The sequence below is a fragment of the Psychromonas arctica DSM 14288 genome, assembly GCF_000482725.1.
Lineage (GTDB): Bacteria > Pseudomonadota > Gammaproteobacteria > Enterobacterales > Psychromonadaceae > Psychromonas > Psychromonas arctica.
In genome coordinates this window covers 340,923-425,584 of the sequence record NZ_KI519477.1, presented here as the reverse complement: position 1 = coordinate 425,584, position 84,662 = coordinate 340,923, and the positions used below count along the sequence as shown (strand labels likewise).

At 38.7% G+C, this 84,662-nt stretch carries 74 protein-coding genes and 3 tRNA genes; 46 read left to right on the top strand and 31 right to left on the bottom strand.

Going from position 1 to position 84,662, the window contains the following annotated elements; all coding sequences use genetic code 11:
• A partial coding sequence (locus H592_RS0113465; protein ID WP_028869224.1) for an IS66 family transposase occupies positions 1-385 on the top strand: 385 nt, incomplete at its 5' end.
• 111 nt (positions 386-496) lie between these two features.
• On the opposite strand, the gene tnpB is transcribed toward H592_RS0113465, so the two are convergent.
• The 4 genes from tnpB to H592_RS0113440 all read right to left on the bottom strand — a co-directional run bounded on the left by tnpB (position 497) and on the right by H592_RS0113440 (position 5,481).
• A complete protein-coding gene (gene tnpB / locus H592_RS22335) occupies positions 497-718 on the bottom strand; it encodes an IS66 family insertion sequence element accessory protein TnpB (protein ID WP_245600424.1) in 222 nt (73 codons plus the stop codon).
• Positions 719-843: 125 nt separating this feature from the next.
• A complete protein-coding gene (locus tag H592_RS22330; RefSeq protein ID WP_051369163.1) occupies positions 844-1,953 on the bottom strand; it encodes an XcbB/CpsF family capsular polysaccharide biosynthesis protein in 1,110 nt (369 codons plus the stop codon).
• Positions 1,954-2,241: 288 nt separating this feature from the next.
• Positions 2,242-3,410 (bottom strand): IS3 family transposase gene (locus tag H592_RS0113450; protein WP_156916121.1). Its coding sequence is split into 2 segments (ribosomal slippage): positions 2,242-3,149 and positions 3,149-3,410, totalling 1,170 coding nucleotides; the frame shifts between segments, so codons are not numbered across the junction.
• A gap of 250 nt (positions 3,411-3,660) precedes the next feature.
• Positions 3,661-5,481, bottom strand: a complete 1,821-nt coding sequence (locus tag H592_RS0113440) for a polysaccharide biosynthesis protein (protein WP_245600423.1) — start codon at positions 5,479-5,481, stop codon at positions 3,661-3,663.
• A 181-nt stretch (positions 5,482-5,662) separates the two neighbouring features.
• Between H592_RS0113440 and H592_RS0113435 the strand changes: the two genes are divergently transcribed.
• Both H592_RS0113435 and H592_RS0113430 read left to right on the top strand, forming a co-directional pair.
• A complete protein-coding gene (locus tag H592_RS0113435; protein ID WP_028869220.1) occupies positions 5,663-6,628 on the top strand; it encodes an NAD-dependent epimerase/dehydratase family protein in 966 nt (321 codons plus the stop codon).
• A 15-nt stretch (positions 6,629-6,643) separates the two neighbouring features.
• Positions 6,644-7,192: a sugar transferase gene (locus tag H592_RS0113430; protein ID WP_028869219.1), complete on the top strand. Its 549-nt coding sequence runs from the start codon at positions 6,644-6,646 to the stop codon at positions 7,190-7,192.
• A gap of 157 nt (positions 7,193-7,349) precedes the next feature.
• Here H592_RS0113430 and H592_RS0113425 read toward each other — a convergent pair whose 3' ends face one another.
• Positions 7,350-9,053, bottom strand: a complete 1,704-nt coding sequence (locus H592_RS0113425) for an FAD-dependent oxidoreductase (RefSeq protein ID WP_028869218.1) — start codon at positions 9,051-9,053, stop codon at positions 7,350-7,352.
• Between the two features lie 230 nt (positions 9,054-9,283).
• Between H592_RS0113425 and H592_RS0113420 the strand changes: the two genes are divergently transcribed.
• The 19 genes from H592_RS0113420 to tuf all read left to right on the top strand — a co-directional run bounded on the left by H592_RS0113420 (position 9,284) and on the right by tuf (position 29,709).
• Positions 9,284-9,577: an ArsR/SmtB family transcription factor gene (locus tag H592_RS0113420; RefSeq protein ID WP_037071775.1), complete on the top strand. Its 294-nt coding sequence runs from the start codon at positions 9,284-9,286 to the stop codon at positions 9,575-9,577.
• A 37-nt stretch (positions 9,578-9,614) separates the two neighbouring features.
• Positions 9,615-10,037 carry a YeeE/YedE family protein gene (locus tag H592_RS0113415; protein WP_028869216.1) on the top strand — a complete coding sequence of 141 codons (423 nt, stop codon included), beginning with the start codon at positions 9,615-9,617 and terminating at the stop codon, positions 10,035-10,037.
• Positions 10,038-10,505, top strand: coding sequence for a YeeE/YedE family protein (locus tag H592_RS22325; RefSeq protein ID WP_037071773.1), 468 nt, complete (start codon positions 10,038-10,040; stop codon positions 10,503-10,505).
• Positions 10,506-10,863: 358 nt separating this feature from the next.
• A complete protein-coding gene (secE, locus tag H592_RS0113405; protein ID WP_028869215.1) occupies positions 10,864-11,244 on the top strand; it encodes a preprotein translocase subunit SecE in 381 nt (126 codons plus the stop codon).
• 9 nt (positions 11,245-11,253) lie between these two features.
• Complete coding sequence (gene nusG / locus H592_RS0113400) at positions 11,254-11,802, top strand: transcription termination/antitermination protein NusG (RefSeq protein WP_028869214.1); 549 nt, start codon at positions 11,254-11,256, stop codon at positions 11,800-11,802.
• A 296-nt stretch (positions 11,803-12,098) separates the two neighbouring features.
• Positions 12,099-12,527, top strand: coding sequence for a 50S ribosomal protein L11 (gene rplK / locus H592_RS0113395; protein WP_028869213.1), 429 nt, complete (start codon positions 12,099-12,101; stop codon positions 12,525-12,527).
• Positions 12,528-12,531: 4 nt separating this feature from the next.
• The gene (rplA, locus tag H592_RS0113390; RefSeq protein ID WP_028869212.1) at positions 12,532-13,236 is read left to right on the top strand and encodes a 50S ribosomal protein L1; all 705 of its coding nucleotides are present in this window, start codon (positions 12,532-12,534) and stop codon (positions 13,234-13,236) included.
• A gap of 266 nt (positions 13,237-13,502) precedes the next feature.
• Positions 13,503-14,006, top strand: coding sequence for a 50S ribosomal protein L10 (gene rplJ, locus H592_RS0113385; RefSeq protein ID WP_028869211.1), 504 nt, complete (start codon positions 13,503-13,505; stop codon positions 14,004-14,006).
• A gap of 43 nt (positions 14,007-14,049) precedes the next feature.
• On the top strand, positions 14,050-14,415 hold the full coding sequence (gene rplL, locus H592_RS0113380; protein ID WP_028869210.1) for a 50S ribosomal protein L7/L12: 366 nt from the start codon (positions 14,050-14,052) through the stop codon (positions 14,413-14,415).
• A 320-nt stretch (positions 14,416-14,735) separates the two neighbouring features.
• Positions 14,736-18,770, top strand: a complete 4,035-nt coding sequence (gene rpoB / locus H592_RS0113375; protein WP_028869209.1) for a DNA-directed RNA polymerase subunit beta — start codon at positions 14,736-14,738, stop codon at positions 18,768-18,770.
• A gap of 75 nt (positions 18,771-18,845) precedes the next feature.
• Positions 18,846-23,066, top strand: a complete 4,221-nt coding sequence (rpoC, locus tag H592_RS0113370; RefSeq protein WP_028869208.1) for a DNA-directed RNA polymerase subunit beta' — start codon at positions 18,846-18,848, stop codon at positions 23,064-23,066.
• Positions 23,067-23,681: 615 nt separating this feature from the next.
• Complete coding sequence (locus H592_RS0113365; protein ID WP_028869207.1) at positions 23,682-24,068, top strand: RidA family protein; 387 nt, start codon at positions 23,682-23,684, stop codon at positions 24,066-24,068.
• An 8-nt stretch (positions 24,069-24,076) separates the two neighbouring features.
• Positions 24,077-24,481, top strand: a complete 405-nt coding sequence (tusD, locus tag H592_RS0113360) for a sulfurtransferase complex subunit TusD (protein ID WP_211235665.1) — start codon at positions 24,077-24,079, stop codon at positions 24,479-24,481.
• A 9-nt stretch (positions 24,482-24,490) separates the two neighbouring features.
• Positions 24,491-24,850 (top strand): sulfurtransferase complex subunit TusC, encoded by a 360-nt coding sequence (tusC, locus tag H592_RS0113355; protein WP_037071770.1) that lies wholly within the window; start codon positions 24,491-24,493, stop codon positions 24,848-24,850.
• Positions 24,851-25,141, top strand: a complete 291-nt coding sequence (gene tusB / locus H592_RS0113350) for a sulfurtransferase complex subunit TusB (protein ID WP_028869204.1) — start codon at positions 24,851-24,853, stop codon at positions 25,139-25,141. It abuts the gene before it with no gap.
• Between the two features lie 205 nt (positions 25,142-25,346).
• On the top strand, positions 25,347-25,721 hold the full coding sequence (gene rpsL, locus H592_RS0113345; protein ID WP_028869203.1) for a 30S ribosomal protein S12: 375 nt from the start codon (positions 25,347-25,349) through the stop codon (positions 25,719-25,721).
• An 84-nt stretch (positions 25,722-25,805) separates the two neighbouring features.
• A complete protein-coding gene (gene rpsG, locus H592_RS0113340; protein WP_025565708.1) occupies positions 25,806-26,276 on the top strand; it encodes a 30S ribosomal protein S7 in 471 nt (156 codons plus the stop codon).
• A gap of 77 nt (positions 26,277-26,353) precedes the next feature.
• Entirely contained in the window at positions 26,354-28,450 is a 2,097-nt protein-coding gene (gene fusA / locus H592_RS0113335; RefSeq protein WP_028869202.1) for an elongation factor G, read from the top strand.
• A gap of 74 nt (positions 28,451-28,524) precedes the next feature.
• Entirely contained in the window at positions 28,525-29,709 is a 1,185-nt protein-coding gene (tuf, locus tag H592_RS0113330) for an elongation factor Tu (RefSeq protein WP_028869201.1), read from the top strand.
• Positions 29,710-30,451: 742 nt separating this feature from the next.
• On the opposite strand, the gene H592_RS0113325 is transcribed toward tuf, so the two are convergent.
• Both H592_RS0113325 and H592_RS0113320 read right to left on the bottom strand, forming a co-directional pair.
• A complete protein-coding gene (locus H592_RS0113325; RefSeq protein WP_028869200.1) occupies positions 30,452-31,054 on the bottom strand; it encodes a CCXG family PEP-CTERM protein in 603 nt (200 codons plus the stop codon).
• A 537-nt stretch (positions 31,055-31,591) separates the two neighbouring features.
• The gene (locus H592_RS0113320) at positions 31,592-32,494 is read right to left on the bottom strand and encodes a LysR family transcriptional regulator (RefSeq protein ID WP_028869199.1); all 903 of its coding nucleotides are present in this window, start codon (positions 32,492-32,494) and stop codon (positions 31,592-31,594) included.
• Positions 32,495-32,675: 181 nt separating this feature from the next.
• Between H592_RS0113320 and H592_RS0113315 the strand changes: the two genes are divergently transcribed.
• On the top strand, positions 32,676-34,400 hold the full coding sequence (locus H592_RS0113315; RefSeq protein WP_028869198.1) for an L-lactate permease: 1,725 nt from the start codon (positions 32,676-32,678) through the stop codon (positions 34,398-34,400).
• Positions 34,401-34,510: 110 nt separating this feature from the next.
• Positions 34,511-37,333, top strand: a complete 2,823-nt coding sequence (locus H592_RS0113310) for an FAD-binding and (Fe-S)-binding domain-containing protein (protein WP_028869197.1) — start codon at positions 34,511-34,513, stop codon at positions 37,331-37,333.
• A gap of 170 nt (positions 37,334-37,503) precedes the next feature.
• Here H592_RS0113310 and H592_RS0113305 read toward each other — a convergent pair whose 3' ends face one another.
• The 9 genes from H592_RS0113305 to H592_RS0113265 form a co-directional block, all read right to left on the bottom strand.
• Positions 37,504-38,127 (bottom strand): tetratricopeptide repeat protein, encoded by a 624-nt coding sequence (locus H592_RS0113305; RefSeq protein WP_028869196.1) that lies wholly within the window; start codon positions 38,125-38,127, stop codon positions 37,504-37,506.
• A gap of 117 nt (positions 38,128-38,244) precedes the next feature.
• Positions 38,245-39,009, bottom strand: coding sequence for a phosphoadenylyl-sulfate reductase (locus H592_RS0113300; protein WP_028869195.1), 765 nt, complete (start codon positions 39,007-39,009; stop codon positions 38,245-38,247).
• Positions 39,002-40,690, bottom strand: a complete 1,689-nt coding sequence (gene cysI, locus H592_RS0113295; protein WP_028869194.1) for an assimilatory sulfite reductase (NADPH) hemoprotein subunit — start codon at positions 40,688-40,690, stop codon at positions 39,002-39,004. The genes H592_RS0113300 and cysI overlap by 8 nt, the downstream gene beginning before the upstream one ends.
• Positions 40,690-42,486, bottom strand: coding sequence for an assimilatory sulfite reductase (NADPH) flavoprotein subunit (locus H592_RS0113290; RefSeq protein WP_028869193.1), 1,797 nt, complete (start codon positions 42,484-42,486; stop codon positions 40,690-40,692). Before H592_RS0113290 ends, cysI begins: the two co-directional genes overlap by 1 nt.
• Positions 42,487-42,890: 404 nt before the next feature.
• A complete protein-coding gene (locus H592_RS0113285; protein WP_028869192.1) occupies positions 42,891-43,508 on the bottom strand; it encodes a TIGR04219 family outer membrane beta-barrel protein in 618 nt (205 codons plus the stop codon).
• Between the two features lie 28 nt (positions 43,509-43,536).
• The gene (locus H592_RS22320; protein WP_037071765.1) at positions 43,537-44,007 is read right to left on the bottom strand and encodes a copper chaperone PCu(A)C; all 471 of its coding nucleotides are present in this window, start codon (positions 44,005-44,007) and stop codon (positions 43,537-43,539) included.
• Entirely contained in the window at positions 44,004-44,225 is a 222-nt protein-coding gene (locus H592_RS0113275; protein ID WP_028869191.1) for a hypothetical protein, read from the bottom strand. Before H592_RS0113275 ends, H592_RS22320 begins: the two co-directional genes overlap by 4 nt.
• Positions 44,226-44,303: 78 nt before the next feature.
• Positions 44,304-44,804 carry an acetolactate synthase small subunit gene (gene ilvN / locus H592_RS0113270; protein ID WP_028869190.1) on the bottom strand — a complete coding sequence of 167 codons (501 nt, stop codon included), beginning with the start codon at positions 44,802-44,804 and terminating at the stop codon, positions 44,304-44,306.
• The gene (locus tag H592_RS0113265) at positions 44,797-46,521 is read right to left on the bottom strand and encodes an acetolactate synthase 3 large subunit (RefSeq protein WP_028869189.1); all 1,725 of its coding nucleotides are present in this window, start codon (positions 46,519-46,521) and stop codon (positions 44,797-44,799) included. Before H592_RS0113265 ends, ilvN begins: the two co-directional genes overlap by 8 nt.
• A gap of 463 nt (positions 46,522-46,984) precedes the next feature.
• Between H592_RS0113265 and prfB the strand changes: the two genes are divergently transcribed.
• Positions 46,985-48,083 (top strand): peptide chain release factor 2 gene (prfB, locus tag H592_RS0113260; RefSeq protein WP_169727661.1). Its coding sequence is split into 2 segments (ribosomal slippage): positions 46,985-47,059 and positions 47,061-48,083, totalling 1,098 coding nucleotides; the frame shifts between segments, so codons are not numbered across the junction.
• A gap of 94 nt (positions 48,084-48,177) precedes the next feature.
• On the top strand, positions 48,178-49,695 hold the full coding sequence (lysS, locus tag H592_RS0113255) for a lysine--tRNA ligase (protein ID WP_028869187.1): 1,518 nt from the start codon (positions 48,178-48,180) through the stop codon (positions 49,693-49,695).
• 160 nt (positions 49,696-49,855) lie between these two features.
• Here the strand turns inward: lysS and H592_RS0113250 are convergent, their stop codons facing one another.
• Positions 49,856-50,317, bottom strand: coding sequence for a GAF domain-containing protein (locus H592_RS0113250; protein ID WP_028869186.1), 462 nt, complete (start codon positions 50,315-50,317; stop codon positions 49,856-49,858).
• A 205-nt stretch (positions 50,318-50,522) separates the two neighbouring features.
• Between H592_RS0113250 and H592_RS0113245 the strand changes: the two genes are divergently transcribed.
• From H592_RS0113245 to H592_RS0113230, 4 genes are all read left to right on the top strand, one after another.
• Positions 50,523-50,813, top strand: coding sequence for an EF-hand domain-containing protein (locus H592_RS0113245; protein ID WP_028869185.1), 291 nt, complete (start codon positions 50,523-50,525; stop codon positions 50,811-50,813).
• A 14-nt stretch (positions 50,814-50,827) separates the two neighbouring features.
• Positions 50,828-51,307 (top strand): hypothetical protein, encoded by a 480-nt coding sequence (locus H592_RS0113240; RefSeq protein ID WP_028869184.1) that lies wholly within the window; start codon positions 50,828-50,830, stop codon positions 51,305-51,307.
• A gap of 685 nt (positions 51,308-51,992) precedes the next feature.
• Positions 51,993-53,426 (top strand): ATP-binding protein, encoded by a 1,434-nt coding sequence (locus tag H592_RS0113235; RefSeq protein ID WP_028869183.1) that lies wholly within the window; start codon positions 51,993-51,995, stop codon positions 53,424-53,426.
• Between the two features lie 146 nt (positions 53,427-53,572).
• Entirely contained in the window at positions 53,573-54,259 is a 687-nt protein-coding gene (locus tag H592_RS0113230) for a response regulator (RefSeq protein WP_028869182.1), read from the top strand.
• Positions 54,260-54,486: 227 nt separating this feature from the next.
• Here the strand turns inward: H592_RS0113230 and rplI are convergent, their stop codons facing one another.
• Genes rplI through rpsF form a run of 4 tightly spaced genes read right to left on the bottom strand, consistent with a single transcriptional unit; the run spans position 54,487 to position 55,920 of the window.
• Positions 54,487-54,939, bottom strand: coding sequence for a 50S ribosomal protein L9 (gene rplI / locus H592_RS0113225; protein ID WP_028869181.1), 453 nt, complete (start codon positions 54,937-54,939; stop codon positions 54,487-54,489).
• A 16-nt stretch (positions 54,940-54,955) separates the two neighbouring features.
• Complete coding sequence (rpsR, locus tag H592_RS0113220; protein ID WP_028869180.1) at positions 54,956-55,183, bottom strand: 30S ribosomal protein S18; 228 nt, start codon at positions 55,181-55,183, stop codon at positions 54,956-54,958.
• Between the two features lie 9 nt (positions 55,184-55,192).
• Positions 55,193-55,498, bottom strand: coding sequence for a primosomal replication protein N (priB, locus tag H592_RS0113215; protein ID WP_025563296.1), 306 nt, complete (start codon positions 55,496-55,498; stop codon positions 55,193-55,195).
• Positions 55,499-55,506: 8 nt separating this feature from the next.
• A complete protein-coding gene (rpsF, locus tag H592_RS0113210) occupies positions 55,507-55,920 on the bottom strand; it encodes a 30S ribosomal protein S6 (RefSeq protein WP_028869179.1) in 414 nt (137 codons plus the stop codon).
• Between the two features lie 311 nt (positions 55,921-56,231).
• Between rpsF and H592_RS0113200 the strand changes: the two genes are divergently transcribed.
• Positions 56,232-57,491, top strand: coding sequence for a DUF481 domain-containing protein (locus H592_RS0113200; protein WP_156916119.1), 1,260 nt, complete (start codon positions 56,232-56,234; stop codon positions 57,489-57,491).
• Positions 57,492-57,626: 135 nt separating this feature from the next.
• Here H592_RS0113200 and rlmB read toward each other — a convergent pair whose 3' ends face one another.
• Positions 57,627-58,367: a 23S rRNA (guanosine(2251)-2'-O)-methyltransferase RlmB gene (gene rlmB, locus H592_RS0113195; protein WP_028869177.1), complete on the bottom strand. Its 741-nt coding sequence runs from the start codon at positions 58,365-58,367 to the stop codon at positions 57,627-57,629.
• Between the two features lie 92 nt (positions 58,368-58,459).
• Positions 58,460-61,006 carry a ribonuclease R gene (gene rnr, locus H592_RS0113190; RefSeq protein WP_028869176.1) on the bottom strand — a complete coding sequence of 849 codons (2,547 nt, stop codon included), beginning with the start codon at positions 61,004-61,006 and terminating at the stop codon, positions 58,460-58,462.
• A gap of 229 nt (positions 61,007-61,235) precedes the next feature.
• Here rnr and H592_RS0113185 point away from each other — a divergent pair.
• From H592_RS0113185 to H592_RS0113160, 5 genes are all read left to right on the top strand, one after another.
• A tRNA-Arg gene (locus H592_RS0113185) sits at positions 61,236-61,312 on the top strand.
• Between the two features lie 44 nt (positions 61,313-61,356).
• Positions 61,357-61,432 (top strand) — tRNA-His (locus H592_RS0113180).
• Between the two features lie 124 nt (positions 61,433-61,556).
• A tRNA-Pro gene (locus tag H592_RS0113175) sits at positions 61,557-61,633 on the top strand.
• A gap of 1,833 nt (positions 61,634-63,466) precedes the next feature.
• Complete coding sequence (locus H592_RS0113170; RefSeq protein WP_028869175.1) at positions 63,467-64,381, top strand: porin; 915 nt, start codon at positions 63,467-63,469, stop codon at positions 64,379-64,381.
• A 470-nt stretch (positions 64,382-64,851) separates the two neighbouring features.
• The gene (locus tag H592_RS0113160; RefSeq protein WP_028869174.1) at positions 64,852-65,760 is read left to right on the top strand and encodes an aldo/keto reductase; all 909 of its coding nucleotides are present in this window, start codon (positions 64,852-64,854) and stop codon (positions 65,758-65,760) included.
• Between the two features lie 179 nt (positions 65,761-65,939).
• On the opposite strand, the gene H592_RS0113155 is transcribed toward H592_RS0113160, so the two are convergent.
• Positions 65,940-66,569 carry a LysE family translocator gene (locus H592_RS0113155; protein ID WP_028869173.1) on the bottom strand — a complete coding sequence of 210 codons (630 nt, stop codon included), beginning with the start codon at positions 66,567-66,569 and terminating at the stop codon, positions 65,940-65,942.
• Positions 66,570-66,652: 83 nt separating this feature from the next.
• Here H592_RS0113155 and mobB point away from each other — a divergent pair, with 83 nt between their 5' ends.
• Complete coding sequence (mobB, locus tag H592_RS0113150) at positions 66,653-67,201, top strand: molybdopterin-guanine dinucleotide biosynthesis protein B (RefSeq protein WP_028869172.1); 549 nt, start codon at positions 66,653-66,655, stop codon at positions 67,199-67,201.
• A 243-nt stretch (positions 67,202-67,444) separates the two neighbouring features.
• On the opposite strand, the gene H592_RS0113145 is transcribed toward mobB, so the two are convergent.
• A complete protein-coding gene (locus H592_RS0113145; protein WP_028869171.1) occupies positions 67,445-68,191 on the bottom strand; it encodes a tRNA-uridine aminocarboxypropyltransferase in 747 nt (248 codons plus the stop codon).
• A gap of 207 nt (positions 68,192-68,398) precedes the next feature.
• On the bottom strand, positions 68,399-69,034 hold the full coding sequence (locus tag H592_RS0113135; RefSeq protein ID WP_028869170.1) for an alternative oxidase: 636 nt from the start codon (positions 69,032-69,034) through the stop codon (positions 68,399-68,401).
• A gap of 468 nt (positions 69,035-69,502) precedes the next feature.
• On the opposite strand from H592_RS0113135, the gene H592_RS0113130 reads away from it, so the two are divergent.
• Together H592_RS0113130 and ansA are read left to right on the top strand one after the other, a co-directional pair.
• The gene (locus H592_RS0113130; RefSeq protein WP_028869169.1) at positions 69,503-69,835 is read left to right on the top strand and encodes a TehB family protein; all 333 of its coding nucleotides are present in this window, start codon (positions 69,503-69,505) and stop codon (positions 69,833-69,835) included.
• A gap of 43 nt (positions 69,836-69,878) precedes the next feature.
• Complete coding sequence (gene ansA / locus H592_RS0113125; RefSeq protein WP_028869168.1) at positions 69,879-70,898, top strand: asparaginase; 1,020 nt, start codon at positions 69,879-69,881, stop codon at positions 70,896-70,898.
• Positions 70,899-70,966: 68 nt separating this feature from the next.
• Here the strand turns inward: ansA and H592_RS0113120 are convergent, their stop codons facing one another.
• Complete coding sequence (locus H592_RS0113120; protein WP_028869167.1) at positions 70,967-71,860, bottom strand: LysR family transcriptional regulator; 894 nt, start codon at positions 71,858-71,860, stop codon at positions 70,967-70,969.
• 102 nt (positions 71,861-71,962) lie between these two features.
• Between H592_RS0113120 and H592_RS0113115 the strand changes: the two genes are divergently transcribed.
• From H592_RS0113115 to H592_RS0113100, 4 genes are all read left to right on the top strand, one after another.
• On the top strand, positions 71,963-72,661 hold the full coding sequence (locus H592_RS0113115) for a CoA transferase subunit A (protein WP_028869166.1): 699 nt from the start codon (positions 71,963-71,965) through the stop codon (positions 72,659-72,661).
• 52 nt (positions 72,662-72,713) lie between these two features.
• Positions 72,714-73,370 (top strand): 3-oxoacid CoA-transferase subunit B, encoded by a 657-nt coding sequence (locus H592_RS0113110; protein WP_028869165.1) that lies wholly within the window; start codon positions 72,714-72,716, stop codon positions 73,368-73,370.
• A gap of 96 nt (positions 73,371-73,466) precedes the next feature.
• The gene (locus H592_RS0113105; protein ID WP_028869164.1) at positions 73,467-74,642 is read left to right on the top strand and encodes an acetyl-CoA C-acetyltransferase; all 1,176 of its coding nucleotides are present in this window, start codon (positions 73,467-73,469) and stop codon (positions 74,640-74,642) included.
• Between the two features lie 319 nt (positions 74,643-74,961).
• Positions 74,962-76,419 (top strand): short-chain fatty acid transporter, encoded by a 1,458-nt coding sequence (locus tag H592_RS0113100; protein ID WP_028869163.1) that lies wholly within the window; start codon positions 74,962-74,964, stop codon positions 76,417-76,419.
• A 141-nt stretch (positions 76,420-76,560) separates the two neighbouring features.
• On the opposite strand, the gene H592_RS24670 is transcribed toward H592_RS0113100, so the two are convergent.
• On the bottom strand, positions 76,561-76,893 hold the full coding sequence (locus H592_RS24670; protein ID WP_245600422.1) for a type 2 periplasmic-binding domain-containing protein: 333 nt from the start codon (positions 76,891-76,893) through the stop codon (positions 76,561-76,563).
• A gap of 342 nt (positions 76,894-77,235) precedes the next feature.
• Entirely contained in the window at positions 77,236-77,460 is a 225-nt protein-coding gene (locus H592_RS24665) for a helix-turn-helix domain-containing protein (protein WP_245600429.1), read from the bottom strand.
• Between the two features lie 264 nt (positions 77,461-77,724).
• On the opposite strand from H592_RS24665, the gene H592_RS0113090 reads away from it, so the two are divergent.
• A complete protein-coding gene (locus H592_RS0113090; protein WP_028869162.1) occupies positions 77,725-78,930 on the top strand; it encodes a glycine C-acetyltransferase in 1,206 nt (401 codons plus the stop codon).
• Entirely contained in the window at positions 78,920-79,954 is a 1,035-nt protein-coding gene (gene tdh / locus H592_RS0113085; RefSeq protein WP_028869161.1) for an L-threonine 3-dehydrogenase, read from the top strand. The genes H592_RS0113090 and tdh overlap by 11 nt, the downstream gene beginning before the upstream one ends.
• A 250-nt stretch (positions 79,955-80,204) precedes the next feature.
• Here tdh and H592_RS0113080 read toward each other — a convergent pair whose 3' ends face one another.
• Together H592_RS0113080 and ohrR are read right to left on the bottom strand one after the other, a co-directional pair.
• Positions 80,205-81,974 carry an alkaline phosphatase D family protein gene (locus H592_RS0113080; protein WP_028869160.1) on the bottom strand — a complete coding sequence of 590 codons (1,770 nt, stop codon included), beginning with the start codon at positions 81,972-81,974 and terminating at the stop codon, positions 80,205-80,207.
• Positions 81,975-82,179: 205 nt separating this feature from the next.
• On the bottom strand, positions 82,180-82,620 hold the full coding sequence (gene ohrR / locus H592_RS0113075; RefSeq protein ID WP_028869159.1) for a transcriptional regulator OhrR: 441 nt from the start codon (positions 82,618-82,620) through the stop codon (positions 82,180-82,182).
• A 472-nt stretch (positions 82,621-83,092) separates the two neighbouring features.
• Between ohrR and H592_RS0113070 the strand changes: the two genes are divergently transcribed.
• Positions 83,093-84,244, top strand: a complete 1,152-nt coding sequence (locus tag H592_RS0113070; protein ID WP_028869158.1) for an iron-containing alcohol dehydrogenase — start codon at positions 83,093-83,095, stop codon at positions 84,242-84,244.
• Positions 84,245-84,662: the final 418 nt, after the last annotated feature.

Here is an 84,662-nt window from a genome sequence, read left to right as displayed (position 1 = left end):
AGATAGTTTGCCTATTCTTAATAAGCTAAACACATGGCTTGAACAGAATCAGCGACAATTAGTCGGTAACAGCAAGCTAATAGAAGCCGCTAACTATCTAGCCAATCAATGGCACAAGCTGATACGCTACCTAGATGATGGTCGATTAAGTATTGATAACAATCGGGCAGAGCGAGCAGTAAAACCGTTTGTGATAGGCCGAAAGAATTGGTTGTTTAGCCAAACGACCAATGGTGCCCATGCTAGTGCGACACTTTACAGTATTGTAGAAACCGCCAAGGCAAATGGTCTGATCCCATTTGATTACGTCAATGCTTGCCTTGATGAACTGTGCAAACCAGAGCCCGATATCGATAGCTTGTTGCCATGGAATATTAAATTGTAGGTGTGGTTCGCTAGACGCTTACGTTTTTCGTTGCCATATAGCCATTGTTAAGGCATCACAAAGGGTAAGCGCTCACTACACCAGTGAAAGTGTTGGAGTCACTTTCAGCGGTCACACTTCTAAGCCATTAAGAGGATAGCGAGCATTAGGGGGATCGAGTGATAACCCTGATAACAACCAACTCAATTGTTGCTTGGTAATATGTATAGCGCCTTGTTTTTCTGGCTTTGGCCACATAAAGTGACCTTTCTCCAACCGTCGATAGTATAGACAGAATCCGTTGGTATCCCAGAATAGTATTTTCAATTTATCTCGATTCAGTTTTAAATTCACTGGTATAAGTTTTGTATTGCCTTCTCGTATTCATGTTCACCTCTTTAGTGGATAATATTATCCAAAATTAAAGTGTCCAGTTCAATTAGACCTGAATAGTTTTTATTACAGTCTCGAATTAAAAATTAAAAATTAAAAATTATTTTTAATTTTTTTTTAAATTTACTTATGTAAAATTTAAGTACTTTTGTATTTTTTTTATTTGTCTTTTTTTTGTAAAATTCATAAAATAAATTATTAATAATTAACATCAGTATATTTATTGTATTTGGACCAACATCAGGGTGATCTTTTATTTTTGGATGTTCAATATTAAAATAATTTATTTTTTTGTATTTATCATTTGATTTTATTATTGATTCAATATCTTTGAATATTGGTGAGTTTTTTGAATATATAATATTTACATTCTCGTGTATATTTTGGTTCATTAACTGTTTAAATTTTTCTTTTTTACTTTCGGGAAATGTACCAATAGTAAAGTGTGAGTCTTGATGTTTTTTTTGATGATACTCATCGCATACTATTGGATCCACAGCTACACATTTGTAACCTCCCAATATTCCATGATAAAGACTCGCTGTTCCTCCTTTGGATACTCCGTATAACACTATATTTTCTTTTGCTATAGAAAGATCTGTTGCTATCTTTTTTAAAAGAGTTTGTATATTGCTTTCAACTTGAAGATTAAAGTTATTATTGAGATAAAAACTGCCAACAACTCCTCCAATATCAGAAATTCTCAATATGTTTGTATTATATGGTATATATTTATATATAGATTTAAAGTTAGGAAAAAAATTTCTTCGTGAGATATCTGCGTTATATGGAAAATCTGCTACTGAAGAAAAGATCACTAATAGATTTTGCTTTTTTTCATTAGTATTTAAAAGCTCTAAATCGAAAAAGATATTATTGAATCTTTGTTTTTTTATTTTAGCCAATTCAGAAAACTTATCTATATTAGAAATACTTGAAAAGGTTGATATTCCTTGAGAATGGGCTGTCATATAAAACCCATTATTTGCTAAGTTGATAACGAAATCTTTTACCTTTGGATATTTCCTAGCATTCGCGTATAAATTATAGTCAATTCTTTCTTGCTCTGTTTCACCTAATTCTGACTTGTCGAAAATTATTTGATCTAATTTAAAATTTATTATTATTTTGTCTATATTTTTAAGTGTGATTTTTATACTTTCCATATTGATATTTTGACTATAATTTTCATTCATGATTTGTGCGCCTATTTGTAACATTTATTTGTTATTTTTGAGGATCTCTAATTAGAACTGAATAAGTTATGCTCTAAGAGCGATAACATAAAATGTATGATGATATCAATTAAAATGTTATTAATTTAATCGTTTTTATATTAAAACCCTTATTTTTATTCTAAAGGTTCTTTGATGCCGATTTGAGTTTTAAGCAAAAACTAGAAGTTAATTCCATATAACTCGTCCTATCAAAAATAAATACAACTTGACCTGGTCAACTGAATTTAGTTTCCCTAGTTAAGTTCTTTAAGCTGCTTCTTTTAATGGTTTATCAATACGCTCAAATTCATTGGGACTTTGATAATTTAAGTATGAATGCATTCGCTGGCTGTTGTACCACATCGTGATGTAATTCAACACATCTTGTTGAGTTGTATAACGCGTTCGGTAATTACGCCAGTGGACTCTTTCCTGTTTCAAACTGCCGAAAAAGCTTTCTGCTACTGCATTATCCCAGCAACATCCTTTTTTGCTCATACTGCCTACAAACTTATGTAACCTCAGTATCCGCCTATATTGATGGCTTGCATATTGAATGCCTTGATCTGAGTGTATTATCAATCCTGCTTTAGGTTTTCGTTGCCATATCGCCATGGTTAGCGCATCACAAACAAGTTGTGCTTTCATTCTGCTACCCATACTCCAAGCAACAACTTTACGAGAATAGAGGTCTATTATGACAGCTAAATACAACCATCCTTCAGAAGCCCATATATATGTAATATCCTGTACCCATGCTTGATTAGGAGGTTGAACATCGAAATCCTGTTTAAGTTCATTATCATATACAGGCTTCTTGTGGTCGCTGTTGGTTGTTGCTTTATACTTTTTCTTATAACGTACCCAAACGTTTGCTTCTTTCATCAGTTGTGCTGTTCTCCTACGCCCAACGGGGAAATCAAGCGCATTTAATGCTTTTTGAATGCGTCTTTCACCATAGGTGTTATCGCTAAATTCGGCAATATTCTTGACCCATTGCAACATCTCTTGATGCTCTGTATTAACAGGTAGCTGAGACTTCCGCTTTTGATAGCTGTAGTAATTATTATTTTTCGCACCCAACACGTGACACATCAATATCACAGGCCAGATCTTCTTATTTTCGGCAATAAACGTGTATTTTACTTCGTTTCTTTGGCAAAGAAGACCGTCGCTTTTTTTAATATTTCACGTTCCATTTCTAAGCGTTTGACTTGTGCTTTTAGCTTGCGGATCTCTTCCTGCTCAGGGGGGAGCTTACCGTTTCCTCTGAATGCATGGCCATCGTCATTTTCTGCTTCTTTTATCCAACGTCCAAGAATCTGAGGAGTAACCTCTAAATTTCTAGCCGCTTCAGCAGTACTGTAATTTTGCTCCCTTGCCAATGCTATCGCATCAAGTTTGAATTCTTTTGAATAGGTTTTACGTGTTTTCATTTCAATCTCCAGTTAAATCAATTATGTCTTAACTGGGTTAGTCGAATCAATTAAACCACATCAACTAGATTGTGATGCTCTGAATCATACTCCTGAACAAGGGATTCGAAATTGAAAGAGGCTTTGATTTAAGATGGTGTTCATGAGTTACCTTTATAGACAGGTGATAGAAAGTATTCTTGAACGGGGACAGAATTTTATGTTGCTTGAATTATTATCCATATCCTATCGATATCTAAACAACAGATAATTACTTAGGCATATATCCTATTGGTGCTTCAAGTAGGATCTGCTTTAGGCATTCACTATCAAAGTCATGACAACATTGGTCAAGCCTTTGTAATATTATTTGCATTTCATCCCATGATAGCTTTTTTTCCATAGCGGTCATTATTTTGGGGTGACAGGTACCTGTTACATTATCCCCTATTAGTAATTCTTCATATAGCTTTTCACCTGGACGTAAACCACTAAATTTAATTTCAATATTACCTGGCTTTTTCTCTCCATTTTCTTTCAAGGTGCGTTCAGTCATACCCATTAAATGGATCATCCGTTTAGCTAAGTCTAAGACTTTAACTGGCTCTCCCATATCCAATACAAACACTTGGCCATTGTTGGCGATTGCGCCAGCTTGAATGACTAGTTGCGCAGCTTCTGGGATTAACATAAAGAAACGAGTAATGTCCGGGTGAGTGACAGTAACGGGCCCCCCTTGTCGAATTTGCTGTTTAAATAAAGGTACAACAGAACCTGAAGAGCCTAATACATTGCCAAATCGTACCATGGTAAAACAAGTTTGATTATCTTGTTCTGAAAGAGCCTGTAAAACGAGCTCTGCTAAGCGCTTACTTGCTCCCATAATATTGGTTGGTCTTACCGCTTTATCAGTAGATATAAGCGTGAAATTTTTAATACCAGTGTTAATTGCTGCTTGTGCCACACTTAAAGTACCGAAAACATTATTACGTATACCTTCTACAATATTATCTTCAACTATAGGTACATGTTTATAAGCCGCAGCGTGATATACGGTCTCAATATTGTAGGCTTTCATTAGTTTTTCAACTCTATTTTGACGTTGAACAGAACCAAGCGCTGATATAATAATTGTTTCAAGTTTTAAATGTTTTTTAGTTGATTGTAGCTCTTGGTCAATTTTATATAAGTTGTATTCATTCAATTCGAATAAAACAATTAATTTAGGATTTAAGGTAATAATTTGACGACATAGCTCAGAGCCGATTGAACCTCCTGCTCCAGTAACCATGATACATTTATTAACTATATTCTTGCTTAGCAAATCAAGTTCTGGTTCAACAGCTGTTCTGCCTAACAAGTCTGCAATATCTAAATCTTTAATCTCATCGATCTTCGAACGGCCAGTCGCAATATCTTCAACCGATGGTACTGATTGTAGTTCTATAGGCCATTCCGATAGTTTATCAACTAGATGTAAACGTTTTTCTTTACTTATATTGTTAATTGCAATTAGTAATTTAACGGGTTGGTATAAATGCTGTAACTTATAAAAATCAGCGTAAGAATGTACTCGTAAACCATATATAATTTGACCTATCTTTTTATCGTCATCATCAAATAATACGGTAGGGTTGTAATCCTCACCATTAGTTAATGAGTAAGCTAGATCCCTACCTGTAGACCCAGCCCCATAGATAAAAACATTGGGCTTGTTACGGCGATGGAACTGGTAATAATAATTACGGATCAGTATTCTTGGAGCACCTAAACTCAAAATAGCGAAGCCAGCGAATATAAAAGGTACACTTCTAGGTACAAAAGTATTGAAGAAAAAACTAGATATCATTAAGGTAATCGTAGAAGCAAAAACAGCTAGGAAAATATATCCCAGTGCCGCAACCATCATATATCTAATAACTGCACGGTACATACCAAGCTTTATAAAAACAGCAATAGTGACCAAAACGGTTGCTAACCAACTCCCTAGCTCGGGATATCCAAGGCTAAAGTTAGTCGTTCCTAAACGAACGAAGACTGCAAAATACAAAGAAGCTGTTATGGCCACTATGTCATATAGTGCTATGTACATTCGCTTCTGATAACGAGGAATTGAGAGTAATTTTTTTATGGTCTTATACATACTTGAAAACAACTTGAGGAGAAAGAAAGAATTGTAAACCGCTTTATTTACTTTTACTACGTGGAGTTTACGTTAAAATTGGGAGCAATAATCAGATTTACAATAAAAATAATCTAAAAGTGGTATATAAATGAACTTATTAGTTACTGGTGCAACAGGTTTTTTAGGAAGTCGCATACTTAGTTTGGCTGCCATTCAAGATTATCAATTGAGTGCTATTGCACGAGATACAAAATTGAACCGAATGAAGTCAACACATCCTGAAGTAAAATGGCACAAAGGGGATTTTGTTTCTGAGTTTGATTGGAAAGAAGCACTCGTTGATGTCAATTGTATTGTACATTGCGCTGCTCGAGTTCACCAGATGGTTGAAGAGCAGGAGAGTCTTCAACTGAATTATGATGAAACAAATTTTCATGCAACAATAAATCTTGCTAAGCAAGCTGCACAAGCAGGTGTTGAACGTTTTATCTTTATTAGTACAATTAAAGTTAATGGAGAGGAAACGCTAAATGGAAGTAAGTTTCAGGTGCAGGTAGACGAAGCTTCTAATGACCCATATGGAATAAGTAAGTATAAAGCGGAACAAGCATTAACCGCGTTAGCAAAAGAAACGAGTATGGAAGTGGTCATTATTCGTCCTCCATTAGTTTATGGTCCTGGAGTTAAAGGTAACTTTCAAAGTATGATGAAGTGGGGGTGTGGTAATTTCCCGCTTCCTCTGGGCGCAATCAATAATAAACGCAGTATGGTATATATCGATAATTTAGTAGATTTGATTTTAACTTGTACAAAACACCCTAACGCTGCTAATCAAATTTTATTAGTATCAGATGGTCATGACGTCTCAGTCAGTGAGATTTTCTCTCAAATAATTAAAGTTTCAAAGTCTTATTGTATTCTATTGCCGATTCCAATGAGTTGGTTCTGGATGGCGGCAAAAATAACTAATAAGCCAAAAATAGCGCAGCGATTATGTGGCTCGCTTCAAGTTGATATGAGCCAAACTCAACGATTATTAAACTGGAGCCCTTCAATCACTTGGGAGCAAGGAATTGAACGAACAGTAAATTATCACCTTACACTTTCAAATTAATATTAGGTAAACTAAATGTTACGACTCTTCGATTTTATATTTTCTTTATTCGGTTTGCTTTGCTTATGGCCTATTTTATTAGTACTTGTTATTGTTGGTTACTTTGATACTGGCTCCCCCATTTTTTTACAGACACGGGTTGGTCGATACAAAAAACCCTTTACTTTAATTAAATTAAGAACGATGTCAGTAGAAACTGTTTCTGTTGCTACCCATGAAGTAGATAAAGCGAATATTACTAAACTTGGGCATTTTCTGAGAAAAACTAAATTAGATGAGTTACCTCAACTTATCAATGTTGTAAAAGGCGAAATGAGCTTAGTAGGGCCTCGTCCTGGTTTATTCAAACAAACCGACTTAATAACAGAACGTGAAAAACTTAACGTTTATAATATGCGTCCTGGTATTACAGGGTTGGCACAAATAAACGAAATTGATATGTCGACACCAGCTCTTTTAGCTGAATGGGACAATAAAATGATCCAGACCATCACAATCAAAGATTATTTTTATTACATCTTTGCTACTTTAACAGGTAGTGGATCAGGAGATAGGGTTAAATAATAACTGTTTCTTATTGTAAAGTTGATACTTTTTACTTGTATATGAACAGAACGAATATTGTATTTTTAAAATTTTTTATTATCTCTTATCCTCAGTAAAAAAATTATAAATCGTATTACCACAACATTCTGTGGTAATACGAAATAGGTTAAATCCCCTAAGTTTTGGAAAATTTATAAGTGCGGTAGCCACCAATTAAGTTGCGTGCTTTAAAGCCGTTATTCACTAACTGACGATAAGCAACATTGCCACGTAAGCCAACTTGACAATAGATAATGATCTCTTTGTCCTTTGGTAGTTCGTGTAGTCGTTGGCGTAGCTCATCCACTGGAATGTTGATAGCTTCTCCAATTTTCCCTAACACTTCTAGTTCACCTGAAGTACGTACATCCAATAATATTTGTTGGTCAGTTAAGTGATCAATTTCATCAAAATGTATGGCTTTAGTATCTCCAATCATAAGGTTATAGGCTACAAAAGCTGCTTGGTTGATAACATCTTTAGCGCTACCAAATGGTGGTGCGTAAGTCAGTTCTAGATGTTGTAGTTGCTCCACTGTCATGCCTGCTCGTTGCGCGACAGCCATGATATCGATTCGTTTGTCGATACCATCTTTACCTGCGGCTTGAGCACCTAGAATTTTTCCTGTTTGTGGGTCAAATAACATTTTAAATGAGACTATTTCTGCACCTGGATAGTAACTAGCATGGCTTGCAGTGTGTACAAATACTTTCTCGTAGTTAATACCTTTTTGTTTAAGTTGCTTTTCATTTTGACCCGTTGAAGCGATCGCTAAATCAAATATTTTACAAATAGCTGTGCCTTGAGTACCTTGATAATCTTGATTGCGACCAAACATATTATCAGCAGCCATGCGTCCTTGTCGGTTTGCAGGGCCGGCTAAAGGGACGATTGTTGGTTTACCTGTTACAAAGTCCTGTTCCTCAATGGCATCGCCAACGGCATAAATAACAGGATCACTGGTTTGTAATTGTAGGTTGGTTTTAATGCCACCTAATAAACCAATGTCTAATCCAGCCTGTTTAGCTAAACTGGTTTCAGGTCGAACACCAATGGCCATAATCAATATATCCGTGATCAGTTGTTCGCCATTACTTAAACTGAGGTTCAGTTCGCCTTGTAAATGTTGGTTGTCGATACTTTCACCAATGTCTTGATTAGCGATGTGATCATTTTTAATATATTCAACACCCTGTAATGCAACGCCTAGACGTAAGTCTATACCATGATCGCGGATCACTTGATGAGCAAATCCAGCCATCTCTTTGTCTACTGGAGTCATCACTTGGTCTGCTAATTCCAATAAGGTGGTTTTAATGCCCAATTGATGAAATGCTTCCATCATCTCTAATCCAATAAAACCTCCGCCTACCACGGTCGCATGCTTAGGTTTATTGTATTTGATGGTATTGATTATGTTATCCATATCGGGAATATTACGCAGTGAATGCGTTAATGGATTATCAATCCCCGGAATATTAGGTACGATCGGAGCTGCCCCTGGACTTAATACTAAAAAGTCATAGCTTTCAGTATATTCACTGCCATCATTGAGGTTTTTAATGGTGATTGTTTTTTCGTTGCGGTTAATGCGAATAACTTCTGACAATGGTCGTACATCAACGTTAAAACGAGCTAAGAAGCTTTCCGGAGTTTGTAGTAATAATTGATTGCGATCCTTAATATCTCCACCTACATGGTACGGTAATCCACAGTTAGCAAAAGAGATAAATGGGCCTCGTTCAAGCATAATAATTTGTGCATCTTCACTTAAACGTCTTGCGCGTGCTGCTGCTGATGCCCCTCCAGCAACGCCACCGATAATTACAATTTTTGTCATATCCAATTTACTCCGTATTGCTCATTATTAACTTGATGGTGAGATTTTATTGATCGTTGATCATTATTTATTAACCACTAGTCGTGATTGAATTTACAAAAACTATAAATTATTAAATTAGCTTTGTCTAATTTAACTTTATCTAATTTAGCTTTTTCTAAATAAGCATTGACTAATGTCAATGTGGTCAGTATTCTTTTACAATAAATAAATCGTATAAGGTGAAATTCATGGAACTCGATGAAATGAAGTTACGCGCTGGTGAAGTGGCTGAGTTGTTAAAGACCATGGCCCACCAAGAGCGTCTCATGGTGTTGTGCCAATTAATCGAAGGGGAAGTTGGGGTCACTCAATTACAAGCCGGGTCTGAATTAAGTCAGTCGGCATTTTCACAACAATTATCGGTGTTACGTAAAAATGGTTTGGTTGATGTGCGTAAAGAGTCGCAGCAGGTATTTTATTCCTTATCAGACCCACGCATTAAAGCGTTAATTATAAGTTTGCATGGGATTTTTTGTGTTTAAGTAAAACTGGTTTAATCAACTTAATTGAGAGAAATATATGACGTTTTCAATACCTTGGCATGCATTATTGGGGGGAATGTTGTTAGGTTTATCTGCCGCCATTCTCATGTTGTTTAGTGGTAAAGTTGCGGGTATTAGTAGCATTGTGAATGGTTTGATACAGCCTAAAAAAGGGGATACAGCTTGGCGTGCTGCTTTTATTATTGCGATGATTTTGAGTGCTATTTTTATCGCCCCCTTTGATATTAATTTACCATCTTTACGCCCCGATAGTTACTTATTGATAGCGTTAGCGGGTCTACTCGTGGGTGTGGGCACCCGTCTAGGTAATGGTTGTACTAGTGGTCATGGCATTGTTGGTATGGGACGTTTTTCGGTGCGATCTATTGTTGCTACTGTCGTGTTTATTATTAGTGCAATAGTGGTTGTTTATTTTCGTCAATTATTCGGAGCTATATAAATGCACTATTCATCTTTATTTCGTATTGCAGTTGCAGCGGTAGCGGGGTTGTTATTTGGTGCTGGCATGGTGATTTCTGAAATGGTTGATCCTAATAAAGTGACCGCTTTCTTAAATGTAACGGGAGCATGGGATCCTAGCCTTGCTTTTGTGATGGGAGGAGCGCTATTAGTGTTCACGCCTATTTATCACGGTGTAATTAAAAAACGCCAAACAGCTATCAATGGTGAACCTTTGCAATTAAGCCATAAGACAAAAGTGGATGCGCCATTAATTCTTGGTGCTAGCATATTTGGCATTGGATGGGGGCTAGCTGGGTTCTGCCCTGGTCCTGCAGTGTCTAGTCTGAGTTCAGTTAATCCTGTTATAATTGTGTTTATTGTTTTTATGCTTTTAGGGATGCAGCTTGCTAATCAATATTTAGTGGGCAGAGTTTGTTCGTTGTTTACTACTAAGCGTGGGCATTAATTACAGTCATCGCTATGGTGTAAGGTTAATGTTTGTTAATATAAAACCTAGATTCAATTAATAAGATAAACCACCTCAATACTTTGTTTGAGAGAGGCGATGGTTAGGTGATGATGTAAGAGAAAAGTAGCTTGTTTATCTTTTATCAATAAGAATTGTTATTTTTGTATATAATCAGGTTACAAAAGACAGAAAAATCCTTATACTTACGTGCTTTATTTTTAGGTGACGACTTATGCTTAATATAAAAGCAGTCTTTCACCTACTAAACAATCGCTTTAAATAGGTGGTTGTTTTACCTCTTAGCAACTGATGCTAGGGTCGGTATTATTAATTTTAACAGTGGATAAAAAGCGTTATGACAACAGTAAATTCTGAAAACAGCAAAAGCTCATTCGATGGAGTTAAATGGACGATCACCGTTTTATTATTAGCAGCAATCATTGTTGGTAATTATTTATATGGCGAAGAAACGCATGTTGTATTACGTGTAGCAGTACTTTTATTATTAGCTGCTTTAGCCGTTCTTTCTGCTGCATTTACTGAAAAAGGCAAAACGTTTATTGGTTTTGCTAAAGATGCGCGCCTTGAAGTGCGTAAAGTTGTTTGGCCAACTCGCCAAGAAACAGTACAAACTACATTAATCATCTTAGCGGTATCAACCATTGTTGGATTGATATTGTGGGGTCTTGATGGCATTTTCGTTCGCCTCATCGCGTTTATCACTACCTCTATTTAAGGGTTTATTATGACTGAAGAAGTTCAAAAAAAGAGATGGTATGTAGTCCAAGCCTTTTCTGGGTATGAAGGACGTGTACAAAAAACATTAGTTGAGCACATCCGTTTAAATGAAATGGAAGAGCACTTTGGACAAATCTTAGTCCCAACTGAAGAAGTTGTTGAAATGCGTGCTGGCCAAAAACGTAAAAGTGAACGTAAGTTCTTCCCTGGTTACGTTTTAGTTGAAATGGCAATGAATGACGATAGCTGGCATTTAGTAAAAAGTATTGACCGTGTAATGGGTTTTATTGGTGGTACTGCAGAACGTCCTGCTCCTATCTCACAAAAAGAAGTGGATAATATTCTTAACCGCTTACAAGAGTCTCACGATACACCTCGTCCACGTACCTTGTTTGAAGCAGGTGAAGTGGTTCGTGTTAGTGATGGTCCATTTGCTGACTTCTCTGGTACCGTTGAAGAAGTTGACTACGATAAGAGCCGTTTAAAAGTATCGGTTTCTATTTTTGGTCGTGCGACACCAGTTGAACTTGAATTTTCTCAAGTTGAAAAAAGCTAATTAATTTATAACAAACCAGTTATTTGTTAACGCGTATCTAAGCCAATAAGGTTATTCTTATTGGCTTTTTGTTTTTTAATCACCTGTAATTGTTATTAGGTTAAAAAAACACCAAAAGATCTTGTGAAATGAGGTGGCTTACAGTTATAATTCGCCGCCCATTTTATTTGTGGTGAGAACTTTAGTTAACACGGCAAATTCAATAGGATCGAGTAGGCTGCAATAATGCAGTCACTTATGTATTCATCGGGAAGCTGAGTTTTTTCAGCGTTATACCCAAACAAAGGTAATATATCATGGCTAAGAAAGTAACCGCATATATCAAGCTGCAAGTTTCAGCTGGTATGGCAAACCCGTCACCACCAGTTGGTCCTGCACTTGGTCAACACGGTGTTAACATCATGGAATTCTGTAAAGCATTCAATGCAAAAACAGAAGCTCAAGAAAAAGGCGCGCCAGTTCCTGTAGTAATTACAGTATATGCTGACCGTTCTTTTACGTTCGAAACTAAGACTCCACCTGCATCTTACTTACTTAAGAAAGCTGCTGGCATCAAATCTGGTTCTGCTGTACCTAACAAAAATAAAGTAGGTAAAGTAACAGTTGCTCAACTTGAAGAAATCGCTAAAGCGAAAGAAGTTGATTTAACGGGTGCCGATCTTGAAGCGATGGTACGTTGTATTGCGGGTTCTGCTCGTTCTATGGGTCTGGAAGTAGAGGGTTAATACAATGGCTAAATTATCTAAACGCATGACAGCTATCCGTGCAGAAGTTGACGGAACTAAAGAATACGATATCAATGAAGCAGTAGCACTTTTACAAAAGTTTGCTACAGCTAAATTCAGCGAAAGCATTGATGTTGCAGTTAACCTAGGTGTTGATCCTCGTCGTAGTGATCAAAACGTACGTGGCGCAACTGTATTACCACACGGTACTGGTCGTGAAGTTCGTGTTGCTGTATTCACACAAGGCGCTAACGCAGAAGCTGCTCTAGCTGCTGGTGCGGATATCGTTGGTATGGACGATCTTGCTGCTAAAGTTAAAGCTGGCGAAATGGATTTTGACGTAGTAATTGCATCACCAGACGCTATGCGTGTTGTTGGTCAATTAGGTCAAATCTTAGGTCCACGTGGCCTAATGCCTAACCCGAAAGTTGGTACTGTTACACCTAACGTTGCTGATGCAGTTAAAAATGCTAAAGCTGGTCAGGTTCGTTACCGTAACGACAAGAATGGTATTATCCATTCTACAATCGGTAAAGCAACGTTCACTGCTGAACAGATTAAAGAAAACCTAGAAGCTTTGATTATTGCGCTTAAAAAAGGCAAACCATCAGGTGCTAAAGGTCAATTCATTAAGAAAGTTTCTCTATCTACAACTATGGGTGCAGGTCTTAAAGTTGACCAAGCAACTCTAGTAACAGTAGTAGCGTAATTTTTTGTAGTGATTTGATGATTAATCATCAAGTCACTATACAAGGTGGCATATTGTTTGTATAATATGCGACCTTACTTTGGAGGGCCTTAGGTCTCTTCTTAGACCGCAGGTGTTAAATCTCTGATTTGACTTAATTTCCTGCGTAGACGGTACCGGACCCCAGAAAGATTATTCTACTGGATCCGAAACCAAAATAGTGCCTCACCATTAGGTGAGGGTGTTTATCTAGGGTAAAACCTAGTGGAATCCAGGAGTAAAACCAAATGGCATTAAGACTCGAAGACAAACAAGCTATTGTTGCTGAAGTCAACGAAGCTGCTAAAGGCGCTCTGTCTGCTGTTGTCGCTGATTCACGTGGCGTAACAGTAGGTGCAATGACTGAACTTCGTGCAAAAGCACGTGCAAACGGTGTATTTTTACGAGTAATTCGTAATACATTAGCACGTCGTGCAGTTGAAGGTACTGACTATGCATGTCTGGCAGATACGTTTACAGGTCCTACTATCCTTGCTTTTTCAAACGAACATCCAGGTGCAGCAGCACGTCTTTTAAAAGACTTTGCTAAAGCTAATGAAAAGTTTGAAATTAAAGGGCTAGCATTTGAAGGCGAATTTATTGAAGCCGATCAAATCGACCGTTTAGCGACATTACCAACTTACGACGAAGCAATTGCGAAACTGATGGCTACTATGAAAGAAGCTGCAGCGGGCAAACTTGTACGTACTCTGGCTGCAATTCGCGACCAGAAAGAAGAATCTGCAGCGTAATTGCTGTAATACCATTTTATAATCTATATATAGGAATTGACTCATGTCTCTTACTAAAGACCAAATCATTGATGCTGTTGCAGAACTATCTGTAATGGAAGTTGTTGAACTAATCGAAGCAATGGAAGAAAAATTCGGTGTATCTGCTGCTGCTGTTGCTGCAGGTCCTGCTGCTGCTGGCGAAGCTGCTGCTGAGCAAACTGAATTCAACCTTGTACTTACTGCTTTCGGTGAGAACAAAGTTAAAGCAATCAAAGCTGTTCGTGCTATTACAGGTCTAGGCCTGAAAGAAGCGAAAGACGCTGTTGAATCTTGCCCTGCTGTATTGAAAGAAGGCATCTCGAAAGACGAAGCTGAAGCTTTCCAGAAAGAGCTTGCTGAAATCGGTGCAACTGCTGAACTTAAATAAGTTAGATTTTCTAACTTATTAGCCATGAAAATGGCACTGGCTGGTGATTATTTAATCACCGGCCTTTTTGCGCTATAGGATACCGTGATTTATCATTATTTTTTACGGTCATCGGACGCTTAAGGTGATGTTATTGCCATATTGTTTCGAACGATAAAGTCAGCGATATAAGCTGCGCCTTAAAAACAGGCTCAAACAGAAACAATAACGACATTTAAAACATCATTAACACCAAAATAATGTGCCGCCGTTGTCATGCAATAAGTTTCAAGCCAAGTAAGACAACTATGACCAATTTAATCAGCGAGCAAAGGAACCACATGGGTTACTCTTATACTGAGAAAAAACGTATTCGTAAGGATTTCGGGAAACGCCCACAAGTAATGGAAAAACCATACTTGTTGGAGATTCAACTAGATTCATTCAAACGATACATTGAAGTCGATCCGACTGGCGAAGTAGGTTTACAAGCTGCTTTTAACAGCATCTTTCCTATCGCAAGTTACTCAGGCACTTCGGAGCTACAATACGTAAGCTACCGCTTAGGTGAACCTGTATTCGATGTAAAAGAATGCCAAATCCGCGGAGTGACATACTCTGCCTCTTTACGTGTAAAACTACGTCTTGTTATTTATGATCGTGATGCGCCAGCAGGCACGGTTAAAGATATCCGTGAACAAGAAGTTTACATGGGTGAAATGCCACTCATGACAGAAAACGGTACTTTTGTAATCAATGGTACTGAACGTGTTATTGTTTCTCAATTACATCGTTCACCTGGTGTTTTCTTTGATCATGATAAAGGCAAAACACACAGTTCGGGTAAAGTGTTATATAACGCACGTGTTATCCCTTACCGTGGTTCTTGGTTAGATTTTGAGTTTGACCCGAAAGATAACTTATTTGTTCGTATTGACCGCCGTCGTAAATTACCTGCGACTATCATGTTACGTGCACTTGAGTACACAACAGAACAAATCCTAGATATCTTCTTTGATACAACTCAGTTTGTTGTTAAAGATGGTGTTATTACGATGGCATTAATTGCAGACCGTTTACGTGGTGAGCAGTTTAACTTTGACATCGTGAGTAAAGGTACAACTTATGTTGAAGCAGGCAAGCGTATTACTGCTCGTCATATTCGTCAACTTGAAAAAGACGGCGTACAACATATTGAAGTACCATTTGAACATCTAGAAGGTAAAGTATCAGCGAAAGATTACATCAGCAGCGAAACTGGTGAAATCATTGTTAATGCTAATGATATCTTTACGCTTGAATTATTAGCTGAGCTAGCGCAGTCAGGTATTAAAAAATTCGAAGCGATTTACACTAATGAATTAGATTGTGGTGCATTTATCTCGGATACATTACGTGTTGATTCTTCAACTAACCGTTTAGAAGCGTTAGTAGAAGTTTACCGTATGATGCGTCCTGGTGAGCCACCAACAAAAGATGCTGCAGAAGGTTTATTCCAAAACTTATTCTTTGCAGAAGAGCGTTATGACTTATCTAAAGTAGGTCGTATGAAGTTCAATCGTCGTGTTAACATTGAAGGCGATGTAGGTCCTGGCATTCTATCTAACGAAGATATCTTAAGTGTAATGAAAACACTGATCGATATCCGTAACGGTAATGGCGAAGTTGATGATATCGATCACCTTGGTAACCGTCGTATTCGTTGTGTAGGTGAAATGGCTGAAAACCAATTCCGTGTTGGTCTAGTACGTGTTGAACGTGCTGTTAAAGAGCGTCTATCTTTAGGCGACCTTGATGCGACTATGCCGCAAGATCTGATCAATGCAAAACCTATCTCAGCTGCTGTTAAAGAGTTCTTTGGTTCATCACAACTGTCTCAGTTTATGGATCAAAATAACCCGTTATCAGAAGTAACACACAAACGTCGTATTTCTGCCTTAGGCCCTGGTGGTTTAACACGTGAACGTGCTGGCTTTGAAGTACGTGACGTACACGTAACGCATTACGGTCGTTTATGTCCTATCGAAACACCTGAGGGACCAAACATCGGTCTTATCAACTCGTTAGCTACTTTCTCTCGTACTAACAGTTACGGTTTCTTAGAAACACCTTACCGTAAAGTGATCGATGGTAAACCTTCTGATCAAGTTGAATATTTATCAGCTATCGAAGAAGGTACATTTGTTATCGCACAGGCATCTGCCGGTCTTGATGAAAATGGCATGCTTAACGAAGATATGATCCAGTGTCGTCATAAAGGTGAAACTACCTTCATGGGACCAAACGACATTGATTACATGGATGTGTCACCACAACAGATCATTTCTGTTGCTGCGTCACTTATCCCGTTCTTAGAACATGATGATGCTAACCGTGCCTTAATGGGTGCAAACATGCAACGTCAAGCTGTACCAACACTACGTGCTGATAAGCCATTAGTAGGTACAGGTATAGAACGTCGTCTAGCGATCGATTCTGGTGTAACCATTATTGCAAAACGTGGCGGAACAATTGATTACGTTGATGCATCTCGTATCGTAGTTAAAGTTGCTGATGATGAATTAGTTGCTGGTGAAGCCGGTATCGACATCTACAACTTAACTAAATACACGCGTTCGAATCAGAATACATGTATTAACCAAAAACCAACGTGTAAACCTGGCGAGCCAATTGTTCGCGGTGACGTATTAGCCGATGGTCCATCGACTGATATGGGTGATTTAGCACTTGGTCAAAACATGAAGATTGCCTTCATGCCTTGGAATGGTTACAACTTTGAGGATTCAATCCTTATTTCTGAGCGTGTATCTCAAGAAGATCGTTTTACTACGATCCATATCCAAGAGTTCTCATGTATTGCACGTGAAACTAAATTGGGTACTGAAGAGATCACGGCCGATATCCCTAACGTTGGTGAATCTGCACTAAGCAAACTAGATGAGTCTGGTATTGTTTATGTAGGTGCTGAAGTTAAACCAGGTGATATCTTAGTAGGTAAAGTAACACCTAAAGGTGAAACTCAACTTACGCCAGAAGAAAAACTATTACGAGCAATCTTCGGTGAAAAAGCGTCTGACGTTAAAGACAGCTCTTTACGCGTAGCTAACTCAACTTACGCAACAGTAATTGACGTACAAGTCTTTACTCGTGACGGCGTTGAGAAAGACAAGCGTGCACTAGAAATTGAAGAAATGCAGTTAAAAGCGGCGAAGAAAGATTTAACTGAGAAGTTTAAACTTTTAGAAGGCTCTATTTACGAAAAAGCATTAAACCTATTAGTTTCTGCTGGTCAAGAAGAAGCGCGTCTACTACAAATGCCTAAGGCTCAGTGGTTTGATATCGTGCTTTCTGATGATGAGAAGCAAACGCTTTTAGATCAAATCAATGCACAACACGACGAAATTAAAGCAAACTACGATAAAGAGTTTGATATTAAACGTCGTAAGATTACACAAGGTGATGATTTAGCACCAGGTGTACAAAAAATTGTTAAAGTTTACTTAGCGGTACGTCGTCGCCTACAACCAGGTGATAAAATGGCCGGCCGTCACGGTAACAAAGGTGTTATTTCAAACATCGTACCTGTAGAAGATATGCCTCACGATGAGTTTGGTGTTCCAGTTGATATCGTACTTAACCCATTGGGTGTACCATCACGAATGAACATCGGTCAGATTCTTGAAACACATCTAGGTCTAGCGTGTAAAGGTGTTGGTGAGAAACTAGAGCGTATGATCAAAGATCAGCGTGAAGTTGAAATCAGCAAAGTACGTGAATATGTACAAAAACTTTACTCATTCGGTGATGCTCCGTGTCATGTTGACTTAAATGACTTCGATGACGAAGCTGTATTACGTCTTGCTAAAAACCTATACAAAGGTTTACCAGTAGCGACTCCAGCATTTGATGGCGCACACGAAAGCGAAATCCGTGAATTGTTACGCATGGCTGATTTACCTGAGTCTGGTCAGTTACAATTAACTGATGGCCGTACGGGTATCCCATTTGAACGTCCAGTAACCGTTGGTTATATGTACATGTTAAAACTAAATCACTTAGTTGATGACAAAATGCATGCACGTTCAACAGGTTCTTACAGCTTGGTTACTCAGCAACCACTTGGTGGTAAAGCTCAGTTCGGTGGACAGCGTTTTGGTGAGATGGAAGTATGGGCACTAGAAGCTTACGGTGCTGCTTACACTCTACAAGAGATGCTGACAGTTAAATCGGATGATGTTAACGGTCGTACTAAGATGTATAAAAACATCGTAGACGGTGACCATAGAATGGAACCAGGCATGCCTGAATCATTCAACGTATTGTTGAAAGAGATCCGTTCATTAAGCATCAATATCGAGCTAGATGAATCTAACTAAAATTCGTTTTAGTTGAAAATATGTGGCGTCTCGGTTTTTTGAGACGCCTAGTTTTAACTCCTATGGGAGAGTAGCGTGAAAGACTTACTCAAGTTTTTAAAGCAACAAAATAAAACCAAAGAATTCGATGGTATTAAAATCGGTTTAGCATCACCAGAAATGATCCGTTCATGGTCTTTTGGTGAAGTTAAAAAACCAGAAACCATTAACTACCGTACATTCAAACCTGAACGTGAAGGTTTATTCTGTGCACGTATCTTTGGTCCAATTAAAGATTACGAATGTTTATGTGGTAAGTACAAGCGCCTAAAACATCGTGGTGTTATTTGTGAAAAATGTGGTGTTGAGGTTACTCAAGCTAAAGTTCGTCGTGACCGTATGGGACACATCGAATTAGCATCACCTGTTGCACACATTTGGTTCCTTAAATCACTTCCGTCTCGTATCGGCTTAATGCTAGATATGACGTTACGTGATATCGAACGTATCCTCTATTTTGAATCTTTCGTGGTTGTTGAACCAGGAATGACTGATCTTGAGCGTGGCCAAATTCTTCTTGAAGAAGAGTACTTGGACAATCTAGAGCAATGGGGCGATGAGTTTGACGCAATGATGGGCGCTGAAGCCGTATTTGCACTACTTAAGCAACTAGATTTAGAGCACGAAATCAAAGGTATGCGTGAAGAATTAGAAACAACTAATTCTGAAACTCGCCGTAAGAAATTAACTAAGCGTCTGAAGTTGGTTGAATCTTTCCACCAGTCTTCAAACAAACCAGAGTGGATGATCTTAACAGTACTTCCAGTACTACCACCTGATTTACGTCCTCTAGTACCGCTAGATGGCGGACGTTTTGCAACGTCTGATCTAAATGACTTATACCGTCGTGTTATTAACCGTAATAACCGTCTAAAACGTCTTTTAGAACTAGCTGCACCAGATATCATCGTACGTAACGAAAAACGTATGCTACAAGAATCTGTTGATGCGTTATTAGATAATGGTCGTCGTGGCCGAGCTATTACAGGTTCGAACAAACGTCCTCTAAAATCGCTTGCAGATATGATCAAAGGTAAGCAAGGTCGTTTCCGTCAAAACTTACTAGGTAAACGCGTAGATTACTCTGGTCGTTCTGTAATCACAGTGGGTCCAACGCTACGTTTACATCAATGTGGTCTTCCGAAGAAGATGGCATTAGAGCTATTCAAACCATTCGTATACGGTAAGTTAGAAGCATTAGGTCTTGCTACTACTATTAAAGCAGCTAAGAAATTAGTTGACCGTGAAGGTGGTGAAGTTTGGGACATCCTAGAAGGTGTTATCCGTGAACATCCAGTGCTACTTAACCGTGCACCAACACTTCACAGACTAGGTATCCAAGCATTTGAACCTGTATTAATCGAAGGTAAAGCGATTCAATTACATCCATTGGTTTGTGCGGCATACAATGCCGATTTCGATGGTGACCAAATGGCGGTACACGTACCGTTAACAATTGAAGCGCAGCTTGAAGCTCGTACGTTAATGATGTCTACGAATAATATCCTATCACCTGCAAATGGTGAGCCGATTATCGTACCGTCACAAGACGTTGTATTAGGTTTGTACTACATGACTCGTACTCGTATTAATGCGCGTGGCGAAGGCATGTACTTCAAAAATGCAAAAGAAGCTGAAAAAGCATATCGTGCTGGCGTTGTCGACTTGCAAGCAATTGTTAAAGTTCGTATGACACAGGTACACATTGCAGAAGATAAATCTCGTACATCAACAACTGGTTTAGTTGAAACGACGATTGGTCGTGCCATCTTATCTTTAATTATGCCTGAAGGTTTACCATTCGAGCACGTTGATTTGAACATGGGCAAAAAAGCAATCTCTAATGTGCTAAATGCTTGTTACCGTTTACTAGGTATTAAAGACACTGTTATTTTTGCTGACCAATTGATGTACACAGGTTTTGAGTACGCAACATTGTCAGGTGCCTCTGTAGGTATCGACGACATGGTTATTCCTGATGCTAAGAAACGCTTAGTTGAAGAAGCTGAAGCTGAAGTACTAGAAATCCAAGAGCAATTCCAAGCTGGTCTTGTTACTGCGGGTGAGCGTTACAATAAAGTTATCGATATTTGGGCTAGTGCGAATGAGCAAGTGGCTAAAGCGATGATGGAAAATCTTTCTAAAGACACAGTCTTAACAGCGAAAGGTGAAGAAGTTCAGCAAGATTCGTTTAACAGCGTTTACATGATGGCCGACTCGGGCGCACGTGGTAGTGCTGCTCAGATTCGTCAGCTAGCCGGTATGCGTGGTCTGATGGCTAAACCAGATGGTTCAATCATCGAAACGCCTATCGTGGCTAACTTCCGTGAAGGTCTAAACGTACTTCAGTACTTTATCTCGACGCATGGCGCACGTAAAGGTCTAGCCGATACCGCACTTAAAACAGCAAACTCGGGTTACCTAACTCGTCGTCTTGTTGATATTGCTCAAGATTTAGTTATTACTGAAGAAGATTGTGGTAGTACTGAAGGTCTGTTAGTTACTCCGTTAATTCAAGGTGGCGACGTTGTTGAACCACTTCGTGAACGTGTACTAGGTCGTGTTGTTGCTCGTGACATCATTAAACCAGGTACTGATAACGAAGTCTTAATCGCACGTAACGTATTACTTGATGAAAAATACTGTGACTTAATCGAAGAAGCATCGGTTGACCAAGTATGGGTTCGCTCTGTTATTACTTGTAATACTGACTTTGGTGCTTGTGCACAATGTTACGGTCGTGATTTGGCTCGTGGACACATGGTTGGTCAAGGCGAAGCAGTTGGTGTTATGGCCGCTCAGTCTATCGGTGAACCTGGTACACAGTTAACGATGCGTACATTCCACATCGGTGGTGCAGCATCGCGTTCTGCATCAGAAAACAATATCCAAGTTAAAAATACTGGTAAAGTTAAATTACATAACGCTAAGTTTGTAATTAACTCTGATGGCAAAGTAGTTGTAACGTCTCGTTCAACTGAGCTAACCGTTATTGATGAATTAGGTCGTACTAAAGAGAATCACCGTCTACCTTATGGTGCTGTTCTTGAGAAGCAAGATGGTGCAGCAATCACTGCTGGCGAAATCATTGCTAACTGGGACCCGCATACACATCCAATTATTACGGAAGTGGAAGGTACGGTTGAGTTCTTAGACTTTATTGAAGGCATTACTATTAATAAACAAACTGATGAACTAACTGGTTTATCAAGTATTGTTATTATTGACCCTGCACAGCGTCCAAGTGCAGGTAAAGAAATGCGTCCAATGGCTAAATTAGTTGATGCTAAAGGTAATGATTTATTCATTCCTGGTACTGAAGTTGCTGCGCAATATGCACTTCCTGCCAAAGCAATCGTTAGCCTAGAAGATGGTGCTCAAGTACGAGTTGGTGATGCGGTTGCTCGTATCCCTCAAGAAAGTTCGAAAACTCGTGATATCACGGGTGGTCTACCTCGCGTAGCTGACTTATTTGAAGCTCGTACACCTAAAGATGCCGCTATTCTTGCTGAAGTATCTGGTACGTTAGCATTTGGTAAAGAAACCAAAGGTAAGCGTCGCCTAGTGATCACTCAAGCAAATGGTGATGTTTACGAAGAGATGATTCCTAAATGGCGTCACCTAAACATCTTCGAAGGTGAGAAGATTGAAAAAGGTGAGGTTATTTCTGACGGTCCTGAGTCTCCTCATGACATCCTTCGTCTACGTGGTATTAGCCCAGTGGCTAACTACATCACTAACGAAGTACAAGAAGTATACCGTTTACAAGGTGTAAAAATTAATGATAAACACATTGAAGTTATCGTTAATCAAATGCTACGTAAATGTACTATTACTGATGCGGGTGATACACAGTTCTTAGTCGGCGAACAAGCTGAAGTAGCACGTGTTATCATTGAAAACCGTCGCTTAGAAGCTGAAGGCAAAAACTTAGCTAAGTTTGAGTACCAGTTACTAGGTATTACTAAAGCATCACTAGCAACTGAATCATTTATTTCAGCGGCATCTTTCCAGGAAACAACGCGCGTTCTTACGGAAGCAGCTGTTGCAGGTAAATGTGACCAATTACATGGCTTGAAAGAGAATGTAATCGTAGGTCGCTTGATTCCAGCTGGTACTGGTTTTGCACATCACCGTACTCGTGCTGCAGCTAAAGCGAAAGAGCTTGAACCTGTAACTGAAGAGCCAATCATCGATGTTGAAGCAGCTGAGCAAAACTTAGCTGACTTACTAAACGCCGTTGATTTTGGTGAATAAGGATCGGCTTCAAAAATTATTTGAACTTTTGTTTTCAAAATAATCAGTGTTTAAGGTTTTTTGAAAACAATTTAGAGAAAGTTATTTTGTAACGATTCCTCATGTAATTAAAATGATGTTTAAATAAAAAAGGTGCTTCGGCACCTTTTTTTATGCCTGAAATTTTAGTTTGAAGCGGGGTGATAAATGCTTAGCTGTATATGGGGATCTAGAAAGAATAAAAGCAACAAATTAAAAGCAATTAACCACAAAGGTGCGAAGAACACGAAGGAAAAGTCCTTAGTGATTTATAAGCGCACGATTTGCAACATATCTACAGAATGGACATTTACTCGCGTTAATATTCGTTACTTTTTATATGATTAATCAATCTTCGTACTCTCTGTGTCCTTCGTGATTATTCTGTTTATTTTTATAGGCATATTATTTGTCGTAAATCTAAAAAATTATCCCTTGATTGATTGTTCAGCTACTTAAGCTTCTTTTTCTCTATCTGATTGGTTAATTATTTTTATGCCTAAAGTTTTAATTTTGACTTGTAAATAGGCTTGTTTTTATTTAGCTTCTACCTCAATATGTCGATACTAATTTTTCACTCACTAGGAATATTATAAAATGACAACTAAAACAATTATTAACACAGAAAATGCACCTGCCGCTATTGGTCCTTATTCACAAGCAAATCAATTAGGTAATTTAGTCTTCACTTCTGGTCAAATTCCACTTGATCCTAACTCGATGGAAGTTGTTGCAGGTGGCGTTACTGAGCAAGCAGAGCAAGTAATGAAAAACTTAATGGCGGTATTAAAAGAAGCGGGCGCATCAGCTGAAACGGTAATTAAAACGACTTGTTTTATTAAAGATATGAATGACTTTGTTGCATTCAACGAAGTTTATGGTAAATACTTTGCTGAATTAGCACCTGCTCGTTCATGTGTTGAAGTAGCTCGTTTACCAAAAGATGTACTGGTTGAAGTTGAAGCAATTGCTTACACGGCTTAAGGCTTAGTATGTCAGATTCTGAGGTAATTAAATTCTCTTTGTTAGTGACTGGAAATCCAGCTAGCAGTCAAAATGCCGCCTCTGCCTTACAGTTTTGCGAGGCAGTATTAGCTGCTGGGCATAAAATATGCGGCGTTTTTTTCTACTTAGATGGTGTACTAACAGCCAGTGATTTAATTAACCCTGCCAGCGATGAGGTGAATATACCTGATCGCTGGGTTGCTTTAGCGACTCAATACAAGTTTGCACTTGAAGTTTGTGTCTCAGCATCACTACGTCGTGGTATTGTTAATGAGCAAGAGGCGGCACAATTAGGTTTACAGCATTACAACCTTAAATCCCCTTTTTTACTCAGCGGGTTAGGGCAATTAGCTGAGTTATCTGCTAGCTGTGATCGATTAATACAGTTTTAGGGCATGAACATGGAAAAGAAAATTGGCATCATAAATCGACAAGCTCCCCATGGTTCAAGTACTGCTCGTGAGGCATTAGATTTAACCTTGGCGATGTCTGCTTTTAACGAATCCTTAAGTATATTTTTTATAGGTGATGGTGTTTATCAATTATTAGCAAAACATCAAGCAGATTTTATTTTGCAAAAAGATTTTCAGCCGATGTTACAAATGCTTGAGCTTTATGATGTTGAGCAAATTTATGTTTGTCAGGATTCACTCTCAGTAAGAAATATTTCGGTAGAACAATTAGTTATTAAAACGACGCTATTAAGTACTGATGAAATTAATGAATATCTTCAACAACAACACCAATTAATGAGTTTTTAGATGATATTACACACTGTTAGCCGTTCTCCATTTAATAGCTTTGCCCTAAAAGATTGTGTTAAGCAATTGAGTGATAATGACCTTTTGTTATTACTTAATGATGCAGTCTCAGCCGTTAGTGCAACAACGGATCAGCATTCGCACCTGCTACAGCTAGATCAAAGTAAGCGTTTGTTTGTATTAGACGTCGATCTACAGGCTCGTGGATTAAAAGCAAATATGGGACAGGTAGTTAGCTACGCGGAGTTTGTTGCGTTAACTATTCGTTGTCAAAGTCAGTTAGCTTGGTAAGGCTTTTGATAAAAACAGATAACAGCAATTCCTACCTCTAAATCAATAAACTAAACATAACTAGTCGCCTCATTTTACTTTTCTTATTTTGTGAACAAAAACACAATTGTCTATTTATTGACTCGCCTTTCTATTCAGCGTAAACTCTTGCGACCCTAATCTTTAGGGCTTGATTTTTCACACACACATTAGGAGCTATTTAACAATGGCAACAATTTCACAATTGGTACGCAAACCGCGTAAGGACAAAGTTCAAAAAACTAACGTTCCTGCGCTAGAAGCGTGTCCACAAAAACGTGGTGTATGTACTCGTGTATATACAACTACACCAAAAAAACCTAACTCGGCAATGCGTAAAGTTGCTCGTGTACGTCTAACTAACGGTTTCGAAGTAACTTCGTACATCGGTGGTGAAGGCCATAACTTGCAAGAGCATAGTGTAATCTTGATCCGCGGCGGTCGTGTAAAAGATTTACCGGGTGTTCGTTACCATACAATTCGTGGTGCACTTGATACTTCAGGTGTTTCTGCACGTCGTAACGGTCGTTCTAAGTACGGTGCTAAAAAGCCTAAATCTTAATACTTTCCGTAAGTAAGGCCAAACAAACACTATTTAATTTTAATATGTTTTGGGTAAAATCCTGAAGCGCACGGAGATAATAAGATGCCAAGAAGACGCGTCGTAGCTACTCGTAAAGTACTACCAGATCCTAAGTTTGGATCAGAAGTTCTAACAAAATTCGTTAACGTAGTAATGGTTGACGGAAAAAAATCAATTGCTGAAAAAATCGTTTACGGTGCATTAGCAACTGCTGCTGAAAAAAGCGGCAAAGACCCAATGGAACTTTTTGAAGTTTCATTAGAAAACATCCGCCCAAGCGTCGAAGTTAAATCTCGCCGTGTTGGTGGTTCAACATACCAAGTTCCTGTAGAAGTTCGTCCTTCTCGTCGTAATGCGTTAGCAATGCGTTGGTTAGTTGAAGCTTCTCGTAAGCGTGGTGAAAAATCAATGGCATTACGTCTAGCTGGTGAGCTAGTAGATGCAGCAGATAACAAAGGTTCTGCGGTTAAGAAACGTGAAGACGTTCACCGTATGGCTGATGCAAACAAAGCGTTTGCTCACTACCGTTGGTAGAAAATTCTTAGCACAGGCTTTTGCTTGTGCTTTTTCGTTTCTATTTGCACAAAGCTTTATTTAAGAAGGACATTGCATTGTCACGTACAACTCCTATTGAGCGCTACCGTAATATCGGTATTGTCGCTCATGTCGATGCAGGTAAAACTACTACTACAGAGCGTGTGTTGTTCTACACTGGCGTATCTCACCGTATTGGTGAAGTTCACGACGGCGCAGCAACAATGGACTGGATGGAGCAGGAGCAGGAACGTGGTATTACTATCACATCCGCTGCGACTACTACTTTCTGGCAGGGCATGCAAAACCAGTATGAGCAACACCGCATTAATATCATTGATACCCCTGGACACGTAGATTTCACTATTGAAGTTGAACGTTCTTTACGTGTGTTGGATGGTGCTGTAGTTGTATTTTGTGGCTCGTCAGGTGTAGAACCTCAATCAGAAACTGTATGGCGTCAAGCTAATAAATACCACGTTCCGCGTATCGTATTTGTTAACAAAATGGACCGTACGGGTGCTGATTTTGAATCTGTACTTGAGCAAATTCGAAATCGCTTAGGTGCGACTTGTGTTCCTATTCATTTGAATATTGGAACAGAAGAAGACTTTCGTGGTGTTATCGACCTCATTAAAATGAAAGCGATTAATTGGAACGATGCAGATCAGGGAATGACATTTGAATATGATGACATTCCTGCTGATCTACTAGAGCACGCGCAAGCTTTGCACGAAGAACTAGTAGAAGCAGCTGCAGAAGCAAATGATGAACTAATGGAAAAATACCTTGAAGAAGGTGAGCTTTCAGAAGAAGAAGTCAAAGCTGGATTACGTATTCGTACGTTAAATAATGAAATTGTATTAGCGACTTGTGGCAGTGCCTTTAAAAATAAAGGTGTTCAAGCAGTGTTAGATGCGGTCATTGATTATTTACCTTCTCCGGTTGAAGTTGAAGCGATTAAAGCTATCAATGGACACAATGACCAAGAGATTGAATGTCCTGCTACTGACGACGCACCATTTGCAGCACTTGCATTTAAAATTGCAACGGACCCATTTGTGGGAACGTTAACGTTTATGCGAGTTTACTCAGGCGTAGTTAAGTCTGGTGACCAAGTATTTATTCCTATTAAAGGCAAAAAAGAGCGTTTAGGACGCATCGTACAGATGCATGCTAACGAACGTAAAGAAGTCAAAGAAGTTCGTGCCGGCGATATCGCTGCTGCGATCGGCCTTAAAGACGTCACTACGGGGGACACGCTTTGTGTTGTTGGACAGAATATTATTCTTGAGCGTATGGATTTTCCTGAACCGGTGATTCAAATTGCGGTTGAACCTAAAACTAAGGTTGACCAAGATAAGCTAACACTAGCACTTCAAAAACTATCTGCCGAAGATCCTTCATTTCGTGTTGAAACAAATGAAGAGTCTGGACAAATATTGATCTCTGGTATGGGTGAACTTCACCTTGATATCATTGTTGACCGTATGCGTCGTGAGTTTTCTGTGAACTGTAACGTGGGTAATCCACAAGTAGCATACCGTGAAACAATCCGTAAAACGGTTGAAGTCGAAGGTAAGTTTATTCGTCAAGGCGAAGGGCCTAGCCATTATGGCCATGTCCGATTGAAACTAGAACCGCTTGCGGCGGGCTCTGGTTTTGAATTTGTAAACCAAATTACTGATAATGCTATTCCAAAAGAATACATTCCAGCGGTGAGCAAAGGCTGCGAAGAACAAATGAACCAAGGTGTACTTGCAGGTTACCCAATGCTTGACGTTCGAGTCACTTTACTCCATGGTACATACCATGAGGTTGACTCTAGTGAAATGGCATTTAAAATTGCTGGGATGATGGGCTTTAGAGATGGTGCATTAAAAGCTGATGCCACTATCCTAGAACCTTTGATGAAAGTGGAAGTAACAACTCCTGAAGATTGGATGGGCACTGTTGTTGGCGACCTTAATAGTCGTCGAGGTATTATTGAAGGTATGGACGATGGCCCTGGTGGCGTTAAAATCGTACATGCTAAAGTACCGCTGTCAGAAATGTTCGGTTATGCAACCGCAGTTCGTTCAGCTACGCAAGGTCGAGCATCTTATTCGATGGAATTTTTAGAATATGCCGATGCGCCTAAAAAAATTGCGAACGCAATTATTGAAGCGAAATAAAAAATAAATTAAACTAACGCCTTTCCATGTGATGGCATGTGGAGAGGTATTTACTGATAAAGAAGGTACACACTGTGTCTAAAGAAAAATTTGAACGTAATAAACCACATGTAAACGTAGGTACAATTGGCCACGTTGACCATGGTAAAACTACTTTAACAGCTGCAATCTCTGCTGTATTAACTAAGAAATTCGGTGGCGACATCCGTGATTTCTCTGCAATCGATAATGCTCCAGAAGAGCGTGAGCGCGGTATTACAATCAATACTTCTCACATCGAATACGATACAGAAACTCGTCACTACGCACACGTAGACTGTCCTGGACATGCCGATTATGTTAAAAACATGATCACTGGTGCTGCTCAAATGGATGGTGGTATCTTAGTTGTTGCTGCAACAGATGGTCCTATGCCACAAACTCGTGAGCACATCCTACTTTCTCGTCAAGTTGGTGTTCCACACTTAGTTGTTTTCTTAAACAAATGTGACATGGTTGATGATGAAGAGCTACTAGAATTAGTAGAAATGGAAGTTCGTGAACTTCTTTCTGAATATGATTTCCCAGGTGATGACCTACCAGTTATCCTTGGTTCAGCTCTTAAAGCACTTGAAGGTGTTCCAGAGTGGGAAGAGAAAATTCTTGAGCTAGCTGATGCTCTAGATAATTACATTCCTCTTCCTGAGCGTGATATCGACAAACCATTCATCCTACCTATTGAAGATGTATTCTCAATTGCTGGTCGTGGTACTGTTGTTACTGGTCGTGTTGAGCGCGGTATCATCAAAGTTGGTGAATCTGTTGAGATCGTTGGTCTTAAAGATACTGTTACTACTACATGTACTGGTGTTGAGATGTTCCGTAAACTTCTTGACGAAGGTCGTGCTGGTGAGAACGTTGGTGTTCTTTTACGTGGTACTAAACGTGAAGACGTTGAACGTGGTCAAGTTCTAGCTAAACCTGGTTCAATCAAACCACATACTAAGTTCGAATCTGAAGTATACGTACTAAGTAAAGATGAAGGTGGTCGTCATACTCCATTCTTCAAAGGTTACCGTCCACAGTTCTACTTCCGTACAACTGATATCACTGGTGCTGTTGAGCTTCCAGAAGGTGTTGAAATGGTAATGCCTGGTGATAACCTTAAGTTCGTTGTTGAACTAATTGGTCCAATCGCTATGGACGAAGGTCTACGTTTCGCTATCCGTGAAGGTGGCCGTACTGTAGGTGCTGGTGTTGTTTCTACTATCATCGCGTAATTTATAATTACACGTTTTTAGTTAAATAATATTCAAAAAAGACAGCTTAGGCTGTCTTTTTTTATGCCTGTAGAAAAGTGGATTAAGGTTTGCGCGTTTCGCTACCCGTAAAGGTGGCGCTAATCCAAGTTCAGGTAGGTGTCTGGTGTTGTTTCTACTATCATCGCGTAATTTATAATTACACGTTTTTAGTTAAATAATATTCAAAAAAGACAGCTTAGGCTGTCTTTTTTTATGCCTGTAGAAAAGTGGATTAAGGTTTGCGCGTCTCGCTACCCGTAAAGGTGGCGCTAATCCAAGTTCAGGTAGTTACTGGTGTTATTCCTAATATCATTGCTACGTTTTTAGTTAAATAATATTCAGAAAAGTGGATTAAGGTTTGGGCATTTCGCTATTCGTGAAGGTGGCACTATATCGAAGTACAAACAGGCTCTGGTTTTGTTTCTACTATCATCGCGTAATTTATAATTATACGTTTTTAGATAAATAATATTGGCGGATTCAAAAAAGAGAGCTTAGGTGTTTTATGATACTGATAGCTTCTGTAAAGGGTTATAACTTCTTTTATTAAAGCAAGTAACATAGGGTAGTTTACTATTGCTATGTGGCTGATAGTGACTTGTATTGATAGGTTGTGATATAGCTAAATAGATATTATAGAAGTGTTTTGATAGAAGCTCCGATGCACAGCTGCACCGGATTGTATTTGGGAAGATGATTGTGCTTTATCTCCCTGTTATTTTTATGATGCTTTTTTATTACGACGTAAACTAAAGCCTAATAATCCAAACCCTAGTAATGCTAAGGCTGCTGGTTCAGGTATTGCCGTTGTAATGTTAGCTGTAGTTAATGTTTCCCAGTTTGTGCCATCGGCGTTAAATCTAATTGAATTAGCACCATTACAACAAGCTTCAGCCCAATATATTTCTAATAGGTTATTGCCTGCTACAATGTCGATAGCGCTGGCGGTGATAACGTCAGAGTTTGACCATGAATTAGCCCACCATAAATCATCTGTTCTATTTTCAACTAAACTTCCATTTACATAAATAGCCGCTCCATAATGAGCATCTAGACCAGCTTGGAATCCCCAGGTTGCAGCATTTTCAGTAGTAAATTCTAGTGAAAATCGGTTAATAGAATTTTGACCTGTTTGATATTGTTCAAAGGCATTAACTGTGTTTGTTAGCGTTGATGAGGTTTCAGCAGCCCATGAACTATTTAAATCACTACTATCGATTGCTGTTGTGATGGCTTTAGTCTCTATAGTCATTAATGTAGCGTTAGCTGATAGTGACATTGTTGTAGCAAGTACGCCACTTACTACTAATTTAGTTATATTCATATTATCTTCCTTGTTTATATTTACAAATAGGTATCTATAATTAAGTATAAGCAAGTTGAGTGCCATAAAATAAATATTAATAATGTATTTAAAATCAATTGTTTATTTATCATTTTGATAATTAACAATATTAGTGTAATTTATTTCGACTATATATTTATGAATAGTCGAAATATACTTCTTTAACTCTCAAAACAAATAGTTTTAAGTCTATTTTTTTCTTATCAAAGATACTTTATTTCATATGTGCTTCTTTTTATTGAGAATAATATATTTCATTGTTGACCATTGATTTTTTAAATGTAAAAAACTTCGACAAGCTAAAAACGATCGTTAATTACCTAACTTAAGTTATAAGTGTATTAGCGCTATCATTTGAATCTAAGTTTTATAAAATTATTATAAATGCAGAATAGATGAAGGTGGATCCCGTATTGAAGCGCATAAAAGCCTCATTATGGGGTAATAATATATCTATGAGGTCGGCAAAATAAGTAATGGAGTCAGTTATGCCTGCTTACAGCTAATATTAATATTCTAAAACGACTCTGCTATTGCAGCATAACTTTGTTTAATATGCTCAATCAACAAACGAATTTTTCTAGGAGGTTGGCGCGTAAAAGGGTAAACGGCATAAATCCCTAGTTTTTTCCCCACTTGATCTGGAAAAATATCAATTAAGTCACCTTTTAAAAAATCTTGATAGACTAAACAACGTGGCACATAGGCAAGGCCATTTCCCCCTAATGCTGCTTTTCTTAATGCCCCCGCATTATTAGTAGAAAAATTACCCGTGACTTTAATAAGATAATTCTCATGCTCACCTTTAAATTCCCACTCTGAAGCCCCCGTTGTTTGATAAGCATACTGTAGGCAATTATGGTTAACTATGTCTTCAGGTGTTACTGGTATACCTGCGCTAGCTATATAGCTTGGTGCAGCGCAAATGACCCATTGTGAATCGATCAGGTGTCTTGCGATCAAATTAGAATCTTCAAGTTGTGCAGTTCTAATCACTAAGTCATAACCTCCTTCAATTAGATCAACAAATGAATTTTTGAGCGACATATCAACGGTAAATCCAGGATGCATGCGACAAAATTCAGCAACTGAGTTCGCCAATAGCAAGTCACCAGAAATGGTCGGAACTGACATTTTAATGTGTCCGGTCATACTTTCGCCATAACCATAGACGGCGTCAATTGCTTCGGTAGCGGCCTGCTTCACATTTTTAGCACCTTGATAGAGCACCTTTCCTGCTTCACTTAACGTTAACTTTCTTGTCGTTCTATATAAAAGTTGCACACCAAGTTCTGTCTCTAATCGGGCTATATGCTTACTAACCACTGAGTTTGTGAGGGAATTGAGCTCAGCGACTTTACTGAAAGAACCATGCTCTACCACTTGCGCAAATAGAATCAGATCATCTGTTTTTGTCATAATTATCTTAATTTTGGAAATAATGTTTTTCATTATTTCCCTATATCGATAAAAAGGAAAGGAGTATCGTCACACTCCATTAACAAACTGACAACAATAAATATAAACAAAAATTATAAATTTTACTTTTTAAACTGTGTTTATGACGGCTTACCAACTGTTCTAAGGAAGGAAACATAATATGAACGATACTTTACTTGCGTTAATTGCTTTTTCACCAATAGTGGTCGCGGCTATATTACTGGTAGGGCTAAATTGGCCTGCAAAACGCGCTATGCCAGTTGCTTTTGTATTGACAGTCGCCGTTGCTGTTTTCGCTTGGGATATGTCAATAACAAGGATCATTGCTTCCTCTTTACAAGGTTTAACCATTACCGTTGCGGTATTATGGATTGTCTTCGGAGCTATCTTTTTACTTAATACCTTGAAGCATACTGGCGCAATTAGTGTGATCCGTAATGGCTTCATTGATATTTCAGCAGATCGCCGTATACAAGCGATCATTATTGCTTGGTGCTTTGGTTCATTTATCGAAGGGGCATCTGGATTTGGAACACCTGCAGCAATTGCTGCGCCATTATTGGTAGCAATCGGTTTTCCTGCTTTGGCTGCGGTGGTTATGGGAATGATGATTCAATCTACTCCGGTATCATTTGGCGCTGTTGGGACGCCAATCATTGTTGGTGTCAATAAAGGGCTTGATACACATAATATTTCAGAAGTGCTAATTGCGGGTGGTTCAACGTGGGATATCTATTTACAAGAAATCACGAGCAACGTGGCGGTTATTCATGCTGTCGTAGGGACGTTTATTCCAGTATTAATGGCGATGATGTTAACTCGATTTTTTGGTCGCAAAAAAAGTTGGACTGAAGGCTTAGATATTTTACCTTTTGCACTCTTTGCTGGTTTAGCATTTACCGTCCCCTATGCATTAACAGGCGTTTTTCTTGGTGCTGAATTTCCTTCGTTAATGGGTGGTTTAGTGAGCCTGGCCGTTGTAGTGACAGCCGCTAAAAAAGGTTTTCTAGTGCCTAAAACTACCTGGGATTTTGAAAGTGAAGATAAGTGGCCTAGAGAGTGGTTAGGTTCATTAAAAATGGATTTAAAAGCTGGCTTAAAAAAATCTGCTAAAACAAAAGAGATGGGTCTTGCACTTGCTTGGCTTCCATATTTGTTATTAGCAGTGGTACTTGTTGCTAGTCGTGTTAGTCCTGAGTTTAAGGGGTTATTGAAGAGTGTTAGTTTATCGTTTAATAACATATTAGGTGAAACGGGGGTCAGTGCAGCTATTCAACCATTGTATCTTCCAGGTGGCATCTTAGTATTTATTGCATTATTGGCCGTGTTAATACAGGCCCGCAGTATCAAACCGTTAGGTTGTGCATTTAAAGAGTCGAGTAAAACATTAATTGGCGCTGGTTTTGTTTTAGTCTTCACAGTACCGATGGTACGTATTTTTATCAATTCAGGTATTAATGGGGCTGATTTAGCCAGTATGCCGGTGACTACTGCAAATTTTGCATCTGATATTGTAGGTACTTTATTTCCAGGGTTGAGTGCTTCTATTGGTGCACTCGGTGCATTTATTGCGGGGTCTAATACGGTTTCAAATATGATGTTTAGCCAGTTTCAATTTGAAGTGGCGCAAACATTGGGGGTTTCAAGTGTTGCGGTTGTTTCACTGCAAGCGGTTGGTGCTGCAGCTGGTAATATGATTGCTATCCATAATGTGGTTGCCGCCTCCGCTACGGTTGGTTTACTTGGTCGTGAGGGGATCACATTACGTAGAACGGCGATCCCTACTTTTTATTATGTTGTAGCAACGGGCATTATTGGTTTGGTCATTATCTATGGCTTTAATATTAGTGATAGTTTAATGGCTGCTCAAGCTAACATTCAATAAATCATGGCAGGCTGATTAGTAAATTAAAGTTTGTATTAGCCTCGATTCATCTAGTACGCCGAATATATAAAATAGTCAAAGCTAGTAGGTAGTTTAATTAAGGATAAATAATGGAAAATAATCAAGGGCAATATCAACAATTACAAAATAGGTTGATGGAACATGTCGAAAAAGAGCGTATTTTTACCGACCCTGCGCTGCTACTTGCTTATGGCACGGATGCTAGTTTTTATCGTTTAATACCAAAGATGGTGGTGCGTTTAAAAAATATTGATGAAGTTATTTTTACTATTCAAGCCTGTGCTCAACTTAATATTGCCTGTACCTTTCGTGCTGCAGGAACTAGCTTATCAGGGCAAGCAGTATCAGATTCTGTATTAATCACATTAACTGATGATTGGCGCGATCATCAGATCCATGATGATGGTTTTAAAATAACGCTGCAGCCGGGCGTTATTGGCGCAGATGCGAATAAGTATTTGGCCGCATTTGGTCGTAAAATTGGACCAGATCCTGCTTCAATTAACACCTGTAAAATTGGTGGTATTGCAGCAAATAACGCAAGTGGTATGTGTTGTGGTAGTGCGCAAAATTCTTACCGTACCGTTGATAGTATGAAGTTAGTCTTTGCCGATGGCACACTCCTCGATACTAGCGATCTAGAAAGCGTTAAGGCTTTTCAAACTAAACAGTCGACGTTAATGCAAGGCATTAAAGATTTGTGTAAGAAAGTGGCGGAGAATCAGCAACTAACAGATCGTATTCGCCATAAATATCGTCTCAAAAATACCACCGGTTATTCACTTAATGCGTTAGTCGATTATTCTGATCCTATCGAGGTGATTAAACATTTAATGATCGGCTCGGAAGGGACATTAGGCTTTATTGCTGAAATTACCTATAACACTGTGATTGAACATCCTCATAAAGCTTCTGCATTAATCGTTTTTGAAAGCATAGAAGAAGCCAGTAAAGCGGTGACTGCATTAACTGGTGACCCTGTTTCCGCTGTTGAGATGATGGATGGGCGCGCGATGCGCTCTGTGGCTGATAAACCAGGTATGCCAGGTTTTATTAAGAACTTAAATCTAAAAGCAGGGACCTTACTTATTGAGTCTAGGGCCGGTGATCAAGCATTACTGGATCAGCAATGTGTCAGTATTATGAATACAATCGCTCAATTTAAAATGATTGAATCTATCTCTTTTACTAGCGGTGCGAATACGGTTGCCACATTATGGGGGATCCGCAAAGGTATGTTTCCTGCAGTAGGAGCTGTGCGTGAAGTCGGCACTACAGTTATTATTGAAGATGTTGCTTTTCCCGTTGAACATTTGGCCGCTGGCGTACATGACTTACAAAAACTGTTTGATCAATTTCATTATGATGAAGCGATCATTTTTGGCCATGCACTAGAGGGGAATTTACATTTTGTGTTTACTCAAAGCTTTGAGGCCGAGGATGAGGTTAAGCGATACGGTGACTTTATGGATGCAGTCGCTGATTTGGTCGCTGTCAAATATCGCGGTTCATTGAAAGCAGAGCATGGCACAGGGCGTAACATGGCTCCTTATGTTGAGCTGGAGTGGGGCAAAGATGGGTATGCTTTAATGCAGCAAATTAAAGCATTATTTGATCCTCACAGTATATTAAATCCAGGGGTTATTATTAATGATGATCCTCAATCACATCTTAAAAATTTAAAGCCGATGCCTAAGGCAGATGACTTGATTGATCGCTGTATTGAATGTGGCTTCTGTGAACCAGTGTGTCCATCGCGTACGCTTAGTTTATCGCCACGCCAGCGTATCGTTTTGTACCGAGAGCTACAGCGTCGCGAAAGCGCTGGAGAAACGGAAGGTGCAAGTGCTTTACAAAAGGTGTTTGAATATCAAGGGATAGATACTTGTGCGGCAACAGGCTTGTGTGCCGATCGCTGTCCGGTTGGTATTAATACTGGCGATTTGATAAAAAAATTACGTACCAGTAAGTATAAAAAATTTACACCTATCGCACGTTGGACTGCAGATCATTTTGCAACAACGAGTAACATGGTTAATCTTAGTTTGAAAGCGAATACACTTGCCCAGAAAGTATTAGGTGAAAAAGCCGTTGCTAAGGTAGCGAATGAATTACGTCACTTAAGTGCGGGTAAAACGCCAATGTGGGTCCCGGAATTACCGACATCTAATAAGCATCGCCCGCACAATTCGATTAGCGCAGATCAAACGAATAAAAAAGTGGTCTACCTACCTTCCTGTGCAAGTCGTACCATGGGGCAACAAGCTGGAAATAAAGAAAGTCGATCACTGACAGAAGTGACGGAGTCGTTGATCAAAAAAGCAGGTTTTGACATTATCATTCCTGAGTCGTTATCGGATCAATGCTGTGGTATGCCTTACGATAGTAAAGGAATGAATCTACTTGCAGATCAAAAATCGAAGCAATTAGAAATGGCATTATGGCAAGCTAGTGAGCAAGGTAAGTGGCCTGTTTTAATGGATACAAGCCCTTGTGCAAAACACAGTATTGAAAAATTCACACACACAATGGAGATTCTAGAGCCGACTGTGTTTGTGCTTAAATACCTACTTAACCATTTAACTATCAAGCCGATTGAAGAAACGGTGATGTTGCATGTTACTTGTAGCTCTCGTCGCATGGGGATTGAGAATAGCATGCTACAATTAGCAAAACGTTGTACATCAGATGTCATTATACCTGAACATATTCAGTGCTGTGGATGGGCTGGAGATAAAGGTTTTACGACACCTGAATTAAATGCTGCGGCGGTGCACACTCTAAAAGCGCAGGTTCCCGAACATTGTACTCGTGGTTTTAGTAATAGCCGTACCTGTGAAATCGGATTATCCCACCATAGCGGGATCCCTTATCAGTCTATTTTATATTTAGTCGACGAGGCGAGTCATTAATCGCTAAAGCGTAATCGATTGCGCCTATTCAAATTGCTGAATAGGCGCATTGTTGTTTTTGTTGGAAATTCGTCTCAAATTTATATTTGAATGGTCTCGGGTATCGGCTGTTCGTATTTCATTAATCAGAAGCAGCATTAACTAAAAACTATTATCTCGTCAAAGGTTGTTTAATTATTGTATTCACGACGTGCATTTCTTAATGCAAACTCGGGCATCTTTTTCCCCAAGGCTGCTAATAAATTGTTAGCTTGTTTCTTTTTTGTAGGGTTAGCAATCACACTATTATATAAAGCCCGGTAAGCGTCTTCAAAGTCATAAGGGCTGCCATAACCTTGGTTTAACAAAGTGATATAATTCATTTGTGCACCTAAATGTCCTTGCAGTGCTGCTTCACGAAAATATCTTACCGCTCTGTCTTTGTCTTGTGTGACTAATATACCTTTATTGTAATATCGCCCTAATTGCTCGATAGCAGCTAGTAAGCCCTGTTGTGCGGATTCTTTGATATAGTGCATGCCTAACTCTACATCTCGCTCTGTGCAGACACCCCATGCCAACATATCTCCCCATAAATATACATATGAAGGCTCTTGTACTTTTTCCGCATGTGCTTTTATATCTTGAAGTAATTGACACTCATCGGCCTTTACTCGCTGTAAGTGTTGATTGTCTTTAATTAATACATTGAGTTCGTCCTGCGTGTATAGCTGTATCGTTTCAAAGGTATTTGCATTTGCTTTAACACTGCTTAATAACGTTAATATTAATAGGGTGGGTATCAACTTTTTCATAATAAATCCTTCATCTTGATAATTATGCTATCGGCAGATGATGCCTTTTCTTAAGTAAAAAAAAGCCTCTATTAAAATGAGAGGCTTTTTTAAACTTAAAGAGTAGATGAAATAATGTTAAATACCACTACCTTGTTCTTCGATAGGGTCTTCATGTAGTCCACATTCACGTTTCAAACCAAAGAAGCGTGTTTCTTCTTCACTCATACCGACTTCAAGTGGACGTGATGTTTGCACATCACCTACCGAAACATAGCCTTGATCCCACAAAGGATGGTAACTTAAGCCATTTTCTTCGAGGTAATAATGAACTTCCTTATTACTCCAATCAATAATAGGCAAAAATTTAAAACATCCATTTTGAATGCTTATTACCGGTAACTCGCCACGGCTTGAAGACTGTGAACGTCGTAAACCAGAGAACCATGTTTTAGCATTTAAGTCTTTTAAAGCACGTTTCATGGGTTCAACTTTATTCATCAAGTTATATTGAGTTAATCCTTCAACTCCTTGATCCCATAATTTTCCATAGCGAGCCTCTTGCCATGCTGGGCTGTGCTCCGCACTATAAATTTTGAGGTTTAAGTTAAGCTTTTTAGTTAACTCATCAATAAATTGATAAGTTTCAGGAAATAAATACCCTGTATCCGTCAAGATGATCGGTGTGTCTGCTTTTACTGTTGTCACTAAATGTAAACAAACAGCCGCCTGAATACCGAAACTTGATGATAAAACAAATTCACTTTCTAAGTTTTCGACTGCCCATTGGACACGCTCTAATGCGGTCTTTTTTTCTAAAACGTCATTTACTTCAGCTAGTGCAATAGTTTGCTGCGCTTTTGGAAGTGTTAATAAATGAGCAAGATCTAACTTATTAGGCATGGAAATCCCTAGCTGCTACAACTACTTCAGCAATAATGCCGGCACGGATAACAAAATCACCAAAATCTTCATTTTCAGTGCGTTCTGTTGCCCAGCGACCAATTAATTCATCTAATGTACTCACTATCGTTGTTTCATCGATATTTTCAGCATACATTTTTGGAATACGAGTCCCGATGCGGTCACCACCTAAATGCAGGTTATAACGACCAGGTGCTTTACCTACTAAACCAATCTCAGCCAACATCGCGCGTCCACAACCATTAGGACAGCCAGTAATACGTAAAATAATATGGTCTTTAGCAATATTGTGTTTTGCTAACAAACCTTCAACATCATCCGTTAAACTGGGTAAATAACGTTCTGCTTCTGCCATAGCAAGCGGGCAAGTAGGAAGTGATACACAAGCCATAGAATCAATACGTTGTTCACTTGTTCCATCATCAATTAATCCACACTCACGTGCTAATTTTTCAATATGGTCTTTTTCAGACTCTGGCACACTTGCTATCACTAAGTTTTGGTTCGCAGTCATGCGGAAAGTACCTTGGTGTACTTTTGCAATTTTTACTAAACCAGATTTTAATGGTTTACCATCAAAGTCTAGGATACGGCCATTCTCAATGAACACGGTTAAGTGCCATTTATTATCGATACCCTTAACCCAACCAATACGGTCACCACGTTCAGTAAACTCGTAAGCGCCTGGCGCTGCGAAAGTAATACCAGCACGTTTCTCAACTTCTTTTTTGAATGTTTCGATACCGTGTGTTTCTAGCGTGTATTTAGTACGCGCATGTGAACGGCTAACTCGACCACCTAGGTCACGCTGCGTTGTTACAACGGCTTCAGCCACTTCCATTACTTTATCAGCAGTGATGAAACCGAAGTCATCACCTAAACGTGGAAATGTTGTTTTATCGCCGTGTGTCATACCTAAACCAGCACCTACGACTACGTTGTAACCAGTGATCTTGTTATTTTCAATAATGGCAATGAAGTTAAGGTCATTGGCATGGATATCAACATCATTGTATGGTGGTAAAGCCACTGCAATTTTAAATTTACGTGGTAAGAAGATATTGTGATAAATCGGCTCTTCTTCCGTTTCTAATACTTTTTCACCATCTAACCAAATCTCTGCGTAAGCATTTGATTTTGGTAAGAAGTGCTCACTGATTTTTTTAGATAACTCATACACTTCTGTATGTAACTCAGACTGCTCGGGGTTAGAGGTACAGATAGTATTACGGTTAACATCACCCGCAGTAAAAATAGAATCTATATTCGCTTTGAACTTAAGTTCTTGGAATACTGATTTTAAGTTACGCTTAAAAATGCCGTGGTATTGGAAGGTTTGACGTGTCGTAATACGAATACTACCGGCGTCAGTTAATTCTTCAGCGATACGGTCAATCTCTAACCATTGCTCAGGGGTGACAACACCACCAGGAAGACGTGCTCGCAATAGGAATGAGTACAGCGGCTCAAGTTTCTGTTGTTTACGCTCAGCGCGACGGTCGCGGTTATCCTGTTGGTATAAACCGTGGAATTTAACCAGTTGTACTTCATCAGGATGGAATGAACCCGTTGTTGTATCGTTAATTCCCTCTACTAAGTTACCGCGAAGAAAATTACTTTGAATTTTAATGCGTTCGTTGTCGTGTAATTTCTGAGTCATTAGTAAACATCCCTTTGGTAGCGTTTTGCTTGGCGTAATTCTGTTAAATATTCTTCTGCATCTTCAAGGCTTAGTTTGCCTTGTTTGCTAATAATGTCGATTAATGTGCTTTGTACATCTTTAGCCATGCGATTTGCATCACCACAAACATAGAAGTGAGCACCATTTTGTAACCACTCAAAGACCTCCTTAGCATTTTCTTGTAAGCGATCTTGTACATAGATTTTTTGTGCTTGATCACGAGAGAAAGCAAGGTCTAATTTAGTTAATAAACCTGATTTTAAATAGGATTGCCATTCAACTTGATAGAGAAAATCTTCGTTAAAAGTTTGGTCGCCAAATAATAGCCAGTTTTTACCACTTGCATCACTTGCTTCTCGCTCTTGCATAAATGCACGGAAAGGGGCGATCCCAGTACCAGGGCCTACCATGATAATCGGTGTTGCTGGGTCAGCAGGTAAACGGAAGTTATGATTGTCTTCAATAAATACTTTTATTTCTTCACCTTCCTGTAAACGGTGCGACAAGAAAGTCGAAGCACTGCCTCCACGTTGCTGCCCTGCTTCATTTTCAAACACAACCGCACCGACGGTTAAGTGTACTTCGTCTTCAACCTCTGTTTGGCTAGAAGCAATTGAATATAAGCGTGGGCTACTGCGACGCAATAAAGCGATGAAGTTTTCCACTGTCACATTTTCATTACCTTCCGCAGTCACCACATCAACGATTTGATTGTTGTTGGCAAAATCACGGCAGGCATTTTTATCTTCGGCTAATTCAAGTAATTGTTTATTTTCAGTTAATGCTGCATAACCTTCTACAAAACCTGGGTGCGTACCGGTTAATTCAAACTCTTCAATTAAAGCGTCTTTTAATGATAAGGTTTTATCACCTAAGGTCACTTCGTTGTCTGCATCTAAGCCTAATTTATTAATCAGCTCATCAACCATTTGTTGATCGTTTTTAAACCACACTCCGAGTGCATCACCAGCAGTATAGTGCAAATCAGATCCAGCTAAATCAATTTCAATATGACGCACATCTTTAGCGGATTCTGTGCCAGTAATTTTTTGGCTTGTTAATAAACTTGCACTAAAAGGTGCTTGTTTATTATATTTATTCTCAGTCACGATAGTGCCAGTTGCAACAGCTGCAGTTGTTGAGGTGCCGGCTTTTTCAAGTGTTGCTTCAACAGCTGTTAGTGCTTTATCGAACCAAGCTTGTGTCACTTCTTGATAATCCACATCGGCATCTAAACGTTCGGTAATGATCTCTCCACCTAATGCTTGCAGGCGTTGTTCAAAATCTTTCCCTGTTTGGCAGAAAAACTCATAACTTGAGTCACCTAAGCCTAATACCGCAAATTTTAAACCTTCTAGCTTAGGGGCTTTTTTAGATGCTAGAAATGCATGAAGATCAATGGCATCGTCAGGTGCTTCACCTTCGCCATTAGTACTTGCAACAACAATTACATGGCTTTCATCTTTGATTGCTTTAACTTTGTAATCGGCCATTGAAACTAGCTTGTTAGGAATGCCTTTAGCTGTTGCTTGCTCAGCTAACTCTTGTGCTACGCCTTTAGCGTTACCCGTTTGTGAGCCGATTAAAATGGTTAAGCTTTGACCTGCGCTTTGTGCAAGTGCTGTAGATGTTACTGGACCTTGGCTTACGCCTGCCAAGTAACCGCTAACCCATGCAGTTTGTACTGCATCTAAGCCTGCAGTTGCTTGTTGCAATTGAGCCAGTTGAGACTCTGATAAAGGCGATGTTAAAGCCGATAAATTGTTAAGTGCCATGAAGTAATTTCCGCTATTACATTAAGATGAAGGAAGTTTACGCGAGCTTATGATTAGCACAAAAGAATAAAAGTTACTCTTTTATAACTAAATGGCATTTAAAAAGTGAGGTTTATTGTAGTTTATGGTCAAGCTTATGTATCTTATTGATTTTATTTGTCTAGTTTTCATCGGATGTGAAGGGATGAAGTAAATAACTATGCTTTTTGTTGCTGTTAATGTGTGTTTTATAAATATTTATAGAGTGGGAAACATCTTTTTATATGCCTTGTGCTGGATCGAACAAGGTATGAAAAAACAGGTATTAAGTAAATCGAGATAAAGTTTAAAAGCCACATTCGAGGTTTAATCAACGTCGTTAATAATGTGGCTTTAAAACAGCCAGAACAGTTAAAAACTATAGGTTAGAAGTGTACTTCTACACCTGCAAATAAACCGTCAACTTCTTGTGTGCCTGCAACATTATCAAACTCTAGCTCTTGTACTCGGTAACCGGCACGCACTGCGACGTTTAATAAATAAGAGTCAGGATTGAAGGTATAAGCTAAGCCAATCTGCGCATCTAACGCATCATCATCTGTCAGTGAGCCACCGATAACTTCAGCAAAAGCATGCATGCTAACACCTGGTATATGTACTTTCGCAGCTCCGTAAGCTTGGACAATTGAAGCGTCATGATTAAAGCTTTCTGTATCGGTATATGCTAATCCCAAATCAATTTCAACTAAGTCATTATCTAGCACTTCATAATATAAGATTGCGTTCATTGCTGAACTATCATTATTATTGAAATCGCTATTGCTTAAATCTGAATATTTTAATTTAACATTGGGTACTAGTGGAATAAAATGTTCAAATGCAACATAACCAGATAGGTTGTTGTCATCTTCTGTACCATTTGAATTACTAAAACTTGTTTCGTTGCTAGCGTAATCAAGACCCGCATAAACACCTAAAAAATCAGCCGTTGATGGCATACTAATTGTTGCTGCTATAACAGCGGCTAAAGCCTGTTTTTTCATGGATGTAATTTCCTTTTTTATGTTAAGTCTAGTGATGTGCTTGGTGCGACATTTCTGTCGAACCTTGGTTTTTATTGCTGTTTATTTTTTTAACGGGGGCATCAATGTTTAATTCATTTCCGTTATCAAAATAGAGTGTAACTTTAACGGATTGACCTTCAGTTAAATTATTATTTAGACCTAAAAACATAACATGGTAACCACCCGGTTGTAATGACATGCTACTATTCGCCGCTATTTCCACCGCTTCAACTTGGCGCATTTTCATCATGCCATCTTGTTTAATATGGTTATGTAACTCAACACGTTTTGCAATATCACTGTCTGCTGCAATTAATTTAATAGTCGTGTTGGTGTGGTTAGTGATTGTTAAGAAAGATGCACTATTTTTAGCATGTGGTGGTGTTGCTCTTATATATTGATCACTAACCGTTAAATCACTGGCAACGCTATTAATAGAGAATAAACAGGTACAAGCAAGTAGTAATAAGCGTTTCATAGTTCGTCCTTGTCTTTGTTATTTTTATATTGAAAGAAGTAATAATAGATGAGGTAAGCTAGTAAAATCCAAATACCGAATTTTAATAGAAAGGAAAGGGCACCCAGTACAATAAAGCTAGCGATCATAATCCCTGCTATGACCATCAAACTTAGTATCGATACGCCAAACATAAAAAGCACAAATGCTGACATTAACAGCGCGAGCAGTTCGAACATTTTACTCTCCTATAAATAAAAAATGCAAAGTACAGCGATCTGCACTTTGCATAAAGTAGTTCATCTCAGTTTTGTCACTTATCCTCGTAGTGCTTTATCACCACGTGCAATACCACAAACACCAGATCTAACTACTTCAACAATTTCACTCGCATCAGAAATTGTTGCTACAAAAGCATCCAATTTTGAACCTACACCAGTTAATTGTATGGTGTAAAGATTTTGAGTGATATCAACAATTTGGCCACGATATATATCACAAGTACGTTTTACTTCTTCACGTGCTTCGCTACCGACAGTACGTACTTTAACCAATAACAATTCACGTTCTACATGTGCACTTTGAGTTAATTCAGTAACGCGTAACACATCCACTAGTTTATGTAGTTGTTTCATCATCTGCTCAAGCTCCGCATGATTAACAACATCTGTTGTAATAGTCATACGAGATAACGTTTTATCGTTAGTCGGTGATACGGTTAATGATTCAATGTTGTAAGCTCGTTGTGAAAAAAGACCAACAACACGAGACAATGCGCCTGATTCGTTCTCTAGTAAAACAGCTATAATTCTACGCATCAGTTTTCTCCGTTTTGCTTAGGTACATATCTTCCATACTGCCAGATTTTATTTGCATCGGATAAACATGTTCTTCTGGATCAATCGCAACATCAATAAAGACAACACGATCTTTTAATTCGAATGCACGTATTAATGCAGGCTCAAGTTCTTCAATTTTATCAACTTTAATACCGATATGGTTATAGGCTTCAGATAATTTAACAAAATCAGGCACACTATCCATATAAGAATGAGATTGACGACCACCATAGAACATTTTTTGCCACTGTTTTACCATACCTAGAGAGCGATTGTTCAATAGTAAAATCACCAGAGGAATGTTGTATTGCATACAAGTTGATAACTCTTGAATGTTCATCTGAATAGAGCCATCACCAGTGACACAAACAACTGGACGATCTGGGAAAGCTATTTTACAACCCATTGCAGCTGGTAAGCCGAAGCCCATCGTACCTGCACCACCTGAGTTAATCCATTGGCGAGGTTCTTTAAACGGATAATATTGCGCAGCAACCATTTGATGTTGACCAACATCAGAAGTAACGATGGCATCACCTTTCGTTACTTTATATAAACATTGGATCACTTGTTGAGGTTTGATATGTGTATCTGATGTTTTGTAAGCAAGGCAATCTTTAGCGCGCCACTCATTAATCTGATCCCACCAAGCATTAATACTTTCACTATCATTAGTCGCTTGAGTTTCTTCGATTAGATCTAACATCTGCTGCAATACCACTTCAACACTACCTACAATCGGTAAGTCTGCGTGAATATTTTTTGAAATAGATGTCGGGTCGATATCAATATGCATGATTTTTGCGTTTGGACAGAATTTATCTACATTATTAGTCACACGGTCATCAAAGCGAGCACCACAAGAAAAAATCAAATCTGCATTATGCATTGAGTTGTTTGCTTCGTAAGTACCGTGCATGCCTAACATACCGATAAATTGTTTGTGCTCACCAGGAAATGCGCCTAAACCCATCAAGGTATTGGTTACTGGTAGGTTTAACTTTTCAGCAAGTTCTAATACTTGTTTTGATGCATTAGCAATAATGGCACCACCACCCACATATAACACAGGTTTTCTAGCATTTACTAATGCTGCTACAGCGCGTTTTATTTGCCCTTTATGGCCACTTAAAGTTGGGTTATATGAACGTAAGCTAATGTTTTCAGGATATTCATAAGGGAATTTGTTAAGTGGGTTTTGTACATCTTTTGGCAGTTCGATAACTACTGGACCCGGTCGACCCGTTGAAGCAATATAAAATGCCTTTTTGATAGCCATTGGGATTTCTTCAGCGGTACGGCATGAAAAGCTATGTTTTACAATTGGACGAGAAACACCGATCATGTCGGTTTCTTGGAAAGCATCGTCGCCAATCCAGAACGTAGGTACTTGACCTGATAAAACAACTAATGGAATTGAATCCATGTAAGCCGTTGCAATACCTGTAATACAGTTTGTTGCGCCTGGCCCCGCTGTTACTAATACACAGCCTACTTTACCGGTTGCTCGTGAGTAAGCATCAGCCATGTGTACTGCAGCTTGCTCATGACGTACTAAATAATGTTCAATTTTATCAGATTGAAAAATTGCATCGTATATATCTAAAACTGAACCGCCTGGGTAGCCAAAGATATGTTCTATACCTTCGTCCTGTAGTGAACGCACTACCATTTCGGCGCCTGAAAGCATTTCCATAATTTGTATCCTTATACAATCGGTTAATTGCGTCGTTTTCTACCTGTATCGGATAGAAGCGAACCTTGCTTAAATGAACCTTTAACTTTACGTTAATGAAAATAAAATGCATCTAATAAAAGTAAAAAATTGTATTTTTTTTCTATTTTTTTAGTTTCTTAGGGATTTTGAAAATACGCTAAATACTAATAACAAGCATTTAGCGTATTTAGAGCGATAACAAGCGTGTTTATACTTATTCATAATATTTAAATAATAAGGTGTTGGCTTATCAATATTGATATTGCTTGAGTGCCTATAGGGTTTAAAAATCAACTCAATTTGCTGCAATTAAAGTGAGTTCGAGGCAATCTGTAGATTCTCCGCTGCAAGATGCTTATTAATTTTAAATGTTCTCTATTTATTTTATCGATAATTGGTTAAAATTCGGCTCTTTTTACGAATATATCAATAGTGAGCCTCAATGTTTGAAGTAAACCCTATTCTTAATCAACTTAAAGACCTGACTGAGCGTGCTGAAATGCTTAGGGGGTACCTTTGACTATGATTCAAAAGTGGAACGACTTGAAGAAGTTAGCCGTGAACTAGAATCTTCTGAAGTATGGAATGATCCAGAACATGCACAAGCATTAGGAAAAGAACGTAGTAGCCTTGAATTAGTGGTGAAAACCATTGATGCATTAACAGAAGGTACTGACGATATTGAAATGCTGGTGGAGATGGCTGTAGAAGAAAGCGACCAAGACAGCTTTGATGAAGCGGTTAAAGAAGCCAATGACCTTGAAAAGCAACTTGAAGTGCTAGAGTTTCGCCGGATGTTTTCGGGCAAACAAGATGCATGTTCTTGTTATCTTGATATTCAATCAGGTTCAGGCGGTACAGAAGCGCAAGATTGGGCAAATATGCTGTTACGTATGTATTTACGTTGGGGTGAAGCTAATGGATATAAAACCGAGCTAATGGAAGCGACACCTGGTGATGTTGCAGGCATTAAAGGCGCGACTATTCGTTTTAGTGGTGAATATGCCTATGGTTGGTTACGTACTGAAACCGGTGTACATCGTTTAGTGCGTAAGTCACCCTTTGACTCATCGGGTAAACGCCATACCTCGTTTGCATCGGCATTTATTTACCCTGAAATCGATGACAATATCGATATTCAAATTAATCCTGCTGATTTACGTATTGATGTATATCGTGCCTCAGGAGCGGGTGGGCAGCACGTTAATACAACCGAGTCGGCTGTACGTATTACGCATACGCCAACCAATATTGTTGTACAGTGTCAAAATGACCGTTCACAACATAAAAATAAAGACCAAGCGATGAAACAATTACGTGCCAAATTATATGAGCACGAATTACAATTACAAAATGCAGAAAAGCAGATCAATGAAGATGGTAAGTCTGATATTGGCTGGGGTAGCCAAATTCGTTCTTACGTCTTGGATGACTCTCGTATTAAAGATTTACGCACCGGTGTTGAAAACCGTAACACCCAAGTAGTATTAGATGGCGATTTAAATAAATTTATCGAAGCAAGTCTGAAATCTGGATTATAAATAGAGTAAATAGCATGTGCCTTATATTCACGTACGTAATATAAGGCACATTTAGAAACAAATTATGTAAGACACTAAACCGATAGGAACTATCATGTCAGAGCAAAACCAAGCAGAAGCACCACAAGAAGAGTTGAACGATATTTTAACAGCACGTCTAGAAAAATTAGATGCTATGCGTGAAAAGGGACAAGCATTCCCGAATGATTTCCGTCGTAAAAATATCTCAGATGAACTGCATAAGCTTTATGACGAAAAGAGCAAAGAAGAACTAGAAGAGTTAGCCGTTGAAGTTAGCGTCGCTGGCCGTATGATGACACGTCGTATTATGGGTAAAGCAAGCTTTGCGACTATCCAAGATATGGGCGGTCAAGTTCAAGTCTATGTTGCACGTGATAACTTAGCTGAAGGTTTTTACAATACTGAATTCAAAAAATGGGATTTAGGCGATATTGTTGGTGCTACTGGTGTTTTATTTAAAACAAAAACAGATGAATTAAGCATTAAAGTATCAGAAATCCGTATTTTGACTAAAGCACTGCGTCCATTACCTGATAAATTCCACGGGTTATCAGATACTGAAGCTTGTTACCGTCAACGTTACCTTGATTTAATTGCTAATGAATCTTCTCGTAAAACATTTATTTTACGTAACAAGATCGTAACCGCTATCCGTACTTACTTAAATGAACGTAATTTCATGGAAGTAGAAACGCCAATGTTACAAGCTATCCCGGGCGGAGCAACGGCTAAGCCTTTTGAAACATTCCATAATGCATTAGATTTACCTATGTATTTACGTATTGCGCCAGAATTAAATCTTAAACGTTTAGTAGTTGGTGGCTTTGAGCGTGTATTTGAAATTAACCGTAGCTTCCGTAACGAAGGTGTTTCAACGCGTCATAACCCTGAATTCACTATGATTGAGTTCTACCAAGCTTACGCTGACTACATTGACCTAATGAACTTAACAGAAGATATGTTACGTACTATTACTGAAAATGTATTAGGCTCAAGCATTGTTAAATACGGTGAAGAAACGTTTGATTTTGGCAAACCTTTTATACGTTTAACAATGAAAGAGTCAATCCTTGAATATAACGAAGGCATCGAAGCTGCTGAATTAGAAAGCATGGAAGGATTAAAAGCCTTAGCAAAACGTTTAGACATTCACTTAAAAGATAGTTGGGGCGAAGGTAAAGTCTTAACAGAGATCTTTGAAGAGACGGCTGAGCACAAGTTAATGCAACCTACGTTCATTACTGCTTACCCTGCGGAAGTGTCACCATTAGCTCGTCGTAACGATGAAAACCCAGAAGTAACAGATCGTTTCGAATTCTTTGTCGGTGGTCGTGAATTAGCGAATGGATTCTCTGAGTTAAATGATTCACAAGACCAAGCGCAACGTTTCATGGATCAAGTCGCACAGAAAGAATCGGGTGATGATGAAGCAATGTTCTACGATGCTGATTACATTACTGCACTAGAGCATGGTTTACCACCAACAGCTGGTGAAGGTATTGGTATCGACCGTTTAGTGATGTTGTTTACTGATAGCCATACGATTCGTGACGTATTATTATTTCCACATATGCGCCCGCAAGCTAAATAATTATTATAAGATAACCTTCTACTGAATATTATCTTGGTAAATAAAAGCCTCGTTTTTCACGGGGCTTTTTTATCACCAGAAAATGTCGTACCTTTTAACTTTTAACTTTTAACTTTTAACTTCTAACTTTCGACTTTGACATGGGATAAAATGCGATCAGCTAGAAATTCAACTGGCTTTCTAATTGTGCAATAAAGTGATTTAAACCCGCTTCATCCACTTCATTAAAACGCTCGGTTATTGGACTATCAATATCCAATACTGCCACTGTTTTGCCATTGTAATTGATAGGAATAACAATTTCAGATTGGCTCGCTGCATCACAAGCAATGTGTCCTGGGAATTCATGTACATCGGCAATGCGTTGTGTTGTATTAGTACTGAAGGCTTTCCCGCAAACACCCTTGTCTAGATCGATGCGGTAACAAGCAACATTGCCTTGAAATGGCCCCAATACCAATTGCTCGCCCTTTAAAACGTAAAAACCTACCCAGTTTATATTGTTTAAATTCATGTTTAGTAATGCACTGATATTAGCTAGTTTGGCAGTTAAATCTTGTTCATCTTCAATCAATGCTAAGGCTTGTTTAGTCAGTAATTGATAGTCGGCTAATGTTTTCATTTTTATCTACTTAATTAATGGTTATATGGCATAGAGAATAAATATTTTTATTTTTAACGCAAGCATAAATCACTGTGTAGCAAGCGATGTGAGTGAAAGTATGGTTTTTTTTAAATTTAAATACTTTTTTTACCTATTTTGCACATTCTTTGCACATTCAATTGTTAGCCTAGTATTAGTAATTTTATCTTGAGAGGATCTTTTAATGAAAAAATGTGTAAATGTAATGATTGCATTAGCAATGGTTGTGGGTGTAACCAGTCAAAGTTATGCACAAGACTCACAGGAAAGGGGACCTAAAGGTGCTCGGCCTGATTTCTCAAGCATTGATAGCAATAATAGTGGTGAAATTGATTTTGATGAGTTTTCAGCACAAACATTGCCTCATGGTGATCACCAAACCGTATTTGATGATATTGATGCAGATGGTAACGGTGTGATTAGTGAGCAAGAATTTAGCGATCATAAACCACCTCGTCCACAACAACGTCAATAACAGGAAGCATTCTTATGATTAGTTCAATCAGTTCTGGTTCATCAGTCACAATGCCTACGTCATCACGTTCAGAGAAAGTATTAACGGAAGAGCAACAAACGCTTATTTCAGACACATTATCTGAACTGGATGCAGACAATTTAACAACAGCCGATGCCTTAAGTATTATCGATACATTTTCTGAGGCTGGTATTGAGCCAGGCAAAGCTATGGAATCTGCATTGTCTGAATTGGGTTTTGGTGCAAAAGAGATTGGTGATTTAGCCAATGTCGAAGGCGATCGTCCACCTCCGCCGCCACCTCCTGCGCAAAGTTCAGATGAAATCAGTTCAATGGCGAGCTATTTAGAAGAATTGTTAGAAGAAACGTTAGCGGCGAATGATGCCGACAGTGTTGAACAATTAACTGAAGAGCAGCGTTTCTCTGTGTACGCACAGGTGATGGAGAAATTTGGTATCGAAGAGGGTGACTCTTTAATTGATACCGTTGCCTAGTGACATTCCATTTAGCTGATAGCTCTTTTTTATTAGCGCATGACTGTATTATGTAACCTCAGTGCTGGATATGCATTGAGGTTATTTATTTTTATAATCATCAATCATCGTTTTAATAGTACGCTTACTGCATATTTTCATCATTTCTGTTTATTCAACTTACTCAACCATCAAACGCTTATTTGAATAGACTATTCATTTGCGTTTGATAAGTGCTTTGTCATATTAAAGTCATTCACATGATAAATTGAATAACAGATGCGCATCTATCTCAAAGGCTAGATACACAAGCAAATAGAGTAACCGACTGTATTGAGTTAGGTATCAGAGTTAGGTAATAGTATCGCTAATGATAGTTAGGTAATGGCATAGTTAATGAGAGACAACGGGATGTTGGATGGATAGTCAGATGAGTGCATTTAATAGCATCATTAATTGATATGATTATTAAGTAATAACTACGTTAGTATTTCTAAATATCAGTTTAGGTTCAACAATGAATGTGCTGTGATCTATTTAACTATCAGCGATTTAACTATCAGCGATTTAACTGTCAGCTATTTAACTGTCAGCTATTTAACTATGAGCGATTAACATATGCAGTAATTCGATCCTGGTAAACCCTAAACAAGTGTTAACTGATACGATTATTTAGTAACGAGTATTGATAAAGAGAACCGTCATAATGAAAATCCATAACAAACTTTTTTTAGTTTTTTTCAGCTTTAGTTTATTACTCGTGACAGCTTTGGTACTACTCATTCAATGGAGTATTGGTAAGGGGATTGTTGAATATGTTAACAGTAAACAGATGGAGTCATTGCAGCCTTTAGTGGTTCAGCTGCAGCAAGAATATAAAAAAGATGGCACTTGGCAAGGGTTGCAAGGTCAACATAAAAGGTTTGGCGATTTACTGTTTTTCAACTTGAGTCATAATGATGACGAACCCTCGCCGACAGAATTAACGAGAAGACCTCCTCCTGAATTTGGTCGACCGCCCCCCCCAAGAGACGGAGTTCCTCGGCCGATGCAAAGACCTGGCTTTGCTTTGTTTGATCAAGACAACAATCTAGTGGCAGGGCATTATATTGAAGGGTCTGAATACAGTAAAACGTTGCTCGAGGTTGATAATAAAAATATTGGTTGGTTAATGATCCCGCAACACAAAAAAATAACCGATGGTTATGAACTCGATTTTATCAAACAACAGCAAAGTTACTTATGGATCATTGCCTTAGTTGCGATGGGGCTAGTGGTGTTAATCACTTTTCCATTAGCACGCCATATTGCTGAACCTATTAAGAAAATAATTTTTGGCATGCACCAGTTGACCCAGGGTAATTATCTTCAACATATCGATGTAAATAGAAAAGATGAGCTGGGCGAATTAAGCAGAGACTTTAATGAATTAGCATTAACACTGCATGAGAATGAAGATGCACGTAAACGTTGGTTAGCGAATATATCACATGAATTACGAACACCGGTGGCGATTCTAAGGGGGGAATTAGAGGCCATGCTCGATGGGGTGCGTCCACTCGAGAAAAGTAATATTGATTCAGCTAACGATGAAGTGAAACATTTGCAGCACCTTATTGATGACTTACATCAACTAACAAGCGCGGATATAGGTGGTATGCATTATCGTAAAAAAAATATTAACTTAAGCGACTGGTTAGCCTCAGAGGTTAATAAATTTAGCAGTTACTTATCGGTTGCTGGAACCTCGTTGACAGTTGATATTAAAGCACCTGTTGCGATTATTTTTGCTGATAGTATTCGCTTATGTCAGTTGTTTGAAAACTTGATGAACAATTGCATTAAATACGCTGAAGCGAATGTAATGAAAATATCACTGGTTGTTGAGCAACAAGCAATGAATCCCATTGTGAGAGTGACAGTAGAAGATAATGGTGTGGGAGTGCCTGAACAGCATTTATCACATTTATTTGAATATTTATATCGTGTTGAAGATTCAAGAAATCGTAAAACTGGGGGGGCTGGTCTTGGATTGTCTATTTGTGCGCATATTGTTACTGCACATCAAGGGCATATTTATGCACAAGCGTCTGAACTGGGTGGATTAGCGATCATTATTGAGCTACCGTTGAGCCAATAATGTATTTGATCTGTTTTGGATGATTGAGACTTGCTTCTTGAAACTTAGCTATTTAGCGATTCAGTAGCAGTACTCTAGATCATTGTAAGTTTTGGGCAGGTGTTACCTTTTGGTGACATAGGGGGTAAATCATTAAGGTTGATAATGTGTCAAATTCAATATTGATTGTAGAAGATGAAATAAAGCTAGCTAATTTGTTAGCTGATTACTTCAAGCTAACTGAGTATCAGCCACAGCAAATTCATCATGGAGATCAAGTGGTGAGCTGGGTAAAAGCGAACCAACCAACGGTCATATTATTGGATATTATGTTACCAGGTAAAGACGGTATTACGCTGTGTAAGGAAATTCGCCAATTTTCTAACGTACCTATTTTGATGGTGACAGCCAAAGTCGATGAAGACGACCGGTTGTTAGGTTTAGACTTAGGTGCTGATGATTATATTTGTAAACCATTTAGCCCTAAAGAAGTGGTGGCCAGAGTCAAAGCGGTATTAAGAAGAGGCCAGCTGAACAACGTTGCTATTGAACCGGATTTAAAGTTAGATCAAGAACGCTTAGTAGTTAGTTTTAATCACATCGAAATTGCACTGACTTCTGTTGAGTTTCAATTGCTTAAACCACTTGCTAATAAACCGGGGCGGATCTTTACGCGTGAACAATTAATGCAGAGCATGTATTCAGATGACCGCATTGTTAATAATCGTACCATTGATAGTCATATTAAAAAATTAAGAAAAAAATTGGCAGATATCAGCCAAGGCCAAGATCTTATTCAATCAGTATATGGTGCAGGCTATCGGTTAGTGGTGGAGTCAGCTCCATCAGCTTAATTTAGTGGTTAACTACTGTCGGAGTGGGAAAAGGGCAGTTCAAACAGCATCATTGAGTTATCTCTTATGATGACAACCCAGTACTACACAGGCATATTTTTTAGGTTGCAAGAATCATCTTATAGATAGGTATCAATAGTTGGAAGGGCAAGGGGATAACTAAATTTTAGACAAAAAAATACCTGCTCGAAAGCAGGTATTTTAAAACATTAAAGTATTGTTACTGATTACTCAGCTTCAACAATTTCAAGGTTTACAATTGAAGTTACGTCAGAATGTACTGTAACAGTGATCTCGTAAGAACCTGTTAAACGTAAAGCACCTTCAGGAAGACGAACTTCACTTTTAGCAACAGCTACACCAGCAGCAGTGATTGCATCAGCAATATCACGCGTACCGATTGAACCGAACAGTTTACCAGCATCACCAGCTTTAGAAGTGATAACAACCGCTTCTAATGCAGAGATAGCTTCACCACGTGCTTGAGCAGCAGCTAGGTTAGCAGCTTGCTTAGCTTCTAATTCAGCACGACGTGCTTCAAAAGCTTCTAAGTTTGCTTTGTTTGCTGGAACAGCTTTTTGCTGTGGGAAAAGAAAGTTACGTGCGTAACCTGCTTTAACGTTAACTTTATCGCCAAGTTTACCAAGGTTAGCAACTGTATCTTGTAGAATAATTTCCATAATATATAGCTCCTATTTACTTGTGTAAATCTGTGTAAGGTAAAAGCGACAAGTAACGTGCACGTTTGATAGCGCGCGCTAGTTGGCGTTGGTATTTTGCACATGTGCCAGTAATACGGCTAGGTACGATTTTACCACTTTCAGTGATATAGTTTTTTAATGTAACAACGTCTTTGTAATCAATCTCAACAACTTTTTCAGCTGTGAATCGACAGAATTTACGACGGCGAAAATAACGAGCCATGGTAGTTCCTTAAATTTGTTCTATGTACTGAGCATGCAACACCAACTTACCAAGATTACTCTTGCTCTGATGATAAGTGATAAAACCACTTACTTTAATTTGCATACCTTTCGATAATTTATTCTTCAACTGACTTGCTAATGGTCCACTTGTTGCAATTGGCATATAACAATATGTATTGCGTGGTAATCCAGCTTCTTCTTGCACTGAACGATGTTCTATCGTCAGGTTACAGTGTTCAATGCCGCTAGGGCTTGTTTTATGTATCGGCTTTTCAGTTACGATACCTGTAAGTTGCAAAAAGTTATCAGTCACTCAGTTTCTTATGCTTCTGCTTCTGCTTCTGTTGCAGCAGGCGCAGCTGGTGCAGCATCAAAATCTGGACGTGGAGCACGAGGAGCACGTTCAACACGTTCTTCTTTTGCTTTAGCCACTACAGATGCTTCAGTTACAGCAGATTTAGTACGCATGATCATGTTGCGGATCACAGCGTCGTTGAAACGGAAAGCAGTTTCCAAATCATCGATTACTGTTTGCTCAGCTTCAATATTCATAAGAACATAGTGTGCTTTGTGTAGTTTGTTAATTGGGTAAGCCAGTTGACGACGACCCCAATCTTCTAGACGATGAACAGTACCACCTGCTTCTGTGATAGAAGTAGTGTAACGCTCGATCATACCATTAACTTGTTCACTCTGATCTGGGTGAACCATAAATACGATTTCATAATGACGCATATAAAAATCGCTCCTTACGGGTTAGTAGCTTCATAATTTGGCTCAGCCGTACCAAGTAGAAGCAAGGAACAAAAAGGGTGGCTGATTTAAGCCGGCAGATTGTACAGTTTAGCGACAACTTACGCAAGCAACAAAAGCAAGATAAATACAAAGTTAATGAGAACTTTTGCTTATTGTTTGCATCTATACACTAACAATCTAAAATACTTCGGTTCCCTAATCATTTAAATGAGTTAATTTTGCCTAAATCAGCCTTCCTTTATATCTTAATTATTAACCTTCTCGTGCTAGGTGTGAATATTGGGCTATACATGACACCTCAGGCAATCACTTCTACTACTGAAGTGACAATAGGTGCGAATGCAGGCGCGACAAATATTCAAGCCGATGGTGCACTGGGCAATGCTGTCGATAGAACCATTAATAGCGATGCTGGTGTTGCAGGCGCAAAGCCGAATAGTTCGGCGAATACAACACTATCGACAAAAAAAGAGGCTATCGAACTAGCGCAGCAGTTAAAGCAGCAATCGGCAGAGAAGTTAAAGCAACAACAGCAGCAAACTCAACTGGCTTATTTATTAGCTGAAAACCAACGCTTAATTGACAAAATATCGACGCTAGATAATCAAGTAAATATTCAAGAATCATATTTAGTAGAAAGCCAACAAAAAGAGAAGCAGCTTAAGGCGCTATTAAAAAAAGAGCGTTTACAACATGCTAGTTTATTAAGCTCGCCTATCAATCGCATTAAAACGTCCATCGATCAACAACCCGATCTGCTTAAAAATAAAAAGGCAGGTCAAGGTAGCATTGAAGAAAATAATGCTATTGCAGATCAAGACTTCATTGATATTGCAATTGAAAACAACAGCATCAAAACAGATATTGTTGATTCAAATGAAGAGATAATAGAGTTACCGGATCGCTTTAGCGGTGCTGTCGAATTCGGTTTTAAGTATGAGCAAGATAATCAAATTACACAAAACTTACGCGGGCGATTGATATTAGATTACAACGAAGTGGATCAATACAATATTAACAGTGATATTGAGTTTAAGTCTGAATCGGAAGACAGTGAAGAAACCGCGCAAAAGCTTCGCTGGCAGTTACAGGGAAACTACAATTTAGACCCAATGAACTTAGTTTTTGTCCGTAGTGATATTAAACGTAGTAAATTTGCATCTTATGAGCAGGAAGATATCTTTACCGTTGGTTACGGGCATATTTTCTTTAATGAAAATAACCATAAATTTAACACTGAGTTTGGCCCCGGCTATAAATTCGCTGAGCCGAATGCTGATGAAGATGCTGTTTCTATTAATGAATTTATATTACGTACACGGCTGAATTATGAAAGGATTGTGAGTGAAAGCTTGCAAGTGTCGTTACAAGGAGTATTTGAAGTAGGGCATTCTAATAGTGTTTATGGTGTGGAGTTTAAAGCTCAGAATAGAATTTATCAGCAGTTATATTTAATCTTCGATGTTGACTATAAATATAATCAAAATGTACCTGAGAATACTGAAAATAAAGAGGTTTCGACGGGGTTTAATATTCAATATGCATTCTAGTAAAAAAAGAAACGCTACACAGCGAGTAATGACTGCCTAGCGTTGATTGATTTTATTTGTCGTGAACCGAAATTGCTGATTTTTTAGCTTAACAATAACTTGATTTAAGATATTTTTTTGCTTTTTACTTCTTATTTAACGGCGTTGGCGTACCACTTCAAATAAACAAATACCCGTTGCAACCGATACATTTAAACTTGAAACAGCACCTGCCATTGGTAATTTAATCAGTTCATCACAATGTTCGCGTGTTAAACGGCGTAGCCCTTTGCCTTCCGCTCCCATCGCTAACGCCATGCCACTTTGTAGCTTACAATCATAAAGGCTTTGTTCTGCTTCACCGGCGGTACCGTAAATCCAGATCCCTTTGTCTTGTAAACCACGCATCGCACGCGCTAGGTTAGTCACATGGATTAATGGAATCGATTCTGCTGCGCCACAGGCCACTTTACGTACTACTGGTGTTAAGCTGGCTGAGTTGTCTTTAGGAATGATCACTGCGTGTACGCCAGCTGCTTCAGCGCTTCGTAAACAAGCGCCTAAATTGTGCGGGTCGGTTACACCATCTAAAATCAATAAAAAAGGAGGTACATCGAGAGCCGCTAAAATAGGCTCTAGATCATTGTCAGTTAATACTTTCATCGCTTTTACACGTGCCATAATACCTTGGTGCTGCTCTCCATCAGATTTGTCATCTAATGCTTTACGTTGCATCAATTGTACTGAGACACCCCATTCTTTTGCTTTGTTAAGCACATCATTTAAACGTTCGTCATCACGTCCTTTTAGGGCGTAAATTTCAATAACACGTTCTGGTTGTTTTTCTAATAGCGCATCAACGGCATGCATACCGTAAATAATTTCACTTTTACTCATGTTGTTTCTCTAATCTTTAATATCTAAATCGGGATAAGTTCTATAGTCGCTAATTGACAGTGAGTAAATTAGCGACTTAGACAGAAATGTTATTATTCTGCTTTCTTAGCCTTGTTACGTGTACGTTCAGCACGTCCTGGACGACTTTTCTTGGTTGCTGTTGTTTTTTTCTTCTTAGACGACGCAGTATTCTTTTCGCCTTGTGCCACTTTTCTTTGCGGCTTTTTCTTTTGCTTGTTAGCAGCCTTTCTCTTTGCAAGCTCTTCTTCTGTTAGTTTTTTGCCTGTTCGTTTAACTGCTCTTTTAGGTTGCTGAGTTGATTCATCATCCGTTGCTTGCTTGGATTGCTGCTCTTCTTCGCTTCCTGACTTACTGCGTGCGCGTTTGTCGATAGGGCGATCTGACGTCTTACTTTCAGGTTTACGGCCTCGCTTACGTTGACCAGCGACTGCTTCATCGGCTAATTCAAAATCAATTTTTTTATCGTCTAAATTAACAGAAAGTACTTTCACTTCTAATACGTCACCAATACGATAAACACGACCAGTTCGCTCACCTTTTAAGGTTTGTTTGCCGGCATCAAAAATATAGTAATCAGACACTAAGCCAGTGACATGCACTAAACCATCGATATGAATATCATTTAAGCGTACAAAGAAACCAAAGTTGGTAACAGCTGCAATAGTACCAACCATAGTATCGCCTATATGGTCTTGCATATATTCACATTTTAATGCGTCAGCTACATCACGTGTAGCATCATCGGCACGGCGTTCTGTCATTGAACAATGCTCACCTAAAAATCCCATTTCATCGTGTTGATAATGGTAACCGCCGGTTTCAGTCCATTTCTGTTTCAGTTGACCTGCTTCTTGATGTTTCACTATATATTTAATAGCGCGGTGTAAAATCAAGTCTGGGTAACGACGAATTGGCGAAGTAAAGTGAGAATACTCTTCTAATGCTAAACCAAAATGACCTAAGTTTTCATCTTGATACACGGCCTGCTTCATTGAACGCAGTAACATGGTTTGCAATAGTTCACTATCTTCACGGTCAGCAAAGGTTTCCGCTAAATCTGCATAGTCACGAGGGTCTGGTTTATCTCCGCCACCAAGACTTAAACCTAATTCGGCTAAAAACGAGCGGAAGTTCGCTAATTTTTCTTCGCTTGGGGTTTCATGTACACGGAATAAAGCAGCGGCATCGGCAGCACCAATTAAACGGGCAGAAGCAACGTTTGCTTGGATCATACATTCTTCAATGATCTTATGCGCATCGTTACGCACTAGCGGCACAATCGCATCAATCTTACGTGCTTCATTAAAGAGGAAACGAACTTCTAATGTTTCAAATTCCATACCGCCACGAATATGACGTGCTTTTTTGAAGGCTTTATAAAGATGTTCTAATTCTTCTAAGTGAGGCACTAATGGCTGGTACTGTTCACGAAGAGGTTGATCACCCTCTAAAATAGCTGCCACTTTAGTGTAAGTGAAACGCGCGTGAGAGTTCATTACTGCTTCGTAAAATTTATAATCTGTTAATTGACCGGATTGAGAAATAACCATTTCGCTGACCATACATAAACGGTCAACCTGAGGGTTTAAAGAACATAAACCATTCGATAATACTTCAGGTAGCATAGGAATAACTTGGTCTGGGAAATAAACAGAGTTACCGCGGTTAATCGCTTCTTTATCTAAAATTGTCCCTTTGCCAACGTAATAACTTACATCGGCAATCGCAACCCATAAGCGCCAGCCGCCACCAGGTTCTTTTTGACAGAATACTGCATCATCAAAGTCACGTGCATCTTCACCATCAATAGTCACTAAGGGTAAATCACGTAGATCTACACGACCTTTTTTAGCTTCTTCAGGCACAAACTCACCAAATGGTTCCAGCTCTTTATCTAAACCTTCAGGCCATTCATGCGGAATGTCATGTGTGCGAAGCGCAATTTCAACTTCCATACCCGGCTCCATATCTTGGCCAAGTACTTCTGTTATTTTACCCGTTGCAGTAAAACGCGCTTTAGGACGTTGTAAAATTTCTACTACAACTATCTGGCCATGGCGAGCACCGCCATTGTTTTCTTTTTGAATAATGATTTCTTGGTTAATACGAGAATCGTCTGGAATAACAGATGAAACGCCATCTTCAACAAAGTAGCGGCCAACAATTGTTTCTTGGCGAGCTTCTAATAAGCGTACAAAACGCGCTTCAGTACGTCCACGTGAATCTACTTTTACTGGTTGCGCTAATATAGTGTCACCGTGGAATAAAAATCGCATTTGGTGATTAGGTAAAAATAGGTCTTTACCTTCGTCTTCAGTTTTTAAGAAACCAAATCCATCTTTGTGGCCAATAACTTTACCTTTAGCAAGGTTAAGTTTGTCAGGCAAACCATAAGTTGCATTGCGACACCAAACTAATTGGCCATCACGTTCCATCGCTTTTAAGCGACGTCTTAGTCCTTCGGCTTCTTCGTCACTGCTGAGAGAGAAAGCATTAAATAATGCATCGCGAGTGATCGGTTTACCGTGTTTTTCGATAAAAGCTAAAATAAACTCACGGTCAGGGACAGGGTGTTCATAAATTTTGGGTTCTTGATCTACAGTAGGATCTAAAGTCATAGTTGTAACTCTTTATAAGGCAATTAATGAAAGTATATCTGAAAATGACTGAAAGCCTGCTTGAATTCAACTATTAAGCGTAATTAATCAAAAAAAATTGATTTTTTTTGTTTTTTTGTCTAATTGCTCATCTATTGAGCAAGTAAACCCTTATTTTCAAAAAAAACACAAAAAAGACTAGACAGGTTTTGCAGTGTTAAGTATTATCCGCGCCACGCTAAAGACGTGAGCACCCGTAGCTCAGCTGGATAGAGCGTTGCCCTCCGGAGGCAAAGGCCACAGGTTCGAATCCTGTCGGGTGCGCCATATTTTCGGATTGCAACATTAATACAGTTCTTTAGTTTATAGTGGCGGATGTAGCTCAGTTGGTAGAGCCCCGGATTGTGATTCCGGTTGTCGCGGGTTCAAACCCCGTCATTCGCCCCATCTTTTCTTGATGTAAAACTAGATACTCGGTGATTAGCGCAGCTTGGTAGCGCATCTCATTGGGTTTATAAAGAGTTGGACCAGAGGGTCTGACCCACAGAAAAAAACTGTAAAATAAAATACTCGGTGATTAGCGCAGCTTGGTAGCGCATCTGGTTTGGGACCAGAGGGTCAGAGGTTCGAATCCTCTATCACCGACCACATTTAAGAATCCTGCTTAGCGTTACTGCTAAGCAGGATTTTTTCGTTTCTGAACCTGAAAATTGTCTTTTAATGGTTTGACCTTACAGGATTGCTCAGACACAAAGCTGTCGCTTGAAAACATTGCTCATATATAAAGCTTCGCTTTTTCGCTGCTGCATCTATCACCGACCACATTTAAGAATCCTGCTTAGCGTTATTGCTAAGCAGAATTTTTTCGTTTCTGAACCTGAAGATTGTCTTTCAATGGTTTGACCTTACAGGATTGCTCAAACACCAAGCTGTCGCTTGAAAACATTGCTCATACATAAAGCTTCGCTTTTTCGCTGCTCCATCTATCACCGACCACATTTGAATAATCCGCTTTAGATTTTGCCTTGTCTGCGCTCGTCCAGTCAGTTTGATATTTCATTGCTTGGTGTTTCGCCCTTGCGGCGAGTTCATTTTCTTTATACGAACAAAGAAAACGGAACCAAAAGAAAATCGCCCCAATTCGTTTTTTTAATCTGAATCAATAACAGCCTTCTGAACGCACCGCTCATACTCGACATCCATGTCTCGAACTGAGCTAGCAACGGCCTCCATGCCTTAGCTTGCTAAAGTCAGCGATTGATTCAGAAAAACTCAACGGGAAAGTTGTCGTAGCCATGTTAAGTATCGCTTTTTGAGGCGCAGGATTCGTATTGCCTATTTTAATATGTTGAATTTAGTTAATTAGTTAAGTTATAGCTCGTCTGCGCTCGTCCAATCCGTTTGATATTTCATTGCGTGGTGTTTCGCCCTTGCGGCGACTTTATCTGGATAAGTCTCGGCCTTCTTAACCTACGGTCATATGTATCGCCAATATATAATAATGATAGCTACCTGAGCTAATACTTCTTCGGTACTTTGTCTATTACTGGCTGCATTTTAAGATGCGTTTCATCTTCTGAATTAAACATTTTTTTGTTTAATAAATATCTGTTCTATTTCAAATGCTCGATGATTAAGGCTGCTTATTACTTATACATATAATAGTAGAGGATCAAATTTTGCTGCTTTATCTGTAAGGTTGTTGCATTGAGTATTTAATAAGGAGCTTTAATAATATGCCTATGCTGTAAACCAAATATTTCTGTTATGGCCGTTTTGTAAAGTAGCTATACCTATTCCCTATTAATATTTGTTCACTATCACTATCAATTCGCTCTCAATCTCTTTTCGCTGTCAATGTCTATTTAGTATTAAGAGCTTTCCATTATTAATATCTATCCATTTTATTAATGTAAAGAACAGAGGCTGAATGCTTGTTGGTTGGCTTAATGTCAGGAACGTTGTCGTTTATTTAATGTAATTACGAATCAAGTAAAAGCATGGAAAACTCAAATGAGACACTGCATTGTTATTTTTTGAGAGATTGATAGGGCTTATTTTTAGTTCGAAAGAGGCAAGCAGACCGGCTTGATCAGTTTTAAATTGCAATTTCTAAAAAAAGCACCACAAAATTTTGTTAAATCAGGCGAATAAAGTTAATTTTCCGTTGTTTTTTAACGTAAAAGTAACAAAAAAATAGACGCTACTCTTATGTTTTTAATTTAAGTTTCATTGTTTTTTGAGAGGTAGGTCAAATTATTATCCTTTTTTTGGTCTAAATGTGTGACCTTTCGTCATCTAACTGCGTTTGCTGTTTCCGCCTTGAGTTTTGTGTGGTAATTTTATTCCGCACTTAAACATCTGTGGTGTGTAAATAACCAACATAATGTTATTACACCGGAGTTAGACAGAATTAAGTAATTCATGGATTCAATTAATTTAAATTTAATTTTAATTTTAATAGCAACAAGGTGATGGACAATGAAAAAAACAATTTTAGCTACAATAGTTACTTCTTTATTTGCAGCAACTGCAGCACACAGTGCAACAGTATATGATGCAAATGGTACAACTTTTGAAGTTTACGGTGACGTTGAAGTTCAAGCAAAAAAAGGCACTGCAGATAATAGCAGCAAAGTAATCAACATTGATGATTCTGACTTCGGTTTTAAAGCCGGTTACGATATCGGTCACGGTGTTACAGCCATTGGTGTTGTTGAAGTTGACGGTGAGAACGATGATGAACAGCTAGCGATGGATGACGCTTATGTTGGTTTAAGCTCAGCTCAATGGGGTACATTAACAGTTGGTCAACAAGTTACAATTGCTGATGATCAAGGCATCGGTAACGATTACGAGTTTGGTATCGATAATTCGTCTCAAAGTTATGAAGATGGTAAGCAAGTTGTTAAATATACTTTAGATAAAGGCAACTACTACGGCGGTATCTCTTACCTAGTAAATGAAAAAACAGCGTCTGACAATGTAGATTCTCTAGATGCGAAATTAGGTGCACGTTTTGGTGGTCTTGATTTAACTGTGTATTACGGTAACGCAGATAAAGGTACTTACGATTCAGAAAGTGTTGTTTTAGAAGCGCGTTACGCATTTGAAGACCTAGAATTAGCGGCTTCTGCAAGTTCAACTGATAATGGTTCAAATGCCGATGCAACTAGCTTTGGTTTAGCTGCTGTTTATACTGTTGATAAAATGGCTTACTCTGCTGCTTGGTCTTTAGTTGATACAGATAGCTCTGGTGTTGACGATGTTAATAAATACTTCGTAAATGCTGCTTACTCGTTCAACAGTAACGTTACAGCATACGTAGAGCTTGCTGGTGATGATACTGATGATTCAGAAATCGGTTATGCTGCAGGTATGGCTGTAACATTCTAAGCTAGCTTTATTGTCTATCAGGCTATTCAATACCTGAACAGCATAATAAAAATAGATAACTGCTTATTCAACTAGATTGGGTAAGCAGTTTTTTTTAGTTTTTTTTTAATACTTTTTATTATTTTATTTCTGCATTTTTCTTACCTCTTACCTCTTACCTCTTGTCACTGAACGCTTACTGTTTTTTACCTCTATAGAACTCCATTCTTTTTAACTTTTCCTCTTATTTTTCAAGCTATCACTTATATTAAAGTTTTATTTTTATTGATCGCTGATTGGTATTTTTCACTTTGCACTTCTCTTTTGTTGTTATCAATTATCTGTGCCTTTATATTTTTCAATACAATCGACATAAGTGACCTCTTATTTATACAGTCTGAGGGTGATATTTTATACTCGATGCTGATAATCTTAGTTTCTGTTTTTATTTTATAGCCAATGATAGGGTGAGTATTTTTATGAGCATTGTTATGAGTTTAGTCGAAAAGGTATTGATGGCACCAGAGGGGCCTTTATTTTCTAAGTTAATTCAGGGATATTGGCGTTTAGGTGCTTGGGACATGACGGCACAACAGCGTTTAACTTTTTTAAAGCAACATGTAGAACTAGGTATTTCTACGGTGGATAATGCTGCAATTTATGGTGATAGCGAAGTCTTATTTGGTGAAGCACTCGCATTAGCGCCTGAAATGCGAGAGCAAATTCAAATTGTATCTAAATTTGGTATTAATGGTATTGCGACTGCCCCCGGTGAACATCGTGTTTCACATTATGACAGCAGCAAAGCGGCGATCATTCGTTCAACGGAAAACTCATTACAACGTTTAGGTGTTGAACAGTTAGATGCCTTATTAGTACATCGCCCTGACTTTTTAATGGATGCGGATCAAGTGGCAGAGGCCTTTACTGAGCTCAAACAGTCAGGAAAAGTGAAGCACTTTGGCGTGTCTAATTTTACCACATCCCAATTTGAATTATTACAATCACGTTTAAGTGAACCTTTAATAACCAATCAGGTTGAAATCAATCCCATTAATTTTGATGTTATTGAAAATGGGGTTTTAGATCAGCTACAGCAACAACGCGTGCGTCCAATGGCTTGGTCTTGTTTAGCTGGTGGGGCTATCTTCAATGAGCAAACGCAGCAAGCCCAACGCTTACGAGATTGCTTAGAATTATTAGCACAAGAGCTAGGTGCAACGTCAATCACACAAGTGATTTTTGCTTGGGTACTGAAGCATCCTTCAAATCCTGTTGCATTAATTGGTTCAGGTAAAATAGAACGAGTTAAAGAGGCTGTTGCGGCGTTAGCTTTGAAAATGAATACTGAACAGTGGTATCGAGTCTGGGTGGCTTCAAAAGGTTTTTCTGTGCCTTAACTTCTGTTTCTTAGCTTCTGTCTTTTAGCTTCTGTCTCGTAATTACAGTACCTTAGCTTCTTACCTCGATTATTATACGTAAATTATTGCGTCTATAAATTGAGGCTAAAATGTTAAAACCAGTGTTATACGTTAAAAAAGTGTATTTCACTGGTTTTTTATTTCCTTTAGTTACCTCTTCAAATTAATTCAATAAGCAGTTTTACTGCAAAGATTAATAAAATAATACCCATCACTCTATCAAACCAATGACCATGATTTAAAAATTTTTGGCGAACACCTTGTTGTGAAAATAAAAACGAGACCAAACAAAACCATGCTGCGGTTGAGACGATGATCCATAGTCCGTATATAGATTGTACTATTAATGGTGTATTCGCACTGACAATGGTGGTGAAAATAGCGAGGAAGAAAAGCGTTGCCTTAGGGTTTAATACATTAGTCATAAAACCAATCATAAATGCCTTTTTTTGCTGCTTAGGGTCATTATCCACGGCAATAGAAGCGGATTGATCTAAGTTGGGTTGGCTACGTAATAAGTTAATACCTAGGTAAGTTATATAAGCTGCCCCTAATATTTTAGCGGTGACCATTAGATATGCTGATTGAGATATTAATAAACCCACTCCTAATAATGTATATAAAACATGTATAGAAATACCAGAACCTATCCCTAAACTGGTTATTATTGCCGTTTTGCGGCCAAAACTTATGCTCTGTCTGAGTACAATCGCAAAGTCAGGTCCAGGGCTCATGACTGCCAGAAGGTGGACAATGGTTAACATAATAAATTCTTGAAAGTAGGGCATATTTTACTCTTAAATCTAATTGGTTAGAAGACGATGAATCGATTATCATAACGTGTCTTTAATTATTTTCATAAGGTTAAATAATGACTTTTTTGACAAAATTTCCAGTGCCTTTGTTAGGTTTTGCTGCCTTTAGCGGTACCGGTAAAACAACCCTATTAGAGCAACTTATTCCTTTGTTAATTGCACAGGGGCTGCGTGTCGCTTTGGTGAAACATAGCCACCATGATATTGAAATGGATAAACCTGGAAAAGACAGCTACCGTTTGCGTAAAGCAGGTGCATCACAAGTGGTATTAGCCGGCACACATCGCTCTATTTGTTTTCATGAGCATGAGCAAGCACACGATAGTCAACTGAGTGAACAACTTGCATTATTAAATACACAGAATTTGGATTTAGTGCTGGTGGAAGGTTATCGAGACCAAGCTTTTCCTAAAATAGAGTTGCACCGCAGCGTGCTACAAAAGCCATTTATCTATACAACGGATGCTAATATTATTGGCATTGTTTGCGATCAACCTATCGATGCAGGTGATTTACCTCTATTCGACTTTACCCAGTTACAAAAGATAGTGTCGTTTATTTTAAATGAAGTGATTGCGGTTGCTAATAACAAGCCGTCTAAGTAAAAAGCAGTATATAGCCATGTTATTTCGAGGTGCCCGACTTTACACCTGAAATATCATGGGTATAAATAACGGACCTATTATTTGAATCTAAGTGTTGATAAAACAGTCTGCTTTTTGAATAAAAGACCAAAGGTTGAAGTATGCTACCTAAGTTAAGCAACCTTAACTGACTAAGTGTCTCAAATTGGAATTGAGTCAAATCTTTAGTCAGCGAAGGTTTAAGCCAGTTAATGTTTAACAATGTTAACCTTTGACTCGCTGCTGCTCAGCAAATGCAGCGATTAAATGCTGTTGGCTGTTTTGCGCAGGTAGCTGCTGTCGAGACTTGCCAAGCAGATAGTTTTCTTTAAAGGTGGAAAATAATAATGTTAACAGATGTGCATTGTCTGTTTCACCTAGGCTATCCAATACCAAACTGGCCACTTCTGCTGTTGCTAGTTGATATTCTTTAGTCGCTTTACGCACTATATATTGTGATAGTTTTTCCGGTGCAAAAGATAACACTGGAAAATCGTCTAGGTATGGGCTTTTACGAAACATTTTTTTAGCTTGTGCCCAGGTGCCATCCAATAAAATAAACAAAGGCCGTTTATCTTTGATAACAGAGGGGATAGATGAATCAATGGGTAACACTCTTTCTTGCGCTGCATATTCAGCAGGAAATATAACAATAGGGTACCACTGTGGATCTGCTAGCAACGCTAACATGTCTGTATTGGGTTCGGTACGAGACCAGATATAAGCTTGTGTATCTGTAATCAGATCAGCGATTAAACGCCCCGTATTACTAGGCTTTAATATCTCATCATCATACATTAATAATAAAAAAGCACTTTGGCTACTGACGGTTTGTTTGATTGAACAAATACATAAGTAGGGGAGCAACATACAGTGTTTACAGCGTGCAATACTACCACCTCGCGCTAGAAAAGGGCGTGTGCTTTGGCTTAAACGATGGTCGTATAATGTATGAAGTGCATGGATTCGCATAATGAGCTCTATTGTTGAGAGGCTGCGATTATACGCAAAAAAACTTATTGAAAAAGGGGAACTCGCTGAAAGAATGGATTTGCAGGCCAGTCAACAGCTAAAAGGTTAAGCTGCTGCAAGAGGGGAGCGAGTAATAACTAAAAAGGGACAACATAAAGCATCCCTTTTATTTTAAGAAGTATTCTATATAAAGATGATGCTCGTATTTTATTGTTGATGAGATGGTAAATCGTTACTTTCAAAAGAGTCAGCAAACTCGTGATTACGATCTCGGTGCTTCGCTTCATCTTCACGAATACGCAATACCACGTCACGTAATAACGCTTCCTTAGGAAGTTTATAATAATCCTTTGCTATTTTAGGTGCTGCTACATTTTCAACCACACCCGCATCTATTTTTTCTAGAAATTCCGTATAACTCTTGCAAGCTTCTTCCTCAAAATAACCGACTACTCTGTGTGCTGTTTTAGAAGATAAAACATATAAAAAAGTATACACAAATAAAAAGGCACCTTGTCCTAATAACACCAGAGTACGTTCAATCCATGTGGGTTTGGCAATATCTAAAAAAATCATTAAATGCATGCGCTCATTTTCGGCTTCATCTAATAACTCCCTCACCCATCCTTCATCATCACGCATACGACGTAATGCTTTTAAATGGTTTAGCATACCCGCGACCATGCCCGGCACAGCAGCAATCGTTTCTAGAATCACAGCCCGTTTCGCGTATTTAGTACCGTAGAAAATATTAAGTGTGAATTTTAATACCTGAGTGATTTTATAAGCGATCGACTCAGACATTTTACTTGGCTTTTGGTGCAACAATTCAAAGTTTGACATAGTATCTCTCTTAGTAAGTTAATAGGAATTCCACTAGAAATTAATACTAAAATTGATCTAGGTCAATGTGTATTACTGAGCGTAAATAGATGGTTTTATGGTTTGTAACCTGCTGTTAACAAATATAAAAATAGATTTTTGACAGTTGTTATTATTTATCTGTACAACTACTTGAAAATCGTTTTATTGATCGATATTTGTTAGTGATTTGTGAGAAAACTGATTTTAAGTGTTACATTCTAAATGATTAAAATTTGACATGTAAAATTGGTTATTTAAAGTGATAACTAACAGAAACCATGTGTATTAATATGCTTAGGCATAAAAGGGTTCGTTATTATTCTTATTAAATAGGTATTGTAGCTGTACTTGTATCTGTAATAGTAACATTAACAATAACAGCAATATTTACAGTGGCAGGTTATGTTACTGTCACTATTCGTTTTGTGATTTAAAAGGAAGACAATTATGAATATACCCGATGATTTTGTACATTATAAAAGTACCCCGTTATTCACTAAAAGTAATATTCCCAAACTATTTTTATTTGAACACAATACCAAGGCTGGCGTATTTGGTAAAATATGTGTCACCTCTGGCCATTTAAAATTTTATGGATTCAGTGAACGACGTGGTTTAATAGAGCAAGAGATTATTATTCCTGCTGGAGAGTCGGCAATTTCACCTCCAGAGTATTGGCATAAAGTAGAATTTTTAAGTGATGATACAGCGTTTAAAGTGAAATTTTATGCACAAAAAGACTCTGACATCGTCAAACAAAACTTATCTGAACGAAACTAATTAGTTTCTACCTAATCGTTACACATAAAGAACTGAGAATTTAATGGCTGAAAAAAAACGTATCTATATCGCTTATACTGGTGGCACTATCGGTATGAAACCTTCTAAAAATGGTTTTATTCCCGTTGCTGGTTATTTATCTGAAACGATTGAAAATATGCCTGAGTTTTACCATCAGGATATGCCTGAATTTGAAATTCATGAATATGAACCTTTGATTGATTCTGCTGATATTTCACCGCAGGCATGGCAGGTATTAGCAACGGATATTCGTGATAAGTATCACGATTTTGACGGGTTTATTATCTTGCATGGCACCGATACAATGTCTTATACCGCCTCTGCATTATCGTTCATTTTTGAAAGTTTGAATAAACCTGTGATCATTACTGGTTCACAAATACCCCTTTCGCAATTACGTTCAGACGCGAGAGCAAACCTATTAAACTCTTTGTATATTGCTGCTCATCATCCTATTAATGAAGTTTGCATATTTTTTAATAATCAATTGTTTAGAGGCAACCGTACCACAAAACAACATGCCGACGGTTTTAGCGCATTTGTGTCGCCGAATTATCCGGTGCTGTTAGAAGCTGGGATTGAAATTAGAAACGTCGCCGGCAAAAAACAAAAGTCGATTAATACTCGCTTGACGATTGGCAAGATTGAACAACAATCGATTGCAATATTGCACCTTTTCCCTGGGTTAGATTGGCAAGTGTTAGATAACCTATTAAAGAGTCCGTTACAAGCCTTGGTTTTATTGACCTATGGAGTAGGAAATGCACAGCAAGATCCGCAATTATTAAATACTTTAAAAGAGGCCAGTGATCGCGGTATTTTAATTGTTAATTGCAGCCAATGTCTAAAGGGCAGTGTCAATATGGAAGGTTACGCAACTGGTCATGCCTTAAGCGAGGCAGGGGTGATCAGTGGTTTAGATATGACCACAGAATCGGTGATTGCTAAGCTATATTATTTACTTAGCCAAGAGTTAAGCTACAAAGTAGTGAAAGAGTTATTAACGACTGATCTACGTGGTGAATTAACATCATTTAATTAGCCATTATCCGAATTTATTAAGTTGTGATTTACTAAGTTGCTGTTTATCAACTTGTTATCTCCAACTCACTATACGATGTTGTTTTTAAATGTTTCAATTAAGGTATCGATCATTTCCTGTGCAGCAATGGAAAGTGGTACCTTAGCTTTTGTGATGATACCCACATGACGAGAAATTATTGGTGCTGAAATTGGCAAGCAAATAGCACCTTGTTCGTGCATTTGGGCTTCGCATAAAGCCGGTACAACTGCGACCCCTAAGCCCTGTGATACCATTTTACCCACGGTTGCTAATTGGTGGGCATCAAAAGCCACGTGCAACTCCATCCCCTCTTTTGCTAACGCCATTTCTATTAAGTTACGCACACTTGAAGGTTTTTGTAACGTAATAAAATCGCATTCAAGTAACTGTTTCCATGTGAGTTCTTTCTCATTTTTGAGCGAACAATTACGATGCATCACGGCAATAAAACGATCATTAAATAACGCTTGAAAGTTTAAATCTTGAGTATTTTCTGGCTCAAAAGAGATGCCCATTTCAATATTTCCCGCTCTCACCATTTCCACCACCGTATCGGTTAACACATCGTGAATTTCGATACTGATATTAGGATTTTTTTGCCGATAATACATCAATACTTTGGGCATTAAAGAAGCGGCAAAAGAGGGCATAACTGCGACGGCTATTTTCCCTCTATCTAATGTAAATCTCTGTTTTAGCTCATTTTCTACCTTATCCCATGCGTCGACTAAGGATTTAGCCATGGACAGTAATTTTTGCCCTTCTGCGGTCAACAAAGTACTCCTTGTAGTACGAGTAAATAAGCGTCCCCCTAAGGAGTCTTCTAAGCTCTTAATCGACAAACTTACCGCTGGTTGTGACATGTGTACAAGCTTGCCTGCTTCGGCAAAACTTTGGGTATGTGCAACGGCTAAAAAAATACGAAGTTGTTTTACATTCATAACAAAACCAAATTAATAGATAAAAATAATAAATTTATTTAATGAATGAGTATGAGGCACACTGTTGAAAATTAAAATGACGTTGTATTTAAAGGTGGATCTATGGCTGGTTTCGACAAAGTAGTGACAACATATGAAGATGCTCTTAGTGGCTTAAAAGATGGCATGACGGTGATTGCTGGTGGTTTTGGTTTGTGCGGTATTCCTGAAAACCTGATTGCTGAGATTAAGCGGCTACAAACAAAAAATCTGACCATTGTCTCGAATAATTGCGGTGTGGATGGTTTTGGTTTAGGCATTTTGTTAGAGGACAAGCAAGTAAGCAAAATGGTCTCGTCATACGTTGGTGAAAATGCTTTGTTTGAGAAGCAACTACTTAATGGAGAACTGGATGTAGAGTTAACTCCACAGGGAACCTTAGCTGAAAAAATGCGTGCTGGTGGCGCGGGTATACCTGCATTTTATACCGCAACAGGTGTTGGTACCCCAGTCGCTGAGGGCAAAGACACACGGTTTTTTAATGGCCGTGAATATCTGCTAGAAGAAGCCATTACGGGGGATTTTGCTATCGTAAAAGGCTGGAAAGCAGACCGCTACGGCAATGTGATTTATCGTCATACGGCACAAAATTTTAATCCAATGGCGGCCACCGCAGGCAAAATTACCGTGGTTGAAGTAGAAGAGTTAGTGGAAGTGGGGGAACTTGACCCTGCTCATATCCATACTCCGGGTATTTATGTCGACCGCGTTATTGTCGGTACCTTTGAAAAGCGTATTGAAAACTGCACTACCAGCGAATAACTCCTTTTAGTTCAATACATATTTAGTTCAATGCATATTTATAGGTGATTTTATGGCACTTTCTCGAGACCAAATGGCGATTCGCGTGGCACGTGAATTACAAGATGGATATTACGTTAATTTAGGAATAGGTATTCCCACTTTAGTGGCTAACTTTATACCCGATGGTATGCAAGTGATGCTGCAATCGGAAAATGGTTTATTAGGTATGGGGGCGTTTCCTAGTGTTGAAAACGTCGATGCAGACATGATCAATGCAGGCAAACAAACGGTGACAGCGGTACCAGGAAGTTCTATTTTCTCATCTGCAGAATCTTTTGCGATGATCCGTGGTGGTCATGTTGATTTAACGGTATTAGGTGCATTTGAAGTGGATGTGAGTGGCAATATTGCCTCATGGATGATCCCGAATAAATTAATAAAAGGTATGGGGGGGGCGATGGATTTAGTGGCCGGTGCTGACAATATCATCGTCACCATGACACACGCCTCTAAAAATGGCGATTCTAAGCTATTAGATGTTTGTTCATTACCTTTAACTGGCAAAGGCTGCATTAAAAAAGTCTTAACTGATTTAGCTTGGTTAGAAATTGAAAATGGAGCATTTGTTTTAAAAGAACGAGCGCCTGGAGTGTCGATAGAAGAAATTAAAGCTAAAACTCAGGGACGTTTAATTGTGCCTGACCATGTTCCTGAAATGGTGTTTTAACTAGGTCGTTATGTTTAGGTAACTAAATAACTAAGTAGCTATGTTTAAGTAAATAGCTAAGTTGATTTAAGTAATTATTCGAGTAAAGAGGTCACTATGGAAATTGTTATTGTTGCTGCGGGTCGTTCTCCGATTGGTTCTTTTAATGGCAGTTTGTCATCATTAAGTGCAGTCGAATTAGGCCGTCAAGTATTAGCATCAATGTTAATAAAGCAACCTATCTTCAAGCAACATATTGATGAAGTTATCTTAGGCCAAGTATTGACTGCGGGTTGTGGACAAAATCCTGCTCGTCAAACTGCAGTTCACGCCGGCCTTGATCACACGGTTTCTGCAATGACCATTAATAAAGTCTGTGGTTCTGGTTTAAAAGCGGTTCAACTCGCAGCACAAGCGATCGCTAATGGCGATGCACAAATGGTGGTGGCAGGTGGCCAAGAAAGTATGAGCCAAGCCGCGCATGTTTTGCCACAAAGTCGACAGGGTAAAAAAATGGGGAATTGGTCATTAGTTGATTCCATGGTCAGTGATGGTTTATGGGATGCGTTTAACGATTATCACATGGGCCAAACCGCTGAAAATATTGCTGAACGTTGGGCATTTTCTCGCGATCAACAAGATACCTTTGCTGCACATTCACAACAAAAAGCAGCACAAGCACAAGCCGCTGGGCAGTTCGTTGAAGAGATAGTGCCTATTTGTATTCCTCAGCGTAAAGGTGATTCCATTATTGTTGAACATGATGAGCAGATCCGTCCTAATAGTACAGTGGAAGGCTTAGCTAAGTTACGTCCTGCTTTTACAAAAAATGGCACCGTGACCGCGGGTAATGCTTCGACGCTTAATGATGGCGCAGCGATGGTGATTGTTACCTCTAAAGAAAAAGCAGAACAGCTAGGTTTACCTGTATTGGCTACTATTGTTGCCTCTGCAAGTGCTGGTGTTGACCCTGAAATTATGGGCATTGGTCCAATTGAAGCGACTAAAAAAGCACTCGCAAAAGCTGCGTGGACGGTTGCAGACTTAGATGTGGTTGAAGCTAATGAAGCGTTTGCTGTGCAAGCAATGACAGTTAATAAAGAGCTCGAGCTTGATACCAACAAGGTCAATGTTAATGGCGGTGCAATTGCATTAGGACATCCTATTGGTGCATCGGGCTGTCGCATTTTAGTGACGTTATTGCATGAGATGAAGCGTAGCGAACATAATAAAGGGTTGGCCACACTTTGTATCGGTGGCGGAATGGGCGTGGCGATGTTGCTATCTCGTTAAGCCTTTACCAGTGGTTTTATTCGTATTAATTAGCATGCTATTGATGTGAATAAGGCCTCAAATAAATAATGTTTCGGTCTGTAAATTATCAGTTTTAAACTCAATTGTCGGTAACCATTTTATCGGTCGCCACGGCATAATCTGTACCAAAAAAAGCAAAATATCCCAACATTATAACAATAATAATGATGTTTTTATTAATGCGTTTAGTTAATGGATCGTTACTAAAGCAACATTGATAGTGAACATATTGACTATTACACAACCGATAATTATCGAAAAGGTAATTATCACAACAACGATATAATAAGGAAATTTTATGAATACGAACGTAGCACAACTCAGTGTATTACAAAGACTCAGTAAGTTTTTTGTAACTCTACTTCAACGTTACCTTCCGGATCCCTTTATTTTTGCGATTGTATTAACCTTAGCGGTTTTTGTGTTGGTTATGCCGAGTACGGGGCAAAGTCCAATACAAGTTGTTGATGCGTGGGCTGGTGGATTTTGGAAATTACTAACCTTCTCAATGCAAATGGCAATGGTAGTTGTGACAGGACATGCAATGGCCAGTGCTCCTGCTTTTAAAAGTAAACTAGCGGTACTCGCGAGTATTGCTAAAACACCAAATCAAGCCATCTTATTAGTGACCTTTATTAGTGCTATCGCTTGTTGGGTTAACTGGGGATTCGGTCTGGTTGTTGGTGCTATATTTGCGCGTGAAATTGCTTCTCGTGTAAGGGGGGTGGATTACCGTTTGCTCATTGCTTCTGCTTATAGTGGCTTTTTATTTTGGCATGCGGGGTTATCAGGCTCGATCCCATTAGCGTTGGCAAGTGGTACTAACTTGAGTGCCGTGACTAATGGCGCGGTAACGTCACCAATTCCAACCTCTGAAACGATTTTCTCAACCATGAATTTGACTATTCTTGCGGTGATGTTAATTACTATTCCAATTTTGAATCGCTTAATGCATCCCGTAGGAAAAGATATTATCACCATTGATGCGCAATTATTAAAAGAGCAAACTGCACTGCAGGGAGCTGGCCAAGGTAAAGCGTCAAAAGGCAGAAATTTTCAAGGTAAAGAGTTACAGGCTGACACATTAAATGATCAAGAAACGGAATCTCAGGAAAAAATGACACCTGCAGAGCGTTTGGAAAATAGCCGCGTATTGTCATTATTACTCGGCGCGATGGGATTTACTTACATTTTCTATTATTTTATTAATAATGGTTTTGCACTTAATCTTAATATCGTTAACTTCACCTTCTTATTCTCTGCAATCCTGCTACACGGAACGCCTAAGAGCTTATTAAGTTCCGTTTCTCAAGGCGCTAAAAACTGTTCAGGCATATTATTACAGTTCCCATTCTACGCCGGTATCATGGGTATGATGACTGCAATGGGCGATTCAGGTACTTCATTAGCAGGGATTATTTCTGCAGGTTTTGTTTCAATTTCAAATGAAACAACATTTCCTGTCTTTACCTTTTTAAGTGCTGGGATTGTAAACTTTTTTGTACCGTCAGGTGGCGGTCAATGGGCCGTTCAAGCACCGATTATGATGCCAGCAGGTGCTGCATTAGGTGTTGATGCTGCGAAAACAGCGATGGCGATTGCTTGGGGAGATGCATGGACTAATATGATCCAACCTTTTTGGGCATTACCAGCGTTGGCAATTGCAGGCTTAGGGGCTAAAGATGTGATGGGATACTGCATCATGGCGTTATTCGGCTCTGGTGTTATTATTTCGCTTGGTTTATTAGTGTTTTAATTAAAAACATTAGCTAATGTCTGCGGCGTTAAATTAGCGTTGAATGTCGCAGGCATCACCAATAGCCAATAATCAATAATCAATAATCAATAATCAACATTAAACAGGCTGCTACCATTACTCTATTAATGTTGTATTTTCTTATTCCGTATTAACCATGCCTTCATTAAAGACACCTTTCATTAAAGTTACCTTTATTAAGTGCGCTGTTACAAACTCAGTAACCCCTTTTAAATGAGAGGGCATATATTTATTCTGTGCATACTGCATTGCTATTACACCCGCGTAGTTTCCTTTAATTCCCCAATCTGAAGGTACCTCAACAACTTCATTTTTTTGTAATGCATTTTTAATGACAAAGTCAGGGAGCATACCAATCTTAAAAGCATCTTTAACGCCATTTAAGCGTTTTTGAGAATGGTTGGCTGCATAGCCCCCCGATACGGCTATTACGTGTCGTTCATCCTGCTTCATAAATACCCAGGTATGGTCGATAGCGGTTTTACCTAAATACAAGCAATCATGGTCTGACAATTATTGTGGATGAGTCGGACAACCTCTTTTTTTGATATATTCAGGTCTTGCGCAGAGCTTTAAATTAACTTTACCAATCTCTTTCATGATCAAGGGGCATTGGTTAAGAAAAATACCGCATCAACTCCCTGCACTATCATATCGATATTACTGTCTGACGCTCTTAGCTTTAATTGAATTTTCGGTTATTCAGTTAAAAAGGAGTGACCAGTGGCTGCAATCTAATGGTTAAAAATGCTTTTGGTACAGCAACGGTTAACATTCCTGAAGGCACGGTATATTCTAAACTAGAGATATCAATAGTTTGTTGAACTGCCTCAAGGATGATCGTCGATTGTTGGTATTTTTTTTACCCGCATCGGTGAGCAATAAGCGGCGTGTTGTTCGCTCAAACAACTTTACCGATAATGGACTTTCTAAACGTGTGATTAATTTACTTAAAGTAGAGGGCGTTACTCCTCGCTTTTTAGTTGCCGTGGTAAAGCTTCCTTGACTGACAACAACAATAAGCGTGGCTAAATCGGGTAATCATGTAATTAGTTTATTTGTGCTCATAATTCACAAATGATTTTCCATGTTAGGGGCTAATAGTAATAATCGCTTTCAATTAGAATGAATTTATTCGGTTTTATTATATTTTTTATAAGCAACATTAATATGTCGCTTTCTATATAGAAAATTACATATAAAAGATTAACGACTAAAGCCATCACAATAAAAATTACTTAATCGCTTATACTTAAGCAATGACAACTTAAAGAAGGAAAGTTTATGTCTTCTACATTCTACGCACAAATCAAAACACAAATAGAAACAGTAAAGAATGAAGGATTATACAAGTCTGAACGTATCATTACTTCCGCGCAAAAAGCTTCTGTTTCAATTTCTACAGGGCAAGAAGTATTAAACTTTTGTGCCAATAACTATTTAGGTTTAGCTAATCATGAAACGCTTATTCAGGCCGCGAAAGATGGCATGGATGAACATGGTTTTGGGATGGCATCGGTACGTTTTATTTGTGGTACACAAGATTCGCATAAAATATTAGAGCAAAAGCTATCTACTTTTTTAGGTAAAGAAGACACCATCCTTTATACCTCATGTTTTGATGCCAACGCGGGATTATTTGAAACTATTTTAGACAAAGAAGATGCGATTATTTCAGATGCATTAAACCATGCTTCTATTATTGACGGTGTTCGTTTATGTAAAGCAATGCGTTTTCGTTATGCCAATAACGACATGACTGAACTTGAACAACAATTGATTGCTGCTAAAGAAGCGGGTGCTCGCCATACTCTTATTGTTACTGATGGTGTGTTCTCAATGGACGGGGTGGTGGCAAACTTACCGGCCATTTGTGACTTAGCTGATAAATATGACGCACTGGTAATGGTTGATGATTCTCACGCAGTTGGTTTTATGGGCGAAAATGGCGCTGGCACACATGAATACCATGATGTGATTGACCGCATTGATATTATTACTGGTACGCTAGGTAAAGCGATGGGCGGTGCCTCTGGTGGTTATACTTCAGGTAAAAAGGAAGTTATCGATTGGTTACGCCAACGCTCTCGTCCGTACCTGTTTTCTAACTCGGTTGCACCTGCGATTGTTTCAGCATCTATTCGAGTTTTGGATTTACTCGCTGAATCTGGACATCTTCGCAGCAAACTATGGGAAAACTCAGCGCACTTCCGTACGCGTATGGAAGCCGCCGGTTTCACCATGGGAGGAGCCGATCATGCCATTATTCCTATTATGTTAGGTGATGCAAAAGTTGCAGCGGAGTTTGCTGAGCGTGCCTTATCATTAGGTATTTACGTGGTGGCTTTCTCTTTCCCTGTGGTACCTAAAGGAAAAGCACGTATTCGTACACAAATGTCAGCCGCACATTCGCGTGAACAGCTTGATACTGCGATTGATGCGTTCATTAAAGTTGGGCAAGATATGGGGTTAATTAGTCATGAAGATTAAAGCGTTAGCAAAATTAAAATCCGAAAAAGGGTTATGGATGACGCAAGTTGATAAGCCTGAAGTTGGGCATAATGACTTGCTTATCCGCATTAAAAAAACAGCGATTTGTGGTACTGACATTCATATTTATAACTGGGATGAATGGGCGCAACAAACTATTCCTGTACCTTTAGTTGTTGGTCATGAATACGTGGGCGAAGTGGTTGGCATGGGACAAGAGGTTCGCGGTTTTAATATCGGTGATCGTGTTTCTGGAGAAGGGCACATTACCTGCGGACATTGCCGTAATTGTCGCTGTGGTCGTACCCATCTTTGTCGTAATACAAGTGGTGTAGGGGTTAATAGAACAGGGGCCTTTTCTGAATTTTTAGTATTGCCTGCGTTTAACGCGTTTAAGATCCCTGATCAAATCTCCGATGATCTTGCATCTATTTTTGACCCCTTTGGTAATGCGGTTCATACCGCGTTATCGTTTGATTTGGTAGGCGAAGATGTCCTGATCACTGGTGCTGGCCCAATAGGGATTATGGCTGCCGCGGTTGCAAAACATGTTGGTGCTCGTCATGTGGTGATCACCGATGTTAACCAATACCGTTTAGATCTTGCTAAAAAAATGGGCGTAACACGTGCTGTTAATGTCAAAGATGAAAAACTAGAAGACGTAATATCTGAACTGGGTATGACAGAAGGTTTTGATGTGGGATTAGAAATGTCTGGTAACCCAGCTGCGTTTAATAGCATGTTAAAAAATATGAACCATGGTGGTAAAGTCGCTCTATTAGGTATTCCACCTGCAGAGATGGCAGTGGATTGGAATCAGGTTATCTTTAAAGGTTTAGTGATTAAAGGTATCTATGGTCGTGAGATGTTTGAAACCTGGTACAAAATGGCCAGTCTTATCCAATCGGGCTTAGATTTAACACCTATTATTACACATCATTTTAGCGTGGATGATTTCCAAAAAGGCTTCGATATGATGTGTTCTGGTAAGTCAGGTAAAGTGATTTTAGACTGGGAAAAATAGTAACTTTGTTGCTGGTTGATACTGCTACTGCTACTGGCTTAGTAATGCTGGTTAATACTGTTGCTAGCTTATAGTTAGTCAGAAGTACTGAAAGCTTTTTATTAGTCTAACGTACTGAAAAATAGTTAAATATTGATACCATTCTGAAAAATAAATCAGAATGGTATCAGCTTAATATAGATGTGTCGTTATGGTCACTATATTAGTTATATTAGTTATATTAGTTATTGCCGCTATGTTTAAGCTAAGTTTATGAGAACGTTAAGCCAGGCTCATCTGCATGACTAGTGGCGACTTTAAGTCGATCAGTCAGCTCTGCGTACTCTGAACTAAGAATAGTGTCGACATAATGCCATTGGCTTTCAACCTTCTCTTGAGTGAAGGTGAGTGTTAAAAAGCCTCTATCTTTAGCATTTGAATACTTAAGCCCCTCAATCAAAGACACAAAACCATCCTCTGTACTTTCTATTGCATCATCGCTAATACTTAAATAATACTCAAGGCCGGGGGAGGAAATAGAAGCCGTTGCAAACTCAACACCGACAATTTTATCATCGCTATTAGACAACTCATTTGCCCACGCATTATGCGTATCACCCGCCACTACCACTAAATTTTTTGACGCGTCATTAAAGATCGCCAATATTTTATCTCTTTCTGTCGCATACCCATCCCATGCATCTAAGTTATATGGCAGTTCAGGAAAAGATAATAAACTAAGTGAATCAGCAGTGAGTTTGTCTGCATTGGCTTCATAGTAAGTTTGCTCATCTGCGGTTATGGTAGGGTCACCTGCTTTAATACGCCCAGCTAACAAAGCTAATGGTCCTAACTCAGCATAATCCGTAGTACTCATAGCATTTAATGCAACTGCACCAGGCAACTTCATTTCACCCATTAACACTTGTTGACCTAATAATTGCCAGCGACCATTATTCACACTTACGCTATCTTTAAGCCATTGTAATTGCTCTGTGCCCAGCATAGTTCTTTCAGTTTCATAGAGATCTTGGTTAAACGTCGCTTCATCAAACAAAACACTACCATCGAAATAATCAGCGTAATCGAGTTGTTTTTCTCGTGCTAGAACACGTGTATCTAACATATATAAATCAACGAGATCACCAAATGAAAATTGACGGTAGATTTCTGCATAATTACCTTCACTCCAAGGGCGGATAGGTAACCATTCAAAATAAGCTTGTAACGCTGCAAGTTTACGATCTTCAAAGCTGCCTTCACCTTCATTATGATTTCCAGCACCGTCACTCCAAGTATCATCAGCCACTTCATGGTCATCCCAAACGGTAATAAAAGGCACTTTACTGTGTAGTAATTGTAAATCAGGATCGCTGTGGTATTGGGCATAACGAGTACGATAATCGCTTAAACTAAAGATCTCAGTTGCTGGTAATACTTGACGATCTAATGTCTCGGCATTATCACTTCCGTACTCACCTCGGCCATACTCATAAATATAATCACCGAGATGTAATACGGCATCTAAATCATCTTGTTGCGCCGCTAAGTTATAAACGTTAAAAAATCCTGCAGGGTAGTTCGCACAAGATAACACCGCTAATTTAACAGAATCAGGCGAGCCATCGGGTAAGGTTTTAGTGGTACCTATTGAAGACGTTGTGCCATTACAGATGAAACGATAATAATAAGTAGTGCTAGCCGAAAGACCGATAGCATCTACTTTAATTGTATAATCTCTTGCTGCGCTGGTGGTGGTATTACCAGTGTTAACTAATTGAGTGAAAGCCTGATCTATTGCTATCTCCCAAGACACGGTTATCTCACCATCGCTACTTGGTGTTATGCGTGTCCACAAAATAATGGCATCCATTAAAGGATCACCACTGGCGATACCATGATTGAAGCGAATACTATTGTTTGTTTGATTGTCATCATCATCATCGGTAGCACAACCCATTAAACCGTATGATACAACCGCTGCGCCTGCACCTTTCGCTGTTAAAATGAGGAAGTCACGACGAGAAATAGAACCTTTCATTCACTTTATCCTTCTGTATGTAAAAACGAGTAGTCTAGAGAAAGCATGTGACAACTAAATGATAAAATAGTTAGTTATTTTATTATTTAGTTGCTGTTTCGCATTACATATAAAACTGAGATAAGTGAGTACCTTAGGTTATTTATTGTAAAAAATGCTTACCAATATTAGAAAATAAAACCGTCATCTATTATGATTGTACCAATTATTCTTCAGTTAAATTTTCAAATAATCTATCACAGCCTTTCTTTAATTCGAGTAGTTCTTGCAAAGGTAATTTAGCTTTACATAACATCTGTTCTGGAACGGCTTCAGCTTGTTTTTTTAAGTTAATACCCTGCGCAGTTAAAAAGATTTCACGTACGCGTTCATCATCTTCACCGCGTTTTCGCATTAATACTTGCTTACTTTCGAGGCGTTTTAATAAAGGCGTTAAGGTGCCGGAATCTAAATGTAATATCTGCCCGAGATCTTTTACATTGATCCCGTTATTACTCCAAAGCACAATCATCACTAGATATTGAGGGTAAGTTAAATCAAGTGCTTTCAACATCGGGCGATACGCGCGAACAATGGCATTGGCTGTGCTGTATAAAGAGAAACAAAGTTGCTTTTCAATGGCTAAGTTAGAACCGGGCTCAACTATTGAGCAATGATTAGTTGAACAGTTATTAACTGAACTATTACCCACTGAACTCTTACCTACGGAACTCTCATCAACTAAACTATCACCCACCTCTTCACTTTTACTCACTTTTACTCACTTTTAATTCTGCCTTATCGCTACTCATATTCAATCCGTTAAATAATTACATTGTGCACAATATACTTGCGTTATCGTTTCAATGCGAGATATAATTGCCGCACAATTAAGTTGTGTGCAATTTAATTCGAATGATAATTATTTCGATGTGCCATATCCGATCAATATTTGGCCCATGTTGTTTTCATATTTGATCAAAATGTAAAGCTGAAGCGTATAGGGCTTTTATAAAAGTCGATTCGATATATTCAAATATCATGTATTCAAATATCTCGTTTTTCAGCAATACAAAAATTTTTTAATAAACGATTGCACTTATTACTTGAGTCCAACAATCGTTTTAAAGGAGTAATAGATGAACAATTTTAGTTACCACAACACGACCGCAATCCATTTTGGTCAAGGTCAAATTGCAGCAATCACTAACAGTATTCCAAAAGACAAAAAAATATTAGTAACTTATGGTGGCGGTTCTATTAAGGGCAACGGCGTTTACGACCAAGTAGTTACAGCACTTGCTGACCATAACTGGGATGAGTTTTCAGGTATTGAGCCAAACCCACAATACGATACATTAATGAAAGCGGTTGAGCGTATTCGTGCTGAAGGGTTTGATTACTTATTAGCAGTAGGCGGTGGTTCTGTTGTTGATGGTACTAAATTTATTGCAGCTGCAGTGAACTTTGAAGGTGAAGAAGCGTGGGATATTCTTGCTAAACAAGGCAAGATTGAAACAGCATTACCATTAGGCTGTATTTTGACATTACCTGCGACGGGTTCAGAAACAAACGCAGGTGCTGTTGTTACTCGTGGTAAAGAAAAATTAGCATTTGGTAATCCACTTGTACGTCCTCAATTTGCAGTACTAGACCCTCAAACTACATTGAGCTTGTCTGAACGCCAAACATCTAATGGTGTTGTTGATGCGTTTGTTCATGTAATGGAGCAATACCTAACGTACCCGGTTAATGCAAAAATCCAAGATCGTTTTGCAGAAGGCATTCTATTAACATTGGTTGAAGAAGGTCCAAAACTGATTGTTGATTTACAAGATATGGAAGCGCGTACCAACGTAATGTGGGCTGCGACTCAAGCACTAAGCGGTTTAATTGGTGTAGGTGTTCCTCAAGATTGGGCAACACACATGATTGGTCACGAACTAACGGGTAACTTTGGCGTAGACCACGGCCGTAGTTTAACCATCGTGTTACCAGCAGTCATGCAAGTATGTCGTGAAGAGAAAAAAGCAAAATTATTACAGTACGCTGAGCGTATTTGGAATATCACTGAAGGTTCAGATGATGCACGTATCGATGCAGCTATCGAGAAAACAAAAGCATTCTTCTCTGCAATGAAAACACCAGTATCGTTAAGCGAAATCGACTTAACACAAGCTGATGTTGATACAGCAATGGTAAGTTTAGAAGCACACGGTATGACTAAGCTTGGTGAAAACGGCACAATAGATTTAGCTCGTTCTCGTCAAATCTTAGAAACAGCACTTTAAGTTAAGTGGTTGTTTTAATAGATAGTTTAGTTTTTTACTGAATGACATCATATTCATTAATGCCTTGACGTTGGTTACTACTGAGCTGAACTAAACTAAGCTAAATAAAATTAAACAAGTTTATCTAACGATATTTGAAATAATATAAACGCATGTCTAAGCAATTAGGCATGCGTTTTTTTTAGCCTCAATAGGCTTCTATTTTTTTGTTAGTATTGGTCTTCGTCTTCGTCTTCGCTCTTCCGGTCATATTGATTTTTATTTACTGTGTTTTCGCCCTGTCGGCGACTCTACTTTATTTGAACAGCAAAGAACGTAGGCAAAGAAAGCTGTTACCGATTCGCTTTCTGAACAGTAAGTGATAGTAGTAAGTGAATAAGTGATAGACATCCATAAACTTTTACAGCCAAATAATCAT

What these genes read in the sequence shown, in the direction of transcription:
- rplL (WP_028869210.1), top strand. Translation starts at nt 14,050, where the DNA reads ATGTCTCTTACTAAAGACCAAATCATTGATGCTGTTGCAGAACTATCT.
- nusG (WP_028869214.1), top strand. Translation starts at nt 11,254, where the DNA reads ATGACTGAAGAAGTTCAAAAAAAGAGATGGTATGTAGTCCAAGCCTTT.
- H592_RS0113200 (WP_156916119.1), top strand. Translation starts at nt 56,232, where the DNA reads ATGACACCTCAGGCAATCACTTCTACTACTGAAGTGACAATAGGTGCG.
- H592_RS0113300 (WP_028869195.1), bottom strand. Translation starts at nt 39,009, where the DNA reads ATGCCTAATAAGTTAGATCTTGCTCATTTATTAACACTTCCAAAAGCG.
- rpsG (WP_025565708.1), top strand. Translation starts at nt 25,806, where the DNA reads ATGCCAAGAAGACGCGTCGTAGCTACTCGTAAAGTACTACCAGATCCT.
- H592_RS0113235 (WP_028869183.1), top strand. Translation starts at nt 51,993, where the DNA reads ATGAAAATCCATAACAAACTTTTTTTAGTTTTTTTCAGCTTTAGTTTA.
- rlmB (WP_028869177.1), bottom strand. Translation starts at nt 58,367, where the DNA reads ATGAGTAAAAGTGAAATTATTTACGGTATGCATGCCGTTGATGCGCTA.
- mobB (WP_028869172.1), top strand. Translation starts at nt 66,653, where the DNA reads ATGACTTTTTTGACAAAATTTCCAGTGCCTTTGTTAGGTTTTGCTGCC.
- H592_RS0113090 (WP_028869162.1), top strand. Translation starts at nt 77,725, where the DNA reads ATGTCTTCTACATTCTACGCACAAATCAAAACACAAATAGAAACAGTA.
- H592_RS0113420 (WP_037071775.1), top strand. Translation starts at nt 9,284, where the DNA reads ATGGAACTCGATGAAATGAAGTTACGCGCTGGTGAAGTGGCTGAGTTG.
- tusC (WP_037071770.1), top strand. Translation starts at nt 24,491, where the DNA reads ATGGAAAAGAAAATTGGCATCATAAATCGACAAGCTCCCCATGGTTCA.
- H592_RS0113425 (WP_028869218.1), bottom strand. Translation starts at nt 9,053, where the DNA reads ATGACAAAAATTGTAATTATCGGTGGCGTTGCTGGAGGGGCATCAGCA.
- ilvN (WP_028869190.1), bottom strand. Translation starts at nt 44,804, where the DNA reads ATGCGTAGAATTATAGCTGTTTTACTAGAGAACGAATCAGGCGCATTG.
- H592_RS0113325 (WP_028869200.1), bottom strand. Translation starts at nt 31,054, where the DNA reads ATGAATATAACTAAATTAGTAGTAAGTGGCGTACTTGCTACAACAATG.
- tusD (WP_211235665.1), top strand. Translation starts at nt 24,077, where the DNA reads ATGTCAGATTCTGAGGTAATTAAATTCTCTTTGTTAGTGACTGGAAAT.
- H592_RS0113170 (WP_028869175.1), top strand. Translation starts at nt 63,467, where the DNA reads ATGAAAAAAACAATTTTAGCTACAATAGTTACTTCTTTATTTGCAGCA.
- H592_RS0113100 (WP_028869163.1), top strand. Translation starts at nt 74,962, where the DNA reads ATGAATACGAACGTAGCACAACTCAGTGTATTACAAAGACTCAGTAAG.
- H592_RS0113285 (WP_028869192.1), bottom strand. Translation starts at nt 43,508, where the DNA reads ATGAAAAAACAGGCTTTAGCCGCTGTTATAGCAGCAACAATTAGTATG.
- H592_RS0113440 (WP_245600423.1), bottom strand. Translation starts at nt 5,481, where the DNA reads ATGTACATAGCACTATATGACATAGTGGCCATAACAGCTTCTTTGTAT.
- H592_RS0113110 (WP_028869165.1), top strand. Translation starts at nt 72,714, where the DNA reads ATGGCACTTTCTCGAGACCAAATGGCGATTCGCGTGGCACGTGAATTA.
- rpsL (WP_028869203.1), top strand. Translation starts at nt 25,347, where the DNA reads ATGGCAACAATTTCACAATTGGTACGCAAACCGCGTAAGGACAAAGTT.
- rplJ (WP_028869211.1), top strand. Translation starts at nt 13,503, where the DNA reads ATGGCATTAAGACTCGAAGACAAACAAGCTATTGTTGCTGAAGTCAAC.
- rpsF (WP_028869179.1), bottom strand. Translation starts at nt 55,920, where the DNA reads ATGCGTCATTATGAAATCGTATTTATGGTTCACCCAGATCAGAGTGAA.
- H592_RS0113130 (WP_028869169.1), top strand. Translation starts at nt 69,503, where the DNA reads ATGAATATACCCGATGATTTTGTACATTATAAAAGTACCCCGTTATTC.
- H592_RS22330 (WP_051369163.1), bottom strand. Translation starts at nt 1,953, where the DNA reads ATGAATGAAAATTATAGTCAAAATATCAATATGGAAAGTATAAAAATC.
- secE (WP_028869215.1), top strand. Translation starts at nt 10,864, where the DNA reads ATGACAACAGTAAATTCTGAAAACAGCAAAAGCTCATTCGATGGAGTT.
- rpoB (WP_028869209.1), top strand. Translation starts at nt 14,736, where the DNA reads ATGGGTTACTCTTATACTGAGAAAAAACGTATTCGTAAGGATTTCGGG.
- H592_RS0113155 (WP_028869173.1), bottom strand. Translation starts at nt 66,569, where the DNA reads ATGCCCTACTTTCAAGAATTTATTATGTTAACCATTGTCCACCTTCTG.
- cysI (WP_028869194.1), bottom strand. Translation starts at nt 40,690, where the DNA reads ATGACTCAGAAATTACACGACAACGAACGCATTAAAATTCAAAGTAAT.
- H592_RS0113290 (WP_028869193.1), bottom strand. Translation starts at nt 42,486, where the DNA reads ATGGCACTTAACAATTTATCGGCTTTAACATCGCCTTTATCAGAGTCT.
- H592_RS0113265 (WP_028869189.1), bottom strand. Translation starts at nt 46,521, where the DNA reads ATGGAAATGCTTTCAGGCGCCGAAATGGTAGTGCGTTCACTACAGGAC.
- H592_RS0113275 (WP_028869191.1), bottom strand. Translation starts at nt 44,225, where the DNA reads ATGTTCGAACTGCTCGCGCTGTTAATGTCAGCATTTGTGCTTTTTATG.
- H592_RS0113070 (WP_028869158.1), top strand. Translation starts at nt 83,093, where the DNA reads ATGAACAATTTTAGTTACCACAACACGACCGCAATCCATTTTGGTCAA.
- H592_RS0113135 (WP_028869170.1), bottom strand. Translation starts at nt 69,034, where the DNA reads ATGTCAAACTTTGAATTGTTGCACCAAAAGCCAAGTAAAATGTCTGAG.
- H592_RS0113435 (WP_028869220.1), top strand. Translation starts at nt 5,663, where the DNA reads ATGAACTTATTAGTTACTGGTGCAACAGGTTTTTTAGGAAGTCGCATA.
- H592_RS0113145 (WP_028869171.1), bottom strand. Translation starts at nt 68,191, where the DNA reads ATGCGAATCCATGCACTTCATACATTATACGACCATCGTTTAAGCCAA.
- H592_RS0113105 (WP_028869164.1), top strand. Translation starts at nt 73,467, where the DNA reads ATGGAAATTGTTATTGTTGCTGCGGGTCGTTCTCCGATTGGTTCTTTT.
- H592_RS22320 (WP_037071765.1), bottom strand. Translation starts at nt 44,007, where the DNA reads ATGAAACGCTTATTACTACTTGCTTGTACCTGTTTATTCTCTATTAAT.
- H592_RS0113430 (WP_028869219.1), top strand. Translation starts at nt 6,644, where the DNA reads ATGTTACGACTCTTCGATTTTATATTTTCTTTATTCGGTTTGCTTTGC.
- H592_RS0113365 (WP_028869207.1), top strand. Translation starts at nt 23,682, where the DNA reads ATGACAACTAAAACAATTATTAACACAGAAAATGCACCTGCCGCTATT.
- H592_RS0113080 (WP_028869160.1), bottom strand. Translation starts at nt 81,974, where the DNA reads ATGAAAGGTTCTATTTCTCGTCGTGACTTCCTCATTTTAACAGCGAAA.
- rpsR (WP_028869180.1), bottom strand. Translation starts at nt 55,183, where the DNA reads ATGGCTCGTTATTTTCGCCGTCGTAAATTCTGTCGATTCACAGCTGAA.
- rplK (WP_028869213.1), top strand. Translation starts at nt 12,099, where the DNA reads ATGGCTAAGAAAGTAACCGCATATATCAAGCTGCAAGTTTCAGCTGGT.
- H592_RS0113310 (WP_028869197.1), top strand. Translation starts at nt 34,511, where the DNA reads ATGGAAAATAATCAAGGGCAATATCAACAATTACAAAATAGGTTGATG.
- H592_RS22325 (WP_037071773.1), top strand. Translation starts at nt 10,038, where the DNA reads ATGCACTATTCATCTTTATTTCGTATTGCAGTTGCAGCGGTAGCGGGG.
- H592_RS0113160 (WP_028869174.1), top strand. Translation starts at nt 64,852, where the DNA reads ATGAGTTTAGTCGAAAAGGTATTGATGGCACCAGAGGGGCCTTTATTT.
- tdh (WP_028869161.1), top strand. Translation starts at nt 78,920, where the DNA reads ATGAAGATTAAAGCGTTAGCAAAATTAAAATCCGAAAAAGGGTTATGG.
- rnr (WP_028869176.1), bottom strand. Translation starts at nt 61,006, where the DNA reads ATGACTTTAGATCCTACTGTAGATCAAGAACCCAAAATTTATGAACAC.
- H592_RS0113240 (WP_028869184.1), top strand. Translation starts at nt 50,828, where the DNA reads ATGATTAGTTCAATCAGTTCTGGTTCATCAGTCACAATGCCTACGTCA.
- ansA (WP_028869168.1), top strand. Translation starts at nt 69,879, where the DNA reads ATGGCTGAAAAAAAACGTATCTATATCGCTTATACTGGTGGCACTATC.
- H592_RS0113415 (WP_028869216.1), top strand. Translation starts at nt 9,615, where the DNA reads ATGACGTTTTCAATACCTTGGCATGCATTATTGGGGGGAATGTTGTTA.
- H592_RS0113315 (WP_028869198.1), top strand. Translation starts at nt 32,676, where the DNA reads ATGAACGATACTTTACTTGCGTTAATTGCTTTTTCACCAATAGTGGTC.
- rplA (WP_028869212.1), top strand. Translation starts at nt 12,532, where the DNA reads ATGGCTAAATTATCTAAACGCATGACAGCTATCCGTGCAGAAGTTGAC.
- tusB (WP_028869204.1), top strand. Translation starts at nt 24,851, where the DNA reads ATGATATTACACACTGTTAGCCGTTCTCCATTTAATAGCTTTGCCCTA.
- H592_RS0113245 (WP_028869185.1), top strand. Translation starts at nt 50,523, where the DNA reads ATGAAAAAATGTGTAAATGTAATGATTGCATTAGCAATGGTTGTGGGT.
- H592_RS0113305 (WP_028869196.1), bottom strand. Translation starts at nt 38,127, where the DNA reads ATGAAAAAGTTGATACCCACCCTATTAATATTAACGTTATTAAGCAGT.
- H592_RS24670 (WP_245600422.1), bottom strand. Translation starts at nt 76,893, where the DNA reads ATGAAGCAGGATGAACGACACGTAATAGCCGTATCGGGGGGCTATGCA.
- H592_RS0113250 (WP_028869186.1), bottom strand. Translation starts at nt 50,317, where the DNA reads ATGAAAACATTAGCCGACTATCAATTACTGACTAAACAAGCCTTAGCA.
- rplI (WP_028869181.1), bottom strand. Translation starts at nt 54,939, where the DNA reads ATGGAAATTATTCTACAAGATACAGTTGCTAACCTTGGTAAACTTGGC.
- H592_RS0113320 (WP_028869199.1), bottom strand. Translation starts at nt 32,494, where the DNA reads ATGACAAAAACAGATGATCTGATTCTATTTGCGCAAGTGGTAGAGCAT.
- lysS (WP_028869187.1), top strand. Translation starts at nt 48,178, where the DNA reads ATGTCAGAGCAAAACCAAGCAGAAGCACCACAAGAAGAGTTGAACGAT.
- H592_RS0113120 (WP_028869167.1), bottom strand. Translation starts at nt 71,860, where the DNA reads ATGAATGTAAAACAACTTCGTATTTTTTTAGCCGTTGCACATACCCAA.
- H592_RS0113115 (WP_028869166.1), top strand. Translation starts at nt 71,963, where the DNA reads ATGGCTGGTTTCGACAAAGTAGTGACAACATATGAAGATGCTCTTAGT.